Origin of the sequence: Dysgonomonas sp. UBA7630 (assembly GCF_002483985.1) — a bacterium.
GTDB lineage: Bacteria > Bacteroidota > Bacteroidia > Bacteroidales > Dysgonomonadaceae > Dysgonomonas.
Genome location: NZ_DLIY01000037.1, coordinates 7,733 through 123,075 on the forward strand (window position 1 = coordinate 7,733; position 115,343 = coordinate 123,075).

The 115,343-nt window shown below is 36.5% G+C and carries 103 protein-coding genes and 4 pseudogenes (1 of these 107 cut by a window edge); 61 read left to right on the forward strand and 46 right to left on the reverse strand.

The window, feature by feature from the left end; translation table 11 throughout:
- Positions 1–530: 530 nt before the first annotated feature.
- The gene (locus B3P17_RS14785) at positions 531–1,430 is read right to left on the reverse strand and encodes a GLPGLI family protein (protein WP_291106072.1); all 900 of its coding nucleotides are present in this window, start codon (positions 1,428–1,430) and stop codon (positions 531–533) included.
- A gap of 198 nt (positions 1,431–1,628) precedes the next feature.
- On the opposite strand from B3P17_RS14785, the gene crcB reads away from it, so the two are divergent.
- The 5 genes and pseudogenes from crcB (at position 1,629) to B3P17_RS14810 (ending at position 9,211) form a co-directional block, all read left to right on the forward strand.
- A complete protein-coding gene (gene crcB / locus B3P17_RS14790) occupies positions 1,629–1,985 on the forward strand; it encodes a fluoride efflux transporter CrcB (protein ID WP_252636487.1) in 357 nt (118 codons plus the stop codon).
- A gap of 1,530 nt (positions 1,986–3,515) precedes the next feature.
- Positions 3,516–7,796, forward strand: coding sequence for an MG2 domain-containing protein (locus tag B3P17_RS14795; RefSeq protein ID WP_422653403.1), 4,281 nt, complete (start codon positions 3,516–3,518; stop codon positions 7,794–7,796).
- A gap of 14 nt (positions 7,797–7,810) precedes the next feature.
- Positions 7,811–8,017: a hypothetical protein gene (locus B3P17_RS14800; RefSeq protein ID WP_291106076.1), complete on the forward strand. Its 207-nt coding sequence runs from the start codon at positions 7,811–7,813 to the stop codon at positions 8,015–8,017.
- Positions 8,014–8,689: pseudogene (locus B3P17_RS14805) on the forward strand (murein L,D-transpeptidase catalytic domain-containing protein). The gene B3P17_RS14800 and the pseudogene B3P17_RS14805 overlap by 4 nt, the downstream one beginning before the upstream one ends.
- Before the next feature lie 126 nt (positions 8,690–8,815).
- Entirely contained in the window at positions 8,816–9,211 is a 396-nt protein-coding gene (locus B3P17_RS14810; protein ID WP_006842670.1) for a DUF1573 domain-containing protein, read from the forward strand.
- Between the two features lie 164 nt (positions 9,212–9,375).
- Here B3P17_RS14810 and B3P17_RS14815 read toward each other — a convergent pair whose 3' ends face one another.
- The gene (locus B3P17_RS14815; RefSeq protein ID WP_291106078.1) at positions 9,376–9,750 is read right to left on the reverse strand and encodes a DUF805 domain-containing protein; all 375 of its coding nucleotides are present in this window, start codon (positions 9,748–9,750) and stop codon (positions 9,376–9,378) included.
- 135 nt (positions 9,751–9,885) lie between these two features.
- Positions 9,886–10,476 carry a sigma-70 family RNA polymerase sigma factor gene (locus B3P17_RS14820; RefSeq protein ID WP_291106080.1) on the reverse strand — a complete coding sequence of 197 codons (591 nt, stop codon included), beginning with the start codon at positions 10,474–10,476 and terminating at the stop codon, positions 9,886–9,888.
- A gap of 372 nt (positions 10,477–10,848) precedes the next feature.
- Here B3P17_RS14820 and B3P17_RS14825 point away from each other — a divergent pair, with 372 nt between their 5' ends.
- The 4 genes from B3P17_RS14825 to aspS all read left to right on the forward strand — a co-directional run bounded on the left by B3P17_RS14825 (position 10,849) and on the right by aspS (position 14,160).
- Complete coding sequence (locus tag B3P17_RS14825) at positions 10,849–11,355, forward strand: hypothetical protein (RefSeq protein WP_291106082.1); 507 nt, start codon at positions 10,849–10,851, stop codon at positions 11,353–11,355.
- A gap of 74 nt (positions 11,356–11,429) precedes the next feature.
- Complete coding sequence (locus B3P17_RS14830) at positions 11,430–11,843, forward strand: putative quinol monooxygenase (protein ID WP_252636491.1); 414 nt, start codon at positions 11,430–11,432, stop codon at positions 11,841–11,843.
- 252 nt (positions 11,844–12,095) lie between these two features.
- A complete protein-coding gene (locus tag B3P17_RS14835) occupies positions 12,096–12,386 on the forward strand; it encodes a putative quinol monooxygenase (RefSeq protein ID WP_252636492.1) in 291 nt (96 codons plus the stop codon).
- Between the two features lie 19 nt (positions 12,387–12,405).
- Positions 12,406–14,160, forward strand: a complete 1,755-nt coding sequence (gene aspS / locus B3P17_RS14840) for an aspartate--tRNA ligase (RefSeq protein WP_252636493.1) — start codon at positions 12,406–12,408, stop codon at positions 14,158–14,160.
- A gap of 90 nt (positions 14,161–14,250) precedes the next feature.
- Here aspS and B3P17_RS14845 read toward each other — a convergent pair whose 3' ends face one another.
- A complete protein-coding gene (locus B3P17_RS14845; protein WP_252636494.1) occupies positions 14,251–15,018 on the reverse strand; it encodes a M15 family metallopeptidase in 768 nt (255 codons plus the stop codon).
- A gap of 74 nt (positions 15,019–15,092) precedes the next feature.
- Positions 15,093–16,046, reverse strand: a complete 954-nt coding sequence (locus B3P17_RS14850; RefSeq protein WP_252636495.1) for an aldo/keto reductase — start codon at positions 16,044–16,046, stop codon at positions 15,093–15,095.
- A gap of 198 nt (positions 16,047–16,244) precedes the next feature.
- Between B3P17_RS14850 and B3P17_RS14855 the strand changes: the two genes are divergently transcribed.
- A complete protein-coding gene (locus tag B3P17_RS14855; protein WP_252636496.1) occupies positions 16,245–16,943 on the forward strand; it encodes a carbonic anhydrase in 699 nt (232 codons plus the stop codon).
- A 69-nt stretch (positions 16,944–17,012) separates the two neighbouring features.
- Here B3P17_RS14855 and B3P17_RS14860 read toward each other — a convergent pair whose 3' ends face one another.
- On the reverse strand, positions 17,013–18,698 hold the full coding sequence (locus tag B3P17_RS14860; RefSeq protein WP_291106090.1) for a tetratricopeptide repeat protein: 1,686 nt from the start codon (positions 18,696–18,698) through the stop codon (positions 17,013–17,015).
- 130 nt (positions 18,699–18,828) lie between these two features.
- The gene (locus B3P17_RS14865) at positions 18,829–19,698 is read right to left on the reverse strand and encodes a mechanosensitive ion channel family protein (RefSeq protein ID WP_252636498.1); all 870 of its coding nucleotides are present in this window, start codon (positions 19,696–19,698) and stop codon (positions 18,829–18,831) included.
- 256 nt (positions 19,699–19,954) lie between these two features.
- Here B3P17_RS14865 and B3P17_RS14870 point away from each other — a divergent pair, with 256 nt between their 5' ends.
- The 10 genes from B3P17_RS14870 to B3P17_RS14915 all read left to right on the forward strand — a co-directional run bounded on the left by B3P17_RS14870 (position 19,955) and on the right by B3P17_RS14915 (position 31,883).
- On the forward strand, positions 19,955–20,392 hold the full coding sequence (locus B3P17_RS14870) for a PepSY-like domain-containing protein (RefSeq protein WP_252636499.1): 438 nt from the start codon (positions 19,955–19,957) through the stop codon (positions 20,390–20,392).
- A 91-nt stretch (positions 20,393–20,483) separates the two neighbouring features.
- Positions 20,484–21,266, forward strand: coding sequence for a TIGR02757 family protein (locus tag B3P17_RS14875; protein WP_252636500.1), 783 nt, complete (start codon positions 20,484–20,486; stop codon positions 21,264–21,266).
- A 261-nt stretch (positions 21,267–21,527) separates the two neighbouring features.
- Complete coding sequence (locus B3P17_RS14880) at positions 21,528–24,260, forward strand: DNA gyrase/topoisomerase IV subunit A (protein ID WP_252636501.1); 2,733 nt, start codon at positions 21,528–21,530, stop codon at positions 24,258–24,260.
- Entirely contained in the window at positions 24,235–25,167 is a 933-nt protein-coding gene (locus B3P17_RS14885) for a DUF3316 domain-containing protein (RefSeq protein WP_252636502.1), read from the forward strand. Before B3P17_RS14880 ends, B3P17_RS14885 begins: the two co-directional genes overlap by 26 nt.
- Before the next feature lie 16 nt (positions 25,168–25,183).
- On the forward strand, positions 25,184–25,579 hold the full coding sequence (locus tag B3P17_RS14890; protein ID WP_252636503.1) for a hypothetical protein: 396 nt from the start codon (positions 25,184–25,186) through the stop codon (positions 25,577–25,579).
- Between the two features lie 12 nt (positions 25,580–25,591).
- Complete coding sequence (locus tag B3P17_RS14895) at positions 25,592–26,080, forward strand: pyridoxamine 5'-phosphate oxidase family protein (RefSeq protein ID WP_252636504.1); 489 nt, start codon at positions 25,592–25,594, stop codon at positions 26,078–26,080.
- Positions 26,081–26,261: 181 nt separating this feature from the next.
- Positions 26,262–27,683: a GDSL-type esterase/lipase family protein gene (locus tag B3P17_RS14900; RefSeq protein ID WP_252636505.1), complete on the forward strand. Its 1,422-nt coding sequence runs from the start codon at positions 26,262–26,264 to the stop codon at positions 27,681–27,683.
- A gap of 167 nt (positions 27,684–27,850) precedes the next feature.
- Positions 27,851–29,125 (forward strand): LysM peptidoglycan-binding domain-containing protein, encoded by a 1,275-nt coding sequence (locus B3P17_RS14905; RefSeq protein WP_291106102.1) that lies wholly within the window; start codon positions 27,851–27,853, stop codon positions 29,123–29,125.
- Entirely contained in the window at positions 29,115–30,677 is a 1,563-nt protein-coding gene (locus tag B3P17_RS14910; protein WP_252636507.1) for an MBOAT family O-acyltransferase, read from the forward strand. The genes B3P17_RS14905 and B3P17_RS14910 overlap by 11 nt, the downstream gene beginning before the upstream one ends.
- Before the next feature lie 12 nt (positions 30,678–30,689).
- On the forward strand, positions 30,690–31,883 hold the full coding sequence (locus tag B3P17_RS14915) for a hypothetical protein (RefSeq protein WP_252636508.1): 1,194 nt from the start codon (positions 30,690–30,692) through the stop codon (positions 31,881–31,883).
- A 20-nt stretch (positions 31,884–31,903) separates the two neighbouring features.
- On the opposite strand, the gene B3P17_RS14920 is transcribed toward B3P17_RS14915, so the two are convergent.
- On the reverse strand, positions 31,904–32,656 hold the full coding sequence (locus B3P17_RS14920; RefSeq protein ID WP_252636509.1) for an RNA methyltransferase: 753 nt from the start codon (positions 32,654–32,656) through the stop codon (positions 31,904–31,906).
- 44 nt (positions 32,657–32,700) lie between these two features.
- Positions 32,701–33,093: a VOC family protein gene (locus tag B3P17_RS14925; protein ID WP_006842648.1), complete on the reverse strand. Its 393-nt coding sequence runs from the start codon at positions 33,091–33,093 to the stop codon at positions 32,701–32,703.
- Between the two features lie 117 nt (positions 33,094–33,210).
- On the opposite strand from B3P17_RS14925, the gene B3P17_RS14930 reads away from it, so the two are divergent.
- The 5 genes from B3P17_RS14930 to B3P17_RS14950 all read left to right on the forward strand — a co-directional run bounded on the left by B3P17_RS14930 (position 33,211) and on the right by B3P17_RS14950 (position 39,391).
- On the forward strand, positions 33,211–35,625 hold the full coding sequence (locus tag B3P17_RS14930) for a BamA/TamA family outer membrane protein (RefSeq protein WP_252636510.1): 2,415 nt from the start codon (positions 33,211–33,213) through the stop codon (positions 35,623–35,625).
- Between the two features lie 129 nt (positions 35,626–35,754).
- Positions 35,755–36,576: a tetratricopeptide repeat protein gene (locus tag B3P17_RS14935; protein WP_252636511.1), complete on the forward strand. Its 822-nt coding sequence runs from the start codon at positions 35,755–35,757 to the stop codon at positions 36,574–36,576.
- Between the two features lie 131 nt (positions 36,577–36,707).
- Positions 36,708–37,343 (forward strand): peroxiredoxin, encoded by a 636-nt coding sequence (locus B3P17_RS14940; RefSeq protein WP_135104006.1) that lies wholly within the window; start codon positions 36,708–36,710, stop codon positions 37,341–37,343.
- A gap of 148 nt (positions 37,344–37,491) precedes the next feature.
- Positions 37,492–38,676 (forward strand): MalY/PatB family protein, encoded by a 1,185-nt coding sequence (locus B3P17_RS14945; protein ID WP_252636512.1) that lies wholly within the window; start codon positions 37,492–37,494, stop codon positions 38,674–38,676.
- 106 nt (positions 38,677–38,782) lie between these two features.
- Positions 38,783–39,391: an FKBP-type peptidyl-prolyl cis-trans isomerase gene (locus tag B3P17_RS14950; protein WP_006842643.1), complete on the forward strand. Its 609-nt coding sequence runs from the start codon at positions 38,783–38,785 to the stop codon at positions 39,389–39,391.
- 62 nt (positions 39,392–39,453) lie between these two features.
- On the opposite strand, the gene B3P17_RS14955 is transcribed toward B3P17_RS14950, so the two are convergent.
- On the reverse strand, positions 39,454–41,802 hold the full coding sequence (locus B3P17_RS14955; protein WP_252636513.1) for an ATP-dependent helicase: 2,349 nt from the start codon (positions 41,800–41,802) through the stop codon (positions 39,454–39,456).
- Between the two features lie 203 nt (positions 41,803–42,005).
- Between B3P17_RS14955 and B3P17_RS14960 the strand changes: the two genes are divergently transcribed.
- On the forward strand, positions 42,006–42,701 hold the full coding sequence (locus tag B3P17_RS14960; protein WP_252636514.1) for a PIG-L deacetylase family protein: 696 nt from the start codon (positions 42,006–42,008) through the stop codon (positions 42,699–42,701).
- On the forward strand, positions 42,691–43,479 hold the full coding sequence (locus B3P17_RS14965; RefSeq protein ID WP_252636515.1) for a glycosyltransferase: 789 nt from the start codon (positions 42,691–42,693) through the stop codon (positions 43,477–43,479). Before B3P17_RS14960 ends, B3P17_RS14965 begins: the two co-directional genes overlap by 11 nt.
- Positions 43,480–43,531: 52 nt before the next feature.
- Here the strand turns inward: B3P17_RS14965 and B3P17_RS14970 are convergent, their stop codons facing one another.
- Positions 43,532–43,768: a YecH family metal-binding protein gene (locus B3P17_RS14970; RefSeq protein WP_252636516.1), complete on the reverse strand. Its 237-nt coding sequence runs from the start codon at positions 43,766–43,768 to the stop codon at positions 43,532–43,534.
- Between the two features lie 162 nt (positions 43,769–43,930).
- Between B3P17_RS14970 and B3P17_RS14975 the strand changes: the two are divergent.
- Positions 43,931–46,263: pseudogene (locus tag B3P17_RS14975) on the forward strand (family 20 glycosylhydrolase).
- Positions 46,264–46,336: 73 nt separating this feature from the next.
- Here B3P17_RS14975 and B3P17_RS14985 read toward each other — a convergent pair.
- The 10 genes from B3P17_RS14985 to proC all read right to left on the reverse strand — a co-directional run bounded on the left by B3P17_RS14985 (position 46,337) and on the right by proC (position 55,895).
- Positions 46,337–46,864, reverse strand: coding sequence for a GNAT family N-acetyltransferase (locus B3P17_RS14985; RefSeq protein ID WP_291106120.1), 528 nt, complete (start codon positions 46,862–46,864; stop codon positions 46,337–46,339).
- Positions 46,865–46,882: 18 nt separating this feature from the next.
- Positions 46,883–47,578, reverse strand: a complete 696-nt coding sequence (locus B3P17_RS14990; protein WP_006842636.1) for a cell division ATP-binding protein FtsE — start codon at positions 47,576–47,578, stop codon at positions 46,883–46,885.
- Between the two features lie 61 nt (positions 47,579–47,639).
- Positions 47,640–48,236 (reverse strand): bifunctional phosphoribosyl-AMP cyclohydrolase/phosphoribosyl-ATP diphosphatase HisIE, encoded by a 597-nt coding sequence (gene hisIE, locus B3P17_RS14995; protein ID WP_252636519.1) that lies wholly within the window; start codon positions 48,234–48,236, stop codon positions 47,640–47,642.
- The gene (gene hisF, locus B3P17_RS15000) at positions 48,233–48,985 is read right to left on the reverse strand and encodes an imidazole glycerol phosphate synthase subunit HisF (RefSeq protein WP_252636520.1); all 753 of its coding nucleotides are present in this window, start codon (positions 48,983–48,985) and stop codon (positions 48,233–48,235) included. The genes hisIE and hisF overlap by 4 nt, the downstream gene beginning before the upstream one ends.
- Positions 48,986–48,999: 14 nt before the next feature.
- On the reverse strand, positions 49,000–49,716 hold the full coding sequence (gene hisA / locus B3P17_RS15005) for a 1-(5-phosphoribosyl)-5-[(5-phosphoribosylamino)methylideneamino]imidazole-4-carboxamide isomerase (RefSeq protein ID WP_252636521.1): 717 nt from the start codon (positions 49,714–49,716) through the stop codon (positions 49,000–49,002).
- Positions 49,717–49,721: 5 nt separating this feature from the next.
- Positions 49,722–50,189, reverse strand: coding sequence for a DUF4870 domain-containing protein (locus B3P17_RS15010; protein ID WP_252636522.1), 468 nt, complete (start codon positions 50,187–50,189; stop codon positions 49,722–49,724).
- 76 nt (positions 50,190–50,265) lie between these two features.
- The gene (locus B3P17_RS15015) at positions 50,266–52,170 is read right to left on the reverse strand and encodes a RecQ family ATP-dependent DNA helicase (protein WP_252636523.1); all 1,905 of its coding nucleotides are present in this window, start codon (positions 52,168–52,170) and stop codon (positions 50,266–50,268) included.
- Between the two features lie 88 nt (positions 52,171–52,258).
- The gene (locus B3P17_RS15020) at positions 52,259–53,056 is read right to left on the reverse strand and encodes an MBL fold metallo-hydrolase (protein ID WP_252636524.1); all 798 of its coding nucleotides are present in this window, start codon (positions 53,054–53,056) and stop codon (positions 52,259–52,261) included.
- A 19-nt stretch (positions 53,057–53,075) separates the two neighbouring features.
- Complete coding sequence (recJ, locus tag B3P17_RS15025) at positions 53,076–54,803, reverse strand: single-stranded-DNA-specific exonuclease RecJ (protein WP_252636525.1); 1,728 nt, start codon at positions 54,801–54,803, stop codon at positions 53,076–53,078.
- 306 nt (positions 54,804–55,109) lie between these two features.
- Positions 55,110–55,895, reverse strand: a complete 786-nt coding sequence (gene proC, locus B3P17_RS15030; RefSeq protein WP_252636526.1) for a pyrroline-5-carboxylate reductase — start codon at positions 55,893–55,895, stop codon at positions 55,110–55,112.
- 280 nt (positions 55,896–56,175) lie between these two features.
- Here proC and B3P17_RS15035 point away from each other — a divergent pair, with 280 nt between their 5' ends.
- Together B3P17_RS15035 and B3P17_RS15040 are read left to right on the forward strand one after the other, a co-directional pair.
- On the forward strand, positions 56,176–57,627 hold the full coding sequence (locus tag B3P17_RS15035; protein ID WP_291106131.1) for an amino acid permease: 1,452 nt from the start codon (positions 56,176–56,178) through the stop codon (positions 57,625–57,627).
- A 162-nt stretch (positions 57,628–57,789) separates the two neighbouring features.
- Positions 57,790–59,241, forward strand: coding sequence for an amino acid permease (locus B3P17_RS15040; RefSeq protein ID WP_291106134.1), 1,452 nt, complete (start codon positions 57,790–57,792; stop codon positions 59,239–59,241).
- Between the two features lie 176 nt (positions 59,242–59,417).
- On the opposite strand, the pseudogene B3P17_RS15045 reads toward B3P17_RS15040, so the two are convergent.
- The 3 genes and pseudogenes from B3P17_RS15045 to B3P17_RS15055 form a co-directional block, all read right to left on the reverse strand.
- Positions 59,418–60,056: pseudogene (locus B3P17_RS15045) on the reverse strand (3-keto-disaccharide hydrolase); the annotation flags it as partial.
- Between the two features lie 102 nt (positions 60,057–60,158).
- Complete coding sequence (locus B3P17_RS15050; protein ID WP_252636529.1) at positions 60,159–61,577, reverse strand: Gfo/Idh/MocA family oxidoreductase; 1,419 nt, start codon at positions 61,575–61,577, stop codon at positions 60,159–60,161.
- Between the two features lie 286 nt (positions 61,578–61,863).
- Positions 61,864–63,054 (reverse strand): DUF418 domain-containing protein, encoded by a 1,191-nt coding sequence (locus tag B3P17_RS15055; protein ID WP_252636530.1) that lies wholly within the window; start codon positions 63,052–63,054, stop codon positions 61,864–61,866.
- Between the two features lie 311 nt (positions 63,055–63,365).
- Between B3P17_RS15055 and B3P17_RS15060 the strand changes: the two genes are divergently transcribed.
- From B3P17_RS15060 to B3P17_RS15090, 7 genes are all read left to right on the forward strand, one after another.
- Positions 63,366–64,073: an MBL fold metallo-hydrolase gene (locus B3P17_RS15060; RefSeq protein ID WP_291106293.1), complete on the forward strand. Its 708-nt coding sequence runs from the start codon at positions 63,366–63,368 to the stop codon at positions 64,071–64,073.
- A gap of 113 nt (positions 64,074–64,186) precedes the next feature.
- A complete protein-coding gene (locus tag B3P17_RS15065) occupies positions 64,187–64,837 on the forward strand; it encodes an outer membrane beta-barrel protein (protein ID WP_252636532.1) in 651 nt (216 codons plus the stop codon).
- A gap of 6 nt (positions 64,838–64,843) precedes the next feature.
- Positions 64,844–65,764, forward strand: a complete 921-nt coding sequence (locus B3P17_RS15070) for a TolB family protein (RefSeq protein ID WP_252636533.1) — start codon at positions 64,844–64,846, stop codon at positions 65,762–65,764.
- Between the two features lie 4 nt (positions 65,765–65,768).
- Positions 65,769–66,647, forward strand: coding sequence for a TolB family protein (locus tag B3P17_RS15075; protein ID WP_291106139.1), 879 nt, complete (start codon positions 65,769–65,771; stop codon positions 66,645–66,647).
- 5 nt (positions 66,648–66,652) lie between these two features.
- Positions 66,653–67,354 (forward strand): porin family protein, encoded by a 702-nt coding sequence (locus B3P17_RS15080; RefSeq protein WP_252636535.1) that lies wholly within the window; start codon positions 66,653–66,655, stop codon positions 67,352–67,354.
- Between the two features lie 112 nt (positions 67,355–67,466).
- Positions 67,467–68,519: an AI-2E family transporter gene (locus tag B3P17_RS15085; protein ID WP_252636536.1), complete on the forward strand. Its 1,053-nt coding sequence runs from the start codon at positions 67,467–67,469 to the stop codon at positions 68,517–68,519.
- Positions 68,520–68,529: 10 nt separating this feature from the next.
- Positions 68,530–69,696 carry an esterase gene (locus tag B3P17_RS15090; protein WP_252636537.1) on the forward strand — a complete coding sequence of 389 codons (1,167 nt, stop codon included), beginning with the start codon at positions 68,530–68,532 and terminating at the stop codon, positions 69,694–69,696.
- A gap of 40 nt (positions 69,697–69,736) precedes the next feature.
- Here the strand turns inward: B3P17_RS15090 and B3P17_RS15095 are convergent, their stop codons facing one another.
- Both B3P17_RS15095 and B3P17_RS15100 read right to left on the reverse strand, forming a co-directional pair.
- Complete coding sequence (locus tag B3P17_RS15095; RefSeq protein WP_291106145.1) at positions 69,737–71,200, reverse strand: alpha-amylase; 1,464 nt, start codon at positions 71,198–71,200, stop codon at positions 69,737–69,739.
- Positions 71,201–71,363: 163 nt separating this feature from the next.
- Positions 71,364–73,907, reverse strand: coding sequence for a S9 family peptidase (locus B3P17_RS15100; RefSeq protein ID WP_252636539.1), 2,544 nt, complete (start codon positions 73,905–73,907; stop codon positions 71,364–71,366).
- A gap of 182 nt (positions 73,908–74,089) precedes the next feature.
- Here B3P17_RS15100 and B3P17_RS15105 point away from each other — a divergent pair, with 182 nt between their 5' ends.
- On the forward strand, positions 74,090–75,037 hold the full coding sequence (locus B3P17_RS15105; RefSeq protein ID WP_252636540.1) for a hypothetical protein: 948 nt from the start codon (positions 74,090–74,092) through the stop codon (positions 75,035–75,037).
- Between the two features lie 107 nt (positions 75,038–75,144).
- Here the strand turns inward: B3P17_RS15105 and B3P17_RS15110 are convergent, their stop codons facing one another.
- Positions 75,145–75,522 (reverse strand): NTF2 fold immunity protein, encoded by a 378-nt coding sequence (locus B3P17_RS15110; RefSeq protein WP_252636541.1) that lies wholly within the window; start codon positions 75,520–75,522, stop codon positions 75,145–75,147.
- Between the two features lie 124 nt (positions 75,523–75,646).
- Positions 75,647–76,654, reverse strand: a complete 1,008-nt coding sequence (locus B3P17_RS15115; RefSeq protein WP_252636542.1) for a glycerophosphodiester phosphodiesterase — start codon at positions 76,652–76,654, stop codon at positions 75,647–75,649.
- Positions 76,655–76,910: 256 nt separating this feature from the next.
- Between B3P17_RS15115 and kbl the strand changes: the two genes are divergently transcribed.
- The 9 genes from kbl (at position 76,911) to B3P17_RS15160 (ending at position 85,067) form a co-directional block, all read left to right on the forward strand.
- A complete protein-coding gene (gene kbl, locus B3P17_RS15120; RefSeq protein WP_252636543.1) occupies positions 76,911–78,107 on the forward strand; it encodes a glycine C-acetyltransferase in 1,197 nt (398 codons plus the stop codon).
- A gap of 61 nt (positions 78,108–78,168) precedes the next feature.
- The gene (locus tag B3P17_RS15125; RefSeq protein WP_252636544.1) at positions 78,169–79,131 is read left to right on the forward strand and encodes an NAD-dependent epimerase/dehydratase family protein; all 963 of its coding nucleotides are present in this window, start codon (positions 78,169–78,171) and stop codon (positions 79,129–79,131) included.
- A 157-nt stretch (positions 79,132–79,288) separates the two neighbouring features.
- Positions 79,289–79,894, forward strand: a complete 606-nt coding sequence (locus B3P17_RS15130; RefSeq protein ID WP_252636545.1) for a hypothetical protein — start codon at positions 79,289–79,291, stop codon at positions 79,892–79,894.
- A gap of 2 nt (positions 79,895–79,896) precedes the next feature.
- Entirely contained in the window at positions 79,897–80,196 is a 300-nt protein-coding gene (locus B3P17_RS15135; RefSeq protein WP_252636546.1) for a winged helix-turn-helix domain-containing protein, read from the forward strand.
- 64 nt (positions 80,197–80,260) lie between these two features.
- Complete coding sequence (creD, locus tag B3P17_RS15140) at positions 80,261–81,595, forward strand: cell envelope integrity protein CreD (protein ID WP_252636547.1); 1,335 nt, start codon at positions 80,261–80,263, stop codon at positions 81,593–81,595.
- A 367-nt stretch (positions 81,596–81,962) separates the two neighbouring features.
- Positions 81,963–82,541 carry a PspC domain-containing protein gene (locus tag B3P17_RS15145; protein WP_252636548.1) on the forward strand — a complete coding sequence of 193 codons (579 nt, stop codon included), beginning with the start codon at positions 81,963–81,965 and terminating at the stop codon, positions 82,539–82,541.
- A gap of 9 nt (positions 82,542–82,550) precedes the next feature.
- A complete protein-coding gene (locus B3P17_RS15150; RefSeq protein ID WP_006842604.1) occupies positions 82,551–82,886 on the forward strand; it encodes a PadR family transcriptional regulator in 336 nt (111 codons plus the stop codon).
- A gap of 12 nt (positions 82,887–82,898) precedes the next feature.
- Positions 82,899–84,401 (forward strand): PspC domain-containing protein, encoded by a 1,503-nt coding sequence (locus B3P17_RS15155; protein WP_252636549.1) that lies wholly within the window; start codon positions 82,899–82,901, stop codon positions 84,399–84,401.
- A gap of 213 nt (positions 84,402–84,614) precedes the next feature.
- Positions 84,615–85,067, forward strand: a complete 453-nt coding sequence (locus B3P17_RS15160; RefSeq protein ID WP_252636550.1) for a hypothetical protein — start codon at positions 84,615–84,617, stop codon at positions 85,065–85,067.
- Between the two features lie 83 nt (positions 85,068–85,150).
- Here the strand turns inward: B3P17_RS15160 and B3P17_RS15165 are convergent, their stop codons facing one another.
- From B3P17_RS15165 to B3P17_RS15175, 3 genes are all read right to left on the reverse strand, one after another.
- Positions 85,151–86,326, reverse strand: a complete 1,176-nt coding sequence (locus tag B3P17_RS15165) for a DUF418 domain-containing protein (protein ID WP_252636551.1) — start codon at positions 86,324–86,326, stop codon at positions 85,151–85,153.
- A gap of 145 nt (positions 86,327–86,471) precedes the next feature.
- The gene (locus B3P17_RS15170) at positions 86,472–86,882 is read right to left on the reverse strand and encodes a DoxX family protein (protein WP_252636552.1); all 411 of its coding nucleotides are present in this window, start codon (positions 86,880–86,882) and stop codon (positions 86,472–86,474) included.
- Positions 86,883–86,958: 76 nt separating this feature from the next.
- Positions 86,959–87,882, reverse strand: coding sequence for an energy transducer TonB (locus tag B3P17_RS15175; protein ID WP_422653402.1), 924 nt, complete (start codon positions 87,880–87,882; stop codon positions 86,959–86,961).
- An 86-nt stretch (positions 87,883–87,968) separates the two neighbouring features.
- Between B3P17_RS15175 and glmS the strand changes: the two genes are divergently transcribed.
- The 3 genes from glmS (at position 87,969) to B3P17_RS15190 (ending at position 90,873) form a co-directional block, all read left to right on the forward strand.
- A complete protein-coding gene (glmS, locus tag B3P17_RS15180) occupies positions 87,969–89,813 on the forward strand; it encodes a glutamine--fructose-6-phosphate transaminase (isomerizing) (protein WP_252636554.1) in 1,845 nt (614 codons plus the stop codon).
- Between the two features lie 91 nt (positions 89,814–89,904).
- On the forward strand, positions 89,905–90,429 hold the full coding sequence (locus B3P17_RS15185; protein WP_252636555.1) for a hypothetical protein: 525 nt from the start codon (positions 89,905–89,907) through the stop codon (positions 90,427–90,429).
- 9 nt (positions 90,430–90,438) lie between these two features.
- A complete protein-coding gene (locus B3P17_RS15190; protein ID WP_252636556.1) occupies positions 90,439–90,873 on the forward strand; it encodes a PaaI family thioesterase in 435 nt (144 codons plus the stop codon).
- 317 nt (positions 90,874–91,190) lie between these two features.
- Here B3P17_RS15190 and B3P17_RS15195 read toward each other — a convergent pair whose 3' ends face one another.
- The 3 genes from B3P17_RS15195 to B3P17_RS15205 are packed head-to-tail and all read right to left on the reverse strand — an operon-like array spanning position 91,191 to position 93,160.
- Complete coding sequence (locus B3P17_RS15195) at positions 91,191–91,559, reverse strand: GntR family transcriptional regulator (RefSeq protein WP_252636557.1); 369 nt, start codon at positions 91,557–91,559, stop codon at positions 91,191–91,193.
- 4 nt (positions 91,560–91,563) lie between these two features.
- Positions 91,564–92,322, reverse strand: coding sequence for a hypothetical protein (locus B3P17_RS15200; RefSeq protein ID WP_252636558.1), 759 nt, complete (start codon positions 92,320–92,322; stop codon positions 91,564–91,566).
- 10 nt (positions 92,323–92,332) lie between these two features.
- Complete coding sequence (locus tag B3P17_RS15205; RefSeq protein ID WP_291106168.1) at positions 92,333–93,160, reverse strand: ABC transporter ATP-binding protein; 828 nt, start codon at positions 93,158–93,160, stop codon at positions 92,333–92,335.
- A gap of 482 nt (positions 93,161–93,642) precedes the next feature.
- On the opposite strand from B3P17_RS15205, the gene B3P17_RS15210 reads away from it, so the two are divergent.
- Both B3P17_RS15210 and B3P17_RS15215 read left to right on the forward strand, forming a co-directional pair.
- Positions 93,643–93,993: a DUF805 domain-containing protein gene (locus B3P17_RS15210; protein ID WP_252636560.1), complete on the forward strand. Its 351-nt coding sequence runs from the start codon at positions 93,643–93,645 to the stop codon at positions 93,991–93,993.
- A 287-nt stretch (positions 93,994–94,280) separates the two neighbouring features.
- Entirely contained in the window at positions 94,281–95,144 is an 864-nt protein-coding gene (locus tag B3P17_RS15215; RefSeq protein ID WP_252636561.1) for a helix-turn-helix domain-containing protein, read from the forward strand.
- Positions 95,145–95,468: 324 nt separating this feature from the next.
- Here B3P17_RS15215 and B3P17_RS15220 read toward each other — a convergent pair whose 3' ends face one another.
- The 4 genes from B3P17_RS15220 to B3P17_RS15235 all read right to left on the reverse strand — a co-directional run bounded on the left by B3P17_RS15220 (position 95,469) and on the right by B3P17_RS15235 (position 100,025).
- On the reverse strand, positions 95,469–96,377 hold the full coding sequence (locus tag B3P17_RS15220) for a DMT family transporter (RefSeq protein WP_252636562.1): 909 nt from the start codon (positions 96,375–96,377) through the stop codon (positions 95,469–95,471).
- A gap of 91 nt (positions 96,378–96,468) precedes the next feature.
- Positions 96,469–98,985: an outer membrane beta-barrel family protein gene (locus B3P17_RS15225; RefSeq protein WP_252636563.1), complete on the reverse strand. Its 2,517-nt coding sequence runs from the start codon at positions 98,983–98,985 to the stop codon at positions 96,469–96,471.
- A 236-nt stretch (positions 98,986–99,221) separates the two neighbouring features.
- Positions 99,222–99,575, reverse strand: coding sequence for a hypothetical protein (locus tag B3P17_RS15230; protein WP_252636564.1), 354 nt, complete (start codon positions 99,573–99,575; stop codon positions 99,222–99,224).
- 12 nt (positions 99,576–99,587) lie between these two features.
- Positions 99,588–100,025: a DUF6249 domain-containing protein gene (locus B3P17_RS15235; protein WP_135103953.1), complete on the reverse strand. Its 438-nt coding sequence runs from the start codon at positions 100,023–100,025 to the stop codon at positions 99,588–99,590.
- Positions 100,026–100,124: 99 nt separating this feature from the next.
- Here B3P17_RS15235 and B3P17_RS15240 point away from each other — a divergent pair, with 99 nt between their 5' ends.
- Positions 100,125–100,736, forward strand: a complete 612-nt coding sequence (locus B3P17_RS15240; protein WP_006842585.1) for an RNA polymerase sigma factor — start codon at positions 100,125–100,127, stop codon at positions 100,734–100,736.
- Positions 100,733–101,113 carry a hypothetical protein gene (locus B3P17_RS15245; protein WP_252636565.1) on the forward strand — a complete coding sequence of 127 codons (381 nt, stop codon included), beginning with the start codon at positions 100,733–100,735 and terminating at the stop codon, positions 101,111–101,113. Before B3P17_RS15240 ends, B3P17_RS15245 begins: the two co-directional genes overlap by 4 nt.
- Positions 101,114–101,150: 37 nt before the next feature.
- On the opposite strand, the gene B3P17_RS15250 is transcribed toward B3P17_RS15245, so the two are convergent.
- Entirely contained in the window at positions 101,151–101,693 is a 543-nt protein-coding gene (locus tag B3P17_RS15250; RefSeq protein WP_252636566.1) for a DUF4924 family protein, read from the reverse strand.
- 369 nt (positions 101,694–102,062) lie between these two features.
- Between B3P17_RS15250 and B3P17_RS15255 the strand changes: the two genes are divergently transcribed.
- A complete protein-coding gene (locus B3P17_RS15255; RefSeq protein ID WP_252636567.1) occupies positions 102,063–102,875 on the forward strand; it encodes an MBL fold metallo-hydrolase in 813 nt (270 codons plus the stop codon).
- A gap of 76 nt (positions 102,876–102,951) precedes the next feature.
- Here B3P17_RS15255 and B3P17_RS15260 read toward each other — a convergent pair whose 3' ends face one another.
- Complete coding sequence (locus B3P17_RS15260; RefSeq protein ID WP_252636568.1) at positions 102,952–103,674, reverse strand: pirin family protein; 723 nt, start codon at positions 103,672–103,674, stop codon at positions 102,952–102,954.
- 491 nt (positions 103,675–104,165) lie between these two features.
- Here B3P17_RS15260 and B3P17_RS15265 point away from each other — a divergent pair, with 491 nt between their 5' ends.
- A complete protein-coding gene (locus tag B3P17_RS15265; protein ID WP_252636569.1) occupies positions 104,166–104,930 on the forward strand; it encodes a hypothetical protein in 765 nt (254 codons plus the stop codon).
- Between the two features lie 88 nt (positions 104,931–105,018).
- A complete protein-coding gene (locus B3P17_RS15270; protein ID WP_252636570.1) occupies positions 105,019–105,606 on the forward strand; it encodes a DUF1287 domain-containing protein in 588 nt (195 codons plus the stop codon).
- A gap of 86 nt (positions 105,607–105,692) precedes the next feature.
- Here the strand turns inward: B3P17_RS15270 and B3P17_RS15275 are convergent, their stop codons facing one another.
- The 4 genes from B3P17_RS15275 to B3P17_RS15290 form a co-directional block, all read right to left on the reverse strand.
- Positions 105,693–106,658, reverse strand: a complete 966-nt coding sequence (locus B3P17_RS15275) for a helix-turn-helix domain-containing protein (protein WP_252636571.1) — start codon at positions 106,656–106,658, stop codon at positions 105,693–105,695.
- Positions 106,659–107,100: 442 nt separating this feature from the next.
- The gene (locus tag B3P17_RS15280; protein ID WP_252636572.1) at positions 107,101–108,051 is read right to left on the reverse strand and encodes a tetratricopeptide repeat protein; all 951 of its coding nucleotides are present in this window, start codon (positions 108,049–108,051) and stop codon (positions 107,101–107,103) included.
- A 344-nt stretch (positions 108,052–108,395) separates the two neighbouring features.
- Entirely contained in the window at positions 108,396–108,965 is a 570-nt protein-coding gene (locus B3P17_RS15285) for an RNA polymerase sigma factor (protein ID WP_252636573.1), read from the reverse strand.
- Positions 108,962–109,342 carry a hypothetical protein gene (locus B3P17_RS15290; RefSeq protein ID WP_252636574.1) on the reverse strand — a complete coding sequence of 127 codons (381 nt, stop codon included), beginning with the start codon at positions 109,340–109,342 and terminating at the stop codon, positions 108,962–108,964. Before B3P17_RS15290 ends, B3P17_RS15285 begins: the two co-directional genes overlap by 4 nt.
- Before the next feature lie 312 nt (positions 109,343–109,654).
- On the opposite strand from B3P17_RS15290, the gene B3P17_RS15295 reads away from it, so the two are divergent.
- The gene (locus B3P17_RS15295) at positions 109,655–110,593 is read left to right on the forward strand and encodes a hypothetical protein (RefSeq protein ID WP_252636575.1); all 939 of its coding nucleotides are present in this window, start codon (positions 109,655–109,657) and stop codon (positions 110,591–110,593) included.
- 16 nt (positions 110,594–110,609) lie between these two features.
- Here B3P17_RS15295 and ygiD read toward each other — a convergent pair whose 3' ends face one another.
- Entirely contained in the window at positions 110,610–111,434 is an 825-nt protein-coding gene (gene ygiD, locus B3P17_RS15300) for a 4,5-DOPA dioxygenase extradiol (protein ID WP_252636576.1), read from the reverse strand.
- 76 nt (positions 111,435–111,510) lie between these two features.
- The gene (locus B3P17_RS15305) at positions 111,511–112,173 is read right to left on the reverse strand and encodes a YceI family protein (protein ID WP_252636577.1); all 663 of its coding nucleotides are present in this window, start codon (positions 112,171–112,173) and stop codon (positions 111,511–111,513) included.
- 233 nt (positions 112,174–112,406) lie between these two features.
- On the opposite strand from B3P17_RS15305, the gene B3P17_RS15310 reads away from it, so the two are divergent.
- The 3 genes and pseudogenes from B3P17_RS15310 to B3P17_RS15320 all read left to right on the forward strand — a co-directional run.
- The gene (locus tag B3P17_RS15310) at positions 112,407–113,336 is read left to right on the forward strand and encodes a LysR family transcriptional regulator (protein ID WP_252636578.1); all 930 of its coding nucleotides are present in this window, start codon (positions 112,407–112,409) and stop codon (positions 113,334–113,336) included.
- 98 nt (positions 113,337–113,434) lie between these two features.
- Positions 113,435–115,071, forward strand: a pseudogene (locus B3P17_RS15315) (AMP-binding protein).
- A 13-nt stretch (positions 115,072–115,084) separates the two neighbouring features.
- Positions 115,085–115,343: the start of a DUF1697 domain-containing protein gene (locus B3P17_RS15320; RefSeq protein ID WP_252636580.1), read on the forward strand. 299 nt of this gene lie beyond the right edge of the window; only the first 259 of its 558 coding nucleotides appear in the window; it begins with the start codon at positions 115,085–115,087; its stop codon lies off the right edge, out of view.

Genomic DNA, 115,343 nt, shown 5'->3' on the forward strand with positions numbered 1-115,343 from the left:
CTATATAGAATTTGTTTATAGGACGATTCTGATATAAAATCGCGCCATTTTCCTGAACCTTTATTCCGGGCATCTTTTTCAGCACATCACCGATTGTTCTATCATTAAGATCTGAAAAGCTTTCTACAAGATAATTCAACGTATCACCCGCTTGCCTGATTTTAGGAGGTGTTATTTTCACTTCGTTCAATAAAATTGATGCCGATTCTATAGAAAAATCTATATTCTGATCCCTGTTTGCGGCAATCTTAGTTTGCTTCTGCACATTAAAGCCAGATACAGTAATTGCAATACTATCAGCCTTGCCTTTATATTCGAGCTTGTATGCACCCTTCACATCTGTCATAGCAAAGCCAAGAGTCAATCGCCCCGACTTCTCTTGCAAGGTTACATTTATGTCTGTTATAGGATTACGCTTCTCATCACGAACTATTCCGGTTATTATAGTTTGAGCCTGAGCAATAGCCGAAATTAAAATAAGAAGGAGGAAAAAATATCTTTTCATATTTTATTTCACATCATACAACCGGTTATTCCTTTTCTAATGATATGTACTCATTATTATTCTTTTTGCGAACCATTATAACATTGCCTCCATTAACATTCACTGCCATCCCCCCGGATCTCTTTTTTTTGAGCTTATCTAAATCCTTAAGGCTGGCGTTGATATAATCCTCTTTTGCCAATAAAATTTCTACAGTTGGGGTTAAATGCTCCAAACCTATAATCTCAAAAGAGAAAATATTTTCGGTATCATTTACTTTTAAAATCAGCCCGGGTAGTCCATAAAATTTCCAAGGACCATCGTTTACCGGAATATCAGAGGTAAACCAGGCTTCATACGTTCTGCCTCTAAAAGTTGTACTCGCTTTCTGGCACAAATAGCCCAAAATAGTCAAGGTATCCGTTTTTATATCCCATTGATGAGAAACCTTATCTATACATTTATATTTATTAGGAGTATCCTCGGATCTGTCTATAATTATAATCTCGCCGACTTGCTTCTTTTTATACAAATGTGCAGTCTCTCCTTTCTCTTTCGATTCGAATGTTGTCCCCACGTTACTATCAAACGACGACATATCTCCATTCTTCACAACCGAAATACTCTGTATTGTTGCCGGATTGAGCTTGTTGTTCATAAAATCACCAAAAATCGAATCGCGTTTAGCTCTCGTAGCATCATAATAATGGGACACTTTTGCTCCGATATCGAGTGTTAGAGTGTCTATCTTCTGTTCAGTTTTCTGACTTATCGTTACCGGCTGCACGAACTTGTAGTAGCAACGAATACCAGCTTCATCAAGACTTTCGGATGAAACATTACCTTTATCAAGCTTAACAACTTTCACATTACTTGCAGATATACTCTGTGAAAAAGCTTGCATACAAGCAGATAGAAGGATCAACAAAACAAATATCTTCTTCATATTATTTCTTTTTTTAAAGTTCTCCGACAAATATAGTCTAAAAAATTAGACAAACAATATTTAGGTCTAATAAAATAGACAAAATTCCAAAATAAAAGTTTCGCTGCTTAGAATGACTGGACTATGAAATATATTAGGTACCTCCATTTATCAACTCTAAAAGTAAAAAGTTAGAAAATATTGAATTAATTTTGGAAAATGATTAAGCAAATATTACTAGTAGGACTTGGTGGGGCTGTAGGAAGTATATTGAGATTTCTTACATCTACCTTTATCGTAAGGATTGAACCATTTCCTTTTCCATTAGCTACATTTCTAATCAACATCCTCGGATGCTTCTGTATCGGCTTATTTGCAAATCTGGTTCCCTCTAATAATTTACGAATGCTACTTATTACAGGATTTTGCGGAGGCTTTACTACATTCTCTACTTTTGCTAGCGAAACTTTAACATTGGCAAACAACAACCAATCAATACTGGCATTTGTTTATGTATTGGCAAGCTGTGTTATCGGAATATCTGCCGTTTGGCTAGGAATGTACCTAACAAAATAACACATTATATATATTTAACTTTTTTGATTGTGCTTTTGGCACCTCCTTTTCATCTATAATATATTAATAAGAAATACAAAACATAATAATATGAAAAAGCATTTATTCTTTATTCTTTTATTCTTTTCATTAAGTAGCATTATGAGATCACAAACTTCTAACAATAAATATGAAAATGAATGGAAAAACATAGAGCAACTTGCATCTGAAGACTTACCCCAATCTGCATTACAGTCGGTAGATGATGTACTGAAGATGGCAATCGCCGAAAAGAACAATACACAAGTAATAAAGGCACTTATATATAAGAATAAGTTCAAAAAAGAAATCGATTTTAGAGATAATGAAGGTATATTAAGTGACCTCGGGCAGCTTCTAAACCAGTCGAATGATACTACAGAAAAAGCACTCTTAAACTCTATGCTTGCCGAAGCTTATCTAGACTATTACAATGCAAATAGCTGGGAGATCAATAGACGTACCAACCTTTCTGATGTAATTCCGGATGATATAAAAGAATGGACAGGAAATATATTTGTTAATAAAATTGCAGATCATCTCAAGCTTTCAGTTGCAGATAATGCAACACTAAAAAAACATACAACAAAAGAATATGATGATATAATCAACCTTGGTAAGGATACTGAAAGATTTCCCACATTGTATGACTTCTTGATGAAAAGAGCCATAGAGATAGCAGAGAATATACAAAATATTGATAACAGTGAATTTGACCCTACCCTTATAGGTTTAGACATCAAACAACTAATCCTCCCAGCTGATGAGTTCGTTAAGCTTAATATGAAGTCAGATTCGGGTAATAGAATGCTTGCATATATATACTATCAGCAATATTTGAAAGATCTATTGGATAGAAATATGACTGCAACAATCATATCAATGGAGATTGGTAAGATAACTTTTACTCAAAACAAGTCGAATTCATTTACGCCAAAAGACATATTGGATACATATTTGAACCTTGAGAAAAAATATGAATCAGACGAAAACTGTTCCGAAATAATAGCTAAAATAGTTGATACTTATAATTACGGAGCGGATGGTATGGACATAGCTAAAAGAAATGAAATCATATATGCATGGTTGAAAAAAGGATTAGACAAATATCCTAAATCGTATGGAGTGAGAATTTTACGACAACAATTGAACGCTCTTGAATCTCCAATCCTTCTAGTCAATGGTAAAAATCTGCAATATCCGAATGAGGAAATCACACTAAAAGTAGAATATAAAAATGTAAAAACAGATAGCATTGCACCATTCAAACTATTGAGGAAATTAAATGGAAAATATTCCTTAATAAAAGAATACTCACCGAATCTGACATCTAAAACAACATACAACGCTGATACATTAGATTTGAATATAGGAAAATTTCAACCAGGTGAGTACATATTCACAACTCGAACTATTGAAGAACTTAACAAAGAAATACCAAAAGGCGAAGAAGAAGATATTCTTTATAATAGGTGGGATGACAACCAATTCAAATTTATTGTTTCTTCTCTAATGACATTCTCTCGCAATAGCGCAAAGAATGAATATGAAATATTTGTAGTTGACCGAAATTCGGGCAAGCCTATAAAAGATGCTACAGTAAAAATACATTCTATAGTCAGAAAAAAGGATGATAAAAAAATATTACTAGCTACATTAAAAACAAATGAAATAGGTATCGCAACATTCATAGATTCGCGTGATATCAAAGATCTATACTCTGTGGCTAAATACAAAGTAGAACTTGGCGCAGACTCGTGTTTGCAAGCCGAGAATTTGAATTCCAACTCGTATAGATGGGAACGTGCAGTTCCTTATAGCACCCAAGAAAATACGATTAATATATTTACCGACAGAAGCATATACCGCCCCGGGCAAACTGTTTATTTCAAAGCTATCGTAATCGATAAAGAGTCCAAAGTATTAGCAAATCAGACTTGTACAATAGAGTTACTGGATGCGAATAATGAAACGGTTACAGAAAAAGAGATCATCACAAATGAATTCGGTTCTGCATCAGGAGAATTTATCTTACCGCAATCGGGTTTATTAGGTCAATATAGCATAATGGTAACCGACGGCGGAGCAGGAACTAATTATTTCAATGTAGAAGAGTACAAACGACCTACCTTTGAAATCACCTTTAATAAATTAAAAGAAACTTATGCTTTCGGAGAAGAAATAAAACTGAAAGGTTATGCAAAAAACTATTCAGGTGTAAGCCTCCAACAAACGGATGTAAACTACACCATAACGCGCAAACAGCTAGACATCTGGCGCTGGGGAAGAGGCTATAAAGCTCCTTTTGCTGATGGTGTGGTAAAAACAAATGACGATGGTTCATTCGAGGTTGTGTTTACCCCACAGCCTTCAGATGAAAAAAGATATACACCTTTCAATCAACAGAATTACACATTTGAAGTTACAGCAACAGTGACGGATGTAAATGGAGAGACTCAGTCGAACCAATACTTCATTAACGTTGGTAATATCTCGATGGCTATCAATATAGACATACCTAGCCAGATAGAAAAATCGGGAAATGATAAAATAAATATAGGTGCAAAAAATTTACAAGGGGAAGACATTAAGACATCCGGAACTTATATTCTTTATAGTTTATCGGAAAAAGATTCTATCAATAAGAAAATATTTGACGGCAGATTTGAAACAGGAGAACAAGCTAAATTAAAGTCTTTTTTACAAAGTCAGCCTTCAGGTAAATATCAATTAAAAGTAAAAGCCCTTGATAGTAAGAATAATGAAATAGAAGAAAAGGCTAATTTTATTTTATACAGCTTTAGCGACAAAAAACCGCCGATAAAGACAAATGAATGGCTTGTAAAAAAGAATACATCTTTTAGTCCCAACAAGCCGGCTGAGATTATATTCGGAGTATCAGACAAAGATATATATGTATTGTACCAACTAAATAACAATAAAAAAGTATTTGAACGTCGCTTCATAAAAATGAGTGAGGCGAATCAATTGTTCACTGTTGCTTATAAGGCTGAATATGAAGATCAGATATACATGTCATTTACTTTTGTAAAAGATGGAAAGCTATACAATCAAAATGTATTACTAGCAAAAGAAACCGAAAAAAACGATACGAAGTTAAATCTTAAACTTGAGGTCTTCCGTGATAAACTACGTCCCGGACAGGCAGAGACATGGACAATCAGCGTAAAAGATACAACCAATACCCCTTCTATAGCCGAAGTGTTGGCATCTATGTACGATGTATCACTGGATAAGCTATATCCGTATATGGCTTGGAGCTTCAATCGCCCATACATCGGAAGAGAAGCAATATATCCTATTTCGTTCGACTATCCATCACGCTATTGGAATGTAGATCAATCTAAGTGGTTTTATGCAGGCTCGTTATATGTGGCAGAAATGAATACGTCTGAAGAAAAAACACCAGCGAGAAGATTTGACCAACTAAATTGGTTTGGATATATCAATCAATCTTTTGAGGAATATATTTATGAAAAAAGTAATCAAAGTATCGGAATTATCACCTCTAGCGGTATAGGTTCTGACGGGATATTTGCAGCAGATATGGCTGTATTAAATGAAAGTATGGTCATGGGGGTAGTACCAGCTCTTACTCCACAGCAAGCAAAATCAAAAAGTCTGGATGGTTATTTCGCAGCAGACTCGATCACTAGACAAGTGGAAACTGTCAATGAAGAGAACAATGCACCCACACCTCAAATCCGTCAAAACTTCAATGAAACCGCATTTTTCTATCCTCAATTAAGAACAAACGAAAAAGGCGAAACGCTGATATCGTTCACTGTACCCGAAAGCAATACAACATGGCGTTTCAGAGCGTTGGCACATGACAAGAATTCGAGAGTAGGAACATTGGAGCAATTTGTGATAACACAAAAGGAACTAATGGTGACACCGAATATGCCTCGCTTTGTTCGTCAGGGTGATAAGACTAGTATTTCTACCAAAATATCCAATTTGTCAGAAAATGCCATCTCGGGAAATGTAAGAATAGAATTCTTCGATCCTGCTACAGATAAAGCGATTGATCTCAGAATTCCAAATCAAGATCAAAAATTCTCTGTAGACAAGGGTGCATCAACCTCTGCACAATGGACTTTTGATGTACCCGAAGGCATTGAACTAATCGGTTGCCGCATTGTAGCACAAAACAAAACATTCAGTGATGGAGAGCAACATGTTTTGGCTGTACTATCAAACCGTATGATGGTGACAGAAAGCATGCCTATCGATGTTACAAAAGCAGGCACGAATACATTTACTTTCGATAAATTATACAATAATACGTCATCTACAGCTAGTAACTATAGGCTAACACTCGAATATGCATCCAATCCTGCATGGTATGCCATACAAGCACTGCCTTCATTCAGTAATCCGACAAGTGAAAATGCGGTGAACTGGTTTGCTAGTTATTATGTGAATACGCTCGGTTCTTCTATCATCCGTCAATATCCGAAAGTGGGTTCTATGATAGAAGCATGGAAGAAACAAGGAGGAGATAAACAGACATTCGTATCGAAACTACAGAAAGATGAAGAGTTGAAGAATGTACTGTTAGAAGAAACACCTTGGGTGCTGGATGCCAAAAACGAAGCAGAACAAATGCAACGTCTTTCTTTATTATTTGATCTGAATAATACAAAACAGATGACCAATGCAGCTACAAAAAAACTGCAAGACCTACAAAACACTAACGATGGAGGATGGTCGTGGTACAAAGGGATGTACCCTAGCCGTTCTGTTACCCAGTATATCTTGTATGGTTATGCTAAACTACAGCTAGTTGGGCAGGTAGAATATCATGAAGATGTGAAGGAAATGCAAATGAATGCTCTCAAATTTATTGATAGTCAAATATTGAAAGATTTTGAAAAGCTGAAAGAGAATAATAAGAATTGGGAGAAAACAACGTCTGTGTCGACCAATCAGTTAGAATACGCCTATGTCCGCTCATTCTACCGAGACATACCGATTGATCAGGCAACACGTGCCGCCGAAAGGTTTTATACGAATGTTGCAAGTAAAAACTGGCAAAAACTCGATTTGTACGAAAAGTCTATTCTTTCGGTTGTATTAAAAAGAAATGGAGAGAAAGAACTTGCAAACAAGATTATCAAATCAATACGCGAATACGCTGTTAAAAATGAAAAGGCAGGTATGTATTGGCCAAATAATCGCAATCAGGTATTTATGTCTCTATCTCCAATCAGTGTACATACTTTCCTAATGGATGCGTTGCAAGAAGTTGGTTCATCGCAAGAGGAAATGGATATGCTGAAGCGATGGCTGATAAATCAGAAACGAACTCAGATATGGGAATCAACGCATGCTTCGATAGACGCTATCAGTGCATTGTTAAGCACGGGTTCAGAATGGTTTGCAAGTGAAGAAACGCCTGTGATCTCTGTCGGAAATAAGAAAATAGAGCCCGAAAACAAAGAAGCCGGAACAGGCTACTTCAAGAAAGTATGGGACAAAGCCGAGATAAAAAACGAAATGGGTAAAGTAGAAGTGACAACATCAGATACCCGTCCGGCTTATGGAGCTTTATACTGGCAATATTATGAAAGCTTGGATAAGATTACAGCACATAAAGGAGACTTAAATGTAGAGAAACAGTTATTTAAAGAAATCAACACAGCTACAGGTAAATCTTTAAGTCAAATTACAGAGAACAATCCACTTGCTGTGGGAGATAAAGTAGTAGTACGCCTAACAGNNTGCGGGCTTCTTGTTTCGAACCCATTCAAACGATTTCGGGTATAAAATGGAATGAAGGATTGATGTATTACCAAACGTCAAAAGATGCATCTACTAACTTCTACTTCGATGTTATGCCAAAAGGAACTTATGTATTTGAATACCCTGTATATGTAAACCGTATAGGAGAATACGCTAATGGAATAACAACAATACAATGTATGTATGCGCCTGAATTTGTATCGCATACAGCCGGAATAAAAATAACTGTAAAAGAAAAAGAATGAAAAAATATCTTCCGATAATAGCTGTAATATTGCTTTTTACCGGTTTCGTATCTTTCATTTGCTATAAATCAAATAATAAATCGACAAAACAAAGCGAAGAAAGGGAAATAGTAGAATCCTCGGAATCGAAACAAAAGAAAGAAGAAAGAAAAAAACTTTATGCAAGGCTTAAAGCAAAGGCAGATGAGGCCAAAGTATATAGTAAACAACAAGGACTAAGCTCGAGACACTGTATACTGATTGATTTCAGTATACACTCGGGCAAGAATCGTTTCTTTATATGGGATTTTACAAAAGACAGCATAAAATACGAAAGTCTTTGTTGTCATGGATACGGACAGAAAAGCACACAGTCTAAACCCGTATTCAGTAATGTTGAGGGCAGCTATTGTTCTTCATTAGGTAAATATAAAACAGGAGCACGATCATACAGCACTTGGGGTAAATGTACACTACAAACTGCATGGTTTAGAAAAAACCAATAGTAATGCATTCAAACGGATCATAGTGCTTCATTCGCACAATCCGGTTGCGAATAAAGAAGTTTACCCAAATCATCTGCCATTAGGTTGGAGTCAAGGATGTCCTGTAATAAATAATGAGGTAATGCGCAAATGCGATGCTTTACTCAAAGAGAGTAAAAAGCCTCTACTGTTATGGATATATAATTAGCACAATACTAAATATTGCTAAATTCTTAAAAAATAGTCATATTTATTACTAACTTTGTAAGACGGTTATAGCTAATGCCTAACTACATAGTTAATAACTTAAAGTAAAATAAAGAAAATTAGGTATATGAAAAAGATTGGTTTTATACTATTGGCTTTGGTATTATCTACCAGCTTTATGATGGCTCAAAATGGAGATAAAGCTCCCAAGGCTGTCTTTACAAAAGATGTACACGACTTTGGAAAAGTGGATGAAAGTGCTGGTTCTGTTACTTGCGAGTTTACGTTTAAAAACACAGGTACTGCACCTCTTCTAATTCAACGCGTACAAACAACATGCGGATGCACAACTCCAGACTACACAAAAGAACCGGTTCTTCCTGGAAAAACAGGGGTAATAAAAGTAACTTATTCGACAACAGGTCGTCCGGGAATTTTCACTAAAGAAATTACAGTATTTACAAACGTTCCTGATTCGGTTTACAAAGTTCGTATCAAAGGAGAAGTTATTCGCAACAAATAAAATAATAGGTTCCGGCATAGTACAATAAACAGCTAAGAACCTATAAAACAATTAAAAACAAAACAGGAGAAAGACTAGTCTTTCTCCTGTTTTGTTTTAGTATTTTATTAGCTTCACAAACATTTTATTTATAACCATCGGAAGCTTTAAATAGAATCTACGTATTACTCTTTGGGGTCGGGTCCGTATTGATTTTGTCCATGGGTGCCATCAGTACAAAGAAGGATTAACAACCAAATACCACCAATTAGAGGTATAAGTGAAACAAAATACATCCAGCCACTATGATTTGTATCATGCAACCTTCTGACCGTAACTGCTAAACTTGGTATAAAAACAGCCAAACTGTATAAACCAACCAGTACCATACATATTATAAAAGGAATTGAAGATTCGTTCATGGCGAATAATATGCCGCCAATAATCATCAAACCTATCGGAATAAAAGAGTTGAAAAGATAAAACATCCAATATTCCGTGCGCCTTGCCCTACCGCTAAAGTCAGCATACTGCTTCAATACTTTCAGATACCATCCCATAATTTTATTGTTTTTATAGTATTAAAAAATATGGGATAAAAATAATATAATATTCTGAAAATGAAAGGAAAAAGAAATGTTATTTATAACACATCTTTTTCCTTTCTCACCTAAAAAAACTACTTTAATAAAATACTACATTGTAAGAACAATGTTATTTTCTTCTGCCATACGGCGCATATTAAGAATAGCATAGCGCATACGGCCCAACGCCGTATTGATGCTAACCCCTGTTTGGTCTGCTATTTCTTTAAAACTAAGATCTTGGTAATAGCGCATTTCTAAAACCTCGCGCTGATTTTCAGGCAAGAAAGATATTAACTTTCTAATATCGGATGTTATTTGCACTTTGATCAGTTCGTCCTCAATAGTGCCATCACATAGTGTAGGGTTATTTAATAAGTCAACCGGAGCCTCGTCATTTGATACCGTATTTTCGTTTTTCTCCTGACGAAAATGGTCAATAATCAAATTATGAGCTATCCGAGAAATCCATGCACGAAACTTACCTAATTCGGTATAACGTCCCTGCTTGATAGTAACGATTGCTTTTATAAATGTTTCTTGGAAAATATCTTCTGCAAGTTCCCTATTACGCACAGTAAAAAAAATGTAATTATATACACTTCTTTTATGACGTTCTAGCAGAATATCAAAAGCAAGATTGTTGCCATTAGAATAATCACAGACCAATTGTTCATCAGTCATAGTAATTAATGTTTCCATTATCTCTTATATTTAAAAATTTAGAGTAATGTCTATTCTATAGGCGTTGATTTTTTTGAGGTTTATAAATAAAACTATGTTAATGATGCAAATAAAGAATAAATTTACCAAACTTACAAATACAGAAGGAATATTTAACAATAAGACCAGAGCGCGTCAAATGTAGTCTTACTTGTCGTCATGCTGATCGATACGAAAATAAAAAAAGAGACAGTTTTATCCATATCAAAATAGAAGACGCTTACGAGTGTATAAGATTCGAACAATAAATTGGGATGTTATAAAAAAAAGAGAAAGTTTTTTAGCTTTCGAATATTTTCTATTAACGTCATTGTATATATTTGTATAGAAATCTATTAAACACTAATCATTATGAAAAGACATCTGTTACTCATTGCAGTATTTACGGTTTTAGCTACAAGATTATTAGCTCAGGGATATGAAGTTCCTAAGAATTATAAATTTGAGAGTAAAGACGCTTATACGACATACGAACCCCAAGTAAAAGAGACTATAAACTGGTTATTAGACACGCCGTTAGGAAAAGAGCCTATCAAAAGACAAGAAGCAAATGCCTTTTTTATGGCCTGGCTTACAGGTACACCGAATGTTAGTGTGGGAGTAGATAGCCGAGTTGTAGATTTCATAAAAGTTAATCCAGAACTATTAATGCCTTTTATGTTGGGTTGGATTAGATACTCTTTTGATAACAACTACTCAAAAGATAATATCCTATGTACAAAAGCTGCTTTGGAAACGGTTGCAGCATTTTATCGAAAAAACAGAGGATATCTGAAAAAAGATGGAAGCGTGGAGAAGTTAGAAAAATCAATAGAGAAAGGTAAATTAGAAGAAGAAATAAGAAAGAAACTTAAATAAGAAGTTCAACTAAGGAAAGGCTTAAGTATAAATTTCTGAAAGATAAAAACAGAACTATAAATATAAAACAGATTATGAAAAAAATTATATTTCCTTTATTATTAGGATTAATCCTAATAGCTGGCTGTACACATAAGACGCAGACAGGACAAGACGATACTATTGTAATAAAATCGGATATGGAAGACGAAAGAACAGGAGATGAGCTCAAAATAGTTGCAATAATGACCGTTAAACCGGAGGCTATAAAAGAAATTCTACCCATTTTTCAGACATTGGTTCAGGGTAGCCAAGAAGAAGATGGCTGTATCAGTTATAATCTGCATCAAGATATTAGCGACTCTACAAAATTTGTAATGCTTGAAGAATGGAAATCACAAGCAGCTATAGATTATCATAATAACACCGAGCACTTTAAAACATTTAAAGAAGCTTCGAAAGGTATGATAGAAAAATCGGAAGTAAGCATATTAAAGTTGGTATATTAAACATCTACTCCTTCCTTTAGAGATATCTTAGATTTGTATTTTTAGATAACAAGATTGTCTAATATAAAGATCTTTGATATAACAGATAGGTAGCCGACAGACAAAGTGATACAGAAAGAATGGAGTAAATACTTGATGTCTCAAAAGACATAAAAACAAAGCGAGACAAGAAAAGTAACAAACAGAAAATATACTTATATCTGTTACTTTTGTTACTTTTGTAACCTTAAAGATTATAAAAGAATAAAAGCTATGACAGAATTGAAGATTGTTGCTGTAATTGTAGTTAAAGCCGAATTTCAGGAAGAATTGGAAAAAGTGTTTCAAAATGTAGTAGATGGCACACGTAAAGAAGAAGGGAATATCTCATACGATTTGCATCAAGATGTAAAGAACCCTTTAAAGTATACAATTCTGGAAGTTTGGAAGTCTCAGGCTGCAATAGATGAGCACAATAATACGGATCATTTCAAGGCTTTTGTAAAAGCGATAGAAGGAAAGGTGGATAACCTATCTGTAGATATAATCAAAAAAGTGTATTAAATATCATCAAATAATATATATGTATAGGAATCATACGTGTGGAGAATTAACTCTTGCAGATGTTAACAAAGAAGTAACGTTAGCCGGATGGGTAAACGCTGTTCGCAAGCTTGGTGGTGGAGTCACATTTATCGACCTCCGCGACCGTTATGGTATTACTCAATTGTCATTCAGTAAAGATATCAATGCCGACTTGTACGAGCGAGCGAATAAGATAGGTCGTGAATACGTATTGCAGGTGACGGGTAAAGTAGAGGAGCGTTCGAGCAAAAACCCCAACAGGTCTACCGGCGATATTGAGATTATCGTTAACGAACTTGTAATATTAAATACATCAGATACTCCACCATTTACAATAGAAGACAATACTGATGGGGGCGATGATTTAAGAATGAAATACCGATATCTCGATTTGCGTCGCGATGTGGTAAGAAAAAATCTTGAACTTCGTCACAAAATAGCATTCGAAACACGCCGTTATTTAGATGAGCGCCAATTCCTTGAGGTAGAAACGCCTGTTCTTATTGGTTCTACTCCCGAAGGGGCACGTGACTTTGTTGTACCATCACGTATGAATCCGGGTGAATTTTATGCACTTCCACAATCGCCGCAATTATTCAAACAATTATTGATGGTTTCGGGATTTGATCGATATTTCCAGATTGTTAAATGTTTCCGTGACGAAGACTTGAGAGCAGACCGTCAACCTGAATTTACTCAGATCGACTGTGAGATGTCGTATGTTAATCAGGAGGATGTATTGAACATGTTTGAAGGATTAACAAAACATCTGTTCAAAGTTGTAAAGGGAATTGACATTCCTGATTTTCCTCGTATGACTTATGCTCATGCCATGAAGTATTACGGTTCTGATAAGCCGGATACACGTTTTGGTATGGAATTCGTAGAAATAAAAGATTTGACGGAAGGTAAAGACTTTGTCGTATTCGATTCATCTGAATATGTAGGAGCTATCTGCGCTAAAGGAGCAGCTTCATATACCCGCAAGCAGATTGATGCTTTGACCGACTATGTAAAACGTCCGCAGATAGGTGCAAAAGGGCTTGTATATGCTCGCTACGAAGCTGATGGTTCATTGAAATCTTCTGTAGATAAGTTCTATAATCCTGAGAATTTGAAGAAGTGGGCAGAACGCTGTCAGGCAGAGCCCGGAGACCTTATACTAATTATCTGTGGTGAAACAGAAAAGGCTCAGAAACAGCTAGGAGAACTTCGTCTAGAAGTCGCTGAACAGCTTGGGCTAAGAGACAAGAACCAGTTTAACTGCTTATGGGTAATCGACTTCCCTCTTTTAGAGAAAGATGAAGAGCTGGGACGTTATTTTGCAAAACACCATCCGTTTACAAGTCCTAAAGAAGAAGATATAGCTTTGCTTGATAGTGATCCGGGAGTAGTCCGCGCCAACGCTTATGACATGGTAATCAACGGCGTAGAAGTAGGGGGAGGATCTGTACGTATCTTCAACAGTCAGCTACAGAATAAAATGTTCCAAATACTTGGCTTCACTGAAGAAAAAGCTCAGGCACAGTTTGGCTTCCTGATGAATGCATTCAAATATGGTGCACCTCCACATGCAGGTCTTGCATTCGGACTAGATCGTTTGGTCTCATTGTTTGCAGGATTGGATAGTATCCGTGATTGTATTGCATTCCCTAAGAATAACTCAGGACGTGATATGATGATAGATGCTCCGGCAACTCTTGATCCGGCTCAACTTGAGGAGCTGAATTTGAAAGTAGAAATAAAGGAATAAAACATATCCTATATAAGTCAAAAGCGCTCTAACTTGATAATTAGAGCGCTTTTTCGTTTTAAAACACTTGTTGTTGTCGGTTGGATAGTCTCAGTCGATAAGAAGTTCCGGTCGATATTCAAAGTGCATTGTATCATAATGATACCATTTGCCACCCCAAATAAATCCATGCTTTTCGAATATATCGACTATAAGTTGAGGTATTCTGTTTTTATATACTAAAGTTGCATCTTCTGATTTGCAACGACAGTCCCATTGCCAGTAGTTTGAATATTTCACATTCAGATCGATAGCAGTACCAAAACTATGGCTGCTCAGCCTGTTTGTTCCTCTTATTTTTCGCCAGTTAAATCCGCCCGAGCTATACAGATATTCTCGCAATTCGGGATGTTTATCTAATTCGTCTGATATTTTCTGCAATTGCTTCGCAACACCATTTATCTTCGTTACTCTCAGAGTCTGGTTTACAAGCGTTGGACACCAAGTGATAGTAACCAAATTAGCTTGTACTTCCGCTGAAGTAGCCCCATACATTAACTTTAAGAGCTCTTCATTTCTTATTCGTCCCGGATCGTAATTCTTAGAAATATTCTCAACCTTTCCTTTGATGTAAGGATATATAAAGATGTCTCCTAAATCAGAACTGTTCATCAGATCGGAGTGAGCCTTCGTTCCTCCTTCGTTATATTTGATAGTTCTTCCGTCTTTTAAGGCAATATTAGAATTATCAAAAGCCACAATACTCTCGGGATAAGCCTTCATTAGCTTATATACAGCTACGGGATATTGATCTTTATTCTGAGAAAAGCTTATTCCGGCAATGAAGAGAAAGAGCAGGACTATAACTGTCTTTTTCATATACTAAAGATAAAAATTAAAAAGGATATATCATGATAATATATCCTTCTTTTATAATTAAAAACAGATGTTTTTTACTTCAGTATTTTCTCTATCAAGGCCAGCTCTTCGGCGGAAAAGTTTGCATTATCTTTTGCCTTCAGATTATCTTTCAACTGATTCAAAGAACTTGTCCCAATTATGACAGATGTAACCTGTTCGTTATGCAACAGCCACGCTAGAGCCATTTCTGCTAAAGTTTGACCACGCTGTAGAGCCAAGTCGTTCAATGCAGAAACCTGTTTTATCACATCCTGAGTAATTTCACTTTCCTGCAAAAAACCATGGCTTTTGTGAGCTCGGGATGTTTCAGGAATACCATGCAGGTACTTATTCGTAAGCAACCCTTGCGCTAATGGAGAAAATGCAATAAATCCTACTCCATATTCTTTATTGATAGCCATATGTTCAATTTCTGGATTGCGAACAAGCATACTATACTTATCCTGATAAATCAAACAAGGCACATGCTGTGACTTCAATATTTCATAAGCCTTTATCAATTGCTGCGGAGGATATTTTGATACACCTACATACAAAGCTTTCCCCTGGCGAACAATATCGACTAAAGCTTGCATGGTTTCTTCTATCGGAGTCTGAGGGTCATACCGATGAGAGTAAAATATATCAAAATACTCCAAGCCGGTACGTTTCAGGCTTTGATCAATGCTTGCCATAATATACTTTCGCGAACCACCATCACCATAAGGGCCATCCCACATCAAGTGACCTGCTTTTGATGATATAATAAGCTCGTCTCGGTGTCCTTTAAGCTCTTTAGCTAACACTTTTCCAAAATTAGCTTCTGCACTTCCGGGAGGTGGGCCGTAGTTGTTAGCTAAGTCAAAATGTGTAATACCACTATCAAAGGCATGTAAAATCATGGATGTAGCTACTTCAAAATCATCTACATCTCCGAAATTATGCCACAGCCCTAATGAAATTTCAGGAAGTTGTAAACCACTGTTTCCGCAAAAGTTATATTTCATCGTTTTCGTTTTATTTTGAATAAAGATAGTTTATTTTCTTTTAGGATTCTCGTATTTATTAAATTTTTAGACAACACTATTTACCTCTTATCTATTCATAATATTTAACAATGGAGCATTAATATTTCCATAATCGAAAAGAATTATGAGCGGAATCTTTATATACTTTTACCCGATTTTTTAACATACATAACATTTATGAAAATTATAAACTATCTAAAATTAACTTTAACAGCTGTAACGCTCTGTTTGATTACAGTTTCTGCTTATGCTCAAGAAGTAGATCAAAGCCCATTAACTCTGCTTAAAGAAGGAAACCTCCGTTTTGTATCAAGTACTCCATTACACCAACATCAGGATATGGCTAGAGTTAACGAACTAAAAAGTGGGCAACAACCTTTTGCGGTCATTGTCAGCTGCTCCGATTCCCGAGTATCTCCTGAAATCATATTTGACCAAGGACTCGGCGATCTGTTTTCGATCCGTACAGCCGGCAATGTTATGGCTGACTTTGAAGAAGGAAGCATCGAGTATGCAGCAGAACATCTTGGCTCAACACTTATAGTTGTTTTAGGACATACTAGCTGTGGTGCAGTGAAAGCATTCATGGATATCAAGCACAATCCGGATCACCAGCATGCGGATCATGCCGAAAAATTAGGTCATATAGAATCTATTGTAAATAAGCTAAACAGTGAAGATGAAGAAAACGAAGTCTTCAAAACAGAAGGTTCGGATAAGTACCAAAAGGCTATCGAAGCGAATGTTATACATGGAGTAAAGCAATTAAGAGAATCTACACCTATATTATCAGAAAAATATAACGAGGGAAAGATTCAAATAGTGGGAGCTATTTACCACATTGAATCGGGAGAGATTGAATTTTTAGACCTTTAATAATCTTCGTTCTTGGTCATAAAAAAAGCTCAGCCTTTGCGGCTGAGCTTTTTCATTATATGCTTTATTTTAGAATAACATATTCTTAATATCTGGATTTGTAAGGAACTTAGCAAATTCGATATCTTTAGCTATTTCTGCAGGAGAAACTCCATTCTGAATAGCAGACTTCAAGTTTCCGGCAACACCTGATGCACTATTTGTTCTTGCAGCTACGATCGCAGCCAAATAATATGTAGTAGCATCTTTAGTTGGTACTGCATCCAATATTTGTTGAGCACGGCTATAATTCTTAGTCAAAATCTGAGCCAATGCAGCATTGTTAGATACAGTGTTACCAAACGATTGAACTGCACGGTTATATTCTCCTTTTTGGATATACATCAATCCCATTGTTTCACCTAACGTGTTAGCTCCGGCTGCATTACCAAGTAGCTGCTCTGCTTTTGCTGTATTTCCCTCAGCCAATGATACTAAAGCTAAGTTCATATTTGCTTCAGCAGCACGAGACGAAACTTCAGTAGCCTTGTTGAATGCTTGAATAGCTCTGCTGTTTTGACCGTTCTTATAATAATATGCACCTAGGTTGTTCCATCCACGATAGTCGTTAGGGAATTTTTGAGTAACAAAAGTGTATACTTTCTCTTTAGATACACCATTCAAGTTGGCAGCATACAACAATTCTTCTACTGTAAGGTCTCCTAGATTACCGCTTACTGCAATATTTTTCAGTTCCTCATCAGTCTTACCAATTATTTCTACGTTAGCCAAAAGGCGAGAACGACGAAGTTTTGGTAAAATAGTTTCAGCTAGATCAGAATATACAACTGAGATATTCTTAATTTCTTTTTCTCTGGTTTCAGGATCCGGATACATAGACAATACTCTAAGAACAAGATCTTTGTCTTGCAAGCTAGATGCTTGAACTAATTTTTGGAATCCATCCCAGTCTTGAGCTGTATATTTAGCATTAATTTCAGTATCAATACTATTCTTCTTGAATTCTTTAGTCAAATAGTTTGTTGTATTTTTCTCACGTTTTTCAGCTAGTTGATCATTCAGCTTGAACCCTCCATCAGGAGATGCATATGCCGAAATTTCAACATCTACTTTCTTACGCTCGTTACTATCTGCTTCTTTTACCAATTCTTTCCATGCATTCAGGTTTGTAGAATTTAATTCGCTAGAACGCAATTCTGCACGTTGGATCAAGAACATTATATCAGCATCATAAGCCTCTTTGATTATGCGTTGGAAAGCATCAGGAGCAACAGCAGGAGCTGAAGTACCCGCATTTGCAAGCGCTTGAGTTGCAACTACACCATCTGCAATTTTCACATCGCCAAAGCCAACTACTTGTTTTCCTCCTCTATGAAAATCGAAGCGTAAAAACAACNNTGGAATATAATCAAACTCAGACTTCATTGTTATAGCACTACCAGCTTCATAAGGCACTACAATTCCGTTTCCGGCTACCTTTTCTCCCTGATATGTATAAGGAGTTCCAAGAGTTTCACCTCCTGCATACTTCAATACCGGTGTAACAACTACTGTTGTGCTTTTCTCAAACCATTTAGCAGGAAAGCGTCCGTTTATTGTAACAGGAACTTTAGTCCCTACCAATTCTAACGGTGAAGGATTTGTTGTAAATAAAGAATTTGCCAAAGGAGGCATTGTTTTTTTGCCGCACGATGTTGCTATGATAGCAACAAAGGCTACTAACGAAAGGAATTGAATGAGTTTCTGCCTTTTCATAACACTTAAGTAATTTAGTTTTATATATTTATTAAATTCCGATTCTTCGTATCACAAAGCTACTTGATTTCCATCTGAAAATAAAATACAATTACCTTATTTTGAATATTCCTAAGACTTTTAATTTTTTTTAATCTTTCAGCATTTTCACACTCAGTGTTGATGCGGTATAGATCCCTTTTTCGGAGAAAGACTTATATATATTCTCGTTCAAACTGACACTTGTATTTCCATAATCCTCACTATTCACCCATACCCGTATTGTTACATTGATAACGCCATTGGAAACATCTGTAACGCCCACAAAAGGTGTAGGGGTATCTTTAATTGATTTGTTTTCTTTAATAACGGAGAGCAGTATACTTTTTACAAGGTCAATATCTGTTCCATAATTAATGTTAAACGTGAGGTCGATACGCCTCTGTTTCTGAGCCGAATAGTTCGTTATATTCCCGGTAGATAAAGGGCCATTGGGTATAAATATAGTGACATTGTCGCCTGTCAGCAAAACAGTATATAATATTCCAATAGACTGAACGACACCATCCGTACTTTGGGCAACAATACGATCACCGACTTTGAACGGTTTGTTTATTAACAGCATCACACCTCCTGCAAAATTAGAGAGATTATCTTTCATAGCCATACCTACGGCTAATCCGGCAGCAGCTAATATAGCAGCAAAAGAAGTAGTTTGAATGCCTAATATATTTACTATAAAAAGAAACAATACAATCTTTAATGAAATATTGATCAGGCTATCCAAAAACGAGCGTACTGTTTCCTCTATCCGTCGGCGAAGTAGAAACTTATCAAAAAACTTTCTTATCCACCCAATCACCCAGCGACCAACAATAAATACAATAATTGAAGCTACAATTTTTGTACCTAGCGCCACCGAAACATCAAGCAGGTAGTCAAGCAACTTATCGAGGGTTGAAACCGTGGCTTCTGCATTCACAACAGACAGACTATCAGTAGAAAATATATCTAATAACATAAACTATATAACAAGTGCAATAATTCGAGCATAAAATTATATATTTATACAATACAATTGTCATTTTATTCGGGATTAAAATAGATTTTTAACAATCGAATTTTACATAATTTTTTATTTCAAATAGATTTTGTATATTTGAGAAAACACAATCCTCTTCCTCAACAGAGAAAGAGATGAATAAAGATAAAAGCCACTTAAGATTGATCGCACTTTTATTTATAAACTTTATAATTAACTAAACACAGTAATTAAGATGAAAAAAATATTATTTGCATTCAGCCTTTTTATTCTACCACTTGCTTTTATTGCCTGTGGTGACGACGACAAAAAATTATCAACTAGCGATTTACCTCCAACAGCACAAGCCTTCTTACAAGCACATTTTCCTTCGCAAAAGGTCACACGTGTAGAAAAAGACAACGACAGCTATGATGTTTATCTGGCTAATGGCTTCGAAATAGAATTTAAACTCTCCGGAGAGTGGGACAGTGTAGATGGCAAAGGACAACAAATTCCCGCCCACATCATCGCATTACTACCTAGTGCGATACCTAGCTATATAGCACAACATTATCCAACGCAATACATAGTGGAAATAAACAAAGAACATTTCGGCTATGAAATTAACCTAAGTAATAATATAGAGCTAGAGTTCGATTCGAATGGTATATTTATAAGGCTAGATAAATAATCACGCACTTATCGAACATACAACAGACAAAGAGCAGGCGTATCTGCTCTTTTGTTTTTTATATCTTTGTCCTACCAAAATAAATTGACAAGTGAAAGGTATAAATATATTTGATCTCAAAAACTTCCTCGACCAGAAAGTAGAACAGTACAACACCCCTGCTTTTATCGATAACGATCCGATTTCCATTCCTCATAGCTTCACAAGCAAGCAGGATAAAGAAATAATGGGATTCTTTGCTGCTATTTTTGCTTGGGGACAACGCAAAACCATTATCAATAAATGTAAAGAGTTGGCAGAAAGAATGGACAACGCTCCATACAACTTCATACAAGGGCACAGTGACGAAGACTTGAAAAAGCTCCTACAGTTTAAACACAGAACATTCAACGATACAGACTTGCTATACTGTATCGACTTTATGAAAAGGCACTTCACTCAATACAACAGCCTAGAGGAAGCTTTCTTCCCTTCCTCCAACATGAATGTAGAGACAGCCCTCAATCACTTTCAGTCATACTTCTTTTCTCATCCCGATGCACCTCACCGTACACGAAAGCATATCCCCTCCCCCGTTCAAAAATCAGCATGCAAACGACTGAATATGTACTTACGATGGATGGTAAGGGATGATAACAAAGGGGTCGATTTCGGTTTATGGAGACAAATCAGCCCATCCAAGTTGATTTGCCCACTCGATCTTCATGTAGAACGTACCGCCCGTAAGCTAGGCTTGCTGGAACGAGACAAACCAGATTGGAGGGCAGCGCTAGAACTAACAGAAAGCCTAAAAACACTGGATATCAACGACCCTGCCAAATATGACTTCGCTCTGTTTGGTATTTCTATTGAAGAAAAATGTATTATCCCCTAACAGCATAAAAAGTAACAAAGGTGACAAAGGTGACACATTTTACACATATTTTTCATGTCACCTTTCTGCTCTCAAATTTCAGTTGTTATAGATGTCAAAGACCTCATTATATGACAATTTTATTCCAAATAAATAAACACAAATAAAATTTCTGTATTTTTTTTATTTGCAATATACAACACCTTTCTCATTTTGAATTCAAAGCAAAAAAAACTATCTTTGAGCTAGTTTTTTAGTAGCTATTAAATCCAATAAACACATATGCTCCCTGAAGATATTATTGACGAACCAGAGAATTTAGATAACGACGAACCAATATTGGATGATGAGTTGGAGAACGCTGATGCAGCATCCCATTCAGACTATAAAGTCCCGATAAAAGATACAGCTGACAATCAGACACATCTTTCGGGTATGTTCCAAAATTGGTTTCTAGACTATGCATCGTACGTAATACTCGAACGTGCGGTCCCTCACATATCTGATGGTTTCAAGCCGGTGCAACGTCGTATCATGCACTCTATGAAGCGCATGGATGATGGTCGTTACAATAAGGTCGCTAATATCATCGGGCATACTATGCAGTTTCACCCGCATGGAGACGCCTCTATAGGGGATGCATTGGTGCAACTGGGACAAAAGGATTTATTGGTAGACTGTCAGGGAAACTGGGGTAACGTATTTACAGGAGATGGAGCTGCTGCACCCCGTTATATAGAAGCTCGCTTATCAAAGTTTGCTTTGGAAGTGATTTTCAACGCCAAAACCACAGAGTGGAAACCATCATACGATGGACGTAATAAAGAGCCTGTTACGCTACCGGTTAAGTTCCCTCTACTTCTAGCTCAAGGTGCGGAAGGTATTGCAGTGGGACTTTCGTCGAAGATTCTTCCTCACAACTTCAATGATCTTTGCGATGCAGCCATAGCGCATCTTCAAGGAGAAAAATTTGCATTCTATCCTGATTTTCAAACCGGGGGCTATATAGACGTCAGCAAGTATAACGATGGCGAGCGAGGCGGATCGGTAAAGGTTAGGGCTAAAATATCTAAACTGGACAACAAAACGCTTGTTATAAGTGACATTCCCTACGGACGAACATCATCGTCTGTTGTGGAATCGATCTTGAAAGCCAACGATAAGGGTAAAATTAAAATCCGCAAGGTAGATGATATCACCGCTCAGAATGTAGAAATACAGGTACATCTGGCAGCAGGCGTCTCTTCCGATAAGACAATAGATGCTCTATACGCTTTCACCGATTGTGAAATAAGCATTTCGCCAAACTGCTGTGTTATCGAAGATAATAAACCTTATTTCCTTACAGTAAGCGACATACTCCGTCATACTACAGACAATACGTTAAGCCTGCTTCGTCAAGAACTGGAGATACAAAAGAGTGAACTGGAAGAAAGCCTTCACTTTTCTTCGCTGGAAAAGATTTTCATCGAGGAGCGTATATACAAAGACAAAGAGTTTGAGAATGCTGACAATATGGATATGGCTGTAGAGCATATCGATAAGAGATTGGCTAAATATGCAAAACAGTTTATCCGTGAGGTTACACGTGAGGATATACTCAAATTGATGGAGATCAAGATGGGACGTATTCTCAAGTTCAATTCCGACAAAGCAGATGAGCTGATAGCCAGATACAAAGACGAAATAGAAGAAATAAAGCACAATATAGAAAACATTGTAGACTATACGATCTCATGGTTTGTAATGTTGAAAGAAAAATACGGAAAAGATTTTCCTCGCAAAACAGAAATCCGCAGCTTTGATACCATCGAAGCGACAAAGGTGGTAGAAGCAAACGAAAAACTGTATATCAATCGCGAAGAAGGCTTTATCGGTACATCACTGAAAAAAGATGAGTTTGTCTGCAACTGTTCCGACATTGACGATATAATTATTTTCTTCAAAGACGGTAAATATAAGATTGTAAAAGTGAGCGACAAGATGTTTATCGGTAAAAACATTCTTTATCTATACGTCTTCCGCCGCAATGACAAGCGCACGATCTATAACGTGGTCTATCGCCACGGTAAGAATGGCCCTTCATACATCAAGCGTTTTGCCGTAACGGGCATAACCCGTGACAAGGAATATGATGTTACACAAGGAGAAGATGGTTCTCGTATCACCTATTTCAGCGCAAACCCAAATGGTGAAGCTGAAACCATACGAGTAATACTGAAGCCGAAACCTCGTCAAAAAATACTTGTATTCGAAAAAGACTTTAGCGATATTGTCATCAAAGGACGTCAGTCTATGGGAAATATCTTAACGAAAGCTGAAGTACATAAAATATCACTGAAACAAAAAGGAGGATCAACTCTTGGCGGACGCAAAGTTTGGTTCGATCAGGATGTGTTACGCCTAAACTATGATGGCAGAGGCAAATTCCTTGGAGAATTCCAAAGCGAAGACCAAATATTGGTTGTACACGATAATGGAGAATTCTACACCTCCAATTTCGATGTAACGAATCACTACGAAGCCGGAATCATCCGTATCGAGAAATTCGACGTAAATAAAAATTGGACAGCCGTTCTGTTTGATGCAGATCAGCAATTTATGTATCTGAAACGCTTTACATTCGAATCTTCTGCAAAAAAACAGAATTTCCTTGGAGATAATCCGAACTCGAAACTGAAGATTCTTACAGACGTTGTTTATCCTCGTATTCTTGTTACTTTTGGCGGGCGCGATAGTTATCGTGAGGCCTTGGAAATAGACGCGGATGAATTTATTGCAGTAAAAGGCTTCAAGGCTAAAGGTAAGCGTTTATCGACATTCGAAATAGGCGACATCAAAGAACTTGAACCTATCCGCTTTCCTGAACCGGAAGAAGAAGAGGAAAAGAAATTTGAAGTACAGATAGACGATGATGATGACGAAGTGGACAATCGCCCTATCTCGGATATTTTGGATGAAATAACAGGGCAGAAATCGTTATTTAAAGATGATGATAAGGAGGAGGAAGAGTAAATATATATTTCTATTATTTCTGAGTGTATGCGTTTTTATTAATTTACAAGCTCAAAACCTTGTTGATAAAACACATGCTCTTGATTCAGTAGAAATTGAAGGTTATGCCCCTCAAAAGAGAACGACAGTTATCGATGATTCCTCTTTAGGGGTTCCTATACCTTTAAGAACGAACAACGCCCTATCTGTCTCTATCGGCTCTGCTAACATGTATGATACATACCTATCGCCATTAGAGTATAAGGGTTTCTCTATTCATCTGATGTATGAACAAATGCGCCGTACGACGTGGTTTGATTATAAGTTCTATAAACAGCAGATATTCGAACTGGATCTTTCGAAAGGAGATAATCCTGCAAAAAATGTATCGGAATACTGGGCACTTCTTAGCTATAGGATAGGCGGTCATTATATGGTGTATAATACCGACAACTTCCGTCTCGGGCTGGGAGGACTATGGGATATAAATGGCGGTGTATTGTACAATGAACGAAATGGAAATAATCCAGCTTCTGCCCGTACATATTCCAATCTCAATATGTCTGTTACCGCCTCATATAAATTCAAATGGGGTGCTGTGCGTTGGCAGATAGATTCTCCGTTTATGGGAATATTGTTCTCTCCTAAATACGGACAATCGTACTACGAGATTTCGTTAGGCAACTCTGTCGGACTTGTCAATTTCGCATCCTATCACAATCAACGAGCATTGCGCAACTACATATCGATAGATATCCCAATAAACAAATATACAATCAGAGTGGGGTATATGGGCTCATGGTATCAGACTAAAGTAAATGATATACAAACACATCAGTATACAAACAGCTTTGTGATTGGATTCCCTATAGAAGGAGTAAAGAAACCAAAAGAAAAAGCTCGCATCGACTATTGGAATGGGGAATAAGCAGTAAAAGGCTTAAATGAGAGATATAAAAGAAATAGAGAAAAGATATAAAGATCCTAACAGGATACCTAGAAAGGGCTCACATCTATTTAAAAAGAGGTATCTTCTTTTTATCATCTTATTCATTGCCTTTATTACAAACCCGGATGAAGAGAAACACAGAGAAGCCGTTAAACATAAAATAAACAGCATTGTGCTTCCACCTGACCCTTCGGGTTCGGGATATGTAGGCCGCCATCCGAGTGTAGACGCATTGGTGAATAATCATATCTCTGTTAATAATTATTTCCTGTTCTCTACAACAAAAGCTTTCTGGAATAATGAAGAAGCAACAATCGGATTGGGAGTTTTTGGACATGTGTTCATTTCCGATATGGTAGACAAAGCCATAAATAAAAGATTAAACAATTAGTACTAGACTATTATGTTCAGAGAAGTAAGAAGACAAAACAGAATACTTGAAGATAAAGCTCGCATAAGCGAACTATTGAACATATCCGAATACGGATTTCTCAGCTTAGGAACATCCGAGAATGGATATGGCTATGGCATCCCAATCAGTTATGTTTATGATGAAGAAGCCAATACTCTTTATTTTCATTGTGCTCCCGAAGGTCAGAAACTAGACCTGATAAAACAAAACAATAAGGTATCATTTTGTGTAGTAGGTGTAACAAAACCCATTGCCGAGCAATTCACCACCTTATACGAAAGTGTTATATCCTACGGTAAAGCTGATATAAATCTATCTGATGAAGAAAAACGAAAAGCTCTCAGGCTATTGGTAAATAAATATTCAAAAGGCTTTGAAGAAATAGGAGAAAAATACATAGACAAATCGTGGAGCCGTACAGCGACATTCAAAATAGAAATAGAACACATAACAGCCAAAGCAAAATATAGTCCACATTGAATTTCTTTTTACCCAAGCTCAGCTATATGTACCTCATAGCAGCAAGATAGAGGAGATCGGGAAAAGTAAAATATCGCTAAATTATACTTTCTCTCAAATAGATTTTCAAAGAAAGTGATTAGCTTTGCACAACTTTATAAATATATCGTAGCAACAATAAAAACTTATTAATTTGTTGATTGTGAGTTCATCTAATAATTCTTACTTCGGAAAAGCAATCTTGTTTATTGTTTTATCCGTAGGCTTCTTTTTACTCTGTAAACAGTTGCTTCCCAACCGCTTATTCCCTGAGAATAAAATAACAACCGAAAATATTGTTGTAGACAGCCTGATGCTGAATGCAATCAATGATACTACTGCCATTGACGATTCTCCAAATATAGCCAAGGCTGACAGCACAAATACAACAGACAGCTTAAACATCCAGCCCGAAGAAATCGACGAAGCTATAAACCCCTCGCTCAATGCAGATGGTTATCAAAATCTAAAACGATTTTATGAAAAGCTGCATCAGCTGGAAGCAAATAAGTCAGGAAAAATAAGAATAGCCTATTTCGGCGATTCTATGAACGACGGCGATTATATTGTACAAGACGTCAGAAGTGAATTCCAGAAAAACTATGGAGGGCACGGAGTCGGTTTTGTTTCTATATCATCTCTTTCTGCTGCTTCACGGGGATCTATCTCACACCAAGTTTCGAAAGAATGGATTGTACAATCTTTTATAAAAGTAAAGAAACCAACCAGACCGTTTGGAATAGATGGTCAAGTATTCTTTACACGTGGTTCAGGCTCTAATTATTGGGTAAAATATAAAGCTCAGGCTCAACCCTATTCAACTGCATTATATAATCCTATACTTTTATATGGTAGTTCCAATAATGCAAATGCGTCTATTACGATTCGTGCAGACAAAGACTCGGTATCTACCAAAAAGCTTACTCCTTCACATTTACTAAATACGCTGCCACTTACATCTTCAAGTGTAAAATCATTGCAGGTTACATTTGCCCATGCCGATTCTATTCCTATTTACGGATTCAGTTTCGATGACGGACAGGGAGTACATGTAGACAATTTCTCCATGCGCGGCAACTCAGGTCTTCCACTTTCTATACTCAATCCATCGCTAATGAATGCGTTCGATAAAGTTTTAGGGTACGACCTCATTGTTCTTCAATACGGAACCAATGTGTTGGGCTATGGTACACTAAATTATAGTTGGTATGAAAAAAACATGACGACGGTTGTAAACAACCTGCATCAATGTTTTCCGAATGCTGACATACTTATTATTTCCACAGCCGATAAGGCGAGCAAAATTGAACAAGAAATGAAAACAGATCCGGCAGTAGTTCCGTTGGCAAAAGCACAAAGGAACTATGCACACAAAACAGGATCGGGCTATATAAACCTCTATGAATTAATGGGTGGTAATGGATCGATGGTAAAATGGGTCGATGAATATCATTTGGCAAATAAAGATTATACCCACTTTAATGCGTCGGGTTCGAAAAAGATAGCCAAACTGCTTTATGACGAGATTAATAAAGGCTACCTGAAATACAAACAACATAAGACCGAAACAGAGATTAAGAAATGATATTTTCGAAAAAATTACGGACAATCGGTTTATTTACATTATTCTTATTCTACCCTCTTACATTTTTCTATTCTTCAACGAAAGATGCGAGAAGAGTTAAGGACATAAAGAATAATGTTTTTGCGAACCAGGAATTATTAAATCCCATCTTCAATAAGTTATACAACTTGGAGAAAAGTAAAAAAGGGAAAATTAATATTGTCCACATAGGTGACTCCCACATTCAGGCTGATTTTTTCACGAATGCCATAAGAAGCGAACTACAGTCAAAATTCGGAAACGGAGGGTATGGCTTTACTTTTCCTTATAGTCTGGTAAGAACAAACGGAACCCGCAACGTAAGATACAGCAGCAATGCCTCTTGGCAGAGCCTCAGAAATGTACTGCCAATAGCAGATGTAGGCGTAGGACTTAGCGGAATTGCGTTATATACTTCCTCTAACGACTTTGTATTGCAGCTATATACAGAAGAAGGATATGAGTTTACCAATGTTAAAGTAATATATCCGGATAAAGAGTCTCATTACAAAATGAGCATATCAGCCGACCCTCTTGAAGTAACAGGAGCAGCACCGACAAGTTCAACGTCGGGCACAAGCATTAAATATCACAAGGTAAAAAAGAGAGAAACATTGTCTTCCATAAGCCGAAAATACAGAGTAACGGTTGCTCAAGTAAGAAAAGCAAACGGAATGAAATCGAATACAATCCGATTGAACCAATCACTTAAAATACCAACGAAAACCACAGCGAAGCCTGTTACGGTTAAATCGAAGGAAACCAACTTGGATACGGAGAATCTGAAATTTGTAAATATGTTATCTAAACCATATTACTCATCGTATACCAGTGATTCAGCCATAAACAGGATCACTCTTGTACCCGATGGTAAAACGGCGATGTACAACCTCAACGGATTTGTAATAGAAAATAACCAGCCGGGAGTTGTATATCATACAATAGGTGTAAATGGCGCTAAAATGACGGATTACATTAAATATCCTCTGTTTTTCAAACAACTACCTATACTCGAACCCGACCTTATCATTCTATCCTTTGGAACAAACGAATCCTTCGGAAAAATGAGCGACACGGAATATGTCTTCCAGCTGAATGAGTTTATCAACAATATAAAAGCATATTGTAAGAATGCAACTATACTGGTAATGACTCCTCCTCCATCCATGTTTCGAAAAGGCAGGCAAAATACATTCGTTGCCGACTATAGCGTTGCTCTTATGGGGCTCAATTACCTACCGGTATGGGATTTATACTCACGCATGAGTGGTGATTCCGCTATCAGACCGAGAGGTGATTATGCATCGATGATAGCTCGCGACAAAGTACACTACACAACTGGCGGATACGAAGCTCAGGGACAGTTATTTATTTCTGATTTTCTTGACGCTTACAATAATTATAAAAGCAAATATGATAAGTAATATATTTGAAAGTATAAGAGATTTCTACTTACCTGATTTTTTAGAAAAGGTAATCAACGATATAGAACCATACTTTATTTACGACCCGTCGCGACCGCTCCTGTTCAATAGTGCCTTCTTTCTTGGGTTCTTCCTTGTCTTCTATATGGTATATGTAGCCAGTAAGAAACACGACCATTTCAGGAAAGTATACCTTATCGCTTTTTCTCTTTACTTCTATTATCTGGCAGGGGGAAATACGATGGATATAAATCTTTTCGGTTTTCATTTTCCGCTCAACTATTTTGTACTACTGGTTATCTGCGCTGTAGCAACACACTGGCTAGCTGTAAAAATGCATGAGTCAGAGAAAACGGGAACACGAAAATTATTCTTGACACTTATTATTGTCGGTAACTTATTGATGCTAGCATACTTTAAGTATACGAACTTCCTTATCGATAATATCAATGCAATTTTCAATGGGAACTTTGCATTACATAATATTATATTACCAATCGGTATATCATTCTTTGTATTCGAAGCGATAAGCTATGCTGTGGATTTATATCGCAAGCAAATGAAACCGGCCGACTCTCTTTTGGATTTCTGTTTTTATATAACATTCTTCCCGAAACTGGTAGCAGGGCCTATTATACGAGCAAAAGATTTTCTGCCGCAGATGAAAAATAAACTGCATCTGACTAAAGAAGACGCAAGTGCTGCTATATTCCTTATACTTATCGGTTTGATAAAGAAGGCGATTATATCAGATTATATCTCGACCAACTTTGTAGATCGGGTGTTCGATTCACCAATGAGCTATACTGCATTCGAGAACCTTATGGCTGTATATGGATATACGCTGCAAATATATTGTGACTTTTCGGGCTATTCAGACATTGCGATTGGACTATCCCTCTTGATGGGTTTCACGATACCGCCTAACTTTTTGACGCCATATAAATCCCAATCAGTCACCGAATTCTGGCGTCGCTGGCATATATCCCTATCCTCTTGGTTGCGGGACTATCTGTATATTTCGATGGGAGGAAACCGTAAAGGCAAGATTAGAACTTATTTCAACCTATTCATGACAATGCTGATAGGAGGATTATGGCATGGCGCATCGTGGAAATTTGTTATTTGGGGTGGACTGCATGGAACAATGCTGGCAATAGAACGATTCTTTAAGCAATTTATAAAAATACCGGACAACCGCTTCACAAGGATAATCTGCATCTTGCTAACTTTTCATTTCGTAGCATTTTGTTGGATATTCTTCCGTGCCGGAAGTTTCGAATTGGCTGGAAGTGTTATTTCAAATATTGGAAACCTAACATTTGCACCGAACGAATGGCTTGTTATTATAGAAGGATACAGAAATGTATTTATCTTACTGGTTATAGGATACATTATGCACTTCTTACCCGAAAGATTGGTTAACAATATAAAAGCGGGCTTCGATTCTATACCGTTATTCGGGAAAGCTGCTTTTGCAGGTCTTATCTTTTGGATGATATTTGCAACAGCCTCCAGCGGACCACAACCATTTATTTATTTTCAATTCTAAAAATATATTTAGTTGAACATCCACTACTTCAATCCCGGACACGAGACAGCAGTCAACAATGCATCGCCTTACTATACACCTCCGGCAAATATAGCGGCTATGCAAGAAGAATTGTCTTTTCTGACGGCATGGTACGCCGATCGGGAAGATAAAGTTTTGGTCGATAGTAAAGACGAAGTATATTATTCATACTTAACAGAACAATTCTCTGCACTAGCTCAACCAATATCTCAGAACGAGCTGAAACTATATAGATATGCAAATGTATCATTATGGGGAGTATCTCCTCAAGCGATTCGCTACTTCGAAGAACTAAATAAGGAATTAGAAATTAATCTGAATATTCCTGAATGGAGTGACGAATATAAATATCTTAATAGCAGACTAGCAGCAAGAGACTGTCTGTCTGAATTAATAAACTCTATCCCCCTACTCTCTCAAGCAGTCATACCGCAATTCTATACAAACCTGGACGATATAAACAAGGCTGTAGATACTTCGATATATCAATTATTAGCAAAAGCACCTTATTCATCATCGGGCAGGGGACTGCTGTGGCTACCGACAACAGGATTAACTCGTACCGAAAATCAGATATTGCATGGAATTCTAAAAAAACAAGGGAGTGTCTCTATCGAAAGAGTTTTAGATAAACAAATGGATTTTGCCATGGAATTTATGGCAGACGGAAAAGGAAATATTGCCTTTGCTGGCTATTCTCTTTTTTATACCAATGCGAAGGGTAGCTACGAAGCAAATTATATAGGCTCACAAAAAAGTATCATAGAACAATTGTCTGAAAAGATATCGCTAGACCTTCTTGATTCTGTAAAGAACAAACTTATCAACATATTGTCTGAAAAATTTGCAACACTTTACAATGGCTGCATCGGCGTGGATATGCTTATTTATTTAGAAGACAATGAGTATAAATTACATCCTTGCGTTGAAATAAATATGCGATACAATATGGGATTTCTCAGTTGCCGGTTGTATGAAAACTATATAGCTACGCATTCTTGCGGAAAATTCTATATAGACTTTAAACCTAAAGCAGAAGAGATGTATAACAACCATCTCTTGATGGAGGAAAAGCACCCTATCCGAATAGAAAATGGCAGAATAACCTCAGGATACCTTTCGTTATGCCCAATCAACAAAAGCAACAGATATAGAGCTTATGTATTGGTTGAAGAAGGCTTTTAATACCCATCACTATCATACGACTACAAATTTCTCCTTCTGAATTCAGCACAAATAATTGCTGTAGCTATAGCTACATTTAACGACTCTGACGTGGGATTACCTACAGGGTAGTTTGGTATATACAGTTTCTCGGTAATCAATCTTTCTATTTCAGGACGGATTCCATTACCTTCATTTCCCATAACAATAATTCCGTGAGATGTAATCTTTTTTTCGTACATATTTTCTCCATCGAGAAAAGTACCGTACACAGGCAAATGTTTATTCCGAGTTAAAAAATCTGACAAGTCTGTATAATGAATATTAACCCTCGCTAAAGCCCCCATTGTAGCTTGTACCACCTTCGGATTGTAGACATCAACAGTATCTTGCGAGCAAAATATATGATGAATACCATACCAATCAGCCAAGCGTATGATTGTACCCATATTGCCGGGATCTTGAATACCATCCAATGCCAAAACCAGCTCATCAGCAATCTCTATATCATCTACATTTTCTGATTGGTAGAAGACAGCTAACACCTGCTGTGGGTTTTGTAAAAAACTCGCTTGAGCCAACTCTCTGTCATTCACTTCTATTACGTCTTCCACATTCGCCACATCAGCCGATTTCAAGAATTCGGGATTAGCAACCAGTAACTGACATTTAATGAATGGTAGTAAATCGCTTACCATCTTATGACCTTCAGCGACAAAAGTTCCGAACTCGGTACGATATTTCTTCTCTTTCAAAGAGCGAATATATTTCAGCTTATTTTTGCTTAAACTCATTTATTTATTATCCAAATTTTACTTCACACGATACCTTAATCTAACTAAAACATTACCTCTAACCTATTTCCTTCAGGGTCTAGCGTTTCGAACTCATAATAGCCATCGCCTGTTTGCCGAGGACCTCTTAATATCTGATAGCCGGCATTCTTTAATTCCTCTGCTTTCTTATCTACTTCTTCTATAGAGTCAACAACAAACGCCAAATGAATAAGTCCTTTGTGCTGGGTTCCCACAACATCATTTGCATTATCAGGAATATCTGTTCTATGCATTATCTCTAATTGCCCGCCCGATTCGAAACTTAGAAAGTAGCTTCTGAAACCTGTGGTTTTATTTTCGTACAGTTGATTCGCTTGGGCTCCAAAATGTTTGACATAATAATCCTTTTCTTTTTCCAGGTCGGTAACCCAAATAGCAGCATGGTGAAGTTTCATAAATTATTTTAAAATCAATTTATACTCTTTTTAATAACAAAACTACAAAAAGAAACAATTAAAACCCTAAATTTGTCGTTCAATTGAATAAATAGAGTTTGCTTCAGGTTATTTTCTATGAGACATAAGTTTTTGATTCCCTTCTTTGTAGTAATACTTCTTACGATCTTCATACAGTCGTGCAGTACAACAAAATATATCCCTGACGGAGAATATTTACTGGCAAGCACTACAGTAAAGAGTGACAAAAAGGTCATGTCAACCATGGATATGGAAACCTTTATCAAACAAAAACCTAACTATAAAACCTTTGCAATATTCAAGCTACCACTTTTCTTATATAATCTATCAGGAAAAGATACGACAAAATGGGTTAATCGTACGTTGCGTAATGCGGGAGATCCCCCTGTGCTATATGATAGTACGATGCTAGAGCAGACAGTAGTCAATCTGGAGCGTATGATGACAAACAAAGGGTATATAGATGCAAGAGTTACCCCCATAGTAGAGCTAAAGAATAAAAAGGCAAAAGTAATTTATGATATAAAAGCTGGTGCACCTTATCGTATAAAGGATTATACTATTAACATCAATGACAGTGTAATAAAAAAAACAATAATACCTGCTCAGCAATACCAGCCATTGATTAGCCGAAGACGAGATAGAGGAAATCTACCTATGAGCATCGATAGTATTTTATCTCGGAACACATTGGTACACAAAAACTCTTTATTGGATTTGGATGTTCTCGATCAGGAAAGAGAACGAGTATCATCTTTATTCCGTCGAACGGGATACTATGCATTTAATAAAGAGTACGTAGGGTTTGATGCAGATACCACACTCGGCAATAATATGGTTAAGCTCGATCTCACTATCGAGCCATTTGCTACTCGTGCCGCAGATGGACAAATCACAGAAGTCCCTCACAGACAATATATAGTAGAAGACGTAGTCTTTCTGGTTGACTATAATCCTCTAACAGACCAAAGCGTTAATGAATTTGAACCTACAAGTGTATACGAAGAAGGAAGATATAAAATAAAGTATGGACCAAGAGAGCGTTACATCAGTCCTAGAACGGTTTTGGATAATTGTTATATCATGCCGGGAGCATTGTTTAATGAGAATGCAACGTCCCTTACATACAGCTCGCTAGCTCAACTTAAGATATTAAAAAACATAAATATCAGTTATTACGAATTTATCGATAATGATTCGACTAAACTGCATTGCGTGATTACCTGTGTTCCGGATAAAAAACAAGGTATTTCTGCCGAAGTGGAAGGCACTAACTCAGGCGGTTATTTTGGTGTAGGAGCGAGCGTAGGATATCTTCACCGAAACGTATTTAAAGGATCGGAGCTATTCAGCGCACGTCTGCGTGGAGCCTACGAAGCTATTACCCCTAGTTTCTCCAGCTTCTCTGACAATTATTTTGAAATTGGAGGAGAAACATCACTTACATTCCCAAGCTTTATGTTTCCTCTTTTGAGTAAAGAACAAAAGCGAAGAATACACGCCTCTACGCAATTAAATGCGAGCTATTCATTCCAACGGCGACCGGGATTTTTCACCCGTACCGTATTAGGATCGGGAGTGCAGTATATATGGCAAGACAGACGTCAATCTCTTAACCGTCACATATTTGATTTGATAGAGATTAGCTATATCCACCTTCCATCTATCGACTCAACATTCGAAAGCAAACTTTCTGCGGCAGCGAAACAGTATAGTTTTAAAGACCACTTTATTCTGGGAACAGGGTATACTTTTTCACGTACCAATGTCGCAAATGTAAACAGACGGTCTTATCAACCGATATATTCGTTACGAGCATCGATAGAAACTGCCGGAAACCTGCTCTCTCTAGCTGCTAAAATGTCAGGAGCAAAACCAGATTCTTTAGGTTCGAGACAAATATTCGGGACGAACTTTGCTCAATATGTACGGGCAACCATAGACTATAGCAAAGCATACCAAATAGACGAAAAAAACTCACTGGCATGGCATCTCGGCGGAGGACTAGCTTATCCGTATGGAAATAACCAACAGATACCTATCCAAAAGCGCTTCTTTGCGGGAGGAGCAAACAGTGTAAGAGGGTGGTCGATAAGAGAACTTGGCCCCGGGTCTTATTATTTTAAAAAATCGGCAGATGGTAATGATAAGGACAACTTTTATTATCACTCGGGTGACATACGGCTAGATGCAAGTGTAGAGTATAGAAGTAAGTTATTCTGGATTATAGAAATGGGAGCTTTTATCGATGCCGGAAATATATGGACAGTGAAGAACTATGAAGATCAACCCGATGGGGCTTTCAAATTAAATAAATTTTATAAAGAAGTCGCTGTAGCATGGGGATTAGGGTTACGCCTTAATTTCGATTTTGTACTTATTCGCTTAGACTGTGGATGGAAGGCTTATGATCCTTCGGGAGATCCCAATATAACCCGATGGCCTATCAAGGAACCTTGGCGCATAGCCAAAAATACAGCTTGGCACATCGCCGTGGGCTATCCTTTCTAATACTACATTAGCAAATTATAACATCTTAAGACTCCGCCCTATAAGTTTTAATTCTTTTTAGGCAATATGTTTTAAGCAAGCGAGTTAATAAGATGTACTTTTGCAATAAATAAAATTTCTATTTATTTGATGAAAAAATTATACATACTATTACTACTCCTTACTTTCGCAACTATTACGTGGGCTCAAACATATGAGGATATGGTAAATAGAGCCATGGATTATATAGACATGAAGGATTATGCCGCTGCGGAACAAGCTCTGAAAGCTGCTTTGCGTAAAGAACCTGCAAATCCGAACAATATCATGCTGATGGTTAACCTGGGTACAATACAACGAAACCTGGGAGAATACGAAGAGGCTCTTATATCTTATAATGTAGCAATAGAACGATATCCCGATCGGGCTTTTCTGAAACATAGCCGTGCAGCATTATATTGCGATATGGGACGATATGACGATGCCATGAAAGACTACAATACGGTATTGCTAAACGACCCGAAAGATATAGAGGCACTTTATAGACGAGGGCTGTTGCACCTCAATAACAATAATATATTTGCAGCCGAAGAAGACTTTGAAAAGACCTTAAAAGAAGCACCAGATAATCTACAAGCGAAACTGGGACAAGCTCTGATAATGAAACGAAGAGGGGAATTTAAAGAAGCAGAAGAGCTATACAGCGATTTAATATACAAACACAAAAACAACGCAGACCTGTATTTCAACAGAGCAGAATGCTACTTGCAGTTAAACAAACTGGCACGGATGAATGAAGATATAAATAAGGCTCTGGAACTAGGCTTCAGAGATCCGATTATCTATCTACTGAGAGGTCAGTTAAGACTGGCTCAGTATGACAAACGTTTGGCTAAAGAAGACTTTCTGAAAGCACAGGAAATGGGAGTAAGCCAAACAATTGTAGCCGACTTTCTCAAATTGTGCAAATAACAAAAAGCCTCGCTTTCATCAAACATAACATTTATCAATATTAACATAATTATTATCTATTTGATTTATTAAGATTATGCTTCTATATTTGCAAGTATAACAAATAAACTAATAATTAAAATTAAGTAATTATGTCAGTATTAGTAGGAAAGAAAGCACCCGTATTCAATACAAGTGCTGTAGTGAATGGAAATGAGATAGTAGAAGGCTTCTCTTTGGAACAATACAAAGGAAAGAAATATGTATTATTTTTCTTCTACCCTGCAGATTTTACATTTGTATGTCCAACAGAAATTATCGCATTCCAAGAAAAAATTGCAGAATTCGAATCACGTAACGTAGCTGTTGTTGGAGCTTCTACCGACTCAGCTTTCTCTCACTGGAAATGGTTACAAACAGAACAAAATGATGGAGGTATCAAGGGGGTTAAATATCCATTGGTATCAGACCAATCACTCATGATTTCTACTGCTTATGATGTACTGGCAGGATCATTTGACTACAACGATGAAGGTGAAGATGTATTCAACGGTGCGCCTCAGGCTTATCGTGGACTTTTCTTGATCGATAAAGAAGGTGTTGTACGCCATCAGGTAGTGAATGACATGCCGCTGGGACGTAGCGTAGACGAAGCGATACGTGTAATCGATGCACTTCAATTCACTGAAGAATACGGCGAAGTTTGTCCTGCAAACTGGAAAAAAGGAGATAAAGCTTTAAAAGCAACCCAAGAAGGGATTTCTGATTATTTATCCCATAAACATTAGTTCTGTCTTGTTTATAACGGATATAAGTTTAAGTTAATTTAGTTCCTAAAGCCGTAGTCCTTCTGATTACGGCTTTTTAATACATAAAAGGAATATATTGCCCTTATTTTTCATACTTTTGTACTCGTTATTTTTAATTTAACTCAAAATGAAATATAATTTCGATGAAATCATCAATCGCAAGGGAACTAATGCCTTAAAAACAGATGCTCTTACGGCACGTTATGGTGACGCCGACCTCATCCCCTTATGGGTTGCAGATATGGACTTCAAGTCACCACCGGCAATAACGGAAGCCATCATCGAACGAGCTCACCACGGCATTTTTGGTTATACTTGTGCATCTCAAGAATATTATAATTCTATTATAAATTGGGTTAACCGCCACCATAACTGGCAAATCCAACAAGAATGGATTACATTTATTCCCGGAATAGTAAAAGGAATAGCCTTCGTTTTAGATTGCTTTACGTCCAAAGATCATCAGATAATAATACAACCACCCGTATATCACCCTTTTCGTATAATCCCCACTTTGCACCATCGTATTGTTGTAGATAATCCTTTAACATTGGAAGCCGGACAATACAAAATGGATTTGGAAGGATTGAAGAATATAATCAATCCGGCTAGTAAAGTACTGATACTTTGCAATCCTCACAATCCGGGTGGAAGAGTCTGGACACGTCAGGAATTAATTGATATAGCTGAAATATGCTACGAACACAAAATATTGGTTATATCAGATGAGATTCATTCAGATTTGGCATTTGCTCCACACAAGCATATTCCATTTGCCAGCGTGTCTGAGAAAGCTGCGCAAAACAGCATTACATTCATGGCTCCCAGCAAAACATTTAATATAGCGGGTATTGTAAGTTCATATTCAATTATTCCGAATGATGAACTCAGAAAAAAATTCAACAAATATTTAGAAAGCAGCGAGCTTGAAGAAGGTCATATATTTGCTTATTTGGCAGCACAAACCGCATACGAGCATTGCGACGAATGGTTGGCACAAGCTAAAGAGTATATGTGGAATAATATCAAGTTTGTAGACGAATACCTAAAAGCCAATATTCCTCAAATAAAAGCAATGACTCCTGAAGCATCATTTCTTGTATGGCTAGACTGTAGAGAACTGAATCTTTCACAGAAGGCATTAGTTTCTTTATTTGTAGACGATGCCAAATTGGCACTGAACGATGGCGAGATGTTTGGTAAAGGGGGAGAAGGATACATGCGCTTAAATGTGGGTACACCTTTAGCCAACATACAAAAAGCGTTGGATAATCTTAAAAAGGCAGTACACGCAAAACAAATACATGACTAGAATTGTTTCTATTACAATTTTGGGCACGATTATTGTCATACAAAAATAAAGTAAAAATAGGTCTTAGGACTTGGTAATTAATCCATATAAACAATTAATAAATAAAATGAAAATTTCAACTAATAAGTTTGTTGCTCTATCTTATGATCTGACAGTTGGTGAAGGTGAGGAACGTGAACTAATGGAAAAGGCTACAGCTGAGACTCCTCTTGAATTTATCTTTGGTACAGACTCTATGCTTCAGGCCTTTGAGAAGAACATCGATGGATTAGCTGAAGGAGATTCTTTCGATTTTACACTCACACCGGAAGAAGCATATGGCGAATACGATGATGATCATGTGGTTGATCTCCCACGAAATATATTCGAACAAGATGGTGTATTGAATGAAGAAGTAATCTTTGAAGGAAATACAGTTCCAATGATGGATACAAACGGAAATCGTTTGAATGGTTCTGTTGTGGAAGTAAAAGAAGATGTTATAAAAATGGACTTCAATCACCCGTTAGCAGGAGAAACATTAAATTTCTCAGGAAAAGTACTAACTGTAAGAGAATCGACACCTGAAGAAATTGCAGCATTGTTTGCACCTCAAGGTGGTGGATGCGGATGCGGTTCAGGATGTGGTTGTGGCGACGGAGAAGAAGATTCTTGCGGATGCGGCAGCGAAAAAGAAACAGCTGGCGGATGCGGTTCAGGATGCGGATGTCACTAATAAGTGATTGACATTAGATAATATATAAAAGACAGATGCTCAAAAGCATCTGTCTTTTTCTTTTATCCGATTATTTCAATTCGGGCAAACTTTAATAACAATTGCTTTACTCCTGAGTTTTCAAACTCTACAGTTGCCTTACGACTATCTACATCACCTGTTACTGCGGTCACTTTTCCGATGCCAAAACGTTCATGTTTGATAATAGCCCCTACACCGACCTCGCCTGCATTACTTCCCGCCGACGCTTTAGGTGTAGCTGTTCTAGCATTTACAAATTTAGGTTGACCGAAGCTTTCATTTTTCGGTTGGGATAGAGGAGTTGATTCTCTTTGTACAGATCGTTCCGCATGAGTAGTACGAGTATTGGATGAGTAGTCAAACAGTTCTTTGGTATATGTCTCAGGACGATTGAGAACACCAAAGCCTCCTGATCCGAGTACTCCGGCATTTACATTCAGATAATTCGTATCAATGTCTCTTAAGAAACGACTTGGATTACATGCATTAATCTGACCGTTACGAAATCGGCTTTTCGCATAAGTTATCATACAAAACTCCTTCGCCCGTGTTATGGCCACATAGAACAAACGTCGTTCTTCTTCAAGTCCTCTGAATTCATCCTTTGCCATAGCCGAAGGAAAAAGATCTTCTTCGAGCCCTACGACAAATACATTATTAAATTCCAATCCTTTAGCTGCATGGATTGTCATCATGGTCACTTTCTCTTTATCGGCTTCCTTGTCGGTATCTTGATCACTGAGAAGAGATACCTCGGAAAGAAAGTCCATCAATCCTATTCCTCCCAAACCTTCTTCCTGACGACTCTCACAGAACTCATGGATACCTCCGAGTAACTCCTGTAAGTTCTCTTGACGGCTCATACCTTCGGGTGTCTGATCTTGGTATGCATCAGAAGCAATACCACTTTCCTTCACAATACGGGTAGCCAGTTCGTAAGCAGAGAGCTCTTGTAATTGGGCGATAAAGCTTTCTATCAATTCTTTGAAGCCAGCCAATTTCTTTGCAGTACCGGCATTAACATCCAAGTTGAATCCCAACGGGTTACTGATTACCTCCCATAAGCTTACATTATGCAGGCGTGCTGCATCAGCTATCTTATTTAAGGTCGTATTGCCTATACCTCGGGTAGGGAAATTAACGGTACGGCGGAAAGCTTCCTCATCGTACGGATTAACGACCATACGAAAATATCCTATTACATCTTTTATTTCTTTACGCTGATAGAAAGATAGTCCACCATAAATACGATAAGGTATATTCTTCTTTCTCAATGCTTCTTCAAAAATACGAGACTGAGCATTTGTACGATACAGAATTACAAACTCACTGTATGGAGCATTCTTATCACGGCGCAAATCCCATATCTTATTAGACACAATCACCCCTTCCTCGAAATCGGAGAAAGCACTTGCTACCTCAAGACGGTCACCTTCCTCATTTTCGGAATATATTGTCTTTTTTATTTGATCTTTATTTTGTTTTATCAAGCTATTTGCAGCATTTACGATATTCTGGGTAGAACGATAGTTTTGCTCGAGTTTAAACAGCCTGGCTTCCGGATATACCTCCTTGAACTTTAATATATTTTCAATATTTGCTCCACGAAACGAATATATACTCTGAGCATCATCCCCTACCACACACACTCGATGATGTGCATCAGCAAGCTGTTTCACAACAAGATACTGAGCAAAATTTGTATCCTGATACTCATCTACCAGTATAAACTGATAACGCTCTTGATAGGCAGCTAACACATCCGGGTGATCTCGAAACAAGCGGTTGGTATAAAACAGCAGGTCATCAAAGTCCATTGTATTCGATGCCCTCAACCGATTGTTATATTCTCTGTATATATCTTTTATCATGGGCATCTTTGCTCGCTGATCGTATTCTATAAGCTCTTTGTTCTGAGCATACATCTGAGGAGATATGAGAGCATTTTTTGCATTCGATATGATCGATTGCACACGTGCCGGCTTGTATACTTTATCATCAAGCTGAAACTGCTTTATTATGGTTTTTATAAGATTACGAGAGTCGGCAGAATCGAAAATAGTGAAGTTAGCTGTAAATCCTATTCTTTCTGCCTCGGTACGTAAGATTCGTGAAAAAACGGAGTGAAACGTACCCATCCATAAGTAACGGGCATATTGCCAGCCAATAAGCTGCGCTATACGTTCTTTCATTTCACGTGCAGCCTTATTGGTAAATGTTAGTGCCAATATACTTTGAGGATGATAGCCTTGCTGCATTAAATAGGCTATTTTGTATGTCAATACACGAGTCTTGCCCGACCCTGCTCCGGCAATAATTAGAGAAGGTCCGCTATTATATTCTACAGCTTCGCGTTGTTGCTTATTTAATTGATCGAGTAAATTATCCATAAAAAATTTGAGATAGGATAACAAAGGTAATGCTTTTTCAGCGAACAATAATCAGCTTATCGCCTACAGAAGTACATGTATTTTTCGTACCCTTCAAATTAATCTATATAAATATTATAAGGTTGAAAGAATATATCTGCTAACTTTGTTTTTGTTACAGTAAATAAATATTGAAAGTATTAATCATAAATCGGAATAGATAGATGTATGTATTTATATCTCCACATTTTGACGATGCCATAGGGTCGGCCGGAGGTGTTATAAACAGACTCGTTGAATCTGGAGAAGAATGTTGCATAATGACCATTATGACAGCGATACCATGGTATCATCCCAAATATGCATATTATGTATTACATAGACAATCTGAAAACAAGAGTGCAGCCAAGGCTTTAAAATGCAGTGTGAAAAATGCCCCGTTTCTGGATGTTGTATACAGAAAAGGGATGAGAAAACTGATGAAGCAGGCGAAGAAAAAGTTGTTCACAGTAGAAGTTACAGAGTATGATTTGATTGAAAAGATCCGGGATTATATTCTGATAAATACAAAGCCTGATGATATATTGATTGCTCCGGCAGGACTCGGCAATCATATAGATCACCGTATCGTGAATATCGCAGTTCAGGATCTCGATAGACGTGTTTATTTCTACGAAGAATTCTATTATGATATTGAACAGACGGAATCGCCATTGACAGCCGATTATCCATACGTGTATTTAACAAAGAATGAAATTTCTGAAAAATTAGATGCAATGTTGATGTATAAGAAAACCCTACGAAAACTATTTCGCAGAAATTGGAAAGAAAGAACGGCCCACTATTATATGAAAGAACGTATACATGCAGGCAAGCCTTATGAACGGTTTAACGATATTACTTTTATAGATGGGAAATAAAAAACTAATAGGATCATTAACATCTTATCCGGCTAGGATAACGACTGTTCACCGTGTAATTGAAACTATTTTAAATCAATCGGTATCACTGGATAAAGTTATTTTGTATCTGGCCGATGAACAGTTTCCAGATCGACAATTGCCACAAACATTAACTGATTTGGCAAAAAATGGAAAATTTGAAGTCCGGTGGTGGGCACGCGATATCAAATCATTTAAAAAATTGATTCCGGCATTAAAAGAGTTTCCGGATGATAATATTGTTACATTCGATGATGATATTTTGTATCCACCCAATATAATTGAAAGATTAATAAAGAAACACCAGAAGTACCCACATGCTATTTGCGGATGCCGTATTCGGTTAATAACCTCTAAAAATGGTGATATTGGAGAATATAAAACATGGAAGCGATGTAAAAAATGGCGATTATTTTTGTACGGAGGCAAACCAAAATTTAGAAATCTAGCGACAACAGGTGGTGGCACTTTATTTCCGCCGCATTCTTTACATCCAGACGTTTTCCGCGATGATATATTTATGGATCTTTGTCCAACAACTGATGACCTATGGTTTTGTGCAATGGCAATTCTTAATGGGACAAAAACTGCTCCTGCAGGAAGCTCTGAGAAAATAACAGTCATAGAAGAGTCTCAGACTGAGGCTTTGATGTATGACAACACACAAGGGAAAAAACTCAATGACAAGAATATGAATAATATTATGGATGCATATCCCGCAGTAAGAACTCGCCTTATCAATCGGAATAAAAAGTGACAAAATAACGGNNTTATTTTTCTATTGGATATGCTCTATTCTTCAATTTATACTAATGACTACAAACTTTACTTACATCTACCGTAAATCCATTATCATTTGAAGGCATAAATTTTCCTTTATTCTTAAGAAACACTATTAATTCATCAATATTCATATCTTCTGCAGAACAAGCATAAAACTTTTGATCTTTACCAAATTGTTCAATAATGGCCTCCTTTAAAGAAGACTCCGTGTAATTATTTCCTTCCATCATATGAAGTACTTCATGAGCATGCAATTGTTCCATAATTATCTTATTCTTAGTTTTCCACACAAAGATAAGGAGTAAACAATCAGAAAGAACGTAACATATGTTACACAGGTATTCCTCTTTACTTAAAAAATATTTTTATTTAGTTTTCTATTTTATTGTATCTTTATGTGTTCAAATCTAAAATCAAAAAAGTTCATGAGAAAAACCCTTAAAACCATTTGTTATTTTTTACTTGTAACCGCTACATTAGCCGGATGCGAGAACAAAATTCCACTAAAGGCTAATTACGAAGTTATCCCATTACCTCAAAGTATAACTTTGGCGGGAAATGAAAGTTTCACGTTAAATAGTAATACTCAGATTAGTTATTCGAAAGGCGATGAGATACAAAAGCAAACAGCCGAATTTCTGTCCGAGTACCTCAAATTGAGTACAGGTTTGAGCCTAAAAGTAACAGATAAAAAAGTATCTGAAAACTCGATTACACTCAAAGCTGATTATCAGGCAGAGAAGCCTGAATCATACAGTCTTATTGTAAACAGCAAACAGATAATCATTAACGGGAAAGACAATGCCGGAACATTTTACGGAGTACAAACATTAAGAAAATCGATCCCCGAAGATGCATCAAACAGTACAATTCTCTTTCCGGCTGTAGAAATAAAGGATTACCCACGTTTCGAATACCGAGGAATGATGCTTGACGTAGGTCGCCATATGTTTCCTGTAGAGTTTATAAAAAAATATATAGATATTTTAGCTCTGCACAACATGAACCGTTTTCACTGGCACCTTACTGATGATCAGGGATGGAGAATAGAGATAAAAAAATATCCCGAACTCACCAAGGTAGGGTCTCAACGTGCTCAGACTGTTATCGGAAGAAACTCTGCTAAGTATGACGGAAAACCTTATGGTGGTTATTATACACAAGAGCAAATAAAAGAGATAGTAGCGTATGCTCAGAAACGTTTTATAACCATTGTTCCGGAAATAGACCTTCCTGGCCATATGTTGGCTGCATTATCAGCCTATCCTAATCTTGGTTGTACAGGAGGCCCATATAAGGTGGGTGAATCTTGGGGTGTATTTGACGATGTGCTATGCGCCGGTAATGAAGAGATATACACTTTCCTAGAGAATGTATATTCTGAGCTTATAGAGCTATTCCCATCTAAACTTATACATGTAGGTGGTGATGAATGTCCTAAAGTGAGATGGAAGGAATGTCTTAAATGTCAGGCTAAAATTAAAGAATTAGGACTTAAAGGAGATACAAAACATACGAAAGAAGACATGCTACAAAGCTATGTAATATCTCGTATGGAGAAATTCTTGAATAGTAAAGGACGTGAAATCATCGGTTGGGACGAAATACTCGAAGGAGGATTAGCTCCGAATGCTAAAGTTATGTCGTGGAGAGGCATGGAAGGCGGTGCATCTGCTGCAAAAATGAAACACGAAGCAGTGATGACTCCTACATCTCATTTATATTTCGATTATTATCAGACAGATGACACAACGGGAGAACCTCTTGCTTTCGGAGGGTTTGTTTCTGTAAAGAAAGTATATAGCTTCGAACCTGTTCCTAGTGAACTTACAGCGGAAGAAAGCAAATATATAATAGGTACTCAGGCTAACTTATGGACAGAGTATGTAGTAGACTCTAAACAGGCAGAATATATGGTATTGCCTAGAGCTGCGGCATTAAGCGAAGTGCAATGGACAATGCCGGAAAAGAAAAACTATGAATTTTTCCTGCCTCGCCTTGGCAAATTGATGAACCTATATAAAAAGCTGGATTACAACTTTGCAACGCATGTAGTAGACATTAGTTCCGAGATTATTCAAGATGCAGACAAAGGTGTAGTAAATGTAAAACTTTTCACCTATGATAACGCTCCTATATACTATACTCTAGATGGTAGTACGCCATCGACTAAGAGTATAAAATATCAACACCCTATCGAGATTAGTTCAACAGCAACCATAAAGGCTATAGCATTCAGAGACAAGGAACAAAGCAAAGAATACAGCGAATCTTTTGAGTTCAATAAAGCCACATTCAAAAACATCAAACTGGAGAATGCCCCTCACAAAAATTATACTTACAACGGAGCAATCACGTTGGTAAATGGAAAAAGAGGCGGCACCTCTCATGCGAATGGAGAATGGCTCGGCTTTTATAATACAGACTTCGTTGCAACTATCGACATGAAAGAACCGACAGAAATNNAGTTACTACGGGGACTTTTGTTAGTCCGGGATCGTGGATTTTTGGAGCAACAGAGTATATTGTATCTCTTTCTGAAGATGGAGAATCTTTCAAACAAGTATTCGAAGAAAAATATCCAATAGTAGATAAAGAGAGCCCGAGTGATAGAGTGCAGGATTTGGTCGCTAAATTCCCAACACAGAAAGCTCGCTATGTAAAAATAACAGCAAAAGTTACCAAGTCAATCCCAGACTGGCATGTAGGGAAAGGAAGTCCCTCATTCGTATTTGTTGACGAGATAATCATTGAATAAGAAAATGTAATGAAAAACAAAGAAGCAATCTGATCAGATTGCTTCTTTGTTTTTTATATAGAATATATTTGTTTCAACAGTTATACACAACACTATATATTTTACTGCGAATATCTACCAAGTTACGCTCAATATCAATATCTCCGTAAGACATTAGTTTCATCGGAATGGCATTCCCATCATTATGATAAGCCGGTTGCTGATATTGTACATTCTCCCACAATCTGAACCCTAAACGCTGATAAAAGCCGATACGGCGCTCGGATAATATGGTTGCAGGAAGTTCTACTTCAAGAATTATAGGCCTAGATGTTTGCATAAACAATTCCATTACTTTACGTCCGTAACCTCCATTTCGGAAGTCGGGTGAAATAGCAAAGTGTTCTGCAAAAATAAATTTATCTAAGTCCCAATATGTGAGAAAACCAACTAATTTACCGTCTTCTATCGTTACAGATATAACAAATGGACTTTCACCTTTATGCAAATCGAGCATTTTCTCGAAAGGGCGTCGTTCGCTAAGAGGAAAAGATTCGATATAAAGATTTTCTATAAACGAAACCTCCGCATGATTTGATATATCTAATTCCTTAATCTCCATTTTCTTGTGTTATTTTTATTAATTCCCTTGGCTGGTTTTTACTTCTTTCAAGTAACCGTCCTCGCATTTTACGATACGTCCGGGATATTTTTGTACAACGGCATAATTATGCGTCGACATGACTACAGCCGTACCATTTCCTGCTATAGTATGAAGTAATTGAACAATCTGCCCCCCCATCTCAGGATCTAAGTTTCCGGTTGGTTCGTCAGCTAATATAACCTCCGGTGAGTTGAGTAAAGCACGAGCAATAACAATTCTTTGTTGTTCTCCACCCGAAAGTTCATGGGGCATTTTATAGCCTTTATTTTGCATACCAACCTGAGTCAGTACTTCATTAATCCGTAGACTTATTAAATCTTTGTTTTTCCATCCGGTAGCCCGCAATACAAATTCAAGATTCTTTTCTGCCGACCGGTCGATCAATAATTGAAAATCCTGAAAAACAATACCTACTTTTCTTCTCAAGTAAGGGATTTGTTTCTTTTTGATATTTTCCAACTCATAGTCCAAAACTTTTCCTGTACCTCTAACTAAAGGTATCTCATGATACATACTTTTGAGAAGAGTACTTTTTCCTGAACCAACCTTGCCAATCAGATACACAAAATCTCCTTCTCTGATAGTCAGATTAATATCACTTAATATTGTGTTGCCAGCTCGCTCGAGATCAACACCTTCGTATTTTACAATTATATCTTTTTCTGTATCCATAATTACTCTATTTCAACAGTTAAACAATTAGCAGATACTATTTGCTCACAGTCTACGTGTTTTATTTCTTATGCCTCTTTTGAAGCTCTCTAGCTAAATCTTCGATGCTCAATCCTTTGGATGTAAGCAAAACAATCAAGTGATAAAGCATATCGGCAGATTCATAAATCAGACGATCATCAGTACCATTACATGCTTCTATTACAGATTCTAAAGCCTCTTCTCCCACTTTCTGAGCCATGCGGTTTATTCCCGATTGAAAAAGAGATGTGGTATATGAGCCTTCCGGCATTTCTTTGTAACGTTTCTCTATAAAATGCTGTAGATATTTAAAGAAAAGAATATCTTCTTTATTGTCCTCTTCAAAGCAGGTATCAGCCCCTGTATGGCACACAGGACCAACAGGGTCTACCTTAATGAGTAGTGTATCGTGATCGCAATCGTCTTTTATACTAATCACATTAAGAAAGTTACCACTCTCCTCCCCTTTTGTCCACAGACGCTGTTTCGTACGGCTGAAAAATGTAACTTTCCCAGTCTCCTGAGTTTTATTCAGAGCCTCTTCATTCATGTAGCCCAACATTAGGACTTTGTTTGTTACATTGTCTTGTATAATTGCAGGGATAAGTCCGCCCACTTTATCGAAATCAAGTTTCATCTTACATTTATATTTTCTTTTTTCAAATACTCTTTCAAATCTTTTATCGCAATCTCCCCAAAGTGAAAAACACTAGCAGCAAGTGCTGCATCGGCTTTACCTTCGACAAAGACATCCCGAAAATGTTGCATATTTCCTGCGCCTCCGGATGCTATGATCGGGATATTTAATGTTTCGGATAACATGCGCAAAGCTTCATTCGCATAGCCGGTCTTCACTCCATCGTGATCCATACTAGTGAATAGGATCTCTCCTGCTCCTAAACTTTCAACTTCCTTTGCCCACGAGAAGAGTTCTTTATCTGTCTTGTTCCGTCCTCCACTTGTATAGCAAGACCATATTCCATCTTTGAGGCTGGCATCTATCGCACACACACACACCTGAGAACCAAAGTTTTTGGCGATCTCTTCTATTATTTTCGGATTTCTGATAGCCGTCGAATTTACCGAAATCTTATCAGCACCCGCATTCAAAAGTCTGTCTACGTCAGAAAGCTCATTGATACCGCCTCCTATAGTAAATGGGATATTAATATTTGCAGCAATACGCTTAACAAGGTCTATAAAAGTTTTACGCTCTTCGTGCGATGCTGTGATATCAAGAAAGACTAATTCATCGGCTCCTTGCTCACTATAACGTACTCCCAATTCGACAGGATCTCCGGCTTCTCTGAGATTGACAAAGTTCGTTCCTTTTACAGTTTTCCCATCTTTTACATCAAGACAAGGTATAATTCTTTTTGCTAACATGTATTCTTTTTATTTTATCTCCTACTCAATTCTTTTAGCGTAACTCTATTCTCATAAATAGCCTTCCCTAAAATAACAGCTGGCACTCCTGATTTTTCTAAATCAAGTATATCCTGAAAACAACTTACACCACCACTAGCAATGAGATACAAATTCGGAAAAACATTTAATATATCCTTATACAAATCAATCGATGGGCCTTGCAGCATACCATCTTTGCTAATATCGGTACAAACAACTTTCGATATACCTTTTTGGTTATAATCGCAGATAAAAGGAATTACCTCAACTGAGGTTGCTTCCTGCCAACCCGACACGGCAATCTTATGATCTTTACAATCGGCACCAAGTATAATCTTATCTACTCCATATCTGGTTATCCAAGAAGTAAAAAGCTCCTTATTTCTGACAGCAATGCTGCCTCCGGTAACCATTGATGCACCCGAATTAAAAGCAATTTCAATATCCTCATCACTTTGCACACCTCCTCCAAAATCAATGATAAGGGATGTGTTGGATGCAATTTTCTCCAATACTGATTGATTGACTATATGTTTTGCTTTAGCTCCATCAAGGTCTACCAAGTGTAAACGCCGAATACCGGCACCTTCAAACATTTTGGCAACCTCCAAGGGATCTTCATTATATACTTTTTTGGCTTCATAGTCTCCTTGCGAAAGTCGTACACACTTCCCATCAATTAGATCTATAGCCGGAATTATTTCTATCATTTATATCAGGTAAAAAACGGTATACTTAGAGGATATTTCCAATACTCTCCATTATTGGCTTTTACGGCAGCAATAATAATAAACACAATCTCAATTATTCCTAAAGCGATAAGCATAGGTATACCAATAAGTACGAGGCAAAGTATGATTGATATAACTATATAGATAAGCATACTCAACATAAAGTTGGCGATATTCTTACCATGCCTACTTACAGCCTCACTCTTATCCGCATTAACCAGCCACATCACAATTGGGATAACAAAACCCAATCCGGCAATAATGAACCCTGCAAACTGGGAAAGGTGCATCAACATCAAGTATGTGTTTTCTTCCATCCCGAGTGAATTTCTGGTTTGGCCACTAAAAGAGGAATTCAGGATTTTATCCTTTTCTCTTTGATATTCTTCTTCTGATATGGCTCCCTTCGATCTTAGATCTTCCAATATTCTCAAATCCTCATATTTATCCATAACAAAATGACGTTTTTTTAAAGTAAAACGATAATCCTGTAAAGATAATATAAAGTTGTAAGTTATAAGATAAGTGTTAGGCGTTTATTACACGTACTTTACCTGATATCATTTCCAATTCACCACGATCAACTAAAAAGCGAATGGTATCCAAGATGTCTTTTTGATTATATTCAGACAATGAACTGACAACATGATCCACAGAAAATAAATCACTCTTTATCAAACATTTTACAGCCTGAGCTATTTCATTAAACGTCTTATTATTTAGCCCCGAACCATTCTTAGCCAAGCATATATCACACTGCCCGCAATCATTTATTTTCTTTTCGCCAAAATAAGAGAGCAAAATACGACTTCGACATATTTCATTTTGTTCTGCATAATGACTAATCGCCTCTATGCGTTTCTCGAAGCGAAATCTACGATCTTCGTTCACTATTCGGGGAATATTAAGATACTTAACATCTATACGAGGTTGGGTATAAGCAATCAAAGGAGTTTTTTTATGAGGTATAAAATCAATAATATTTCTTTTATCTAGCACCTTGAGCATCTCATAAACTGCATTCCGCGACTTATCCATCCTTAAAGCAATCTCAGCCTCATTTATAGTTGCATAATTAGTAAAAAGTCCGGTATAAAGTCGCAATATTGTGTTTACCAATTGCTCATACTCCTTATCAAAATTATAATGGTATAAATCGTCTCGGTAAACAGTAAACATGAGCCTAGAACGATTATCTACTTCATCCGTATATTCAATATAACCGGCAAGATCAAGAATTTTTAAAGCATTATGTACAGGCAGTATTGGCAACTTATACACCGAACAGAATTGATGGATATTAAAATCATAAATCATACCTGTTCCATAACCTTCAGCTATTTGAAAAAAATAAGCTAAAGATTGATATACCTGAAAGATAAACTCCCTTTCAGGAAATTCATCTCTTATGCGCTTTTTGAGTTTAGCACTATCATTTCTATCGTACAATATAACCGCATAAGACTTTTCTCCATCACGCCCTCCACGTCCCGCTTCCTGAAAATATTCTTCGATAGAATTAGGTAGATCGGTATGTACTACCAAGCGGACATCGGGCTTATCTATTCCCATTCCAAAAGCATTTGTACAAACTATTATTCTGATCTCATTATTCTTCCATGCATTTTGCTTGCGTATTTTATCCGAAGCATTCAATCCGGCATGATAGAAATCGGATGAAAAACCATTTTTAATTAAGAAATCAGATATCTCTTTCGTCCGCTGCCTGCTACGCACATATACAATAGTAGACCCTCTTATTTTTTCGAGAATTCGAACTAACTCTTCTTGTTTTCCCTCTGTGCTACGAACGATATATGCCAAATTCTTACGCTCGAAACTTTTTCGGAATACATTTTTTCCCTTAAAGTGAAGCTGCTCTTGGATATCATCTATCACATCAGCGGTTGCAGTCGCAGTGAGAGCCAACACTGCCACTTCGGCTATATGCTGACGTATCTCTACGATGCGCAGATAAGACGGGCGGAAATCGTACCCCCATTGAGAGATACAATGCGATTCATCGACTACAAGTAAGCAGACATTCATATGTTGAAGCTTACTCAGGAAAAGTTGCGAGGCAAGCCTTTCAGGTGATACATATAGAAACTTATAATCACCAAATACAGCATTCTCGAGTGTAGTAATAATCTCCTGGCGAGTCATTCCCGAATATACAGCCAAGGCTTTAATTCCTCTTTCACGAAGATTATCCACCTGGTCTTTCATCAATGCAATAAGAGGGGTAACAACGATGCAAATACCCTCCATAGCCATTGCCGGAACCTGAAAAGTTAGAGATTTCCCTCCTCCTGTAGGCATAAGCCCCAATGTATCTTTCCCTTGGCTAACGGAATGGATAATATCTTCCTGTAATGGACGAAACTCATCGTAACCCCAATATTGCTTTAATATTTTGTTATATATATCCATTCTAAAAAACCTATTAATAAATATGCCAACATCCCAATTTGATTATAATATTGGCATATTGGCACATTAAATTCAGTTTATTCCTATATTAGTTTTTCATTGGACGAATCTCTAATTTTATATTAGTACCATCCAAGGATTTACCTATTTTTTCCTGATCAAATTCTGACATGTGATAAGGGTAAAGAACTTTCGGCTGTACTTTTTTAGCAGCATCAACAAACATGTCGTCATTCATTGTATAAGGAAGATTTTTGGGTAAGAAAGCGATATCTATCGTACCTTTCAACTTATCCATTTCAGGGATATTTTCGGTATCTCCTGCTACATATACTCTTTTATCTCCGAATGCTATAATGTATCCGTTTCCTCTACCTTTTGGATGATAGACTTCTCCATCCGGCTTTTTATTCACAATGTTATATGCAGGCACAGCATCTATATGCAGATTAGCCCAGTGAACATGATCACCATTATTGATTACATCACCATATTTAAGGATTTCATTACATACCTTAGATACAATAAAATGTGTATCAGCCCTTTTCACGGCAGCAATAGCTGTACTATCGAGATGATCTCCGTGCTCGTGAGTGAGCAGTATCAGATCGGCCTTAGGCAACTTCGAATAGTCTGCAACTTTTGAGTACGGATCTACATGTATTATTTTCCCTCCAAACTCGAACATAAGTGAGGCATGACCCACGAGAGTCACTTTCAAAGGCCCGGCACTGGTTTCATACACATCCGCTTTAATATATTCAGGTTGAGTATTCATACTTAATGAATCGGTTGATGCTACAGATGAATTTGCTGTAGATTTATTACCACAAGAAACGAATAAAACTGTAGTTAATACGAATATTGATAATAATGATTTCCTCATAAGCTTAATAATTTTGAAGTTAGCAAAATTGTCCGGTATCAATATCTTTCACATAAAGCTGAATATTAGTCTTGCCGTTATGCGTATTTTCTTCCAATGTATAACATATATCAAAAGGCTTACCACTTTTAACCTTATCTGAACTATCCTGTTGTCTGAAAGCAATTCCATTTACAGGTGTCGACATTGTATCGTCTATCATTTCAAGCTTGAGATGAACATTATCTTTTCCCACCAATTTGCTTGTACCATAATCCATTACATTGCACGTAACAAATATAGGATTCAGGTTTTCAGGACCAAAAGGAGCAAAAGCAGCTAAATCTTCAGTAAACTTCTGATTTATTTCCTTAAACGAGAGTTCAGCATCGACACGTATCTGAGGACGCATCATCTCGGGAGCAATCATTTCGAGAGATAGGGCTTCGAAACGGCTTTTGAATTCCTTTAAATTTTCTTCTTTCAATGATAATCCGGCAGCATAGGTATGTCCTCCAAAGTTTTCTAAAATATCTTTGCAGGCTTCAATCGCCTTGTAAACGTCAAAACCCATTACCGAACGGGCAGAACCTGTAATTAACCCTTGAGACTTGGTAAGAACAACAGCAGGTCGTAAATATTTTTCAGTCAAACGTGAAGCGACAATGCCGATAACACCCTTGTGCCATGTTTCATTGTAGATAACGATACTTTTCTTCTCTTTCATATCTACATTTTCATCGATAAACTGTATTGCTTCTTCTGTAATTCGTTTATCGAGCTCGCGGCGATCATCATTATAATGGTCTATATTCATACTTTTCTCACGAGCATCTTCGATCGTGCTCGACAAAAGTAAATCTACAGCCTCTTTTCCTTTCATCATACGACCCGAAGCATTGATGCGTGGTCCGATTTTGAAAATTATATCATTAACTGTAATATTCTTATATGTTAAACCGCAAATATCAATTATACCTTTAAGTCCTAAACTGGGATTGGAGTTTATCTGTTTCAATCCAAAATAGGTAAGTACCCTATTTTCTCCTGTAATAGGTACAATATCGGATGCCACACTTACAGCTACCAGATCTAGCAAATCTGTAATTTCTGAAAAATCTATTTTATTACTCTGAGCCAATGCCTGCACAAGCTTAAAGCCGACTCCGCATCCCGAAAGATGTTCGTAAGGATAGGTAGAGTCTAAACGTTTGGCATCTATTACAGCTACCGCATCGGGCAAGACATCATCGGGCATGTGGTGATCACCAATGATAAAATCGATCCCCTTGCTTTTAGCATAGTCTATCTTTTCATTTGCTTTTATGCCGCAGTCGAGCGCAATGATCAACTTAACGCCTGTTTCCTCTGCATAGTCTATACCTTGTTCGGATATCCCATAACCTTCATCGTAACGGTCGGGAATATAATAATCCAGATTGGTAGTAAACTTCCGAAGAAACTTGTACACAAGAGCAACCGCAGTTGTTCCGTCTACATCGTAATCTCCGTATATAAGTATACGTTGTTTTTGTCCCAGTGCCTTTTCTATTCTCTTTATAGCCTTATCCATATCAGGCAACAAGAAGGGGTCATGCAAGTCTCTCAAACTAGGATGAAAGAACTTACGGGCCTCTTCGGCAGAAGATATCCCTCTCTGAATCAAGAGTTGGCAAAGAACAGGGCTTATGCCTAATTTCTTAGCAAGCTCATCTCTCTGCTCTTTTTGCTGGGTTGTTAGGGCTTCGTAATTCCATTTGTAAATCATTATATATAGTTTTTCTTTCTTCTGTCTCAAGAGAGATAGGCTAGCATTTTTTTGTTAAATATGACAACAATATGCCCTTTTGCCAATCTCTTAGTACGGCTATTTATATCGAAAAGTAGCCTAGTACGAATTCGTAAAGATAATATATATAAGTGAAATCAGTATCGCCGATTTTACTTTTTATTTTTTATTATGATAGAATAATCTATGCACAAAACACAAATACAATCAGGCTATCGATCGATTTATATGTATAAAAAAAGTCTTACTATTTTTAGTAAGACTCTATATCATTCGGAGCATATATTACTTTACATTACTTGCTTTCAATCCTTTGATAACCGATGACGTAAACCCCGCATGCTCCATTTCATTAAGTCCCTTTATTGTTATACCTCCGGCAGTGGTTACCTTATCAATCTCGGCTTCGGGATGGGAGCCATTTGCCTCAAGCAGCTTCACTGCACCCAACAACGTCTGCATCACTATTTCTTTAGCCTGATTTGGATACAACCCCATCTCCACACCACCTTCCATCGCCGCTCTAATATAACGAAACGCATAGGCTATACCGCACGATGCCAAAGACGTTGCTGCAGGCAATAGCTTTTCATCGATTAATTCTGTTTTTCCTAATTCATTAAATATATCTACAATCTGTGTTATATCTTCTTTTTGAGCATTCAGAGTAGAAACAAAAGTCATACTTTGTTTTTCGGCAATCGCTGTGTTTGGCATCACCCGAAAGATGCTTTTCCCGACTACCGACCAACTCGCTAACTGCTCTAATGAAATACCGGAAGCAACAGACACCAATATCTGAGCTGGATTTTTCAATCTATCTTTGTTTTGTAACAATACTTCCTCTATAAGCCATGGTTTAACTGCAACAATTACAATATCGGCTGTATCTAATGAATCGTATTCACTGGCGACTACATTTAAGCGTTCTGCCGAGTCTTTCATCCGAGTTGCCGAAGCCGAAGTTTTCGTAATGACCGTTATATCCTGAGCTTTAAAAAGTAAGCCGGTAGACAATCCTCGAGCAATAGCTCCACCCATGTTTCCGCCGCCTATAATCGATATTTTCATATACTTATTTATTATAGTGTTTCTTTATATAGTCTTTATAATCTTCTTTCTAGTTATATATCTCACTTATGAAAATTATAGAACAAGTCAACCTTTATCAAGATTCTTTAGTGATAATTAATTCCTAAATTAATATTTACTATTTTAGTATTCTACTTTTCTTGTTCGATGGATGCCACTAAAACGTAAAATTATCAAAAAATATTTCTTTTTTATCTAAAACACCTCCAATAACAAGATAATTATTTCATTTTCCTTACTTTTGCACAAATTCTAAATTATGCTCGATAGATTATTCAAGAAAAAAGACATTTCGGTTATACTTGGAGAGCCTTCAGAAAACAAAGAAGGGCTTAGAAGAAGTCTGACTGCGACCAACCTTATAACCTTAGGAATTGGAGCCATTGTAGGCACAGGTATTTTTGTCATTACCGGTCAGGCAGCTTCAATGTATGCGGGTCCGGCTCTAACGATTTCTTTTGTTATATCAGCACTGGGATGTGTTATGGCTGGTTTATGCTATGCTGAGTTTGCTGCAATGATACCGGTATCAGGAGGAGTGTATTCCTACAGCTATACTACAATGGGTGAAGTATTAGCTTGGTTTGTAGGTTGGATTTTAGTTCTTGAATACCTTTTCGCATGCTCCAGCGTTGCTGTGGGATGGTCGGGCTACATGCTCAGTTTATTAAATGAATGGGGGATACATTTCCCTGAGCAAATAGCAGGGGCCACTTTCGATCACCTGAAAGACGGAAGCTGGGTGTGGACAGGGAAAATCATCAATTTTCCTGCTGTATTTATCGTAGCCATAGTTTCCGCATTTCTTATTGGAGGCATAAAGCAGTCAGCTCTTGTCAACAATGTGATTGTAGTTATAAAAGTCGGTGTTATTCTATTATTCATAGGTTTTGGTTTATCATATATCGACACAAGCAACTGGGTACCATATATCCCTGAAAATACAGGAGGGTATGGAAACTTCGGATGGACAGGAATCCTTCGTGGGGCTGCTGTTGTTTTTTATGCATATTTAGGTTTTGATGCCTTGTCTACAGCAGCTGGAGAGGCACGTAATCCTCAAAAAGATATGCCAAAAGGTATCCTTATATCATTACTTATCTGTGCTGTTCTTTATATTGGTGTAACAACAGTATTGACAGGAATCGTAAATTATAAAGACCTCAACGTAGATGCACCCATCGCGTTAGCGATCGACCGTGCAGGTGAAGGTTTGGCATGGCTGAGCCCCTTTATCAAGTTTGGAGCTATTGCCGGACTTAGTTCCGTAATCTTAGTTATGATGTTAGGACAATCACGAATATATTATGCTATTTCAAAAGATGGTTTATTACCAAGTGTCTTCTCTAAAGTAAGTCCGAAACATGGCGTTCCTCATAATGCAACCATATTCGCCAGTATTGTAACAGGGTTAATAGCAGGTCTATTTCCATTGCATGTACTCAGCGAACTGGTATCAATCGGCACGTTAATGGCATTCACTATAGTTTGTATATCAATTGTTATACTACGTAAAACACAGCCAGACCTAAAGCGTCCATTCAAAACTCCACTTGTTCCATTTGTTCCACTCTTAGGTGCTGCTATATGTATCGTACAAATGGTATCTCTACCTTGGAGCACATGGGAAAGAATGATTGGCTGGACTATTTTAGGATTCATTATATATTTCACTTATGGCATTAAGCATAGTAAGCTGAATAATAAATAAGGCATTGTGCAGAAGGAGTCATTCGTACAATCACTCTTAGTTACCAATACAGATCTTTAAGAAATTTAATTTTGAGTTTTAAAATCATTTTGACACGCAACTAATACAAAATAGTTCAAAAAGTTATTATTTTTGTCAACACACATAAAATATAACAACTTAATGAAAGAACAACTACTCCGCAAGAAGGATATTGCATCCATTCTCAAAGATTCCCTCCAAGAAAAGGGTGGATTGAAAAGGACCTTATCAGTCAGGCATTTAATAGCCTTAGGCATAGGAGCGATCATCGGTACCGGAATATTCGTTCTTACAGGAACTGCCGCTGCAAATTATGCTGGCCCTGCCCTGACAATTTCTTTCATCATTTCTGCATTGGGATGCGCAATGGCCGGACTTTGTTATGCGGAGTTTGCATCCATGATTCCCGTGGCAGGAAGTGCCTATTCTTACAGCTACTCTACATTAGGAGAATTCTTTGCCTGGTTTATAGGCTGGGATCTAATACTCGAGTATCTGTTTACGGCCGGAACTGTAGCTGTTGGGTGGTCGGGCTATTTTGTGAGTTTCCTCGACGACTTCGGATTGCATATACCAATGAATATGCGCCTAGCTCCATTCGATCACACCTCCGCCGGAGGTTGGATTACAACCGGTAGCATTATAAACTTCCCGGCTATGTTTGTTGTGGCAGTTATGTCTGTACTGTTGATTCGGGGAATAAGTCAGTCTGCTACGTTAAATAACATTGTAGTTGTCGTTAAAGTTGTTGTTATACTATTATTTATAGGTTTTGGGCTATCATTTATAGACACTGCCAACTGGACACCTTACATTCCTCAAAATACAGGCGAATTTGGTCATTATGGTTGGAGCGGAATATTTCGTGGTGCAGGAGTTATCTTCTTTGCTTACATCGGATTTGATGCAGTATCAACAACTGCGCAAGAAGCCAAAAACCCTCAGAAAGATATGCCCAAAGGAATACTGCTATCGTTACTTATATGTACTATCTTATACATTGCCGTCACGGTTGTGTTAACGGGAATAGTAAATTACAAAGAATTGAGCGTCCCTGCTCCCATCGCTCTGGCTATAGACAATGCGGGAGAAGGTCTTGTATGGCTGCGTATGCCAATCAAAATAGGTGCCATAGCAGGATTAAGCTCTGTTGTTTTGGTTATGATGCTTGCCCAATCACGTATATTCTATACGATATCTAGAGATGGCTTACTTCCTAAATTCTTTTCGAAAGTACATCCTAAATATAGTACACCTCACAATTCAACGATTGTAACCTGTATTGCTGTTGGTCTTATAGCAGGGCTTCTGCCGATAAATGTACTCGGAGAGCTTGTGTCTATTGGAACTTTAATGGCTTTCACGCTGGTATGTATATCAATAATAATTCTACGCAAAACACGTCCGGATGTAGAGCGTCCATTCAAAACTCCTCTTGTTCCTCTTGTTCCTATATTAGGCGTTTTAATATGTCTGTCGCAGATGCTTGCCTTGCCTTTGGATACTTGGCTCAGGTTGATAGTATGGATGGTTATAGGTTTTGTTATTTACTTCACCTACGGAATTAAGCATAGTAAACTCAATAAGAAATAATACAAAAGAGGTTGTACCAAAAGTAAAATACTTTTATCATTATCCGTCTTGTCTTTTTTAGTGTAATGGAGAATCTCGGCTATTGAGATACGAGATGTTTCACTTCATTCAAACTTGACAGATGATAAAAAATATTTTCGGCACAACCTCTTTAATCTTTATAATTAGTAGGTTTGTTACTTCAGTTCCTTAATTTTTACATTTTTAAACCACACTTCATCACCATGATCCTGTAGTAAAATATTGCCTTCCGCTGCATTTCCAAAGTTAGGCCAGTTTGCGTATTTACTGTAAGCAACCAATGCATTCCACATCTGATTGTTACGCTCATACTCAACAATTTTAACGCCATTCAACCAATGTTGAACTTTATTGTCAATAACTACAACAGTCGCAGTATTAAAACCACTCTTGATAAAAGGTTTATCTGCCGATGCCGGAATCAGATCATACAACGAACCTAATGTTCTATTCCCTTTTACTCCCAATTTTGCATCCGGGTGTTTTTCATCATCAAGTATCTGGAACTCACAACCAATAGCAGAACCCTCGCCTTTATTTAAATCTGGGTTTACAAAATACTTTATTCCACTGTTTGCTCCTTCTGTAATTTTAAAATCTACTTTCAGTATAAAATTCTTATACTTACGGGTAGTTACAATATCGCCGCCATTCGCCGACTCGCCGCCACCGCTTTTCAGTACTTTCAAAATACCATTATCTATTACCCAACCCTTAGATGGGAAAGTACTAATTCGGGCTCCTTTCCATCCTTCTGTTGTTTTACCATCCCACAATAATTTCCACCCATCTCTTGTTTCTTGTTCGGTCAATACATTATCTTGAGCAAACAGAGACATCGTAAATAAACTTATAGCAACCGCTAATATATATTTCTTCATGTATGATATCTGATTTTATATTTTATAATATTGTTCCCAATCTTTGCGCGGAGGAATTCCGGTCAGCATTGCGTTGGCAAACGCATTATTTGTTATTTGTTTTGTTCTACTGTCGAAATAAAATTTCGTATTCAAGCGTTGAGCCATTACTCCTAAAGAGAAAACCTGACTTAATGGTCCATGAATTTCAAACGGAGAACGAGTCTTTTCTACTCCTGTACATGCTAGCAAGAAGTTTGCGAAATGATTTGAAGGGCTCTTCGGTACTTCCGGTAATTTAGAAGCCATATCCCTAGCCTTGCTTTCCGGTATGATAGAAAGTGTAGTACCATGTGAAGCTCCTTTGAAAATCAAATCTTTACTATAAATAATCTTTCCCGGATTTAGAGACGTTTTCTTTATTTCACCTGCTCCGGATGCCGGAATATTAGGATCAAGAGCCGACTCTCCATATCCTTCAGGGATTGGAGGAAGGTTATTCACGCCATCGTACCATGTTATATCACAAGCCGGCATTTCACCTCTTGGACCAAATTTAAACTGAATTGTAGAGGATGTTGGGAAGAAATAGTCATTGTGTCCTGTCAATTTCACCGGATTAATTTCATAAGGTAATCCTAGATCCAGAAACTCATGTACAGTATCCAAGATATGAGCACCCCAGTCTCCTAAAGCCCCCATACCAAAATCGTACCAGCAACGCCATTCTCCATAATGATATTTTTCGTTATAGTCATGGTACGGAACAGCACAATTCCAAGTCATCCAGTCTAGTGTCGACGGAATAGGTTGCGCCTCAGGCAGCTTATAAATATTGGTGTCCCACGTATGCCATCTGCGAGGATTATTCATATGAGCCACTATAGAGGTTACATCCTTTATGATACCTGCTTCCTGCCAAGCTTTGAATTGAAAATAATTAGCTTCGGAGTGCCCTTGATTTCCCACCTGAGTCACTACATTCGGATATTTACGAGCAGCTTTCATCATCAATTCTGCCTCATAGAAAGTGCGAGCCATTGGTTTCTCGACATACACATGCTTACCGTTAGCCATAGCCAACATTGTGATCGGGAAATGTGAATGATCCGGTGTAGCGATAGCAACAGCTTCAAACTCGTTTGCTATTTTGTCGAACATCACCCTAAAGTCTTTAAACTGCTTTGCTTTAGGATATTTGCCCATCACTTTTTGGGTATGCTTCGCGCCCATATCTACATCACATAGAGCAACGACATTCACCAAGCCCGTTTTTTCAAAGTCATCGATTATCTGTTCGCCTCTATTACCTATACCTATATAAGCAATATTCACCTTGCGATTTGCTCCCGCTACTCTGCTATAACTTGCTGCATTCAATGGGTTCATTGTGCCTACAGCAATACCGGCAGAGGTCATTGCAGCGGTTTTTAAGAAATTTCTGCGTGTTACCATGTATTATATATTTAGTTTTAATAGTCTCCAAGTGTTATATAAATATGAGCTATACAAAATAAGGCATATATTTATTAAAATCAAAACGTGTGTGCGAACACACAGCCACAAAATATCTATAAATAACTAATATACAGCAATATAAAAAAACAGGCTTACAACCTTATTTTTTATGTTTTATAACATAGAATCTTTATTCAGCTACAAACTACATATCGCCCTACTATTTTATTAAAGTTAACAATAAGTGTTATCTAAACATTGATTCATAAAGATGTTAAAGAAGCTATTCTTTTGCTATTTTAATCCAGGTTGCTTGTTTCCACAGCCATTCCAATGGCCCATGACGATGAGAACGAAGCCACCAATGACAAAAGAAAAACTGAATAAGGAATATTCCGATACCCATCAAGAAACATACAGTAATACCTGTGTATTTATAAAGACCTAATCCCCAATTGTAAAACAAAAAACCACCGATCAAAGACTGCGACAGGTAGTTTGTCAAACTCATACGTCCATAAGGTGCTAATTGGTGAAGAACATTTTTAAACTTTGTCAAATAATAAACAAGTATTACTCCGGCAAACAATATTCCCGTGAAAGCAAGATTCGAAAGAGATTTAAGTATAAGGATAGAAGGAACAAGCAGTGCATCTCGACTTACAAATTCAGGAAGAGTAGCAATCAAGCCATAAATTGGAAAAAATGCTATGACTGCTACGATAAATATTTTAATCCATAATCTTATATTTTTCTCGGAATAGAGAAATACTTTACCTCGTCCTATTAACATACCAATCATAAATAGTCCTGCTGTTTGTGTAACCCTCCCATGTAATAACATCCACCCCATATTGGCAATATTACCTGTCCATATAGCTGTTTTGCACATTTCGAAGAAAGACCCTTCTTTCTGAGCTACATTGACTATCTCCCAATATGGAGCGTCTAACTGAGCATTAATCCCGGTATATTCGGGATTGAAGAGAGCATATATTATTTGTCCCCATTCAAAAGGTTGCAGAAGAAGAACAATAGCTATAGCCATTACCATACGAGTAGAAAAACGACAAACTGCTATCAGCACATAACCGAGTAAAGCATAGAGTACTAATATTTCACCAGGAAATAAAGTAGAATTGATACACGCTATAAAAAACAGCAATACTAATCGCCAAGCAAACCGTCCACGAAAATCTTTTCCTTTTTCTTTTTGTGAATTGTCTTGAATAAAAAAACTGAAGCCAAAAAGTAATGCAAAAATACAATAAGCCTTACCGGAAAAAGTAAAAAATATACTATCCCAAATTATTCTATCGATAAACATCATAAAATTTGATGTTTCCTCCGGAAAACTATAGAGACTAAAACGTTCAATAAAGTGAATAAGGGTAATTCCCATTACAGCGAAACCGCGCAATACATCTGCGATCTCAATACGATTATTACTGATTAGAGTAGTAGATACGGGCATTTTTTAAGATTTAAATGTTAAGATACTCTTCTATTTTGAGATGCAAATCTAACATAAACCTTTTATGTAACCTAACAGGCACAATATATTTAATTCCAATCTTTATTTCCCTACATTTGTTATAGTATAGTATCATTTGCTAATTTATACTCATTATTAAAATCGATAGCTTTTAGAAGTTGTGCTTTATAACCTTTCTAATATGCAGAGAAGATTGTATTGCCAAAACAAATGATTAGAGTTTAGAGTTTAATAATAAACAACTCAGTGAGAAAAAAGAATTATCAATAAAAAAAATGAAACTGACTTAAATTTTTCATAGCGGTTATGCAATAGAAGGTGATGACTTTACCATCATTATAGATTATTACAAAGACTCGTCTGATATATCGGGCGAAGGTATCGTTTACAAAGAACTTCTGAAAAAAAAGGAAAAACTATATGTCCTCTGTACTCATTCACACCACGACCATTTCAACAAAGAAATACTAAAATGGAAATGGGAACACCCGAATGTTATTTATATCTTTTCGAAAGACATCTTAAAATACAGGAAAGCGAAAGAGAGGGATGCGATCTATCTTGACAAATCGGATACATACAGGGACCAAACACTCTCTATCGAAGCTTTTGGTTCTACCGACTTAGGCATTTCTTTTTTGATAAATGCAGAAGGAAAAATCATATTTCATGCAGGTGATTTAAATAACTGGCATTGGAATGAAGAGTCTACTAAAGAAGAGATAGATGAAGCGGAGGGCTTTTATCAGAAAGAACTGGATTTAGTAGCCGGCAAGGTTAAACACCTCGACTTAGCCATGTTTCCTGTAGATCCTAGGTTGGGGAAAGATTACATGAAAGGTGCTGAACAATTTTTAGATGCTATACAAACAAACCTTTTTGCACCAATGCACTTTGGAGAAGCTTATGATAAGGCAAACGCATTTGCTGAATATGCAGGAAGCAAAGGTTGCAAGTTTATAAAGTGGCAGCACACAGGGGAAAGCTTCGAATTTTGACATCAACAAAATATATTCAATTAATGGCGTAATTTATTCTATTTTCATTAGATTTGTACATAACAATGCTACTGTACAAAACATTTGGATACAATAGGTAAATCCATTACATTATGAAAAATATAATATCTCTATTATCGTTATTACTGACATTCTTGTTTGCTTCTGCACAAGAGGGTCATAAGCTTAATGTCGGGATAGATATGTCTTGGGGAATGCATTATTTCAATAGTGAGAAGAACAACCCCACGGCTGTTGGTGGTAGCATAGGGTACGAGTATGATTTTATCTTTTTCTTCGGAGTAGAAGCGGGATTTCGTTTTGGTGGATTCAATCAAAAGGTAGGTTACAAAGATCCTAATATAGGACAAGGAGGGATAGGTGAAACCAACGGAGATTTCAAAGACATATACAGAGGCACATATTGGGCACCCTATATTGCTCCCAAATTATATTTCCCGATAGGTTATGATGATAAGAGAGATCGGGCTCAATATCTGTATCTTGAAAACAGGCTATCGTATACCCGTATGAATCTCAATCTGGACAAGATAACCAACATGGAGGGATCTGCTCACAAATACAGACTTCAGTACGAGATTAGAGCAGGGTATCAATTTCCTGTAACAGAAAGATGGGCTATTAACTGTTGGTTAGGCTATAATACTTTCGATTTCTCAAAAATCAAACCTGAAGCTATTAAATTCAAAAACTCTACACCTATACAAATAGGAATAGGATTTAATTACATTATAAAACAATGACAAGCCATGCTAGGAAATGCCTCCCTGTTGATTTTTCTGTCGTTTTGTTTGTTATCTATACAAGCACAACAGAATAAAATAAGCAGTATTCTTGAAATACTGAATATCGAAACAGGTGAGCGAACCACAGTAAAAGAATTCCCTTATCTGATAGAAGCGCCAAACTGGACTTATGACGGACAATGGCTTATTTATAACAGTAGAGGTAAACTTTGGAAGCTCTCCCCTGCCACTCCTACCGAGCCACAAGAAATATATACAGGTTTTGCAAGCAATTGCAACAACGACCATGTATTGTCTTTCGACGGAGAACAAATAGCAATCAGCCACGGCACAAAAGAAGATGGGCAGTCACGCATCTATACATTACCCATTGGCGGTGGAGATCCTCAACTCATAACACCTCTAGCCCCAAGTTACCTACATGGCTGGAGTCCTGATGGACTATACCTAACTTATTGTGCCGAAAGAAAAGACAATTATGATGTTTATTCTATTCCGGCTAAAGGTGGTGTAGAAAAACGACTCACAAATTCGGACGGTTTGGATGATGGTCCGGAATACTCCCCCGATGGAAATTATATTTGGTTCAATTCGGTGCGCACAGGCCTAATGCAGATATGGCGAATGAAAGCTGACGGAACGGAGCAAACTCAAATGACATTTGACGAAACACGTAACTCTTGGTTTCCACATATATCACCCAATGGGAAGCTTGTTGTATTTATTGCATATTACAAAGGTGATCTAAAACCTGATGAACATTTGCCTAATAAGAATGTCGAATTACGGATCATGCCGACAAATGGAGGAGAACCAAAAACATTGACAAAGCTATTTGGAGGACAGGGTACTATAAATGTTAATTCATGGTCACCCGATAGTAAATATATTGCCTTTGTAAGTTATCGTCTAAACAATCAATAATAAAATGAATTATAATCCCGAACCGGAGAAAGTAACCAGTATACTCGAAATATTCGATATCATTAGAAACAAAAGTATATTAATAAAAGAATTTCCTTATCTCATAGAAGCTCCCGACTGGACGTCTGATGTAAAATGGCTCATATATAACAGTGAGGGATTAATATATAAACTATCTGCATCGGGAGGCGAACCGCAATTAATAGATACCGGCTTTGCAAACCAATGTAATAATGACCATTTACTTTCTCCCAATGGAAAGTGGCTTGCAGTAAGCCATCGTTCATTACCTCAAGGGAGACCTACTATTTTTATACTCCCCGCTGAAGGTGGTACTCCCAGACAAGTGACGCCATCAGCTCCGAGTTATCTGCACAGGTGGAGTCCTGATGGAAAATCACTGACATATTGTGCAAACCGAAACGGAGAAATGGATGTATATACTATAAATATAGATGGAATGAATGAGACTCGTCTTACTTTCTCAGAAGGATTGAATGACGGGCCGGAATACACCCCCGATGGTAAATACATCTGGTTCAACTCAGTACGCACCGGATTGATGCAACTATGGAGAATGAAAACAGACGGTTCGGAACAGACTCAAATGACTTTTGATGAAGATCGCAACTCATGGTTTCCTCATATCTCACCCGATGGCAAACATGTAGTTTATATAGCATACAAAAAAGGTGATCTTGAACCTCATGAGCATCTACGCTACAAAAATGTAGAGATTCGCATAATGCCGGCTACAGGAGGCAAACCTCAGACATTAATAAAACTTTTTGGAGGTCAAGGAACATTCAATGTCAATTCTTGGTCGCAAGACAGTAAATGCTTTGCTTATGTAAGATACAAAACAGAACTTAACTCTAAATAACGAATATGAAATCTATTAAACTTTTATTACTTGCAATACTACTTTTAGTAGGGAATTATATTGCGGCACAAAGCTCTCCATTCTCTTTTACTATCAATGCCGGAGGAAGTCTTTCCGATATGCGGGTAAAGGGTAGTTCCACCGATTCAAAATATGGATTCCGTGGAGGTGTAGGTCTGGAAATGAATCTCCCTAATAATTTATTTTTGCAAACAGGATTGGATTTTGCTATGAAAGGAGCAAATTCGAATTCAATGGCAGTCGGAGACATTAACGGAGATGGCTATTCTCCTGATTTTTATATGGCAGAAGAAAAGGTGAGAGCTTCATATCTTGTCTTGCCCATTAAAGCAGGCTACAGACTTAATGTGTCAAGGGAGGTACGCCTTAATTTTGCTTTTGGCTCATATCTTGGCTACGGTATTGGTGGAAAATATAAAGCAAAAGAAGCCCTAAAAATGGCTCTACCGGGCGATAGAGAATTATCGAATGGTACTTATACCGAATATTCAGAGTACGAATATGACACTTTTTCTAGCGAAACACTGAAACGCTTCGACATGGGATTAGCCGGATCTGCAGGAGTAGAATGTAAACGTATATTACTGAACTTTGGTTACGAACATGGTTTGATTAATTACTCCAGAGGGAGTGCTTCGTCATATAACAGTGCTTTGTTTTTAACTTTAGGTTATCGGATATTTTGAATTCAGAAATAATACAAGACTAGGATTTGATTAAAAATATTTTTTGATTTATAAGATTCAATGCTGTATAATTATTTTATAGATTTGTAGATTAATAATTACACCTGAACAGATGGAAAACATTAAAGCTCAGTACTGGAAGTATTCTCTTATAATACTTATTCTTTTCATAGCCGTTGTTCTGTTCCGAGAACTTGCACCATTTATGAGTGGAGTACTGGGAGCATCCACTATCTATGTTATGGTAAGAGGGCAAATGAGATACCTTACGCAGAAAAAGAATTGGGGACGGGCTTTATCTGCTATTCTTATTGTTATCGAGGCCATATTATGTTTTCTTATCCCCATTTCTGTAGCAGTATGGTTATTAGTCGGGGAACTTAACAATATAAATCTTGACCCGTCGTCTTACTTATCTGGAATACAACATTTCAATGAGTTAATCCAACAAAAGACAGGTTACAATGTACTTAGTTCAGAAAACTTAATAAGCGCAGCATCTTATTTACCTAAAATAGGTCAGATATTACTAGATAGTGTCAGCAGTTTTATCATCAATTCTCTGGTACTTGTCTTTGTGCTTTATTTTATGTTAATCGGTGGTGAACGAATGGAGAAATATCTTTTCTCACTCCTTCCTTTCGATGATGATAATAAAAAGAGTGTTATACATTCTGTGAAAATGATGGTAACATCAAATGCTATCGGAATACCTCTATTAGCTATAATACAAGGTGTTGTTGCCACAATCGGATACATTATATTTGATGCGCCCAGCCCTATTCTGTTCGGATTCCTCACATGTTTTGCTACGATTATACCATTAATTGGCACATCACTGATATGGTTCCCGCTGGCTGTCTATTTAGCACTAACCGGCGATTGGTTTAATGCCATTGGCTTAGCTATATACGCTCTGATCGTAATATCCAACTCCGACAATCTGATCCGTTTTATATTACAAAAGAAAATGGCAGATACGCATCCATTAATAACTGTATTCGGTGTTATAATCGGTCTTACATTATTTGGTTTTTGGGGTGTAATATTCGGACCATTGTTGCTTTCAGTATTTATCCTTTGCATTGATATTTTCAAAAGAGAGTATTTAGATGAAAAAGACACTGCAATGACTATTGACGATTATAAAGATGATGAAACCTAAATTTATAAACATGAAAAGAACTTTTTTATTTACCATTACTTTAATCATATCAATGGTATATATCCATGCACAACAGGCATTAGGTGAGGGTTCGGACATTATTTCCCCGGAAGTACACAGTAACAACACTGTTACATTCCGTCTATATGCTCCGAATGCAAACACGGTAGAAATCACCGGAGACTGGATTCCTCGAGATAATTGGAAGCCGGGAATGGTAAGCCTTACTAAAGACGCAAAAGGGCTTTGGTCTTACACGACAGAAGCTTTACCTTCTGATCTTTATAGCTATTCATTCTTTGTAAACGGAGTAGAAACAAAAGACCCTAATAATGTATATCTCAACAGAGATGTAGCTACGGTATCTAATATATTTATAGTAGGTAACGGCAACGGAGATCTGTATAAAGTGCAAAACGTACCTCATGGTTCGGTTACTCGTCGCTGGTACGACTCTCCCGGCAATAATAAAACACGCCGTATTACCATCTATACTCCTCCGGGATATGAAACAGGAAAAGAGAAATACCCGGTTTTATATCTACTGCATGGAATGGGTGGAGATGAAGAAGCATGGATGGCTCTGGGACGAACTTCACAGATCGTAGATAATCTTATTGCTCAAGGCAAGGCTAAACCTATGCTTATCGTGATGTCGAATGGAAATGTATCTCAAGAGGCTGCTCCCGGAGAATCCAGTCTGGGATTCTACAAACCCGTATTCCAGTTACCTCAAACGATGGATGGAAAGATGGAAGAAACATTCCCGGATATAATAAAATTTATAGAAAGCAATTACCGGGTCTACACAGACCGTTCGGAGCGTGCTATAGCTGGTTTATCTATGGGAGGATACCACTCGCTGCATATCTCACGATATTATCCAAACACATTCGACTACATAGGCTTATTTTCTCCTGCGATAAATCCTCCGAATAAGAATTCAAAAGTTTATGAAGATATTGATGGAACACTATCAGGACAAATAAATAATGGCTATAAACTTTATTGGATAGGAATAGGAAAGACCGACTTTTTATACAAAGATGTAGAAGCATTCAGAGCCAAGCTTGATAATATGGGTGCTAAATACACTTATGTAGAATCTGAAGGAGGACACACATGGAGTAACTGGCGTGTATACTTGTCTCAATTTTTACCATTACTATTTAAGTAATTAAAATATAGTATAATTGACGGCTGTAAAAGATGAGGTATTAATATTTTTTACAGCCGTTCGGCTTTTTTACCCACACGGAAAAACGATCCTCTTTAACAGCAAACTCTCCATAACCATAGGTATCTATAGTTATATCATATTCTACATTCCCGGTCAAATCATACCAAACTTCACCACTTCGGTGAATACCAACATTCATCATTTTACGTCCACTCTCGCCATTGGATATAAGTAAAGCCAGACCTGAATCTAAATGATCTGTATCACCCAGTCTCACAAAACCAACAATAGCTACATGATCGAAACAATCAACTTGATGACCGTATGCGTATTTATGTCTCGTTTTTAGTAGTATATCTATCTTTTTTCGATGATTGGGTATTTTACCATTCACACCATAATAGTCTCCATAAAAAATACATGGATACCCATCTTTCATTAATAATATCAAGGCGTATGCAGATGGCTTGAACCAATCTTCAACTTCAGACTCTAACGAACTTCCTTTCTGTGAATCGTGATTATCAACAAAAGTCACACCTAACTCAGGATGCATAATCGACAAAGAGTCTTTCAATAAATTTCTCATATCATACTCTTTTTTCTTTCTGGAAGCATCGTACAGATTATAGTGTAAAGGCACATCAAAAAGATCGATGCTCTTATCCACTGCTTCCAAATAGTTATTTAAAGTATCTACATTGCCACTCCAATATTCGCCTACAGCATAGAAATCTTCGCCTCTGTTCATTCTAACCCACTGGATAAACTGTTTGATAAACTTATCATCCATGTGTTTAATAGCATCCAAACGCATCCCATCAAGATTCAGTTCGTTAGCTACCCATACTCCCCAACGGTTGAGTTCGGTAATGACTGCGGGATGATTCAAATCGATATCGTTGTACATCAAAAAATCATAATTCCCGTGTTCTAAATCTACCCCTCTACTCCAATTCTTATTGTCTCCTATAATGCGAAAAATACCACTTCTCCTTTTTATATCATCGAACCCTACACCCGAAAAGTGATACCAATGCCACTTGAAACTAGAATATTTATCTGCACGTCCAAGAAAATCATACCCCGTCCAAGACTGTATTTCAAACTCATCAGAGATATCACGATTCCTCTCTTCAGGGTCTACCTCTCTAACTATAAACTTTTCAGTATAATCTCCCTCCGCCTTATGATTCATCACAGCATCAAGGTATACTGAAATATTATATTTATGCAGTTCGGAAATCATAGACTTCAACTCTTCCTTCGTTCCATATTTTGTCCTTACCGTATTATTTTGATAGAACTCTCCCAAATCAAAGAGATCATACGTCGCATAACCCTCATCTTGTTGCTCATCAGCTTTGTATGCTGGAGGTATCCAAACAGCAGTAATACCAATTTCATGTAGATGCCCGGCATCTGCACAAAGTTGCTTCCACAGTTTACCGTCATTTGGTAAATTCCATTCGAAGTATTGCATCATCACTCCATTTTTCATAATGTTATAGCTTTATTATGACATACCGAAAGGTAAAGTTACATAATTGTATTCCTTTAATACATTTCTAAACCAAGTAAAACAGTAAGCCTCTTTTTAATAAAATAAAAAAGGATACTGAATTTTCATCAATATCCTCCTTAATATCCTTCTAAACTTACACTTACTTATCCGGGTATAAGGCATTCCACCAAGCAGTATCCTCCTTAAGCCATTTGCTAAACCAAGCCATTATAGAATTATTCCATTCCACCCGTCTTTTATAATTTGCTACTCCATGATTTTCATCTTTTACCTGAATAAATTCAACCGGTTTTCCGAGTATCTTGAGAGCCGTATACATTTGAATACTTTCACCAATAGGAACATTCGTATCAACAGTTCCGTGTGTCAACAAAAGAGGTGTTTTTATTTTATCTGCACTAAACAAAGGACTCTGTTTAACATATAAGTCCGGATTATTCCAAGGATAACTATTGGCACTAGCCCCCGAACTATATGTATAGCCCCAATATCCTTCACCCCAATAACTACTGATAGAACTGATTCCTGCATGCGAAACAGCAGCAGCAAACATGTCAGTTTGAGTTTGAAGGTACATAGTCATAAAACCGCCATACGAAGCTCCGATACAGCCAATCTTCTTATCATTTACAAACGGATGTTCTTTCACAAACTGCTTCGTTCCCTCTATTATATCTTCAGCAGTACGCTTCCCCCAAGCATTAACATGAAGAGCCGAAAACTTCTGTCCAAAGCCGGTAGCACCACTTGGCTGCACAACATAAACAACGTATCCCTGTGAAGCAAACACATGACCGGGATATGGTCCTTCGAATGTACGGGATGTAGGCATAGTACCACCATAATAATAAACAATCATTGGATATTTTTTCGTAGGATCAAAATTCGGCGGCAAGTAGAACATTCCTGTAATCTCTGTTCCGGCTGAATTTGTAAAATTCCAACCCTCAACCTTACCTAATGTCATTTGAGATAATCTCTCTTCATAAGGGTCGGCTATCCGAATCGACTTCTGAGTCTTAAGATCATAGATATAACCCCTGGTAGAGTTAGATACGCTAACACCGGCGTAAATACCTACAAGAGCATTGCCCGCAGTGCTAAATGTACGAATAACTTCTTCGTCTAAAGGGAGTTTCGAAAATACTTTAGTCGAAAGGTTATAAGTATACATATTCACACAGTCTTTGTCTGTTGTGCGAAAGTATATAAGGTTATCTTTTTTATTCCAAAAATAGGCATCAATACTTGGGTTAAAATCTTTAGTTATCGGATCTATCTTTTTCGTTTCTAAATCCATAATGAAAGCCAAAGTATTATAACTATTCGCAACCTGCCCTTCCTCAATATTCAACCCTATTCCATTAAAAGCCTCTCCGGCTCCGGCAACAAGGACTTTCTTCCCATCGGGAGAAAACGATGCGCTATATGCAAAGCTGTCTTTTGTCCATAGAGTATCAACTGTCATAGTTGATAAATCCAGTTTATACATAGAATTTGTACTGAAGGGCCTACTGGTAATAGTCTCTTCTGATATTGAAATCAATAATTGTTTCGAATCTGCACTTATGTCATTCAGCACTGTAGAATGAGAGCCAAATGTCAATTGTTGACTTAGCCCTGTGGCCAAATCATATTTATATATAAAAGACCTGTTTCCATAACCGGATTGACGATCTTCCGGTGACCTTAAAAGCTTCAGATCACTTTTATTTTCAGCTTCTTTCTCAAGCTTGGTATAGAATAGAGTTTTCTCATCAGGCGAAAACATGATACTTTCATCCGGTATGTTCTTTGCGAGAACAGCTTCCTGCAATGTTGCAGGATCTATTGCCCTCAGCTCTGAGCCTGAGTCATCTTTAGAAACATAAAACATTTTCTCGCTCTTGGGCATCCAGGCGAGCTGGCTTTTACGACCGTCGGTATCAATCAAGAGACTACTACGAGTCTTTAGGTTGTATAGCTCAGTCGTTGTAACACTCTTTTCTCCAAATGTTTCTCTATAAGAGAGCAAGGCATATTGTCCTCCTGCTGATAAGCTTACATTTATCACTCGTTTCCCCAGAAGCATGTCTGAGAAGTTTACATTTCGGTTTACAGTATTTGACATTGTAAAATTAGAGACAGAATCAGTTTTTTCGTTTTCTATTTCAATTTTCAAAGTAGGGGGTACTTCATCTTTAGCCGAAGCCAAGAGTTTTATTACGACGCGATTTTGTAATGGATAAGGATTTATTGAAGCTGTTATATCTTTTTTGTCAGACCGAAAAGTTTTTTCTTTTGTTGTTTTTGAAGCAGCCAGCTTTCCGTCAATGTATATCTCCAACATATTAGGACTAGTCACCCTCAATGTTCCCTTCGCATATCTATCTGAAGTAATATAAAATGATATCAATTGCAAAGAGAAGGCTCCATCCTGTGGTTTTTCGGGATATAAAAAACCATCACTATCGGCTTTCAGTGGCCTTACAAAAGCAGACTGCTCTGGTATTGAAATCGACATTTTTAGCAAATCTGATTCAGAAAACTTTTCTCCTTTCAAGTTTACACTATCAATCTTTAGTGGGTTTACGATTGTTACCGGAGGGGTGGTATATGCCTGTAATAAGCTCTCTTTTTTCTGCCCAAACAAAGTGACTGCAACAATCAAATTGAGCAATAGAATAACTGACCTGAACTTCATATCTTTAATTTTAGTGTTTTTATATACTACAAATGTACAAATTATAGAATGAGTTTGTGTCTCTTCATAAATCTGATTTTTGAAATATTTCATATCATACCTTTAACAAATTAGATTACTTTTTAATATTATATTTATTATCTTTGTGTGTCTAATAGTAAAGCCTAAACAAAACTAAGAAAATGAAATTCTCCTCTTATGTAATATCTAGTATAATACTTATTATCATATGCTTATCCTGCTCGGATGAATCAATAAGATTATATCATCCTCCGCAAGAAGATCCTGAACCTGAGCCCGAAATACCTGAATATTATTGGTTATTAAAAACAGTTACTTACCCTGAAGATAATCCGGGTTTTTCTTTTCGTTATAGTCAGGAATTTACATATACAGATAATGATTTGATGAAAACGATACAAAGTTCTAACATCAAAGATTCTGCAATAGTAGTAGACTATATAAGCGACAGAAAAATATCATATTCCAGATTAATAAAACAAAGCGAGTCTACAATATATTATGATAGCTTGTTAGTCTTTCGTAATGATAAAAAGCAAGCTGAATATGCTTTACATGTAAGATACACAGAAAGAACATCAAACGGAAAGGTCTCAAAGCAGGTAGCTATCAACGACTCTACCACATTTATTTATGACGATGGGGGATATATCAAACAGCTTGATCATTATGATAAGACAGGCGTTACCTCATCTTTGAATTATACGGAAAACTACACTATTAAGGATGGAAATATAACAGAGATCACAACATCTAAAGGATACAGGTTTGTGTATACATACGATGATAAGGAATACGCAGCACCATCGGACTATTGCTATGAAATGCCACGCAATACGTTCAATATGGCAAGTACATGTTGGCTAATGGCAAGCCTTCCGTTTCTGTCGGAGCATATGGGGACAAAAAATAAAAACAATATTATCCAAGCAGAAATTATCCAAATGGAAGGGGAAAGAAAGTATGCTGATATAAAATACAATTATACTTTTGACGAAAACAACCTTGTTTCTCAAATCGTGATGTCTGGAACAACAAAGTATAACAAAACATTTGAGAATTATATAACTTCATTCTCATACATTCAAAAAGAGAAAAAGAAAAATTAAAAAGATATATAAATTCCCCCTGATTGCAAGGAATGAGGACAGAGAAGACATTCTATTTTCATCACCCAATTAGGTCAAGGCTAAGGGAAAGAGCCATATCCAGAAAGTTACTTCCCATGAGAAAGGTGGACTATCTTTCCTGTTATTTTATTTATTTTAATTTCTGAAACACCACCTTTTCCTCCATCTTTTGATGAGCCGACAACTGTCCATATATTATTTTCAAGACTTACCAATAACGGTTTTTCGGCATCGACTATTTCTGCTCCATATATTACCTTCAATTCAGATTCAGCTCTTTGTAAAACGCTTTCTATAGTGGGATAGACTGAACTATCAACAGTCAATGATTGAAACTTAACAGGAGTTTCTTCAACGGAAGTCAGACCTTGGCTTCTTAGAGATTTACTTTTGAAGTGATATAGAGGAATAGATATAATAAGTCCAATTAGACATACAGCGAATACAGATGATCGGTTACTCATAATTTCTAGAATTAACGATTAATATTCAATACTCTTTATTTAGTAGAGAATTATCAGTTTGATTTTTCATAAAAAAAAACGCTGAAAATATTTTCAGCGTTTCTAATCAATATGCTTTTTTCCTTTATTTTTCTAATAATCTAAGAAGCAATTCCGGCTCATCGGTTGTGATGAAATCCAGTTTTAATTTCAGCATTGTTTGCATATCTTCTTCTTTATTCACCGTCCAAGCATTAGTAAGCAAACCCATTGACTTCGCCTCATCAGCTAATTTGGAATCTTTTTGAAATAATGAATAATGGAAATCAATTCCATCTATATTTGCTGCTTTTAACTCTTCCAAGCTTTTATCCGATCCTAAATAAAGTACTTTTGCTGCAGGATCTAATTCTTTAACTCGAGTAAGATATTGCATACCGAAAGATATATAATCTACCCATGCCTGAGCTTTCATCCGATGTACTAAATGCACAACAGAGTCGGCGATAGCCTTTCCTTTATTTGTTCCTTTTATTTCTATGATTAGTTTTGTTTTATTTTGTGTTTTTATATAGTTGATATACTCTTCTAGAGTTGGTACAAAATCTCCATTCTTCAATGCTACAGCAGACAATTCTGCAGCTGTAGTTGATTCAACATCCTTCCCTCCTATCGAAGGATCGTGTGAGAGTACAACAACATCGTCTGATGACATCCATACATCCAGCTCTGAACCTTCACAACCTATTTCTACGGCATGCTTCAATGAACTCATCGAATTATGGCTAAAATCACGATCTTTCCAAGCTCCTCTGTGAGCAATCACTTTGTTATGCAAAAACTCATCTTTTACCAACTCAAATGATTTTTCGTTCTTTCCTTCTTTTAATATTATCTTATAAGATATAGGCGAATTTGCAGTTAGCTGTTTTCCTTTTTTTAGCTTTATATTTTTTTCTTTATCGATTTCAAATAACCCGGAAGGATCTTTTAATGTAATTTTTTCATTTCCTGTTGAAATGACTTTTCCTACAACAGCACCCTTATTATTTAGCGGGATAGTATAATTATCCAATACAAGAAGTTGGTTCTGAGAGTATGTATGGATAAAACAAACACTTAGTAATACGAATAACAAAATAACTTTTTTCATAATAAAAATCTCATCTTTTATATTGATTTGTAAAGATACCAATAATCTTTTTTTCGCTGAAAGTTTAAATTGGATATATTGTACAATAAGCCCTCTTTTTGCTTATCACGCCTACAATCTCAAACAGAAGTGCGCTCTACTGAGTTAAAGGATAAGATAGAGATACTAATAATGACATTGAGGACACTATTTTTAAACATTATGACACTTTTAGTTAGTAGCATTTTATTACCTTTGTTTCAAAAATATAATTATCATGAGCACTTATTCTGGTTTTCAAAAGCACCTACAAAACGAATTAGCTGACATTCAGTCAGCAGGATTATATAAGAACGAACGCATAATTGTATCACCTCAGGGTGCTGCAATCAAAGTAAATACCGGACAAGAAGTCCTTAATTTCTGCGCAAATAATTATCTGGGATTATCTAACAATAAGGAACTTATACAAGCAGCCAAAGATGCTATGGACGAACGTGGATTTGGCGTTTCTTCCGTGCGGTTTATTTGCGGAACACAAGACCTGCACAAACAATTGGAAGCAGCTATTACTAAATTCTTCGGCACAGAAGATTCAATTTTATATGCAGCTTGCTTCGATGCCAACGGCGGAGTGTTCGAACCCCTTTTGAACGAACAAGATGCAATTATATCCGATTCTTTAAACCACGCTTCAATAATAGATGGAGTACGTTTATGTAAGGCTGTACGGTATCGTTATGCAAACGCAGATATGGCTGATCTGGAAAAACAATTGCAAGCAGCCCAAGCCCAACGTTTTCGAATAATAGTGACCGATGGAGTTTTCTCAATGGATGGCAATGTGGCTCCGATGGATAAAATATATGAGCTGGCACAAAAGTATGATGCAATGATTATGATCGACGAATCGCACTCTGCCGGAGTGGTGGGCAAAACAGGACGCGGAACAACCGAACTGTTTAATCTTCGTGGGAAAGTAGAAATCATTACAGGCACGCTTGGCAAATCCTTCGGTGGAGCTATTGGCGGTTTTACTACAGGAAAGAAAGAAATCATCGACATGTTGCGCCAACGTTCCCGCCCTTATTTATTTTCAAACTCTATTCCTCCGGCTATAGCTGCAGCAGGTATTAAAATGTTTGAAATGATGGATCGCACAAATGAGTTGCAAGACAAGCTGCATGCCAACACCGACTACTTTGTAGAAAAAATGAAAGCAGCAGGGTTTGACATCAAACCTACTCAGTCTTCTATCTGTGCCGTAATGCTCTATGATGCAAAACTATCGCAGGATATGGCTGCAAAATTATTAGACGAAGGTATTTATGTTACAGGCTTCTACTATCCTGTTGTACCTAAAGATTTAGCTCGTATCCGTGTGCAAATATCAGCAGGACACGAAAAAGAACATCTCGATAAATGTATCGCCGCATTTACGAAGGTAGGAAAAGAACTGGGCGTTATTAAGTAAGTGGAATATTGAAACAAGATACAACTAAACAATCACCCTTTTACAATCAGATTTTTCTTTTATGAAAAACATTCTTATCGTAGGCAGTACGGGCCAGATAGGCTCGGAATTAAGTATTAAATTACGCTCTATTTATGGAGAGAGTAATGTTATCTGCGGATATTACAAACCTCCTTTTCCTGAAAACTTTTTCGAATCGGGCCCTACTGTAGAAATAGATGCTACAGACAAACAGCAAATAGCTGACGCAGTAAAAAAATACAAAATTGATACTATTTACAATCTGGCAGCAATATTATCAGCTACAGCCGAAAAAAATCCTAAGTTAGGGTGGGATGTCGGAGTAAATAGCTTGATGAATTGCCTCGATGTAGCACGCGAGTTTGGTTGTGCCGTTTTTACTCCCAGTTCTATAGGTGCTTTCGGTCCTAACACACCAAAAGACAAGACACCTCAAGACACTATCCAACGTCCGAATACAGTGTATGGAATTACAAAAGTAATGGGTGAACTGCTTAGCGACTATTATTATACCAGATGGGGAGTAGACACTCGCTCGGTACGTTTTCCGGGTATTATATCCAACCTTACTCATCCCGGTGGAGGTACAACCGATTATGCCGTTGAGATATATTACAATGCAGTAAGAGAGGAAAAATTTATATGTCCTCTGAAGCCGGGAACATTTATGGATATGATGTATATGCCCGATGCCCTAAATGCAGCAATAAATATAATGGAAGCCGACCCTGCAAAACTTATCCACCGAAACTCGTTTAATATTGCATCTATGAGCTTCGACCCGGAAATGATCTATACAGCAATAAAAAAACATTATCCTAGCTTCGTAATGGAATACGAAGTAGACCCTCTAAAACAAGCTATAGCAGATTCATGGCCAAACTCACTTGACGACACTTGCGCCCGTCACGAATGGGGATGGCGTCCTGAATATGATCTGGAGAAAATGACTGCTGATATGATAAAAGTTTTGAAGGAAAGAGAAGTGTTTTTAAACGCCTAACATAGAGAACTCGTTTAGAGATAATTAAAACTTACCCCCCTGCTTATACAAGATGCTAAGCAGGGGGGGTTTCAGTCTCGGTCTCTATAAAAAATTTCGGTTATTTTGTTGCACAATCAAAATATATCATATTACTTTGTATTTCAAAGTAAATATTATGGATACAAATTTAGATGATATAAAACACATACGTTCCATGATGGAACGTTCGAGCAAATTCTTATCGATCAGCGGTATGTCTGGTGTTATGGCAGGTACATTTGCTATATTGGGTGCTATATCGGCTTATTTTGTATTGATAGGCGAATTTACTTTTACAGGGAATCTTCTATATGATCTTATTTTAATTGCCACGGTTGTACTTATTAGTGCTGTTGCAGTGGGATTATATTTCTCAGCCGGCAAGGCTAAAAAAAGAAATTCAAAACTTTGGATGCCTGTAACATTAGAGATAGCTAAAGATTTTAGCGTGCCATTAGTATCAGGAGGTCTATTATCCATTATCCTTATTTACAAAGATGTTTACTTTATGGTAGCACCGTGCATGCTCATCTTTTACGGACTAGGGCTCATAGCTGCCGGTTCTCGCACATTCCGTGATGTAAAGGTATTAGGAGCATGCGAAATAATATTGGGATTGGCTGCAGCTATAACTGTAGGCTACGATCTTATATTTTGGGGAATAGGTTTTGGTGTTTTACATATTGTATATGGTATACTAATTCATTACAAATATGATGTAAAATCAGAGAAAAACGGTTGATTATGAAAGATATTATATCAGGATTGAATAAAATCTTCGACAGCCGTATCCGCTTAGGTATAATGTCGGTGCTAATGGTAAATGACAGTGTAGACTTCAATACAATGAAAGAGCTGCTTGACGTTACCGACGGAAATCTGGCCAGTCACTTGAAGGCTTTAGAAAAAGAGGAAGTAATTGAAGTAAGAAAACAATTTTTGGGAAGGAAGCCCAATACATCTTACAAGGTGACACCTCTGGGAAAGAAACTCTTTAAAGAACATATAGACGCTCTCGAGCGATTACTTAATCCTCTGTCGTAATTTTTTTTATTTACAAACTTTGAATTTCAAAGAACTTTTAAACATGTTATTAATTTAATTATTTATGAAAACAAAATTCGATATCGGAGTGAACATGATCTTTGTAAAAGTCATTGTTGTTACAGTTTTAATTGCCGTTATGCTATTACCGATCAATCTGATAAGATCACTCGTTGAAGAACGCGAAGGGAATCAGAAAGCAGTTCAAGACGAAATAAGCCAGAAATGGAGTGGGATTCAAACTATATCTGGTCCTGTATTGGTACTCCCTGTACAGAGTGGAACTGATAAAAATCAAAATGTAATTACCAATTATGCTTATTTCCTTCCCGACAGCTTCAATGTTGAAGGAAATATAAAAACAGAAGAACGCTCTCGCACACTCTTCAAGACATTACTATATCAGTCTAATTTGCATGTAAGTGGAACATTCTCTCTACCGGACTATGCTAAGTTAAACATAAAACCCGAGCAAGGAATGTGGGATAAAGCTTTCGTCCTGATTGGTATTACGTATCTGCAAGGGATTAAGAATAAAATTGTATTTAATGTAAATGGAAAGCCACAGATCGTTCAACCGGGCATTAAGATCAATTCTTTTGTAAGTTCGGGAGTGACAGTTGAAACACCTTTAGATCCCGCTATCAACAATTACGATTTCAATTTCGAACTGGCTCTTAATGGAAGCGAAGGATTATACTTCAACCCTGTGGGAAAGGAAAGTACAATACACCTAAAATCACCATGGAATACTGTATCTTTTGATGGCAACTTCTTACCGACAGAACGCACCGTGAATAAAGACGGCTTTGATGCTAAGTGGAATATATTCGATTACAATCGCAATTATGTACAAATGTGGATTGGCGATAATGACGTATTAAAATCATCTGCCTTAGGTTTAGATATGAAATTCCCGGTTGATAAATACCAGATGACAATGCGTTCGGTAAAATATGCAATCATGTTTATAGTATTCACTTTTGTTGTGTTTTTCTTAGTTGAACTTCTTAGCCGAAAAAGGATTCACCCCGTACAATATTTATTGGTAAGCAGTGGGCTCGTTATATTCTATGTACTATTACTTGGGATATCGGAGCACCTCAGTTTTGGCTTATCATATCTGATCTCGAGTTCTGCAACCACTATCCTCATTTCCTTATATTCAATAACAATGTTTCGCAGCACCAAACAGGCAGGTATGATGGGGCTATTCCTTGCGGGACTATATACCTATCTGTATATAGTATTACAGTTAGAAAACCTCTCTTTGCTATTCGGAGCTATTGGGCTGTTTATAGCATTAGCTATCGTAATGTTTGTATTGAGAAGAGTAAATTGGTACAATGATGATAATAAATCAGACCAAATAGCAGACGAGGATTCTAATCATAATTAAAAGATGAAAATAGTAGTATAAATTAAGTTGAAGATAAAACTGGACCTGTCTCCTATTTTCGCTGACATACCCAACTCTTTAACCCGTGTGAGTAAGATATATAGTATCTCACTAACACGGCTTTCTTTATTATTCATATATCATTTTTTCAATAATGAACAAACAAAATAATTAATTAAAGTTAATTATTCAATGACACAAAACACATAAAAAGCTATATATCAACAACATAAACAAAATACACAATTTACCCATAAGTACTATGCATTGCATAGTACTTATATTTATTTATATATTTGCATTACAAACAACATTGTATAGGATAATATTAGGTAATAGAATACAAAAAAAACAAATAGTCTAAAATATGAAAAAGGTTATTGAAGTAAGTATAGGAGGCATCAATTTCACAATGGAAGACGATGCATATTTCAGATTAAAAGATTATCTGAAACGATTCGAAGAAACTATTCCTGACAAACAGGAAGCTCGTGAAGTAATGGAAGATGTTGAAGCTCGTGTAGCTGAGATATTGCAAAAAGAAATAAAATATTCAAATCAAGTTGTAGACATGAAACAAGTACAAACAGTAATAGACCATTTAGGCGAAGTAGACTCTAAATCGTCAGAACAGGAAACTGAATATAAAAATTATAAAAGCTCAGATAAAGAATATACAAGAGGAGATAAACGCATGTATAGAGATATTGACGAAAAAATGGTATCAGGTGTATGTAGTGGTTTAGCGCTATACCTTGGCATCGACGTAACTATCATCAGGGTGATTTTTGCAGCTACTTCTTTCTTGTATGGTACAGCCATCCTTGTATACTGTGTTCTTTGGATTGTAATGCCTAGAGCTATAAGTGTAGCTCAGAAGCTGGAGCTGAGAGGTTATGCTCCGACAGCCGAAAACATTAGAAGATTTACATCACAACACAAATAAATGAATAATATGGAAACTATAAATGTAGACAATATAAAAGCTCAGATGCGTAAGGGCATATTAGAATATTGTATCCTCAGTATTCTATCTAAAGGAGACGCATACGTATCAGATATAATAAATGAACTGAAAGATTCGGAGATGATCGTGGTTGAAGGAACATTATATCCGCTGCTTACTCGACAAAAAAATCAAGGGTTACTCTCTTACAGATGGGAAGAATCGACACAAGGGCCACCCCGCAAATATTATGCAATCACAGAAAAAGGAAATGCCGTATTAGGAGAACTAGATGGCGCTTGGACTGATCTGGTAAGAGTAATAGACAATATTAGAAATAAATAAAATCTGATAACAATGAAACCAACAATTAGAGTTAGCATAGGAGGTTTAGCTTTCAATCTCGAAGAAGATGCATTCCGTGTCCTCGACGATTACCTGAAAGCCTTAAGAAGGCATTTTGAAAAAAATTCAGAATCGGGAGAAATCATATCTGACATCGAACTTCGTTTGAGCGAATTATTACAAATGCGTGTAAGCTCGGCTGATGGGGTCGTATCTATGGCGGATGCGTTGGATATTATAAAAATTATGGGAAGCCCAAAAGATTTTGACGATGCACCGCAAGAAGAATACAGAGAAGAAGATTCTGAAAAGAAATCGTTTGGTAAATCAGACTATGCAACCGACGACACACAAGATTTGTTCAAGAAAAAGCTATACAGAGACACTGACAACAAATTTATTGGTGGAGTGTGTAGCGGATTGGGCCACTATTTCAGAATAGACACAACTATCATGCGCCTTATATTCTCGGGAATATTCCTTTTCTTATTATTCTTCATGCACAAAGGCCCCTCATGTATGGTGATAGTGTTGATATATGGTATCCTATGGGCAGTAATGCCTGCGGCTCACTCTTTCAAACAAAAACTATCAATGACCGGATCGGATCCTTCTATTTCAAATATTGAAGAAGACCGTACTCAATCCCGAAAATATAAAGGTAGCTCCTTGGCTTCGGCAATAGGTATTCTTGTGAATGTGTTTATTGGTATTTTAGCTGTAATCTTGTTTCTCATCATCATTGCGATGATTGGTTCCTTTATTTGGTTGTATTTTGACACAACAATCCTAGGTCTGAATAATTATCTTATACTATTAGGATTAAGTTCTATTAATTTAAAGATTGCATTCTTATTAGCATCTTTAATTCCACTAATGGGGCTGCTATCTCTAATGATTAAAATCTTGAAAAGATCTCCATTTACAACTCAGACATTAATAAGTTTTGTTATAGGATTTGTATTATGGTTAGGGGCTTCTTTCTATTTAGGAAATACCGGATTTAAATTCGGATTAAATCATCGTCACACTGCGGAAGCCGTAGAAAGTGTAGATGCAAATACAACCTCAGATTCCCTATACGTAAAATTGGGTAGCGAATATTTAAGCGCAGAATCACAACCGAACAATCCATTTGTTTTATATACCGGATCTTCGGACAACAAAAAGCTGTGTGTGTTACCTTCGATACAAACCAGTGTAGATACAACATTAACCAATTATGTAATTGAAATACATAAGAAGAATTTCGCAGACAACGAAATGACAGCCAAAAGAAAAGTAGAAGATCTGCACTTAGATTACACCCTGACTGATTCTTTATTAACGATTAATCCTACATGGCATACAAATTCAAATCCATGGAGTTTGGAAACGTTTGAGATTGTGATAAAAACGCCACGTGATAAGAAAGTTATAAAAGAATATCCCTTAAACAGATCTTATAAAGATTTCAATATAAATATAAACAGATATGGTTATAATCGTTGTTTTTACAATTTTACTATTGATTGAAGTCATAATAGAACATCTTATATAAAAGATGTATTACCTACTGAATGATAATAGATAATAAGTTTGGTGTTAAGAAATCGGATAAATCTTTTTGTCCGATTTTTTATCGAAAAAGACGCAACATTTTAGCTATTTTTACGTTTAATATATGTACATTTGTAAATTAATATTAATATTAAAGCTGTGAAAGCGAAATTTTTAACATATATACTGATGGCCTTTTCTATAGGTCTCTTTATGCTGTCTTGTGATGGGGACGAAAACCCACCTACAAGCACCATAGAAGGGCATTGGATATATACAGACACAAAAATTGATATCTCATTAACAGATCACAATCCGGAGTTAAAAGCAAAAGTTGAAGAATACATCAAACAAAATGTAACATCTGAGCATACGAGCTATGAATTTAAGAATGATAAGACATATTATTATTATCTTAATTTCGCAGACCCGCTAAAAGGTAAATATAAAATGCAGGATAAAAATTTTGCAACACTGGATGACTCAAGGGGATTAAAGAAAGTAATTTGCGAAGATCCTTTGATTTACGTTCAATCTGATTTGAAAAGCCAAATTGCAAAAGATTTAAAAATCAGTGAAAGCAAGATCATAGAGGCTACAATTACAGAAGTTTTCGAAAAAGGGTTGAAACCCTCGAATTAGAAAATATCATACAAATCTAAAATAAAACCTCAAAAGCTTCATTTTGCTTTTGAGGTTTTATTTTTAATATCAATACAAACGTTTTAATCTTTCTTTGAGCCAATCCATGTTGCCTTTTTCCATATATATTCTAGAGGTCCATGCTTGTGGTTTTTCATCCACCAACAAGAGAATATATATTGTACGATGAATATTCCGACCCCGATCAGAAAGGACATTGTTATACTCACTGATAGACCAAGCCCCCAGCTATAAAATATTGCACCACCTAGCAAAGATTGAGTTATATAATTGGTAAGGCTCATTTTACCATAAGGTATTAATTTCCTTAATAAGTATCGTCCTTTTTCAGTAGAATAATAAACAATAAGGACTAATGACACAAGGAAAAACAGAAATGAAACATTGGTAAAAGATTGAACTATTATCCCTAAAGGCTCTAACACTGCTTTATTTTCAATAAAGCCCGGAAGCATAAGGGTCAACCCTTTGAGAGGGAAGAAACAAACAACTCCAAGAATTAGCATACGAACCCATTTGCGAATATTGGTTTCGGGATGAAGGAAGAATTCTGTACGCCCTATAAGCATTCCGAACAAGAACAATCCGGCAACTTGACAAAAACGTCCATTTTCCCATGCCCACATAAAGCTACCCCATTCTCCATGATGCAACATTACATTAAAGATATCACTCAAGCTTGCCGATTTATCTATCAAGATAGGATTTAATTTACCATAATGATATCCTACCATACTTTCGCCCATTACATAGTCCGGATTAACTAAAGCATAAATAACACGCCCCCACTCTATTGGCTGAAGGATAAAGATTGTGGCGATAATCAATACAGTCTTGGTAGACAAACGTGCCGTTAATATCAGCATAATACCAATGAGTGAAAACATTACCAGAACATCGCCCGTATAGAAAAGAGAATTGATCATTCCCCAAACGAATAGTAAAACTAAACGCCATAAAAAACGAGGACGAAAATCGTTGCCTCTTTTTAACTGATTATTATCCTGAATAAAAAAACTAAAGCCAAATAATAAGGCAAATATACCATAAGCTTTTCCTGCAAAAATAAAAAAAGTAGAATCGAATAGAACCGAATCCAGAAACTTCATAAATGGAGTATCTATCGGAGTAAAATTGAAAAGATTATAGTTTTCGAGGCTATGTACTAACACTATGCCTAGTACCGAAAGACCTCTCAGGGCATCGGCAACATCAATACGGTGGACACTTTTTGTCATTTTTCTAAAATATGTTTTTTGGTATTAAAATTCGAAATATAAAATTGCACTCTCTGCATGATGCGGCAAAGATAATATTTTATATAAAAAGAAAAGCATGAGACTAGTCTATAGTCTCATGCTTTGCAAAAAATATCTTTCTTTTTTAATCCCAGATATGCTTTTTACTAAGAGCATATTTGCCACCACCGGTAAACACTAAAGCCAAAGCGCCAAAGATATATAAACCTTGCAACTCGAGCATCCAGCCTCCGGTCTCATTTAGCGAGAATACATCACCGCTATGAGCAAGCGAAACTGCAACCAACATATTAAATACAAATATTGCTGCAGCAACGCGTGTGCCGTATCCGAAAATTATAAACAAAGGAGCAATAATCTCTCCAACATACACCCCATAGGCGATAAAAGAAGGTAATCCTGCACCCTCCACCATTTGTTCTATCATTCCTGCCCCATGTGATAATTTAGCTATCCCATGCAAAAGCATTAATATACCAACACTTAATCTTAGAATAAGTAGTCCTAAATCTGTATTACGTTCTAATGTTTTCATTAATATATACTGTTACTATTTACATTACAGATATAAAACAAAGAAAAGTTAAATTAGTTCACATGAGAGTTATTTTCTATTTAGGTAATTCAAATGAAATAGGCAACATCACCTGCTTTGTGACAGGAACCCCATCTTTCAATCCGGGAATCCATTTAGGCATTTTTTTTATCAAATAATAAGCTTCTTCATTACAATCAGGAAACACACCTTTAAACAACCATATCTTTGATATCTCACCTTCAGCGGACACCTCTATATTAAATATAACCCGACCTTCTATTCCATATTTAATGGCACGCTTCGGATATTTCATATTAGTCTTCAGGTAAGTATCTAGTGCCTCCTGCCCTCCCGGATATTGAGGATCAGTGTTTAAAGAGTCAGACTCTTGAACAATCTGTTTTTCTTCTATCTGTGTCAAGGTATCTGTCGGAATCATTACCAAAGATGACTCATTTGTTAATTTCTGCTCTTCGTTTTTAGGCTGTTCCTTTGCTTGTGCTATTAACGTATCGGTCAACTTGAAAGTGACAGAAAGATGCTGAGTGAAATTGACAGGATTACCATCAAGCAAGGCAGGCGACCATTTGGGCATCGCTTGCAAAACACGTATAACCTCGTCATCTGCATCCGGATCAAATCCTCTTACTATTTCTACATCTTTTACACTTCCATCTTTAGCTACGTTGAACTTCAACTCCAGATCCCCTTCCATCTTTATTTTTATCAAAATGGGAGGATATTTTATATTAGTCTCTAAAAAATCGTATAACGTCTTCTCGCCATCCTTATAGAGAGGAGGAATAACTCCATTCAATGACGATGTTTCTTNNGCAGTAATAGCTTTCTGTGAATAAACAGGGGTTAATATACAAAACAAGAATATAAATAAGGCAGTATGTACAAATTTCATTTTTGGCTCTTTTTTACAAACAAATATATACAAATTACTCAAGTCTAGTATGTATTTATATTTTATTAAACCCGCAAAATACATTTATGTTAATATTAACGTTTTTAATATTTGGAAACAATATTTTTAACAATACTATATATATCTTTACAGCCAAATAAAAAAACAATATGTGTGGAATTGTAGGATATATTGGCTTTAGAGAAGCCTACCCCATTTTGATAAAAGGTTTACATAGACTAGAGTATAGAGGATATGACAGTGCCGGAGTAGCAATTATAAATAGTGAAGACAACCTTTCGGTATACAAAACAAAAGGCAAAGTACAGCATCTTGAGGAATATACCAAAGGAAAAGACACAACCGGCACAATCGGCATAGCACATACCAGATGGGCCACACATGGCGAACCGAGCAACTGCAATGCACACCCCCACTACTCTCAATCAGAGTCTTTAGCCCTCATACACAATGGAATCATAGAAAACTATGCAGTACTTAAGGCTCAGCTAACACAAAATGGGTACAGTTTTCAAAGTAGTACCGACACGGAAGTACTGGTACAGCTAATTGAATATATCAAAAGCTTAAATAATTGCGATCTGTTTACAGCAGTTCAAATTGCACTCAATCAGGTAGTAGGTGCATACGCCATAGCCGTGATAGAAAAAGGAAAGCCCGACCAGATAATTGCAGCACGCAAAAGCAGCCCGTTAGTTATCGGAATTGGTGATGGCGAGTTTTTCATCGGATCAGATGCTTCTCCTATTATAGAGTATACCAACAAGGTTATTTATCTGGATGATGAAGAAATAGCTATACTCAAAAGAGATAAAGAGCCTAAGATAATTACGATCTCCAACATACAGAAAACACCGGAGATCAAACAATTGGAAATGAATCTCAGCCAACTAGAACGTGGCGGCTATCCACACTTCATGCTAAAAGAAATATTCGAACAACCTGAAACTCTTAAAAACTGCATGAGCGGACGCATTAATATAGAAGGTACAAACATAACTTTATCCGGGATAATAGACCATAAAGAAAAATTCATAAATGCACGGCGTATCATTATCATCGCATGTGGAACTTCATGGCACGCCGGACTAATAGGAGAATACTTATTCGAGGAGTTTTGCCGCATTCCCGTTGAAGTAGAGTACGCCTCAGAGTTTAGATATAGAAATCCTGTGATCTATGCCGACGACATCGTAATCGCAATTTCTCAATCGGGAGAAACTGCCGATTTGCTTGCAGCAATTGAACTAGCACGCAAGGCCGGAGCTTTTGTATATGGAGTATGCAATGTTGTAGGATCATCAATTCCTCGCAACACCAATTCGGGATCATATACGCATTGTGGACACGAAATAGGAGTAGCATCGACCAAAGCATTCACGGCACAGGTTACAACCCTCATATTAATGGCCTTGACTATTGCGAAAGAGAAAAAGGTGATAGAGGACGAAAAATATATAGAAATCACTAAAGAGCTTCTGTCTATTCCGTCGAAAATAAAAAAAGTTTTATCAAGCAATGAAAAGATTAAGGAACTATCCAATATCTTCACTTATGCACAAAACTTTATTTACCTCGGTCGTGGATACAATTACCCTATAGCTCTGGAAGGAGCCCTCAAGCTAAAAGAGATATCGTACATACATGCCGAGGGTTATCCGGCAGCCGAAATGAAACACGGACCAATAGCGCTCATAGACAATGAGATGCCGGTGGTAACGATTGCAACTCATAGTGCCATATACGACAAAGTAGTCAGTAACATACAAGAAATAAAAGCCAGAAGAGGCAAAGTAATAGCCATAATAAACGAAGGCGATGAAACAATGAAGTCAATAGCCGACCATTATATTGAAATACCGACTACAATAGAATGTCTCGACCCTTTACTAACCGTCATACCCCTACAGCTACTCGCCTATCATATTGCTGTAAATAAAAACAGGGATGTAGATATGCCGCGCAATTTGGCAAAATCCGTAACGGTTGAATAGACTGCTTGTTTTCACAATATATATTAAGTTTTGAATCCGATATTCAAAATATTTCTATCTTTGCATAAACTTTACACAAAAACATAAAATTATGAAAACAAACATTTTGATACTCACGTTTCTTTCTTCGTTTGCACTGAATCTGAGTATTAATGCCCAAAACTATCTTGCAACAGGAACTCAAATAACAATGGGAGACGATCTAAGAAAAGGAGTGGAAGATGTTACTGTGGGCGACGTTATTTTATCTTATGACTACACAAAAGACTTATACGAAAAGAAAAAAGTAGCAGGAGTGGACAAAATCATGTTCAACAGATTAGCACGCATCGTCTTAGAAAACAAGATGCAGGTACTTGTTACTTCTCAATATCCCTTCTGGAGCGAAAGAGGCTGGGTTTCTATCGATCCGGAAATGACAATTCAAAATCCCAAATATGCATCAGTAAAATCATGCAATGTGGGCGATTATTTAAAATTCTATGATATACTGAGTACCGGTTCGGATAGAATTGCTATTATAGAAGGCATACTCGAACCAATCATGGGCTATAATATCCAGCTCGAAGAAGGGGGCTCTATTATTGCCAACGGTTTTATCATAGGCGTTGATTAATAAAATTAAATGAAGCTGAACACCAATAACATTCAAGAACGTATTAAAGATACATTGATAGAGACGTTGAACATCACATTCATAGAATCGGATGATCAAACGTCTCTTGAAGCTATTATGCCCGTAGAAAAACGTTTGAGTCAAACGATGGGCGTATTACACGGAGGAGCAACAATATCTCTGGCAGAATCTGTTGCCGGCGTAGGTTCTAACACACTATGTGCACACGATGAACAATGCTTTGGCATGCAAATAAGTGCCAGTCATATCTCCAGTGCGAAAATAGGAGATATGGTAAGAGCCATAGGTACCTTACAACACAAAGGGCGATCTACTCACGTTTGGAATGTTGACGTCTTCTCGGAGACAACAGGAAAACTAATTTCGTCTGTGCGTGTCACAAATGCAGTTGTAAAAAGAATATTATATACAAAAGGAAAATAAAGGCAAGGAATGTGATAGGGGTTAGAATTTTTTAACTCTGGTTATATTTTCCGCTATTTCGTCCTGATTAAAGTGAAGGATCTCGAATAAGAAAAGCGAGATATTTCACTCCATTCGGTGTGACATAATAGATTTGATGTTCTACCCCTATTACACCCTTGCCTTTTACGAATTGAATTCTATTAAGCAGGAATGAGATTTATAAATTAAGTATTATAGAGAAGATATTATCATCTCCATTATTTGAAATATCATTAGAATAAAACAAATAATAACGACTGCAATCATAATATTGAAAATTTTGTTTGTATATTTTTTCATTTTACTTCCTTTTTAAATTGTTCGTACTGCTTTACTATATCATCGATACTTATATCGAGTAAATTCATAGAACGAAAAGTTTCGGGTAGTACTTCTTCAAAAAATTCTTTTTTCTGAAGCTTCGATATCTGTCCTCTAGCATTTTCGGCGACGTAATATCCCATGCCGCGTTTCGAATATATAATTTCCTCAGACTGCATATATTCAAAGGCTCTCATAGCCGTGTTAGGATTCACCTGCAATGTCATCGCCAGCTCCCTAACAGACGGAATTCGCTCATCTTCGCGCCATTCTTCTGTAAGGATATGCTGAAAGCAGAAATCTACTATTTGAAGATATATTGGTTTATTTGCTTTGAAATCCATAATACTATACTTCTGTTTCTCTTAATTTGAAATACGTCAACACCCACATTCCAAGAGGGAATATCGCTGCCAGTATATATTTAGCTACATCATACAGCAGTGTTGCCTGTGTTGCTACAAAACGAGATGAATCGCCTTCGGGAATCCAATAGCCATCAAAGCTTAGAATAGAAATCGGATCCATAGAACTTCTTATATAGGATACCTCCGGATAGAATTGATTTATAATAATCTTAGAAACAATTATTATAAAAATAAAAAACGCAGCGATTAATGACAATGTCTTCACAAAAGACCTTTTCTTCAAACATGCATACCCAAACAAAAAAACTGATTGAGCAGCATACAACATATGATAATCCCACCAATCGCTAAACTTAACGACAGGATGTCTAGTGGAGACAAATAGGGAGGATATAAAATCTAAGCACACTGATACGCCAAAAACCAGCAAGGGTATAATAACAATATATTTGATCCACAGACCCAAAAATCGTTCAAAAGTAGATACCGGCAAGGTAAAATAAAAAGTACTATTAGCATCGCTTAAATTCTTATCAAAAGAAATACTACAGATGATAATTGCTACATAAACCGGAGGAAGCATATTCCATAACCATCCGGTATCGATAGATTCCCAAACAGTCGCAATTGTATAATACGCAGCTATACCGCATACAATAAAAAGGTATTGCTTCCAATACATTGCAAACTCCCTTTTCTGCAAATTCCAAAAACGTTCTATATTAAATACAGCACTCATATCCATTTCGTTAAGCGTTAAATATATTCCTTATTTTTTCCTTATTCGTAACCACCGCATTAAACAAAGCTTCAATATTTAATGTACTTTCTTCATTGTACTTGTTCTCCAAGACCGAAGTGTATCCCAACATAGTTTGCTCTGTGAACAAGGCGTCTTCGGGTCTTGTAGTAGAATAAGTAAACAGTAGTTTGTTAGATATCTCCTCAACCGTATTATTAAGTAACACCTGATTGCGATCAAGAATAATGATAGGATCTATCAGACTTTCCAAATCACGAACTTGATGAGTGGAGATTAGACTACATTTGTTTTCGTCAAATGCCGAAGCTATTACTTTTCTAAATTGAGATTTAGAAGGGATATCCAGCCCATTAGTAGGCTCATCCAACAAGGTAACCGGTGTATTAAGAGATATAGCAAAAGCGATAAGAACTTTCTTCTTCTGTCCAAAAGACAATTCTTTCATCCGAGAATCAATATCCAAATGAAAATCATCTAAATATGAATTAAACTGTTCATTGCTAAAGTTGGGATAAAATACTGAATTCAACTTTACAAAGCTTTTAACTGTCTGCGATGACACAATGAACTCTTCAGGCAGATAATACAATTGCTTCAACATATCGGGATTTCTAAGTGCCGTTTCAGTACCTAATACTTGACAACTTCCTTTTTTAGGAAAACACAACCCACTAATAATGCGCAACAATGTGGTCTTTCCAACACCATTTTCTCCGAGCAAACCATAAATACCATTTTTCATTTCAAATGAAACATTCTCAAAAATAGGCTTACGCTCTCTGTAATAAAAAGTAAGATTATTTATTTCTACCATAACAGTGCACTAGTTTATTAATACACTGCAAATATATTATATATTTTGATTACACCAAAACATTTGAATATATTTTTGCTGATTAAAAAAAAACTTAAAAGCGATGCATAATTACAATAATTGTAAAAACAGGGAAAATATTTTTAAATCAACAAAATTTGTCTCACAAATTACCCCTTTTTCACAAAAAGATAAAAGACAGCTTAACTCTATTGAATATTACAATAAGCCATGATAAAAAAACTAAATAAAGACAAAAAAGTAATTATGAAGAAAGGAAATAGATTTTCTCTTTTACAATAGAGAGAAGCCTTATGCACAAACAAGCATTATCAGTAAATATATTTAGGAAGTAGTGTTTTTTTATATACTTTTGCTGCCAAATAACATAAACGACATGGAGATCTGAAACCATACAAAAAAACGAGGCGGAACCGAAAAGCCAAAAGAGTAGGATAATTTTTTACAAAACTAATATTATAATGGAGTGGTTTTTAAAAGTAGTGAAAGAACATTACGCAGACTTTAACGGAAGAGCTAGACGAAAAGAATTTTGGATGTACAATCTTTTTGTGATGATAGGATACTTTGCCCTATACATAGTAGGTATTATCCTTGCATTTGTTTCCACAACTATTGGATCAATCGTTTTGGGATTATTAGGATTAGCGTATTTGGCAATCCTCATCCCTTCAATCGCTGTTTATGTAAGAAGAATGCACGATGTTGGTAAAAGCGGATGGTTTATATTAATTCCTATCTACAATCTCATTTTGGCTATTACAGAAGGAAATAAAGGGGACAACCAATATGGCCCCGATCCTAAAGTCTAATAACCTCAGGATCTATCATATAGTTTGCACTATAAGAAAGAAGGGCATAGATAATATTATTTATGCTCTTTCTGTTTATAAACTATTGATATTTATAAATTTATCTTATCAGGATTTTAATAACAATTATTTATTTAACTGCCCCTGTTATTATTATTTTTTATTATATTTGTGAAGTTGGTAAAAAGCGTATTCAACACTTATAGTTTTAAAGCCAGAAACACATTATTCTTCGATATACGGAAAGAATAAACAACAATAATAGAGTATACATCATAATATCCGGTATGGAGTTATTATACAAACAGGAGCATCTCACTTGCTACAATTATGAAAAAGGTAACCGGCCAACAATTGAGAAAATATCTTTATTAGATGGACAATCTTGGAATATATTTTCAGTTGAAAACAAAGTTATATTTATCATAGAAGGGTCTTTATCTTTTTCTTTGGATGAGCTAAACAATCAGACCATCTCTGAAAAAAAAATGGTAATGATACCGGCAGGATGTCATCTCAATAGCAAAGCAGATAGAGATACCACATTAATTATCATAAGGTTGCATAACACTAAAATGTTATGCGATTGCTTCTCTTTAGATTTATTACTAAAAGAAAAAAATGAAGAATTTGAACCCGGGTTACACTATCTGACTATAAATGAAAGAGTAGACTCATATCTCACATTCTTAAACACGTGCATGTCAGAAGGCTTAAAGTGTACATATTATTTTGCACTGAAAGCAAAAGAATTTTACTTTTTACTAAGAGCATATTATACAAAAAAAGATTTACTGGCATTCTTTTTCCCTCTCATTAGCCACGATCTTTCTTTCTCCGAGTTTGTCCTTAAAAACCATCACAAGGCAAAAACAGTACAAGAGTTAGCCGACATGATGCACTATAGTCTTTCAGGATTTCAAAAACGTTTCAAAAAAGTATTTGGAGTGCCTGCTTATCACTGGATGAAAGAAGAGCGATCAAAATCAATTTTTTATCAAATAAACAGTACTGATAAGTCCTTTAAGGAAATAAGTGACGAGTACGGATTCTCGTCCCCCTCACATTTTAATGACTTCTGCAAAACCAATTTCGGCAATACTCCGGGCAAAATTCGCCAACAAAAAGCGACTATGAACCCTAGTCATTAAGAAAAGGCACGAATTCTGAAAAAGCAGGCAGATATCTGTAATAAACAACCCTTCCAATCTTCATATCTTCGTAGCGTAAATATATGAGGAGTATATTTATAATTCTAAACCTGACTAGATTTAGAATTTAACTCTATTATTGTGTAGTTTTGTAAAGTTTGTGTTAAGGTTGGAAAGTCTGCGAAGTGAATTTGCGGGCTTTTTGCATTTTATAAAAGATCTCAATGTAGTTAGAATGCAAGAAGGCTCTTCCCAAAAATTTTCGATAAGAACCTTTTTATATAATAAAATTTATGCTTATTTCAGAAATAAAGGACGATAGGGTCAAAACCCACTTCGTTGCTCTGCCAAATCAATCCTTTTGCGCTCTTTCATCACAGTATACATTTGAAGTAATACGGAAAGAATGATTAACAGCAAACCTGTATAAAATGAAAAGTTTAACTCTTTAGCCTCTCCAAAAATAATCATAGCCAATACAATACTATATATAGGCTCTAAGTTATAGCTGAGATTAAGAGTAAAAGCAGATATGCTCTTCAATGCTTGTATTTGCAACATATACAGACCGATTGTACAAACCATTGAGAATATTAATAAATAGATTAAATCTGTATTACTCGGAAAAAAAGACATGACAGGAAATAATTGCAAATAAAAAGGAAGTATAATACTTAAACTAAGGAAACCTCCAATCATTTCATAAAACAAAGTAACATCCCATGAATAATTAGTATTTGTTGCAACTCTTTTATTGGCAATCACAAAACTTGCTGCCAAAGCGGACGAAATAGCCCCACAGATTATACCTGTTCTGTAACGAGTATCGAAATGAAAAATCAGCGCAATCCCCAAGAGAGCAATAATGCTAAAAGACAATTCTCTGAGAGAGATTCGCCGACGGCTCACTGCAGGTTCTAAAACAGCCGTAAAAAAGCCTGTCATCGAGAAACAGACTACACCGATAGAAACATTCGAATATTTAATACTCGCATAGAAAAACAGCCAATGCAGTGTTAATAATAGCCCGACAAAACCAATCTTATAGACATCTTTCATCGGCAATCGGACAAACCTTTTTGTCACCGATAGCATTATTAATAGTAACACTGAGGTAATCAATAAGCGGTACCAAACGAGCATACCTTCGTTCAGGGTTATAAGCTTGCCGAATATACCCGTAAATCCGGCAATTAGAATAGATAAGTGCAACTTAACAAATGCTTGTTTCATCGTTGAGAAATATTCTGCAAAGATACCCTTTTAATCAAAAAAAGCCCCAAAGATCCATTCTCTTTGGGGCATATATTATTAATTAAGCCGTTTAGTTTTGACCTCCAGCACTACCTCCACTTTGTTCTCCTTGTCCTCCAGACATAACATCATCATTCTTGATCCCACGTTTTGCTTTTTGTATTTGAGATTTCATCTCTCCAAAACGGAAAGATACAGAGATTCCAAAATTTTGAATTTTATTAGACATGATTGTTTCTGAATAAAACGCTTGATTATTCATTGTACTTCTGAAATCATGAATGCGTTTAAATGGATTCTGAGCATAAGCAGATATATTCAATTTGTCATTATTAAAGCCTTTGCTTACATTAAATCGGTGAAAGAAAAACGAAGAGTTTTCACTTTGTAAATTTATATATGGAGAGAAATAGCCTACATTAACAAAAGCTTTCCACGATTTAGGAAGTGAATATTGCGCACCTCCAAAGACATTCGCGGATACTCCATCTTTCTTTAATCCTGAGCCATTATTTGCTTTTATATCCACATACCGTGCCCCCATATTAGAAAATATACTCAGTTGTTCCAGCCATTTATATTTATCTCCACCCATTTTAGGAGTCCATCGCAGGTTTAAAGATAAACCAATATCTTTTCTTTTTCCTATATTTTCGTAGGTAGAGGTCACTACTTTATTTTGCTCTGTCGTAATTTGTTCTATTCCATTATTCTCGAAGCTATAAGCCAAATTCACATTCAAAGTCAGATTACGGTTGAAAAGCCCATAGTTGGTACTTATCGTATGATTTTTCACAGCATCTAATGCCGGATTCCCCTTTTGTATATTATTCGGGTCGGAAGTATTCTCATAAGGATTTAATTGCCAGATACCCGGACGTGATATACGCATATTGTACCCAAAACGCAAGTTTTGCATTGGATTTATCTGATATGTAACGGTTGCAGAGGGTACTATGTTAGAATAGTCGACTTTAAAATCTTGAGCTCTATCCTTTGGGAATTCAGCATTCAACCATGTTGCTTCATAACGCAATCCGGCTTTGAAACCCCAAACATTCCTGAACTTGGCATTGTAACCGCCATACGCAGCCAATATATCTTGTGTATGCCTAAATCTATCAGTCGAACGTTCTATGGCGACCCAATTACCTGTAGTATTCAGACTATCTAAACCACTATTGCTATTATTTATACGGATAATATACTTTACTCCTGTTTCGACACTATGAGATAGGATATCAGACTTATTCAAAGGAGTTACAAAATCTACCTGAAAGGTATGTTCTTTCATATCTGCATCAGAATACTGCTTGTTAGTATAAATATGCTTAGGCAACTCTCCAAATAGTTCAGTAATATCCGAATTTGATTCCGAATCGTTAGGGTTCATACTGAATTTATAAGAAGCTGTCAGCAATTGTTCTTTTTTATGGAAAGTGCGCTGATAATCTACATTCAGATCTGTACCGCCATACGTTTGTTTCATATAGCCTCTTTGATCATATCTATATTGGCTATCCTCATTTATTCCGAGCCCCTCATTTAAGATATTACTTCTGGATTTATAATTACCTTCGAACCTATTGAATCCGATATTAATAAGATTTAAGGTATCTATTTCATAACTTAACTCTCCTGAACCAAACTGTCCGAGTCCGTTATTCTTTGAAGGGCCTACTCCTGTAAGATATTTCGGATTATTGCTTAAGTTATATTCTCTAAAAGAAGAAGAGGTTCCTTCCGGACGTTTCCATTCGTAATAGTTATAATTCCCGGTGAAGCCAACTTTGCCATATTTCATGGTCCAATAAGCACCTAAACCATATCCACCTTGCGAGTCTACCCTGCCATTCAATGTGGCAGTATATCCACCCATAGAAGTATTGGTTATAATGTTGATAATACCTGCTACACCCTCAGCATCATATTTTGCTCCGGGATCGGTAATCACCTGTATATCTTTCACCGTATTGGCAGGCATGCTGCGAAGAACTTCCTTCGGATTGTTAGAAATCATGTTAGAAGGTTTTCCGTTCAGATATATTTTAAAATTAGTAGATCCTTTCAGCTGTACATTATCTTCGCCATCAACGGTTACCATCGGAACTTTCTTCAACATTTCCAATAGGTTATTCGTCGTTGATTCAGGATCACTCTCCATACTATATACAATTTTATCGAGATCAACTTTTACCAGTGGCTTCTGTGCCGAAACAACAACCTCCGACAAGGCATTTTCATTGTCACTCATATATATTGTACCTAGGTCTACTATCTTTGCGTCACCTACAACAACAGGCTTAACAAGGGTCTTTTTACCGATATATTCTACCGTGAGCAGATACTCTCCCTTTTTATTCATCGAAAACTGAAAGTTTCCATTATCATCGGCTGCTACAGCCTTTAACGGGCTTCTCGGATTTGCCTTACCTAACAATTTAACTGTCGCGTAGGGAACTGTTTCATTTGTTAATGAGTCTGTTACTACACCTTTAATCTGGACATTTATTAGTGGGCTGGATTGAGAGAATGCTAATGATGAAATTAGCAATGATAGAAAAGTTAATAAAATGCGGACATTCATAAGTTTAGTATAATTATAAATATATTTCGTTTTTTTAGTTGTTTTTCAGCTGACTAAGATATACATAGATTTAATCCGTTTGACTGAGATATGCTTACTAGTCGCCATAATTATACATTTATCACTAAAGCAATAAATATTTTATCATTTTTAACAGAAAGACACTTTTTTCACAAAAAAAAGACACCAGGCTCTGCTTACCTGATGTCTTTTACCAACTCATCTACAGATAAATTTTATTTACTAAATGGAATATCCTTTATCGACATCACCTTACCATAGATTTCTACATAGCGAACATTTACTGTATCTAAATACATCTCTATCCTATTGTTCTGCCTATTTCTTTTTAATTTCAGGTCTACGTGTAGAATATCATCGTCATGACGAGAAGCACTCCAGCCCGAAACCGTATAGATTGGATTTTTAGAGTTAAAGTACAAGGTATCTCCTGTTACATTTCGGCATATATTAATATCATTTGCCGAGCTACGAACAAACCACCCTTGATTACGCCCAATGAGCCAACCGCCTATAACTACGGCCACAATAATTAGAGTAAACAGAATTGAATGTAATTCTTTGTTCATATACGAAACCAATTATTCGACCTCTTTGTCCTGTTCTTTCTTAGAATCTTTCCTCTCTATAAAGTAAGCAATAACAAGCCCTATACCACCAAATATGGCAGCGCATGCCGGATATAAAATAGATATAGTATTGCGAAACTCATAGAAAGCTCTTTCGTCCGCACTTGGAGGAGCCACAGCCAACAAGTCTATAACAGCGACGATAGCAACCCCTAACCCAACACCTACTAATAAGAGCCCAACACGAATAGCCCATGAAGTTACATAGTTGTTTACATTGCTTTTATTCGGAGACATATCCAATTGCCCTTTTAGTAAATTCGGGTCTATCCCTTCTGAAATTTTTTCGATAAAAGCTAAGCGCTCCCTACGACGAGCAAACAACTCAAACAAGCGGTAGATTGCATATGCTATTGTAGCCACAATAACCATTGCCATAATTTGATCCATAATTTTCTATTTTTATTAATTAAACATTTTTGTTTCATCCGTTTGCTCATTTTGACGCAAGCATTTTTAAAAGGTTACAACAAAATAAAAAATATTTTTTTGAAAAGATTTTACATTACATTTGTAACCTATCAAATATTCTTGCGTCATACGGGTATGGCTGAATTTGATGATATCTATTTTATACGCCGAATAAAGGACGGACATACCGATGCTTTTGTACACATTGTACGTCGATATGAGAGAATGGTATTTACCATTGTCAATAAAATAGTTTCTCGTCGGGTAGAAGCCGAAGATATTGTTCAGGAGATATTTATAAAGGTATTTCAGTCATTAAAACAGTTTCGTGAAGAATCGAACTTTGCAACATGGTTGTACAGAATCGCATACAACACAACTATATCAGAATTACGAAAGCGTAAACATGAATTTACGGCTATTGACGATAATTTCTCAAATATCCCTGATGACGAAATATCAGAAACACTGGATGAGATTACAACTGAGGATAAGTTACAGCTTTTGGATACAGTACTAAAAAAATTGCCCCCGGACGATGCTTTACTGATCAGTATGTTCTATATAAACGACCAAAGCGTAAAAAATATAAGCATCATCACAGGAAATAGTGAAGCAAATGTAAAAGTAAAGTTGTACAGAATCAGAAAAATTATAAACTTTGAAATAAATAAGCTCATACAATCATGAATACAGAAAATGCAGATAGGCTAAAGAGTTTATTTCAGGAAATAAAACTAGACGAACCATCGACAGACTTCGAAAGTCGGTTGATGCAACGAGTACATATTGTTGCGGCAAAACAAAATCGGAAGAGAAGCATTATTTCAATTCTTTCTATTACGTTCGGCATTATAGGAATGCTTGGAATACCGGCACTCATCTTTTGGCTTTTGGGATTACCTCTCAAGGAAGACATTCAGAGTATGGGGTCAAATATCACATTCAATGTCCCATCAGTAGGATTTAATCCTTTCGTGGTATCTGTAGCTTGTGTCGGAGTACTACTCCTTATAAGTGACTCGGTGATCCGCAGACGAATCAAAGAGAAGAAGCACAAAGATTAACAGAAGCTTACGGTAGAATTTAAATATAAGCAAACTATCAAATATCTAACTTCCCTACTTTATACTCCTTATATTTAAGAGAGAGCAACCTCAAGAATGAGCTTATCTGAGATAACGCAGATTGAGTTTCTCCTGAAATATCTTTCTTTTGCAAGCGCATTAACAAAAAACCATATAGAGCAGCAAGGCAGGTTTCGAGTTCGGGAGTATTTTTATCTTGCGTCTTGGAACGTAATTCAACAATAAAAGGCAAGGTTTTATAATAGGCTTCAGTATATTCAGTTTCTTGCGGCAACTTCAGCAGTCTGTTGTGTAGTTCGGTCAATTCCGATATTACATTCTTATTTATAATCAGATGCCCTTTTTCCACCACGTCTTCTCTCCTCATCATGTCAATAAGGTTTTCGTACCATTCCCTTATTTCATTTTTCACATTTTGAGGCTGTTCGAACCCTGATATTATTTGCTTATCAATTATATCTATGTTTAATTTGTTGGCTCTTATAATATCCTCTATCTGCCACATATACAAGAGATATTCGGCGATATTTTCTTCTTTTAGTTTTTTAGCTATCAGCATAGTATATTTTAAGAATAAATGATAAACAATAATCGATTATGCTTTGTTTATATACAAAACAGAGTACAAAAGTAGTATTTTTTTATATATAAAGTTTAAGATGGATTTATACGCTATTATATAAACTTAATCTATCTCCACATAAATAAAACAAATACAAAGTATTCTGAACAAACATGTTGTCTTTGATGTTCTAATGTAAAACAGGTATGATTTACTTTTTTCATAGTGTGTTAGATAGATTGTTTAGTTGATTTTTTACCTGTTTTATCATAGTATATGTTAGTTTTATATTAGTGTTAAGAGGGGAAGGGATGATTGTGATAATCATCTCTTCTTTTTTGTATATTAGCTGAATATTTAGAAAAAATGGTTGACATAAAAATAATAGAAAGCGGCTATATCCTGGCAGATGGAGGCGCCATGTTTGGAGCTATACCGAAGCGTGCCTGGCAAAGGAAATACACAAGCAATGCCGACAACTTGTGTACATTAGCTATGCGATGTGCACTCGTCATATCCGAAGACAGGGTCATATTAATAGATACGGGTATGGGAGATAAGCATACCGAGAGAATGTCTTACTACCAACCACACTCTCTGATTAACATTGAAGAAGAAATAAAGAAATATGGCTTCTCGAGTGAAGATGTCACCGATGTGATATTGACCCACTTGCATTTCGACCATTGCGGATATGCAACTAAAAGGGATAAAAACGACAAAATAATCCCTTCTTTCGCTAAAGCTACTTATTGGTTAAGCCGCAAACAATGGGACAATTATTTAACCCCCAACATACTGGAAACAGATTCCATCTTAGCTGAGAATATACAGCCGATACACGATGCCGCGCTCTTACGCTTTGTTGACCAAGGCATGCAGATATCTAAAGAGGTAAGTGTGAGATTGTTTGACGGACATAGTATAGGGCAGTTAGTTGTATATATCAAGACAGATACGGGTATATATACATTCCCCGGGGATCTGATACCGACAAGTGCTCATGTCCCGTTAGAATGGATTTCAGCTTACGACATTAATGCATTAAAATCGGCCGAAGAGAAACAGCGATTTCTCGTTGAAGCAGAAAAAGAAAACTATACCCTTATTTATTGCCACGATGTAAAGGTAAAGACAAGTAAAGTAAAACGTCTGAATGATAATTATAAAGCCTACTGACTTTTATTATAAAAAAAGGATCTCAAAGCTCGACTTTGAGATCCTTTTACTAATGTATATAATTCAACCTCTTCTATTAAAATACCATCGGCACATCTATCAGCAGTATGCGTGCATTGTCAGATTCTGCAGTGATATTTATACCATCTGTATCCCATACTCCAAGTGCATCTCTGTGATATAGTTTTTGCCCTTCGACAGAAAACTCTCCTTCAACAACCATAGCAAATACGCCGTTCCCTTTTTTCTTCACCTGATAGTTTGTATTGACACCTTTATCGAAAGTACCCATATTAAACCAAGCATCCTGATGTATCCAAAGTGCCGTATTTGAAGGATCACTCTTCGGTCCAACAATTTGGATGAATTGATTTTTATTATCTATAAAATCAAATTCACGTTGGTCGTAACGAGGTTCTACATTCTTTTGAGATGGAAAAACCCATATTTGGAAAAGACTTACCGGTTTGTACTCATTAGCATTGTATTCACTATGTGTTATACCCGATCCGGCACTCATTACCTGCACTTCTCCGGCCTTTATCACTTCTGTATGTCCCATGCTATCCTTGTGTTCCAAATCACCATACAAGGGAATAGTAATTATTTCCATATTGTCGTGAGGATGAGTCCCAAAGCCTTCTCCTCCGGCAATTATATCGTCGTTTATAACCCTTAATGCGCCAAAATGTATACGGTTGGGATCATAGTAGTTTGCAAAACTGAATGTATGGTGTGTGTTCAACCATCCATGGTTTGCTGATCCTCTTGAAGATGCTCTAATTAATGTTGTTTTCATAAAACTACCCTTTCTGTTATATCTGATGAGTAACTATTTATAATATAAAGTATATCATAGCAATACACCTTATTTTTATATTACAAAGATAAGCACTATCCATCTATTATCAAAATAAGATAAATCATACATATATATAAATATATTTATACAACATTGCAATACATAGACCAGAAAGGCAATGCAATAGAACAAGGATTTATATAAATTTATTTATGCTAATTTTATCTTATTATATAAATAACAAAAAAGAGTATGGGTAAATAAAAATGAGTAAAAGTGACAGCACAAAAACAGATAAAAACTGTTACTTTTACATACGCTTCACTCCTGTGACCGTTGGTTGTCACCTTTTTGCAGGGAAACATTTACTAGATGAGCTATAAAGCATAAATCTATCAGCTATTTACAACTTCTTTTTACAAAAAAGATATGTTTCTTTCACAATTATTTATTAACTTTACTGTTGTAGTAATTAAAAACAAGAAATCATGAAAAATCTAGTCTTTATACTACTTTTACTCGTCTCAGTTACCTCTTATTCCCAAACTGAGATTCCTAAAGATAGCTTTCCTCCTCTAAAAAAAGGATCTTTCAAGTTTGATGAAAGGTTAGAGAATTACTTGAACTTGGATGTATCGGGCAACAATAAATCATCTGTAACCAAATATGATTTGTATAAACCTTTAGAAAAAGGATATGATGCAACTATAGACTTAGTACTTCCTCCGCTTGATGTATATCTCGGACCTCCTGTAGAAAGCAATACGATTACACGGTATCCTTTTGCCAATGATTATAGCTATTATTCCGGAATGAATCTGAATGACGAAGCTTGGCTCAATTCATCTTCTATACAGAATACATATCCATCCATAGGCGCAATAAGGTCTGTAAGTATGTACTTTAACTATCAACCAACAGATTGGCTGGTAATTTCGGCTGGTCCTTACGCCTCAAAATATGCACTATATGGAGGAAACTACAACGATGTGGGTGCAGGAGGAAATATGAAATTCATCTTAAGCGACAGAATAAGAATAAATGCCCGCGGACAATATTCCGTGAGAGGAAAACATAACGGAGTAGAAGGACCGATGATGGGTATGTATCCTCAAACATATTACGGAGGCACGCTAGAGGTCAAAATCACTGAAAAATTTGGAATCGAAGGCGGTGTAATCCGTGAGCTTAATCCATTCAACGGAAAATGGGTGAACAGGCCATACTTTGCGCCGGTATTCTACAAGAAATAAACTCTCTGGATGTATATAGTCAGTAATGAAAATACATTTATCTTATTTGTATATTTTAGTATCTTTATCACAAATCCCGAAATAAAGAATGAGACTTAGCCTAACAATACTCTTTACATTCATTATATCCGTCTTTATTTCTGCTCAGGAAAGCGATTTCTATAAAAGGTTATCAAATGCAGCTATAGAGCTGACTAAGGATAAAGTTGTTTATGATCCCCGCTATTACACAATCCCTTATCCGAATGGAGATGTGCCGGCAAACAAAGGTGTCTGTACTGATGTGATAATAAGAGCATATCGCAAACTAGGTATAGACTTGCAGAAAAAGATACATGAAGATATGAAAGCCAACTTTAGCAAGTACCCTAAGAAGTGGGGTATGAAATCAACGGATAATAATATCGATCATCGAAGAGTACCTAATCAAGCCACTTTTTTTAGTAGGTTTGGCTCTGTAAAGAAAATTTCAGATAAAGCAGAGGACTATATTGTCGGAGATATTGTTACATGGGATCTAGGCGGAGGAATTACACATATAGGCATAGTCACAGACCGCATGTCTGCGGATAAGAAACGGCCGCTAATAGTGCATAATATAGGACAAGGACAAGTCTTACAAGATTGCTTATTCAGCTATAAAGTGACAGGACATTATACATACAGAAGCAAATAAATATAATATTCGCCTTCGCAAAAAACTCAGTGCACTTAAATATAACATAACTAGATATTGAGAATTATCTTATTATATTTAAAAAATCAGTCGATAAATATATCACGTAGAATCTTTCTCTGATTATTAAAAAATTCTGTTCTGTATAAATCTCCACTTTTAGAGATCAATGTAGAATAGCGTTTCAAAGATTCAATCCATTTCTTGTTAGCTTGACATATTTCAGGAGTAAACGATCTCACTACGTTAATAGAAAATACACGTATCGTAGACAATTCGAATTCAGGACACTGCATATAACTATAAGTGGTATCAAAATCGATATTGGATATATAAAAGTTAAATTCAAAGTCATCCATCCAAACTCCTGATATAGACATCGACTCCAATCTCTCCAACATACACAACAACTCGTTCTTAATCTCTTCTATATCCTCATTGTTCAACAAATTAAGTTTATAAAAGTATTTTACTGTATTCAGAAATGAAGACAAAACATTTTGAGATAGGATAGACGTTGTATGACAAGAAGAGTTAGATTCTGAAATATACTTTTTATTCAGGTCGATAACTCTCTGAGGCAAGTAGAACTCAGAAAACGGAACAGTAGGCTTGGAAGTCTGAAGCTGATATACCCATTTGTATAAATAGAACTTAGCTATTTTTTCATGAGAAAGGTAAAATGAAAAAGGCAACTCATTATTAGCTCCTTGTACCTGAGAACTAGGGTACACTTTCATTCTACTAAAAATATCTGTATAAAAAATCAAGGAATTACAATATTGCTCAAAAAACGATTCTTCTTGAATCATATCTATACTAAACAATGCTGTAGCATCGTTCTTTCCCAAAACATCATCTATTGAGATATTTAACGCTTTAGATATTACAGAAAGCTCCTCTAAGTCAAAAGACACATCCCCTCTTATCCTACGATAAACAGCTTCACGCCCGATAGAAAGCAAATCCATTAAGTAGGTTGCAACCTTTATCTGAGGAGGAAGGGCTTCTTTGATAGATATAATTAACTTACTGTTTAATTCGTTTTTCATGATATTTATGTTGTAGAGAGAAAAGGTTAGAAATTAATCTTGATTATTAATAATATTAAAGCCTTAATTATATTGAATATTCATCATATAAAAACAAGAGAATAATATGTTTAGTTTTACAAAACTACATAAATATGTAAAAGTAGATCTAGAAACAATTACAAGGAATCCTAATTGTATTTTTATCACATTTTCCAGAGCACAAAAACACGGTAGAAAAGTATAACTTCTTGCCTCACTCATAGGGTTACAAAAAGAGGAACATACATCAAAAACATATTGAAATATGCATATCATAATGCAAAACTCTACAACAAATCCGCATAAAAAAGAGCAACAAATAGATTTTCCCTATTTGTTGCTATACGTTTTATATATTATTTAAAGAGATTAGTTATTATTACCCCCCCTTCTGAAAAGAAGACTATATCAAATAGTCATATCATCTTTTTCGAGCCAATGTTTTTAATTTCCTTATAGACTCCTTGGTCTTAATTCGTGCTTTATACAAATCATGCCTATCCAAATCCAGAACTTTTTCATAATCAGCGATAGCTTCATCATATTCATTTTTTCGCTCATAAATTGCAGCTCGCTTATAATACAGGCGTATATTCTCAGGATCGAGAATAAGTCCTTTATTACAATCGTCTAAAGCTTTATCAAATTCCTGACGGAGTATATATATTTCGGCTCGATTGGTATATGCATTTATATTTGCAGTGTCTATTTCCAATACTCTCGAATAGTCGCTTAATGCTTTGCTGGTATCTTTCATAGACAAATATATATTTCCTCTATTATTATAGATATCTGCAACATTTTTTGGTTCTTCTTTTATCGCCCGATTGTAGTCTTCAAGTGCTTTTTCACATTCTCCACCTACTTCATAGATTATACCTCTATTGTAATATGCATCGGCATAATTATTATTTAGTCTGATAGCCTGCGTATAATCCCTCATGGCAAGGCTATCATCTCCTATAGATTGGTAAATACTTCCTCGATTATAATACCCGGTAGCATCAGTAGTATCAAGCCCTATGGCGATATCGGTACATTCTATTGCCTTTTTATAATTCTTGATATTAAAATATTCATTGCTCAGATAAAAATTTGCTTCTATCAGCAACTTATTTTTTTTTCGAGGAGTTATCAAATCCTCATCGGCTTCTATATTCTCTAGTATTGTCTTCAATGCATTAATTCTTTCGGCCGGTGTATCTAAGCTATCTGCAACCCGTCCCATCTGATGCTTAAAAGAGACAATATGTTTATCTTGCCTGATATCTTTATCAAACAATCTACACGAGCCAAAAACCAAAGGGAATACAATAAGAATCAGAAAGTATAACTTACTGTGTGTTTGTGAAATTTTCTTTGTCTTGCGCATAAATTGTATTGATATATATGTTGGCAAAGGTATAAAAAAAACGGATACTTAAACTCAATTGATTTATATAAAAAAGAAGCACTTATCTGTCTCAGTTAAGTGCTTCATGGTAGTGTTTAAATAAAAAAGTGATATTATAATTATTTCTAGAAATAATAATGTTATACTTCTTATTATTAATAACGCATAAAGGATAAAGAAGTTACTCTTTTAACATAAAATATGATATTATTCTCCTTTATAACCTGTATAAAAAACAAAAAAAGATTAAAAGCGATCCACTCTTAGTCTTTTTAGAAGATGAAATTATTAAAATATTCTACAAAGGAACACTCAAACAGTCTTCACCCCTCTAACAACTCTTTATATAAATCACCTAGCCTCTCTCGCAAATGAAGTACGGCATAACGTTTGCGAGAAATTAGTGTATTTACACTTACTCCAGTAGCTTCTGATATTTCCTTAAAGGAAAAGCCATCAAGCTCAGTCAACTCAAATGCCTCCCGTTGTTCAATCGGAAGTTCGGACAAAGCAGCGTCTAATTCTTCCCAAACCAAAGCCCGCAAATATGTAGTCTCGGGAGATGCATCTTTATCAAACATAAGGCTAGAGACCTCCGCCAAGAATGTATCTTCATCATCTTTAGCTGTCACATAAGGCATATCCACCTCCTTATGCTTGCGGCTACGGTCTATGATCTGATTATTGGCCACAGAATACAACCACGCAGACATTTGCTCAATTGGTCTTTCTATCATATCTATTTTTGATAATTGATAAAAAACATTCTGCAAAATATCTTCCCTATCCTCCTTCGAAAAGACTCGTTTAGCTATATAATTTTTCAGCTGCACGCGATACTTATAGAAAATATCGGTAACATTCTGTTGTCCTTTAGCTAAATCGTTCGTCATTCTTTATTGTCGTTGGCCATATCTGATTCAAAACCTCTTCTTTCACATCTTTCTCTCATGTGCTTCCGAATATATTCGCGTCGCTCACTAAGAGGCATATCTTTCATTTTTGCTCTTAATGCATGCCAATAGTAGAAATCTTCATTCCGCTTATCATGGCGAGGATGTCTTCCTAATTTACCAAAACGTCCAAATCCGCCCAACAGTAACCTCGACAGTATCATAAGCCCGGCCGCCTGCCAATAATTGATACCCGTCCACCCTATTATTGAAGGTATCAGAGCATTCCACAGAAGCATTACAACAGCTATGGATACCGCAAAAACAGCAATAAATATAAAAAAGTACGCGATCTTTTTTCTTTTAAAATTTTTCATATTGTTTATCCTTTTATTTCTCAAACTCTTACTTTATCACACTTAAATACAAATGAAGTATACTAATCGTTGCCATCAGTAACGAAGCAACTATAATTGCTATAGGGACAGCCGTTTTACTTATATCTTTCTTTTCCATTATTTATTCTATCTCAAAAATATCTCTATTATTTATGACGAATGAGGCAATAAAATATTTTAGAAAGATTTTTATTAAATACAAAAAAAACTAAATCTAATTCACTTACAACAAACATCAAGCCGAATATTCTATCGAATATATTTACTTTTATGCTCTTTAAATCATAAAGAATGAGAAAAACATTACTGATAGCCGTCTTGGCTTTACTGAGTTACTCAATATTTGCACAAAAGAATAAAAAGCAAGAAATAGATATTCTCCCATACGACAGCACTAGAAACTTTCTTGGAAAAGATGTTCTACAGTACACAGGACAAGAATTATTTCTTAAAGGCCTTGATAAATCTTCACAAAAATATGGGTACAGTGAATTTATCCTCAAGTATAAAAAGGATGACGACATACTAAACGACGAAAAGAACATCTATAAGCCGAATGATAATTACAATTCTCGCTATGAAGATCTGGCAGGAAAATATTTCCTGATTTTAGAAGTTTTGAATCACCCGAAAGCAAAATCAAACAGACAGGATTATGCAGATGATTATTATCTGAAACTTCAGGAAAAATCGAGTAGAGACGTATTGCTTTATAAATACAATGTCGATTCCGAATATACATTTCCATTTATCGTTACAGGATTTTTCCTAAAACAGAAAGCAATACAAACGGGAAAAGAATATGTTCTATCCGACGACATCCTGAAAATGTCACGTAATCTTTCTACCGGAAAAGCGCTATCGTTTACAACCGGTCAAACATGGAAATGTACCGACCTGACAATAGATAACACAAACAATGAATTATCTCTGATATTAGAAAGCAAAGGTGGAGTAAAAACCGCAATCCCCTACTCTCTTTTGAATAACAACGAAGGTATAAAAAAAGTATACACTGCTACTGAAGCTAGCGAGTTGACAAAGAAATATAATGTAAACAATTTCCGCCGTATATTGCAAAACAAAATCAGGGTTGGTATGACCAAAGATATGACTCGCCTGGCATGGGGTGAACCTACAGAAGTCATAAAAAATGGCAATGTAGAACAATGGCTTTATCCGGCAGGACTATTAAACTTCAGAGGCGATAAAATAGTAAGTATAAAATAGTGGATTTTCTTCTACCTTAAGATATAATCAAAGACGTCATACTCAAAGATCCGGCTATAACCTTATCATTAAAAAATCGGACTTCCTCTCCTTTCTGTTGCAAGGCTAAGATATAGAGTAGCGGAATATAATGCTCCGGGGTAGGAATAGCTAGTCGTGCAGAATCGTGCAGATGACTAAAGTCAATCAAAGCATTGTGATTCTCTTCTTGGATTTTATTTTTGAAAATATTATTCAGTTCAAACGCCCAATCATAACCATATTCCGTATTGAAGTCTCCATTTTCTACTTTCACCATCCTGAGATTATGGATCATATTGCCACTACCGATTACCAAAACACCTTTAGAACGCAGAAAAAACAGTTCCCGAGCCAGTTCATAGTGATACTCTGGTCCTTTAAAGTGGTCTATACTAAGTTGTACAACAGGTATATCAGCCAAAGGATAGATATGCTTCAACACACTCCAGCTACCATGATCTAAGCCCCATTCGTAATCAAGTTCTACTGCTTTTACATGATCTTTCACGATAGCTGACAAGTCTTCTGAACCGGGCGCAGCATAGCGCTGATTATATAATTCTCTTGGAAAACCGTAGAAATCATGAATTGTTTTAGGCATATCCATTGCTGTCACAAATGTCCCCCTTGTTTCCCAGTGCGCTGAGATACAAAGAATAGCACGAGGCTTTGGCAGTTCACTTCCCAGCCGATTCCACTCATTCACAAACTCATTATCTTCTATTGCATTCATTGGGGTTCCATGTCCCACAAAAACAACAGGCATCAAAGGAGTATCATCAAAAGACATAACCTTTTTATGTAATTCTTTCAGAGTCATAATTCTAATCTTATATACAAAAACAGCCCTGACCTACGATCAGAGCTGAATCTCATCTACCTATTTATAAATATATTTATTGTTGCTGAGCTGCCTTTGCTACTATAGTTATCTGTAGTTCAATATTATCGTTTACGATATTCTCTTTCAAGTCTGCAAAAAGAGTTTTAGAACCATATTTTACATTCCATTGCGTACGATCTATAGAGAATGGAACTGTAACAGCTTTATATACATCTCCTTCTTTTGTTATCTTAGCTCCAAATGTAATATTTTTCTCTACATCTTTCAATTTCAGGTTACCGCTCACTTCATAGTTTACACTATCAGTGGGATGAGCAGCCTTCGCTACTTTAGTAATAGTAAATGTACTTTCGGGATAAGCAGCGACATCAAAAAAATCTCCACTTTTAAGGTGACCTGTGAGTTTATCTTTTAATATCTGAGTAGGAAGGTCTTCATCTACAATATTATTCATATCAATCACAAAACTACCTGAAGCTACCTCTTCTCCATTTACAGCTAACTGTCCACTCTTCAATGCGATTGTTCCTACATGGTCTCCTCCAACCTTAGACCCTTTCCATTTAATGATAGACGCTGTTGTATCTACTACCAATTGTTCACCTGTTCCTGTTGCTGCCGACTGGGCATCTGTTCCTTCTACCTTGTTCTTCGTTGTTGTATTGCAAGACACGGCAAACAATACTACCGCAATAGCTAATAAATATGTTTTCATATTATTTATAATTTTTAAATACTAATCGATTTGTTCTATTAAATATGATGCAAAGTTAAATTATCATTTTCTATTTACAAAATAGCAATATTTATACATTATCATAAAAAAATTTATAGATTTGTATTTCTTTAGTCTTTGGTTGCTAATAGTTTCTAATAAATATAGAACTCTGTAACCCTGAAGATTGTTCAATTTCAATTCATGAATTTATAATTTGCAATCAAATAGTAATGGTAAACTTAGAATGGTACAGGACATTTAAAGCCATTTATCAATATGGTACGCTCACAAAGGCTTCACAGGAACTTATGGTATCTCAACCCAATGTCAGTATTCAATTGGCATCCCTAGAAAGCTATATCGGTCAGCCTCTATTTATACGAATGCCTCGCAAAATGGTTCCAACGGAGTATGGAAAACAGCTTTACACGCAGATAGTAGAATCAATAGACAACCTCGAACGAGTTGAAACCGAATTTAAAAGGACTGTACTCAACAAAGCTCCAAGCATACGCTTTGGCACTCCGGCAGAACTCTTTTCGGATTATCTGGCCGAACATATAGGTAGTCAAGATGATCTGCACCTAACCGTTGAATACGGACTGGCGGACGAACTCACAGGCAAGCTTATCAACAATGATCTGGATATTGCAATCATCACCAGGCAGAGCAAATCAGATGATACGCTCACCTATGAGCCTCTATTCACCGAGTCATTTATGATTGTATGCAATTCGAATATGGACACAACTGTATTTGATGACCTAATAGCAAAAAACAATTTGAGCGAAGCTGAGAAATGGCTTAAAACCCAAAAGTGGTATGCCTACGATAATAACCTACCTCTTATCAGGCGCTTCTGGCGCGAGAGCTTCAAGAAACGCCCTATACTGAAATTACATGCTGTAATTCCGGATAACGTATCTATTCTAAAAGCCATAAAAAACAATAGTGGTCTTGCTGTATCATCTGACATAATAGCAGGAAAGGCTTTAGAAAACAAATGGGTAAAGACATTATGGAAAGGAACAATAACGGCAACGAATACACTCTATTTGGCTTACAATAAGAATAAGATACAGCCACAGTATGTAGAAAAAATCAAATCTTTCATATTAAAACATGTTGATACGAATATGGAAGATTTAACAACTGTATAATACCCGAAAAAACAAAATTAAGTTATGATTCTACCTAATTCACAAAAAAGTTAGTTTTTTGTGTATATTTGTATACATTACCTAGTACAATTTAAAATATGGAAAGCGGAAAATTTCTAACCCTCATAAAAGACGGAATATGTAACAACTGGGAGCGACCGGCTCTCACAGATTATAATGGTGAAACATACTTATATAAGGACTTCGCCACAAAGATGGCTCAATTGCATATTCTATTCGAAGATATGGATGTCCAAAAAGGTGATAAAATAGCTATTTGCGGACGTAATTCAGCAAACTGGGCAGTTGCCTTTTTTGCATCCCTCACCTATGGTGCTGTGATAACANNGGAGAAAGTATACATTCGCTAGTAAATCACTCGGAATCAAAAGTATTCTTTGCAGATGAGTTTGTATGGTCGAAGATAGACCCGATACAAATCCCAACTGTGGAAACCATTCTTTTGATAGATGACTTCTCTGTACAGAAATCACGGTCAGCCAAATTGTTGGCATCGTGTGCCAATTTAGATCAGGCTTTACTGAAAAAATATCCCAATGGCTTTACGAAAGAAGATGTAGTTGTACACGACGAGTCGCCCGACGAATTAGCCGTACTAAATTATACATCAGGTACAACAAGCAACCCGAAAGGCGTTATGGTTCCTTATCGCAGCCTATGGTCTAATACACGGTTCGCTATAGATAATATCGAATTCGTAAAAGCCGGTGACGGTATTGTATGCATGCTACCGATGGCCCACATGTACGGATTAGCCTTTGAAGTTTTATTATCCATCGCCAAAGGCTGTCATATTCATTATCTGACACGTGTTCCTTCTCCTCAAATTATAATGGATGCCTTTGCGAAGGTAAATCCGACTTTGGTACTGGCTGTGCCGCTGATTATTGAGAAAATCATACAGATGCGTGTGTTTCCTGAGTTAAAGAAGCAGCCGGTGAAAACGCTGATAAAAATTCCTTTCTTCAGAAAAAAAGTATATCAAAAAATAGCAGACAAGCTAATACCGATGTTTGGAAGCAAGCTGGTAGAAGTTGTGATTGGCGGTGCTGCACTCAACAAAGAAGTAGGACAGTTCCTTACAGACATAAAATTTCCATACACCGTTGGATATGGAATGACAGAATGTGGGCCGCTGATTTCTTACGAGTATTGGGAAACGTACAAACCCGGATCTTGCGGACGTCCTGTAGACAGAATGAGTGTACGTATCGAATCGTCGAATATGGAAACCGAGACAGGCGAAATCATGGTAAAAGGGCAGAATGTAATGCTTGGCTACTACAAGAATGAAGAAGCGACAAAGCATGTCATAGACGAAGCCGGATGGTTACGTACAGGCGATTTAGGCGTGATGGACAGGGATGGTTTTATATTTATCAAAGGCCGGAGCAAGACTATGATACTAGGAGCGTCGGGACAAAACATATATCCGGAAGAAATAGAAGGCTTTTATAACAATTCTCCATACGTTGCCGAATCGCTCATCATAGAAGAAAATGGAAAACTAATCGCTCTCATATACCCCGATAAAGACTATATGAAGAAGCATGATATAAAAGAAAGTGAATTTTCCGAGATCTTCCTTACTGAACGGAAATCTATTAACAAGCGACTGCCAAGCTATAGTCAAGTTGCAAACTTCAGAATACAGGAGCAAGAATTCGAAAAAACGCCAAAACGGAGTATAAAACGATTCTTGTATCAACGATAAATAATATTCCAAGGTGGTATATATTGCGTTCCTCAAGGGAATTAATGTTGGAGGGAAAAATGTCATAAAGATGTCCGACCTGAAACTCATGTTTGCCAACATGGGAATATCGGATGCTATAACATATATCCAAAGCGGCAATATTCTTTTCACATCAGATGATACAGAGGAAGCATTAGTAAAGAAAATAGAAGCTTCTATTTTTAAAACATTCGGACTAAATATTGCGGTTATATTAAGAACTCTAACTGAATTAAAGCAACTGTTGAATT

What these genes read in the sequence shown, in the direction of transcription:
- B3P17_RS15295 (WP_252636575.1), top strand. Translation starts at nt 109,655, where the DNA reads ATGAGAAAAACATTACTGATAGCCGTCTTGGCTTTACTGAGTTACTCA.
- B3P17_RS15055 (WP_252636530.1), bottom strand. Translation starts at nt 63,054, where the DNA reads ATGCCCGTATCTACTACTCTAATCAGTAATAATCGTATTGAGATCGCA.
- B3P17_RS15145 (WP_252636548.1), top strand. Translation starts at nt 81,963, where the DNA reads ATGAAAAAGGTTATTGAAGTAAGTATAGGAGGCATCAATTTCACAATG.
- B3P17_RS14985 (WP_291106120.1), bottom strand. Translation starts at nt 46,864, where the DNA reads ATGGAGATTAAGGAATTAGATATATCAAATCATGCGGAGGTTTCGTTT.
- B3P17_RS15100 (WP_252636539.1), bottom strand. Translation starts at nt 73,907, where the DNA reads ATGAAGTTCAGGTCAGTTATTCTATTGCTCAATTTGATTGTTGCAGTC.
- B3P17_RS15220 (WP_252636562.1), bottom strand. Translation starts at nt 96,377, where the DNA reads ATGAAACAAGCATTTGTTAAGTTGCACTTATCTATTCTAATTGCCGGA.
- B3P17_RS14835 (WP_252636492.1), top strand. Translation starts at nt 12,096, where the DNA reads ATGACAGAATTGAAGATTGTTGCTGTAATTGTAGTTAAAGCCGAATTT.
- B3P17_RS15130 (WP_252636545.1), top strand. Translation starts at nt 79,289, where the DNA reads ATGGATACAAATTTAGATGATATAAAACACATACGTTCCATGATGGAA.
- B3P17_RS15185 (WP_252636555.1), top strand. Translation starts at nt 89,905, where the DNA reads ATGAAAACAAACATTTTGATACTCACGTTTCTTTCTTCGTTTGCACTG.
- B3P17_RS15200 (WP_252636558.1), bottom strand. Translation starts at nt 92,322, where the DNA reads ATGAGTGCTGTATTTAATATAGAACGTTTTTGGAATTTGCAGAAAAGG.
- B3P17_RS14925 (WP_006842648.1), bottom strand. Translation starts at nt 33,093, where the DNA reads ATGAAACTTCACCATGCTGCTATTTGGGTTACCGACCTGGAAAAAGAA.
- B3P17_RS14920 (WP_252636509.1), bottom strand. Translation starts at nt 32,656, where the DNA reads ATGAGTTTAAGCAAAAATAAGCTGAAATATATTCGCTCTTTGAAAGAG.
- B3P17_RS14965 (WP_252636515.1), top strand. Translation starts at nt 42,691, where the DNA reads ATGGGAAATAAAAAACTAATAGGATCATTAACATCTTATCCGGCTAGG.
- hisIE (WP_252636519.1), bottom strand. Translation starts at nt 48,236, where the DNA reads ATGAAACTTGATTTCGATAAAGTGGGCGGACTTATCCCTGCAATTATA.
- B3P17_RS15080 (WP_252636535.1), top strand. Translation starts at nt 66,653, where the DNA reads ATGAAATCTATTAAACTTTTATTACTTGCAATACTACTTTTAGTAGGG.
- B3P17_RS14990 (WP_006842636.1), bottom strand. Translation starts at nt 47,578, where the DNA reads ATGGATACAGAAAAAGATATAATTGTAAAATACGAAGGTGTTGATCTC.
- B3P17_RS14940 (WP_135104006.1), top strand. Translation starts at nt 36,708, where the DNA reads ATGTCAGTATTAGTAGGAAAGAAAGCACCCGTATTCAATACAAGTGCT.
- proC (WP_252636526.1), bottom strand. Translation starts at nt 55,895, where the DNA reads ATGAAAATATCGATTATAGGCGGCGGAAACATGGGTGGAGCTATTGCT.
- B3P17_RS15125 (WP_252636544.1), top strand. Translation starts at nt 78,169, where the DNA reads ATGAAAAACATTCTTATCGTAGGCAGTACGGGCCAGATAGGCTCGGAA.
- B3P17_RS15260 (WP_252636568.1), bottom strand. Translation starts at nt 103,674, where the DNA reads ATGAAAACAACATTAATTAGAGCATCTTCAAGAGGATCAGCAAACCAT.
- B3P17_RS14890 (WP_252636503.1), top strand. Translation starts at nt 25,184, where the DNA reads ATGAGAGATATAAAAGAAATAGAGAAAAGATATAAAGATCCTAACAGG.
- B3P17_RS15235 (WP_135103953.1), bottom strand. Translation starts at nt 100,025, where the DNA reads ATGGATCAAATTATGGCAATGGTTATTGTGGCTACAATAGCATATGCA.
- B3P17_RS15290 (WP_252636574.1), bottom strand. Translation starts at nt 109,342, where the DNA reads ATGAAAAATTTTAAAAGAAAAAAGATCGCGTACTTTTTTATATTTATT.
- B3P17_RS14870 (WP_252636499.1), top strand. Translation starts at nt 19,955, where the DNA reads ATGAAAAAAATATTATTTGCATTCAGCCTTTTTATTCTACCACTTGCT.
- B3P17_RS14950 (WP_006842643.1), top strand. Translation starts at nt 38,783, where the DNA reads ATGAAAATTTCAACTAATAAGTTTGTTGCTCTATCTTATGATCTGACA.
- B3P17_RS14930 (WP_252636510.1), top strand. Translation starts at nt 33,211, where the DNA reads ATGAGACATAAGTTTTTGATTCCCTTCTTTGTAGTAATACTTCTTACG.
- hisF (WP_252636520.1), bottom strand. Translation starts at nt 48,985, where the DNA reads ATGTTAGCAAAAAGAATTATACCTTGTCTTGATGTAAAAGATGGGAAA.
- B3P17_RS14945 (WP_252636512.1), top strand. Translation starts at nt 37,492, where the DNA reads ATGAAATATAATTTCGATGAAATCATCAATCGCAAGGGAACTAATGCC.
- B3P17_RS15285 (WP_252636573.1), bottom strand. Translation starts at nt 108,965, where the DNA reads ATGACGAACGATTTAGCTAAAGGACAACAGAATGTTACCGATATTTTC.
- recJ (WP_252636525.1), bottom strand. Translation starts at nt 54,803, where the DNA reads ATGATTTACAAATGGAATTACGAAGCCCTAACAACCCAGCAAAAAGAG.
- B3P17_RS15075 (WP_291106139.1), top strand. Translation starts at nt 65,769, where the DNA reads ATGAATTATAATCCCGAACCGGAGAAAGTAACCAGTATACTCGAAATA.
- B3P17_RS14960 (WP_252636514.1), top strand. Translation starts at nt 42,006, where the DNA reads ATGTATGTATTTATATCTCCACATTTTGACGATGCCATAGGGTCGGCC.
- B3P17_RS15095 (WP_291106145.1), bottom strand. Translation starts at nt 71,200, where the DNA reads ATGAAAAATGGAGTGATGATGCAATACTTCGAATGGAATTTACCAAAT.
- B3P17_RS14830 (WP_252636491.1), top strand. Translation starts at nt 11,430, where the DNA reads ATGAAAAAAATTATATTTCCTTTATTATTAGGATTAATCCTAATAGCT.
- B3P17_RS14895 (WP_252636504.1), top strand. Translation starts at nt 25,592, where the DNA reads ATGTTCAGAGAAGTAAGAAGACAAAACAGAATACTTGAAGATAAAGCT.
- B3P17_RS15115 (WP_252636542.1), bottom strand. Translation starts at nt 76,654, where the DNA reads ATGAAAAAAGTTATTTTGTTATTCGTATTACTAAGTGTTTGTTTTATC.
- B3P17_RS15085 (WP_252636536.1), top strand. Translation starts at nt 67,467, where the DNA reads ATGGAAAACATTAAAGCTCAGTACTGGAAGTATTCTCTTATAATACTT.
- B3P17_RS15065 (WP_252636532.1), top strand. Translation starts at nt 64,187, where the DNA reads ATGAAAAATATAATATCTCTATTATCGTTATTACTGACATTCTTGTTT.
- B3P17_RS15280 (WP_252636572.1), bottom strand. Translation starts at nt 108,051, where the DNA reads ATGCGCAAGACAAAGAAAATTTCACAAACACACAGTAAGTTATACTTT.
- B3P17_RS14970 (WP_252636516.1), bottom strand. Translation starts at nt 43,768, where the DNA reads ATGGAACAATTGCATGCTCATGAAGTACTTCATATGATGGAAGGAAAT.
- B3P17_RS15215 (WP_252636561.1), top strand. Translation starts at nt 94,281, where the DNA reads ATGGAGTTATTATACAAACAGGAGCATCTCACTTGCTACAATTATGAA.
- B3P17_RS15305 (WP_252636577.1), bottom strand. Translation starts at nt 112,173, where the DNA reads ATGAAAACATATTTATTAGCTATTGCGGTAGTATTGTTTGCCGTGTCT.
- B3P17_RS15035 (WP_291106131.1), top strand. Translation starts at nt 56,176, where the DNA reads ATGCTCGATAGATTATTCAAGAAAAAAGACATTTCGGTTATACTTGGA.
- B3P17_RS14865 (WP_252636498.1), bottom strand. Translation starts at nt 19,698, where the DNA reads ATGTTATTAGATATATTTTCTACTGATAGTCTGTCTGTTGTGAATGCA.
- glmS (WP_252636554.1), top strand. Translation starts at nt 87,969, where the DNA reads ATGTGTGGAATTGTAGGATATATTGGCTTTAGAGAAGCCTACCCCATT.
- B3P17_RS14810 (WP_006842670.1), top strand. Translation starts at nt 8,816, where the DNA reads ATGAAAAAGATTGGTTTTATACTATTGGCTTTGGTATTATCTACCAGC.
- B3P17_RS15050 (WP_252636529.1), bottom strand. Translation starts at nt 61,577, where the DNA reads ATGGTAACACGCAGAAATTTCTTAAAAACCGCTGCAATGACCTCTGCC.
- B3P17_RS15250 (WP_252636566.1), bottom strand. Translation starts at nt 101,693, where the DNA reads ATGCTGATAGCTAAAAAACTAAAAGAAGAAAATATCGCCGAATATCTC.
- B3P17_RS15110 (WP_252636541.1), bottom strand. Translation starts at nt 75,522, where the DNA reads ATGAGTAACCGATCATCTGTATTCGCTGTATGTCTAATTGGACTTATT.
- B3P17_RS14785 (WP_291106072.1), bottom strand. Translation starts at nt 1,430, where the DNA reads ATGAAGAAGATATTTGTTTTGTTGATCCTTCTATCTGCTTGTATGCAA.
- kbl (WP_252636543.1), top strand. Translation starts at nt 76,911, where the DNA reads ATGAGCACTTATTCTGGTTTTCAAAAGCACCTACAAAACGAATTAGCT.
- B3P17_RS15020 (WP_252636524.1), bottom strand. Translation starts at nt 53,056, where the DNA reads ATGAGGAAATCATTATTATCAATATTCGTATTAACTACAGTTTTATTC.
- B3P17_RS15105 (WP_252636540.1), top strand. Translation starts at nt 74,090, where the DNA reads ATGAAATTCTCCTCTTATGTAATATCTAGTATAATACTTATTATCATA.
- B3P17_RS15165 (WP_252636551.1), bottom strand. Translation starts at nt 86,326, where the DNA reads ATGACAAAAAGTGTCCACCGTATTGATGTTGCCGATGCCCTGAGAGGT.
- B3P17_RS15015 (WP_252636523.1), bottom strand. Translation starts at nt 52,170, where the DNA reads ATGGATATATATAACAAAATATTAAAGCAATATTGGGGTTACGATGAG.
- B3P17_RS14910 (WP_252636507.1), top strand. Translation starts at nt 29,115, where the DNA reads ATGATAAGTAATATATTTGAAAGTATAAGAGATTTCTACTTACCTGAT.
- B3P17_RS14825 (WP_291106082.1), top strand. Translation starts at nt 10,849, where the DNA reads ATGAAAAGACATCTGTTACTCATTGCAGTATTTACGGTTTTAGCTACA.
- B3P17_RS14820 (WP_291106080.1), bottom strand. Translation starts at nt 10,476, where the DNA reads ATGGAAACATTAATTACTATGACTGATGAACAATTGGTCTGTGATTAT.
- B3P17_RS15040 (WP_291106134.1), top strand. Translation starts at nt 57,790, where the DNA reads ATGAAAGAACAACTACTCCGCAAGAAGGATATTGCATCCATTCTCAAA.
- B3P17_RS15310 (WP_252636578.1), top strand. Translation starts at nt 112,407, where the DNA reads ATGGTAAACTTAGAATGGTACAGGACATTTAAAGCCATTTATCAATAT.
- B3P17_RS15275 (WP_252636571.1), bottom strand. Translation starts at nt 106,658, where the DNA reads ATGAAAAACGAATTAAACAGTAAGTTAATTATATCTATCAAAGAAGCC.
- B3P17_RS14815 (WP_291106078.1), bottom strand. Translation starts at nt 9,750, where the DNA reads ATGGGATGGTATCTGAAAGTATTGAAGCAGTATGCTGACTTTAGCGGT.
- B3P17_RS14850 (WP_252636495.1), bottom strand. Translation starts at nt 16,046, where the DNA reads ATGAAATATAACTTTTGCGGAAACAGTGGTTTACAACTTCCTGAAATT.
- B3P17_RS15245 (WP_252636565.1), top strand. Translation starts at nt 100,733, where the DNA reads ATGAATACAGAAAATGCAGATAGGCTAAAGAGTTTATTTCAGGAAATA.
- crcB (WP_252636487.1), top strand. Translation starts at nt 1,629, where the DNA reads ATGATTAAGCAAATATTACTAGTAGGACTTGGTGGGGCTGTAGGAAGT.
- B3P17_RS15225 (WP_252636563.1), bottom strand. Translation starts at nt 98,985, where the DNA reads ATGAATGTCCGCATTTTATTAACTTTTCTATCATTGCTAATTTCATCA.
- B3P17_RS15070 (WP_252636533.1), top strand. Translation starts at nt 64,844, where the DNA reads ATGCTAGGAAATGCCTCCCTGTTGATTTTTCTGTCGTTTTGTTTGTTA.
- B3P17_RS15090 (WP_252636537.1), top strand. Translation starts at nt 68,530, where the DNA reads ATGAAAAGAACTTTTTTATTTACCATTACTTTAATCATATCAATGGTA.
- B3P17_RS15135 (WP_252636546.1), top strand. Translation starts at nt 79,897, where the DNA reads ATGAAAGATATTATATCAGGATTGAATAAAATCTTCGACAGCCGTATC.
- B3P17_RS15195 (WP_252636557.1), bottom strand. Translation starts at nt 91,559, where the DNA reads ATGGATTTCAAAGCAAATAAACCAATATATCTTCAAATAGTAGATTTC.
- B3P17_RS15170 (WP_252636552.1), bottom strand. Translation starts at nt 86,882, where the DNA reads ATGAAAACATTAGAACGTAATACAGATTTAGGACTACTTATTCTAAGA.
- ygiD (WP_252636576.1), bottom strand. Translation starts at nt 111,434, where the DNA reads ATGACTCTGAAAGAATTACATAAAAAGGTTATGTCTTTTGATGATACT.
- aspS (WP_252636493.1), top strand. Translation starts at nt 12,406, where the DNA reads ATGTATAGGAATCATACGTGTGGAGAATTAACTCTTGCAGATGTTAAC.
- B3P17_RS15270 (WP_252636570.1), top strand. Translation starts at nt 105,019, where the DNA reads ATGAGACTTAGCCTAACAATACTCTTTACATTCATTATATCCGTCTTT.
- hisA (WP_252636521.1), bottom strand. Translation starts at nt 49,716, where the DNA reads ATGATAGAAATAATTCCGGCTATAGATCTAATTGATGGGAAGTGTGTA.
- B3P17_RS15230 (WP_252636564.1), bottom strand. Translation starts at nt 99,575, where the DNA reads ATGAACAAAGAATTACATTCAATTCTGTTTACTCTAATTATTGTGGCC.
- B3P17_RS15150 (WP_006842604.1), top strand. Translation starts at nt 82,551, where the DNA reads ATGGAAACTATAAATGTAGACAATATAAAAGCTCAGATGCGTAAGGGC.
- B3P17_RS15160 (WP_252636550.1), top strand. Translation starts at nt 84,615, where the DNA reads ATGGCCTTTTCTATAGGTCTCTTTATGCTGTCTTGTGATGGGGACGAA.
- B3P17_RS15210 (WP_252636560.1), top strand. Translation starts at nt 93,643, where the DNA reads ATGGAGTGGTTTTTAAAAGTAGTGAAAGAACATTACGCAGACTTTAAC.
- B3P17_RS14955 (WP_252636513.1), bottom strand. Translation starts at nt 41,802, where the DNA reads ATGGATAATTTACTCGATCAATTAAATAAGCAACAACGCGAAGCTGTA.
- B3P17_RS15155 (WP_252636549.1), top strand. Translation starts at nt 82,899, where the DNA reads ATGAAACCAACAATTAGAGTTAGCATAGGAGGTTTAGCTTTCAATCTC.
- creD (WP_252636547.1), top strand. Translation starts at nt 80,261, where the DNA reads ATGAAAACAAAATTCGATATCGGAGTGAACATGATCTTTGTAAAAGTC.
- B3P17_RS15205 (WP_291106168.1), bottom strand. Translation starts at nt 93,160, where the DNA reads ATGGTAGAAATAAATAATCTTACTTTTTATTACAGAGAGCGTAAGCCT.
- B3P17_RS15255 (WP_252636567.1), top strand. Translation starts at nt 102,063, where the DNA reads ATGGTTGACATAAAAATAATAGAAAGCGGCTATATCCTGGCAGATGGA.
- B3P17_RS14935 (WP_252636511.1), top strand. Translation starts at nt 35,755, where the DNA reads ATGAAAAAATTATACATACTATTACTACTCCTTACTTTCGCAACTATT.
- B3P17_RS14885 (WP_252636502.1), top strand. Translation starts at nt 24,235, where the DNA reads ATGATGATAAGGAGGAGGAAGAGTAAATATATATTTCTATTATTTCTG.
- B3P17_RS15190 (WP_252636556.1), top strand. Translation starts at nt 90,439, where the DNA reads ATGAAGCTGAACACCAATAACATTCAAGAACGTATTAAAGATACATTG.
- B3P17_RS14855 (WP_252636496.1), top strand. Translation starts at nt 16,245, where the DNA reads ATGAAAATTATAAACTATCTAAAATTAACTTTAACAGCTGTAACGCTC.
- B3P17_RS15010 (WP_252636522.1), bottom strand. Translation starts at nt 50,189, where the DNA reads ATGGATAAATATGAGGATTTGAGAATATTGGAAGATCTAAGATCGAAG.
- B3P17_RS14845 (WP_252636494.1), bottom strand. Translation starts at nt 15,018, where the DNA reads ATGAAAAAGACAGTTATAGTCCTGCTCTTTCTCTTCATTGCCGGAATA.
- B3P17_RS15265 (WP_252636569.1), top strand. Translation starts at nt 104,166, where the DNA reads ATGAAAAATCTAGTCTTTATACTACTTTTACTCGTCTCAGTTACCTCT.
- B3P17_RS14880 (WP_252636501.1), top strand. Translation starts at nt 21,528, where the DNA reads ATGCTCCCTGAAGATATTATTGACGAACCAGAGAATTTAGATAACGAC.